Below are 115343 nucleotides of genomic sequence, written 5' to 3'. Positions count from 1 at the left end.
ACCCTGCCCTTGATCATTGCCATGCAGCGCGCAACACCTGCGGATCGCCAGTTGATTGTGAGTGCCATCGAAACCGGCTCCACTCCACACATGGCCGAGATTGTGCAAATGGTCAAGGCCACCGGCGCCCTCGACGCCACCCGTGCAGCTGCAGGCCAGCAGGCCCAGGAAGCCATCGATTGCCTGAACCAGCTCCCCCAAAACACCTATACCGAAGCCTTGCGCAGCCTGGCTTCACAGCTGCTTACACGGCGGGTGTAAGCATAGCCACGGCTTGTAGCCGCTTGGTCAATCAAAGCAAACTGTCGTACATCCACTGCAGACGGGCAAGGAGAGCCGGGGCTTTTTTTGTTAAATCCTCGAACAACTGCTACAGTTTCCGGAATACGCAGAGAGGCTATCGACGATAGGCGTAACCGATTACATGGCTGATAACACCACAAATTCTCCAGCACCCCCCATTGCACTGCCGGGCATTGCCCGTGCCTTGGTCGCCAGCGGCAAGCTTCCGTTGGCCAAAGCCGAGGCTTTGTATGCAAGCAGTATCAAGAGCAAAAACAGTTTCATTGGAGAGTTGGTTGCCAGTGGCGCCGTTTCAGGCATCGATGTTGCAACCATCATTTCTTCCGTCTACAGCGTTCCACTGATCGATCTGGACGCTGTTGATGCAGATCGCCTGCCCAGCGGACTGCTGGATGCCAAGGTGGTATCCAGCAACAAAATCATTCCCCTCGCCAAACGAGGCAACCGTCTGGTTGTGGTCACTGCAGACCCCACCGACCATTCTGTGGCCGAGCAGATCAAGTTCACCAGCCAGCTGAGCGTGGACTGGGTCGTTGCAGAGCATGCCAAGGTCACAAAGCTGCTGGAAACGATAGCCAAGCAGGGGGGAGACAGCCTCAACGACATCGTTGGAGATGTCAATCTCAATGAGTTTGAGGTTTCGGAAGACACGGAGTCTCCAGACAAGAACACCAACGAAGAGATGGACGTCGAAGATGCGCCCATCGTCAAGTTCTTGCAGAAGATGCTGATCGATGCGTTCAATATGCGCGCATCCGACCTGCACTTCGAGCCCTATGAGCACAACTACCGCATCCGCTACCGTATTGACGGTGAATTGCGGGAGATTGCATCACCTCCGCCAGGCATCAAGGACAAGCTCGCGTCCCGTATCAAGGTGATTTCACGGCTCGACATCTCCGAAAAGCGTGTGCCTCAGGACGGGCGCATGAAGCTGAAGATCGGCGCGGACCGGGTGATCGATTTTCGTGTGAGCACCTTGCCGACCTTGTTTGGCGAGAAGATCGTGATCCGTATTCTGGATCCGAGCAGTGCCAAGCTGGGCATTGATGCCCTGGGCTATGAGCCTGTTGAAAAAGAGCGTCTGCTCGATGCCATCAAGCGCCCCTACGGCATGATTCTGGTGACCGGCCCGACCGGCTCCGGCAAGACCGTGTCGCTTTACACCTGCCTCAACATCCTGAATACGCCAGCGGTCAATATCGCCACGGCAGAAGACCCGTCGGAAATCAACCTTCCGGGGGTCAATCAGGTAAATGTCAATGAAAAGGCAGGACTGACCTTTGCGACGGCGCTCAAGGCCTTTCTGCGCCAGGATCCCGACATCATCATGGTGGGTGAAATCCGTGACCTGGAAACGGCCGATATCGCCATCAAAGCTGCACAGACCGGCCACTTGGTGCTGTCGACGCTGCACACCAATGATGCGCCCACCACGCTCACGCGTATGCGCAACATGGGCATTGCGCCCTTCAACATTGCCTCCAGCGTGATCCTGATCACCGCGCAGCGTCTGGCGCGGCGCCTGTGTCCCAATTGCAAGCGGCCGACCGAAATTCCACACGAAAATCTGCTGGAAGCCGGATTCACCGACGAGGATCTGGATGGCACCTGGATGCCGTATGAAGCTGTGGGATGCGACGCCTGCAACAATGGCTACAAGGGACGGGTCGGCATCTACCAGGTGATGCCGGTGTCCGAAGAGATCCAGCGCATCATTCTGCGCGATGGCAGTGCACTGGAGATCGCAGAGCAGGCCGAGGTGGAGGGCGTGCGTTCGCTGCGCCAGTCCGGCCTTCACAAAGTCAAAAAGGGATTGACCTCGCTGGAAGAGGTTCTGGCCGTCACCAACGAATAAAGCAATGAGGGCAGGGAGAAATGGCAACAACCGTCAATAAGAAAACATCGAACGAAGCCGTTTACGAGTGGGAGGGCAAAGACCGCAACGGCAAGATCGTGCGCGGTGAAACCCGCGCCGGCGGCGAAAATCAGGTGGTCGCATCCTTGCGACGCCAAGGCATTTTGCCGTCCAAGATCAAGAAGCGCCGCATGCGCTCGGGCAAAAAGATCAAGCCCAAGGATATTGCGCTGTTCACACGCCAGCTGGCCACGATGATGAAAGCAGGCGTGCCACTGCTGCAGGCCTTTGATATCGTGGGCCGTGGCAGCACCAACCCCAGCGTGACCAAGCTGCTCAATGATATTCGCAGCGATGTGGAGTCGGGTTCATCCCTCAGCACCGCCTTCCGTCGCCATCCAATGCAATTCAATGCCCTGTATTGCAATCTGGTGGAAGCCGGGGAAGCCGCTGGTATTTTGGAAAGCTTGCTGGATCGTCTGGCCACCTACATGGAAAAGACCGAAGCGATCAAGAGCAAGATCCGCTCGGCGCTCATGTATCCAGCAGCGGTGATCATTGTTGCTTTCGTGGTGGTTTCCATCATCATGATCTTCGTGATTCCTGCTTTCAAAGATGTGTTTTCATCGTTCGGCGCTGATTTGCCGGGCCCTACCCTTATCGTGATGGGCATCAGCGACTTTTTCGTCAAATACTGGTATCTGATCTTTTTCGGCATTGGCGGCGCCGTGTATTTCTTTCTGCAGGCCTGGAAGCGCAGCGAAAAAATGCAGCGCTTCATGGACCGCTTGCTGCTGCGCTTTCCCATTTTTGGCCCGTTGGTCGAAAAATCCTGCGTGGCCCGTTGGACCCGTACGCTGTCAACCATGTTTGCGGCTGGTGTTCCACTGGTGGAAGCCCTGGACTCTGTGGGCGGCGCTTCCGGCAACTCGGTTTTCGCTGTCGCTACCGAGAAAATCCAGCAGGAAGTCTCGACCGGCACCAGCCTGACGGTTGCCATGGCCGATGCCAATGTGTTTCCGTCGATGGTCATCCAGATGTGCGCCATTGGCGAAGAGTCCGGCTCCATCGACCACATGCTGGGCAAGGCAGCTGATTTCTACGAGGCCGAGGTTGATGAAGCCGTCGCCGGTCTGTCCAGCCTGATGGAGCCCATCATCATCGTGTTCCTGGGCACGATCATCGGCGGTATCGTGGTGTCGATGTACCTGCCTATCTTCAAGCTCGGTCAGGTGGTGTAAGCGTGGCGGAAAGCTCTTTGTATGTCGCGTTGTTTGCGCTGCTGGGTCTGCTGGTCGGCAGTTTTCTGAATGTGGTGATCCATCGCCTGCCCATGATGCTGGAGCGGCACTGGAAGCAGGATGCACAGGCGCTTTTGGCGGGGGACGCTGAAGCGCCAGCGGTGGAGGCTGAAGCTGCCGCCGCAGATCGCTTCAACCTGTGTACCCCTGCTTCGCGCTGTCCGCATTGCCAGCACCAAATCCGCTGGTTTGAGAATATTCCCATCGTCAGCTGGCTGTTCCTGCGCGGCAAATGCAGCCAGTGCAAAACAGGCATCTCTGTGCGCTACCCCTTGGTGGAATTGGCCAACGGACTGCTGTGGGCCTATTGCATTCACCGCTGGGGACTGACCGCCACTGGCGCGGCCTGGTGCTTTTTCTCGTCCATGCTGCTTACTGCAGCCCTGATTGACTGGGACACCACACTGCTGCCGGACGACCTGACCCTGCCCCTGCTCTGGGCTGGATTGCTGTGCAGCGCACTGGGCTGGATTCCAGTCTCGCTCAAGGATTCGCTCTATGGTGCTGCCGCAGGGTATCTGTCGCTGTGGAGCATCTACTGGGCCTTCAAGCTGCTGACAGGCAAGGAAGGCATGGGCTATGGCGACTTCAAGCTGCTGGCTGCGCTAGGGGCCTGGTTTGGCTGGCAGGCTCTTATTCCAATAGCGCTGTTCTCGTCAGTGGTAGGCGCCGTGATTGGAATTGGCCTCAAAATCTTTTCCAGCCTTCGGGAAGGCGGCTATATGCCGTTTGGCCCCTTCCTGGCGGGCGCCGGTTTTTTGGTGATGTGGTTTGGCACCGGCATCATTGACCGCCTGCTGCAGCCCTGATGCGGGAATCCGAAAGCGATGAAACCCCGCATTGGCGTCACAGGCGGTATCGGAAGCGGCAAAAGCACGGTCTCCGAACGATTTGCGCAACTGGGTTGCGCCGTCATTGATGCCGATGAGATCGCCCGTGGCCTGACGCTGCCGGGCGGAGCCGCCATTGCAGCCATCCAAGAGCAATTCGGCGCGCATTTCATCACCCATGAAGGCGCACTCAACCGCGCTCAGATGCGCGAAGCCGTGTTTCAGGATCCGGGCGCCAAGCAAAGGTTGGAAGCCATTCTTCATCCCTTGATCCAGCGCAGCATCTTTGATCGCTATGCGCATGCCTGCGAGCATAGCGCTGCAAAAGTGGTGATTTTCGATATCCCACTTCTGGCCGAATCGCAGCAATGGAGCCCGCGGCTGGACCAGGTCATCGTTGTAGATTGCGAGGAGCGCACGCAATTGGCCCGCGTGCAGGCGCGCAGCCAGCTCTCTGCCGAGGCGGTGGCTGCCATCATGGCGCAACAGGCGAGCCGCGAGCAGCGCCTGCGCAAAGCCGACTGGGTCATCTGGAATGAAACGCTCTCGTTACAAGCGCTAGGCGATGAGGTCCTGGGCCTATACAATGAATTGATAGCAGTCCTTCCGCTCCAACACTAGCATCTTTCCGTGATTGTTTACGAGTACCCATTCAACGAACGCGTACGCTCCTACCTGCGGTTGGAGTATTTGCTGCGCCGGCTGGATGTACTTCTGCAGCGCAGCACTGATGTCGATCACCATTTCGCCATCACCACGCTGTTCGAGATCATGGATGTGGCCTCGCGCACTGACTTGAAAGCCGATCTGCTCAAGGATCTGGAACGCCAGCGCCAGCAGTTCAATGCCTACCGTGCCAGCCCCATGATTGCCGTCGACATGCTCGACAAGGTCATCGCGCAGCTGGACGGCGCGCACTCCCGGCTGAGAGAGCAGACCGGCAAACCCAGCCAGTTGCTGATCGAGAATGAGTGGCTGATGGCCATCCGCAACCGTTCGGGCATCCCCGGCGGCACCTGCACTTTCGATCTGCCCAGCTACCACACCTGGCTGCATGCCGACAGCGAACTGCGGCGCGCAGATCTGCAGCGTTGGACCGAGCCTTTTGAGCCGCTGGCCAGTGCACTCTTTCTGCTTCTCAAACTGTTTCGAGATGCTGGTACGCCACAACGTATTGCGACGATACGTGGGCAGTTTCAGCAAAACCTTCCCCAGGGCCGTACCTACCAGTTGCTGCGCCTGCAGCTTGATCCCCAGGCGGGGCTGGTGCCAGAAATCAGCGGCAACCGGCTGATGATCTCGATCCGCATGCTGCACAAGGCCGACAATGGCCAAATGGTGCTCACCCAGCAGGATGGCCAGTACGAAATGGTGCTGTGCGCTTGAGCGTGAGCGATTGGCCTTTTTACTGAAATTGGCTCCAGCACACACCAGACATACGCTGATCGCTATGGTTTTCTACAAAGCTCATGGCGCAGCAATGGTTGGAGGGCCCCGCCTACAATCTCTGCATGAGCACAACCACGGACCACGCCACCCCAGCCATCACCTGCCCCCAATGCGGCGGCCCCTCCAGCTTTGCCAAGAGCAATCGATTCCGCCCGTTCTGCAGTGAACGCTGCAAGATGATTGATCTGGGAGCCTGGGGCAACGAAGATTTTCGCGTGCCCGCAGAATCACCGCCGCTGGATGCGCAATATGGCGACCCGCGCCACGAAGACTAGCCTTGTTCGATTCTCAGAATAAGAGCTGACAGCGTACAGCCCCCTATTCATACTGGCTATCTATTAAACCTGAAGCCTCAAAGTAGCGCTCGCCCCTCGCTATAAATCTCAGAGCAACAATGCCGGGGGCAGCAACGCACCACTGGCTACAGGCCATCCGCCAGGGCCGCATTGGCGTATTGCGCCACATCAAACGGCAGCCCGCGCTCTTCGCTCAGCCATTGCAGTACCGGGAACGACCCTTCCAATACGGGCTGCACAGTCAGCGGCAACTGCTGCCAGGACATCTGCTGGCCCTCACGCATCTCGAATTCGCCCGTCCATTGCGTCACCTTGCACCAATGCAGGCGTACCAGCGCATGCGTATAGCTGTGCTCCGTCACCTTCCAGGCGATGCAGTTGGCGATGGTGATGCCCAGCTCTTCCTGCAACTCTCGGCGCAAGGCCTGCTCCACCGTCTCGCCTTTTTCCAGCTTGCCGCCAGGAAACTCCCACCAGCCCGCGCGCGGCTTGCCTGCCGGGCGGCTGGTGATCAGCAGCGCGTTGTCGCTCTCGCGGATCAACACGCCCACGGCCACTTCCGTGTATTTGCGAGGCTCTGCGCCAGTTGTGGATAACTCAGTCACTTTTCACCCAATTTCTGTTCAATCTTCTTCGGCCTCTTCACCCAGGTCGGCTACGTCGGCAATGCGGGCTCGACCTTCTGCCTGGCGGTTGGCTCCTCGGCCCGCCCAATCGCGTGCAAACTGGTGCGCCACCCGGCCGCTGCGCGATCCGCGCTCCAGCGCCCAAACCAAGGCCTCGGGGCGGGATGCTTCAATCTCATCGGCCGACACGCCCAGCGCTGACAGCCACTGCGCCACCACGCGCAGGTATTCATCCTGGCTGAAGGGATAGAAGCTCACCCACAGGCCAAAGCGTTCTGACAGCGAAATCTTCTCTTCCACCACCTCACCCGGGTGGATTTCTCCGTTCTCGCCCTTTTGCTGCGCCAGGTTGTCCGTCATGTACTCGGGCAGCAGGTGGCGCCGGTTGCTGGTGGCATAGACCAGCACATTGGGCGTGGCAGCGCTCACCGAGCCATCCAGAATCGACTTCATGGCCTTGTAGCCAGGCTCACCTTCTTCAAAGCTCAGGTCATCGCAATAAATGATGAACTTCTCCGGGCGGCCCGCCACCACATCCACAATATCGGGCAAGTCGGTCAGATCGGCCTTGTCCACCTCGATCAAGCGCAACCCCTGGGGCGCATAGCTGTGCAGACAGGCGCGGATCAACGAAGATTTGCCTGTGCCACGCGCACCCGTCAGCAGCACGTTGTTGGCAGTGCGTCCTTGCACAAATTGCTCGGTATTGCGTGCAATCTTGTCTTTCTGGACATCAATGTTCTGCAAGTCGCTCAATTGCATGGCCCCCACATGGCGCACCGGCTCCAGTACGCCACAGCCGTTGGCGCGCTTGCGGTAGCGCCAGGCAATGGTGTCATTCCAGTCGAGAGGTGCCTGCAAGGCCTGGGGCAGCACAGCCTCAATGCGCTGCATCAGTTGCTCGGCGCGTACCACCAGACGCTCCAGAGGCGAAAAGGAAGAATCCAAGGACACGATAACGGTCTCCGATTTACTATATTTTCAATAGCTGCTTGCGCTTGATGGACAAGCACCAGAAGGCAATAACGCTTAAAAATACCACAATACAAAGCACAAAGAGCCCGCAGGCCCTTTGGGGATGTATCGCAAGCCGCGCGAGCTATCCTGCCCACTACAGATGGATGCTAAGGCCCGCAGCACTGCAACGGCCCTTGCTCTCATCAAGAGCGGTAATCCGCGTTGATGCTGACGTAGTCGTGGCTCAGGTCGCAGGTCCACAAGGTGGTATTGGCCGTGCCGCGGCCCAGCTGCACACGCACCACGATTTCCTGCTGCTTCATCACGCGCTGGCCATCGGCTTCTTCATAGGAGGGGTTGCGACCACCCCGGGTGGCCACATGCACATCGTCCAGGTACAGCTCAATCTTGGTCTGATCGAGATCTTCAATGCCCGCATACCCCACCGCGGCCAGAATGCGGCCCAGGTTGGGGTCGCTGGCGAAGAAGGCGGTTTTGACCAGTGGCGAATGGGCAATCGCATAGGCCACCTGGCGGCATTCTTCTTCATTGCTGCCCTGTTCCACCTCAATCTGGATGAATTTGGTGGCACCTTCACCATCGCGCACAATGGCCTGCGCCAGCTTTTGCGCGACATCGCGCAACGCGGCCATCAAAGCCTGGCCGTCGGCGCTGTTCCAATCAGTCACCGCCGCATTGCCTGCTTGGTTGGTAGCAACGACGACAAACGAATCATTGGTCGAAGTATCACCATCAATGGTGATGCGGTTGAAGGACTGGTCTGCCAGTTGTTTGGCCAGTGCAGGCAACAGCGCTGCGTCAATGGCGGCATCCGTTGCCAGAAAACTCAGCATGGTTGCCATGTTGGGGCGGATCATGCCAGCGCCCTTGCTGATGCCGGTGACATGCACTGTCTTCCCGCCCACCACAGCCTTGGCAGAAAACGCCTTGGCAATAGTGTCGGTCGTCATGATGCCTTCCGCCGCCTTGGCCCAGTTGCCAGGCTGCGCGTCTGCAATGGCGGCGGGCAGACCAGCGGTGATGCGGTCTACTGGCAGCGGCTCCATGATCACGCCGGTCGAGAACGGCAGTACCTGTTTGGCATCGATCTTCAGCAAGGTCGCCAGCGCATCGCAGGTGGCATTGGCACGGGCCAGTCCATCAGCACCCGTGCCTGCATTGGCATTGCCGGTATTGATGACCATGGCTCGAATGGCGCCACCTGCCTTGCCGCGGACAGCCAGGTGCTCGCGGCAGATCTGCACGGGAGCAGCGCAGAAACGGTTTTTGGTGAACACCCCTGCCACGTGGCTGCCTTCGTCAAGCAGAAACACGGTCAGATCCTTGCGGTTGGCCTTGCGCACACCGGCCTCCGTCACACCAATGCGAACACCGGCGATCGGTGCCAGATCCTGCGCCACAGGGGCTTTCAAATTGACGGGCATGTCAGTCTTTCAAAAATGAATGCGAAAGAAGGGAAGAACCAAGAAAAAACGGGCTCTGCACCTGTCAAAGCCCGTCTTCTGCAGCATTACGGTATCAAGAAAGTTTACCGTGGCAGAGCTTGAAGCGTTTGCCGCTGCCGCATGGGCAGGGATCGTTGCGGCCCACACGCATGCCGTCGGGCAGCGCCAGCGGCTCCATGGCTTCAGCCTCTTCCGCCGAAGGCTCCTCTGCGCCACTGTAGTGGACGCTGGTGCGGGCATTGCTTTGCTCCAGCTGCTCGGTGGCCTCGTCAAGCTGCTCGGGCGAGCGGATCTGTACCTGCATCATCACCCGCGTGACCTGGTTCTTGACGTGGTCGATCAACTGGCGGAACAGCTCGAACGCTTCGCGCTTGTATTCCTGCTTGGGCTGCTTTTGCGCATAGCCACGCAGGTGGATGCCCTGGCGCAGATAATCCAATGCAGCCAGGTGATCGCGCCACGAGGAATCCAGCGTCTGCAGCAGCACGGCGCGCATGAACTGCATGAAGTTTTCCTTGCCGGCCTGCTCCAGCTTGCTGTTGAAGATGCGAGCGCCTTCGGCCACAACCTTTTCTTCAATCTCTTCATCGGTCAGCGACTCGGAGCTATCCAGCAGTTGCGCGAGCGGCAGATCGATCTGCATCTCTTCGCGCAACGCCTTCTCCAGGCCCGCCAGATCCCACTGCTCTTCCATCGATTGCTCGGGCACATACTGGCGCACGATATCGGCCAGGGTGCTGTCACGCATGCCATCAATCATGGGCGACAGGTCAGCAGAGTCCAGAATTTCGTTGCGCTGCTGGTAGATGACCTTGCGCTGGTCATTGGCAACGTCATCGTATTCCAGCAATTGCTTGCGCATGTCGAAGTTGCGCGCCTCCACCTTGCGCTGCGCGCTTTCGATGGAGCGGGTCACGATACCGGCTTCAATGGCTTCGCCATCGGGCATCTTCAGACGCTCCATGATGGCCTTGACACGATCACCCGCAAAGATGCGCATCAGCTGGTCATCCAGCGACAGATAGAAGCGCGAGGAACCCTTGTCGCCCTGGCGGCCTGCACGGCCGCGCAGCTGGTTGTCGATACGGCGCGATTCGTGGCGCTCGGTCGCAATGATGCGCAGGCCGCCCAGCTCCGTCACCTTGTCGTGTTCGACCTGCCACTCGGCACGCAGGGCTTCGATCTTGCTCTTGCGCTCCGACTCGGGCAGCGCTTCGTCCGATTCGATGGCCGCAATCTGCTTTTCGATATTGCCACCCAGCACGATGTCGGTACCCCGGCCAGCCATGTTGGTGGCGATGGTGATCATGCCGGGGCGACCCGCCTGGGCAATGATGTCGGCCTCGCGCTCGTGCTGCTTGGCGTTGAGCACCTGGTGCGGCAGGTTTTCCTTCTTCAAAAGCTCATCGATGATTTCCGAGTTTTCGATCGAGGTAGTACCCACCAGCACTGGCTGGCCGCGCTCGTAGCATTCGCGGATGTCTGCAATCGCGGCCATGTATTTCTCGGGCGTGGTCTTGTAGACCCGGTCGAGCTGGTCATCGCGCTTGCTGGGGCGGTTCGGCGGAATCACCACAGTCTCAAGGCCGTAGATTTCCTGGAACTCGTAGGCCTCGGTGTCGGCCGTACCCGTCATGCCCCCCAGTTTGGTGTACAGGCGGAAGTAGTTCTGGAAGGTGATCGAAGCCAGCGTCTGGTTCTCGGCCTGGATTTCCACGCCTTCCTTGGCTTCCACGGCCTGGTGCAGGCCTTCGCTCCAGCGGCGGCCCGACATCAGACGGCCGGTGAACTCATCCACGATCACCACTTCGCCGTTTTGCACCACATAGTGCTGGTCGCGATGGTAGAGGTGCTCGGCGCGCAGCGCCGCAAAGAGCTGGTGCACCAGGGTGATGTTGGTGGGATCGTACAGCGAGGCGCCTTCTGGAATCAGGCCCTTCTCGGCCAGAATGCGCTCGGCAGCTTCGTAGCCTGCTTCCGTCAGATTGATCTGGTGGCCCTTTTCATCGACCGTAAAGTCGCCCGGTTTGGTAACGCCTTCGCCCGTGCGCGGGTCAGCCTCGCCTTCCTGGCGGGTGAGCAACGGCACCACGCTGCGCATGGCCAGATAGGCTGCGGTGTGGTCTTCTGCCTGGCCGGAGATGATCAGCGGAGTACGCGCCTCGTCGATCAGGATCGAATCCACTTCGTCAACGATTGCAAAGTTCAGTTGGCGCTGCACACGTTCCGTCTTGTCCTGCACCATGTTGTCGCGCAGGTAGTCGAAGCCGTATTCGTTATTGGTACCGTAGGTAATGTCAGAGTTGTAGGCAGCCTGCTTTTCATGCTTGGGCAGTTGCGACAGGTTGATGCCCACCGACAGGCCCAGGAAATTGTAGAGGCGGCCCATCCAGGTCGCATCACGCGTGGCCAGGTAATCATTCACCGTCACCACATGCACACCCTTGCCCGCGAGCGCGTTCAGGTACACCGGCAAGGTACCGGTCAGCGTCTTGCCCTCACCTGTGCGCATTTCAGCAATCTTGCCGTAGTGCAGCGCCATGCCGCCCAGCATCTGCACATCAAAGTGACGCATCTTCATCACGCGCTTGGAGCCCTCGCGCACCACCGCAAACGCTTCCGGCAGGATGTTGTCCAGCGATTCACCCCCAGCAATGCGGTCCTTGAATTCCTGGGTTTTCTGGCGCAATTGCTCGTCGTTCAGCTTTTCGTACTCTGGCTCCATCGCATTGATGCGCGCCACGACCTTGCGGTATTGCTTGAGCAGGCGATCATTGCGACTGCCAAAAATTTTGGTGAAGAAATTGGTTGCCATGCGAACAAAACCACGCGGCGCAAATCAGCACTGGTGCCAATCCCGCCGCGCGACCGGAATTCCTAGTGATTAGTGTTGTGTCAGATGGAGACTATGCACCCGGATTCAATACCGGCTGCACCACCTGCCAAATAAAACATTCTACAACCCTGACTAGAATACGTCGTGGCAGGTGCACTGTAATCTATGGCTATCTGCCCGCCACCGCTCTCTCATGACCCAGTCCAACCGCAGGCATTACGCCATCACCGTCGAACAAGCCGCCAGCGAAGCACCCACTCTCGCCAGCTTGGCTGCATTGACGCGCGAATCCACGACCCGTTACAAGCTGGTGGAGTTCTTGGTGCCGCCCATGCTGCGCGCAGCCATCAAGCCCGGCCCCATCGACGGCGATCAATGGTGCCTGCTGGTCGCCAACAACGCCTGTGCCGCCAAGCTCAAACAACTGGTACCCGCCATGGCGGCACACCTGCGCGTCAAAGGCTATCCAACTGCCGATATCCGGCTGAAAGTACTTGGCCAGGGAACGAATCGCTCCTCGATTTACTATTAAATCAGTAGCGCCATACGTATGCTGATAAAGTACCAAACGCCAATTTGGCAATAAGAAAGGCCCGCATTGCAATGCGGGCCTTGGGTATGAGATGGTGCCGATTATCGGAATCGAACTGATGACCTACCGCTTACAAGGCGGTTGCTCTACCAACTGAGCTAAATCGGCAACATTCGGCATTCTATACGCGAAAGCGCACAAAAAAGCCGAGGTTCGCTTATTTCACCAGCTTGAGCGAAGGTTTGCCAGCCTTGGGGGGCTTGCCCGGCCCGTCGCCGTCTGACGGCCCCGTGTCGTCACTGGACGACACCACCTGCATCACTGGTGGCGAGGATGCGGAGGTTTCGGCACTCGCTTCACCCTCATCGCCTGCGTCCTGCAATGCGCGCATCGCAATATCTGCATCGTCATCCAACAGATCTTCAGGGGGCGGAAAGCCCATGCCCTGGCCGGTCTCACGCGCAAAAATGGCAATGACGCGGCTGACAGGCACCATGATTTCACGCGGCACGCCGCCAAAGCGGGCGGTGAATTCGATGTAATCATTACCCAGCTTGAGCGCATTGGTAGCGTCGTAGCTGATGTTGAGCACGATTTCACCATCTTTGACAAACTCGCGCGGCACCTGCACGGTCTTGTCCACCCGTACGCTCAGATAAGGCGTGAGCCCATTGTCATTGCACCATTCCACCCAGGCACGGATCAGGTAAGGCTGGGTGGAGGTTGTCTGGATTTCACTCATTCGGCACTTTCTGCTTGTCGCCCAGGCCAGCCTACAGCACAGCCCAGGGCGCCCGGCTACCAAGCCAGGCCAGGCGAACCTTACTTGCGCATCACCTTTTCCGAAGGCGTCAGCGCTTCAATGTACGCTGGGCGCGAGAAGATGCGCTCGGCGTACTTGAGCAGCGGCGCTGCGTTCTTCGACAGTTCGATGCCGTAGTAATCCAGGCGCCACAGCAGCGGCGCAATCGCTACGTCCAGCATGGAGAAGTTCTCGCCCAGAATGAATTTGTTCTTCAGGAACACTGGTGCCATCTGCGTCAGGCGATCACGAATTTGCGAACGCGCCTTTTCCAGTGCCTTTTCATTGCCCTTGGCCGCACGCTCTTCCAGCGTGTGCACGTGGGTGAACAGCTCTTTCTCGAAGTTCAGCAGGAACAGACGCACGCGGGCACGCTCCACAGGGTCGCCGGGCATCAGCTGGGGATGGGGGAAGCGCTCATCAATGTACTCATTGATGATGTTCGATTCGTACAGAATCAGATCGCGTTCCACCAGGATAGGCACTTGCCCATAGGGATTCATCACGCTGATGTCTTCGGGCTTGTTGAACAGGTCCACATCACGGATTTCAAAGTCCATTCCCTTTTCAAACAACACAAAGCGGCAGCGGTGGGAGAAAGGGCAGGTCGTTCCCGAATAAAGCACCATCATGGTGGAAGGCTCCTAAAATCAAAAAGAGTGGGTAGCAGTCAATGCCGCCCACTCTACACAAATCGGCAACCAGAATTCAAGCCCTGGAAACAGGGCTGGGCCTGGGCTGCTCGCAAAAACAGTGATTACTTCACATCTTTCCAGAATGCTGCATTCAGGCGCCAGGTAATGAGAATCAGACCCAGCAAGAAGATCAGCACCCAAACACCCACACGGATACGGGTGTTCTGGCTGGGGTCACCCATCCATTGTAGATAGTTCACCAAATCACCCACATTCTTATCGAATTCGGCCGAACTCATCTTGCCGGGGGTCACTTGGTTCCAGCCCTTGAACAGCTGCACCTTGTGGCCATGCTCCTCGACTTCTTCGTACACAGGCGTGCGCACGCCCTGCAGCTCCCACAATACGTGCGGCATGCCCACGGATGGGAAAGCCATGTTGTTCCAGCCTGTGGCCTTGGTGTCGTCCTTGTAGAAAGTGCGCAGGAAGGTATAGAGGTAATCCGCACCCGTTCCCTGGCCGCTGGCGCGCGAGCGTGCTACCAAGGTCAGATCAGGGGGATTGGCCCCGAACCACTCCTTGGCTTGCTTGGGGTCAATGGCGGCCTTCATGGTTTCGCCGACCTTGTCGGTGGTCAGGAGCAGATTGTCCTTGATCTGCTGCTCGGTCAGGCCTATGTCCTTGAGGCGGTTGTAGCGCATGAACGAGGCGGAGTGGCAGCTCAGGCAGTAATTGACAAACAGCTTGGCACCATTTTGCAAGGACGCGGTATCGGTGGTACTGGTCTTGAACTTGTCCCAGGCGACACCGCCTTCGGAGGCGTGCACCGGGGCAGCCCCCATCCAGACACCAACGGCCAGCAAGGTAGAAAGGATTATTTTTTTCATCGTGATGCTCTCCCTGGCTCAGTGCGCATGAAAGGTAACCCGGTCAGGCACCGGTTTGGGCGTTCCCTTGCGACTCCACCAAGGCATCAGCAGGAAGAAACCAAAATAGAACAAGGTACCCACCTGCGAAACTTTTTCGCCAATGGGCGATGGCGGCTGCACCCCGAGGTACGCCAGCACAATGAAATTGACCACAAATACCGCGTACACATATTTGTGCCAGTGCGGACGGTAGCGGATCGACTTGACAGGGCTGTGATCGAGCCAGGGCAGGAAGAACAGGATGATGACCGCCAGACCCATCACCACAACGCCCCAGAACTTGGCATCAATCCCCGACAGCTCTTTGATGCCGGTGAAGGCAAAGGCACCAAACAGGGCCAGAACCACCACACCCACCGCAACCAGCAGGCCCTTGAGCGCACCGGCCATGCGCGTCTTGATGCAGACAAAGGCAACGGCAATGACGAGGATGGCCGAGAGCGCAATCATCATTTCGCTGGTAATGGCACGCAGCATCGAATAGAACGGTGTGAAGTACCACACCGGTGCAATGTGGTTCGGCGTCTTCAATGGATCAGCCGGAATGAAATTGTTGTATTCGAGGAAATAACCGCCCATCTCTGGCGCAAAAAACACGATGGCCGAAAAGATGAACAGGAAGACCGCCACACCGAAGATGTCGTGCACGGTGTAGTAAGGGTGGAAAGGAATGCCGTCGAGCGGATGGCCCTTGGCATCCTTGGCCGCCTTGGGGCCCTTGATTTCGATGCCATCCGGGTTGTTCGACCCCACATCATGCAGAGCAAGCAAGTGGGCAACCACCAGACCCAGCAATACCAGAGGCACAGCGATCACGTGGAAACTGAAGAAGCGGTTGAGGGTAGCATCGCCAACCACATAGTCACCACGGATCAGCAGCGCCAGATCAGGGCCGATGAAGGGAATGGCCGAGAACAGGTTCACGATCACCTGCGCGCCCCAGTACGACATCTGGCCCCAGGGCAGCAGGTAGCCCATGAAAGCTTCCGCCATCAGGCACAGGAAGATGGCGCAGCCAAAAATCCAGACCAGCTCGCGCGGCTTGCGGTAGCTGCCGTACAGGAGGCCGCGGAACATGTGCAGATACACCACGATAAAGAAGGCCGAGGCGCCCGTGGAGTGCATGGTTCGGATCAACCAGCCCCAGGGAACGTCTCGCATGATGTACTCAACCGAGGCAAAAGCCACGGCTGGCGCACCAATCACGCCACCCACCGGATTGGCGTCTGGCTTGTAGTGCATCACCAGGAAGATACCGGTGACGATCTGGAGCACCAGTACCAGAAGCGCCAATGAGCCGAAGATGTACCAGAAGTTGAAGTTCTTCGGAGCGTAGTACTCCGACATATGTACGCGATAGGCCTCAAACGCCGTGGGGAAGCGGTTTTCCAGCCAGTTGCTCGCCTTGGCGCCAATGGAGGCATTGGGCGATATGTCCTTGAATTCGTGTGCCATGCCGCCTCCTTATGCCTTTTTGTCTTCGCCGATCAGCAGCTTGGTATCCGAGAGATACATGTGTGCTGGCACTTCGAGGTTGTCGGGAGCAGGCTTGTTCTTGAAGACGCGCCCGGCCAAGTCAAATGTGGAGCCATGGCAGGGGCACAGGAAGCCGCCCTTCCAGTCGTCCGGCAGCGAAGGCTGGGGGCCGGAAGAGAGCTTGTCGATGGGAGAGCAGCCCAGATGGGTGCAGATACCGATCACAACCAGCACTTCGGGCTTGATGGAGCGGGTTTCATTCTTGGCATATTCCGGTGTGGGGTATGCCGTGCGCTCCGACTTGGGATCTGCCAGCTGGCCGTCGAGCTTGGGCAGATCGGCCAATTGCTCCGGGGTACGGCGCATGATCCAGATAGGCTTGCCGCGCCACTCGGTGGTGATTTTTTCACCAGGCTTGAGGGACGAAATATCCACTTCGACCGCAGCACCAGCGGCCTTGGCCTTTTCCGAAGGCTGGAAAGAACTGACAAAGGGAACGGCAGTGGCGACTCCACCTACTGCACCTGCACATCCTGACGCTATCAGCCACGTCCGCTTACTGGAGTCGATGGAAGAATCACTCATGGGGCTCCTTGATCAACAATTGTGTCTCGGGTTTTCCGCGGATTGTACGGATGGAGCTGGCAGTCATGCAATGCGGCAAAACCTGAGCGATACTGTAGCCCATGTTTATTTTTTGACAGGAGCCAACAATGAGCTTCATGAAGGAATTCCGTGAGTTCGCGGTCAAGGGCAACGTAATGGATCTGGCCGTCGGCGTGATCATCGGCGGTGCATTCGGCAAGATCGTCGATTCGGTTGTGAACGATCTGATCATGCCGCTGGTGGGCATGATCTTTGGAAAGCTGGATTTTTCCAATCTTTTCGTAGTGCTGGGCACTATCCCAGACGGTGTGCCACGCACGCTCGACGCGCTGAAGAAGGCGGGCATTCCAGTGTTTGCTTACGGCAATTTCATCACCGTTGCGGTCAACTTCCTGATCCTGGCTTTCATCATTTTCATGATGGTCAAGCAGATCAATCGCCTCAAGCGCGAGGCACCTGCAGAAGCACCCGCAGCGCCAGCAGAAGACGTTGTACTGTTGCGTGAAATCCGCGACAGTCTGCAGCAGAAACGTTGATCTTTCGCAACGATGTGTGTTGCATAAAATCCTGAAGAAGAAGCAGCCGCGAGGCTGCTTTCTTTTTTTGGCTTGGCCCCGCCAAGCCTGCCCACAGCCAAGCGGCGCTTTCTCTGGCCGATCCCGCCTACCCCTGAGAAGGAACTTCGTGAACTGAGCCCGCTCAGGCCGTCACCAAGCGCTTGGCCACCTGCACCGCCTCTATCAAACTGGCCGCATCAGCCACGCCCTGCCCGGCAATGTTGAAGGCGGTGCCATGGTCCGGGCTGGTGCGTACCAGCGGCAAGCCCAGAGTCACGTTGACGCCCTGCTCCAGGCCCAGATACTTCACCGGAATCAGACCCTGGTCGTGGTACATCGCTACCACCACATCAAACTCACCCGCCTTGCCCGGCGCACTGCGGGCACGCATGAATACAGTATCCGGTGCTTCCGGGCCTGTCAGATCCATGCCCAGCGCCCGTGCCGCTGCAATGGCTGGAGCGATCTGCTCGATCTCTTCGCGCCCCATGTGGCCGGCCTCGCCTGCATGCGGGTTCAGCCCTGCGACCGCAATACGCGGCGCGCGGCCGAGCGATCGGAAAAGCGCTGCATGGGTGATGCGCAGCGTTTCCAGCACATTGGCGCTGGTCACTGCCTCAATCGCATCGCGCAGAGAGACATGGATGCTCACCAGCACGGTACGCAGCGATTCGTTGGCCAGCATCATGCGCACGGGCATCTGCGCAAGCGGCACACCGGCGTGCCCGGCGGCTTCGGCCTGCAAAAGCTCTGTATGGCCGGGGAAATCCACACCCGCCAGATGCAGTGCCTCCTTGTGCAGGGGGGCCGTCACCAGGCCATCAATCTGCCCGCGCAAGGCCGCGCGCGCAGCCCACTGCACGCAGGCAGCAGCAGCGCGCCCCGCCTCCGCCTGCACCTGCCCAAAGGGCAGCGGGCCGGGCAAACCAGGCAGTGGCAGTACCGGCACGCAACGCGGCGGTACCTGCAGCGCATCTTGCGCAGCCGCAATCACCGCTACAGGCAAGGCACACCGGCCCGGCCGTTGCAGCAACTGCGCGGCGCGGCGCAAGGTGGCCACGTCGCCCACGACGAAGCAGCCTTGCATGCGCTCAGGCGCATCACGAAAGGCCTTGGCAATGATCTCGGGGCCAATACCGGCGGGATCGCCCTGGGTGATGGCCAGAAGTGGAGTGCGGCTCACGGCAAAAACCTTTGATTAAAACAAGCTCCAGCGCATACTCATCAAGCGCAAAAGCTATCAAATAAATAGCAAAATCAGGCCGGATTATCGATGTCGATGAACTCGTGCACAACGCCCAGTTGCTGCGCCACCAACGCCGCCACAGCCGGGGCGCCGTAGCGTTCGGTGGCGTGGTGGCCACCGGCAAAAAAGCTCACCCCTGTCTCGCGTGCCAGATGGGCCTGCGGTTCGGAGATTTCGCCGGTCAAAAAGCCATCGGCACCAGCCGCGATGGCAGCTTCAAAAAAGCTTTGCGCCCCCCCGGTGCACCAGGCCATGCGGCGGATGGGGCGAGGGTTTTCGCTTGTCGCCAGCGTGACGGAGCGGCCCAAAGCCTGTTGTATCTGCGCCGCAGTCTGCTGTGCAGAAGCTTCCGCAATGGTTCCGATGAAGCCCAGTTCCTGCTCTCCAAAGCGACCATCCGCCTGCCAACCCAGACGTGCGCCCAGCTGCGCGTTGTTGCCCAATTCCGGGTGAGCGTCGAGCGGCAGGTGGTAGGCGAACAGGCTGATATCGTTCTTGATCAGGCGTTCGATGCGCTGCTTCATCCACCCCGTAATGCGTCCGTCATACCCACGCCAGAAGAGGCCGTGGTGCACAAAGATGGCGTCGGCCCCGACGGCAATGGCCGCATCGATCAGCGCACGCGAGGCGGTCACGCCGCTCACGAGCTTGCGGATTTCGGTCTTGCCCTCGACCTGCAGGCCATTGGGGCCGTAATCCTTGAATCGTTCGGGTTGCAGCAGGGTATTGAACGCCTGCAGCATGTCTTGGCGGGTGGTCGTCATGGCGCGATTGTCTCAGAAGGGAATTTCTCTTATGCCATGGGAGCGCGATAACCACGGTTGCAGCGCCATTACACTGGCGCGCCCTTCTCCTTGCCCCTTCACCTGATTTCCTCATGCTTGGCGTTGCACTTCTTTTCATCGGCGCGGTTCTGATCGTCAATGGCCTGTCGCTGGCAGGCCGCATCGAGCCTCGGGATACGGTGGCGCTCAATCTGCTGGTGGGATTGCTGGCACTGTTCACCAATCTGCTGGGCCTGGTGCGCGCAAGCGACACGCCGGATTATTTTGCAAGCGCGGGTGGCCTGCTGTTCGCCTTCACCTATCTGTATGTGGCCGCCACGCACTGCTTCGGCCTCAAGGGTGAAGGCCTGGGCTGGTACAGCGGCTTTGTGGCCATCAATGCCCTGGCCTGTGCTGCAGTACAGCAGGACTGGCGCATGGCAGCACTCTGGCTGCTGTGGGCCAGCCTGTGGCTGCTGTTCTTTGTATCCATGGGCCTGGGCCGCCGCTTGCGCCTGCTGCCGCACTACACCGTCGCCTGCGGCGTAGGCACTTGCTGGGCTCCAGGCCTGCTCATGCTTACCGGCCGTTGGTAGACCGAGGTTGCCAACCCTTGCTGGCCAGAGGCCAGAAGCCCAGCACCGCGCCCAGAATGCCCATGGCTGCCACGTAGTGGGCGGGCGCCATCACATCGTTCTGCTGCCAGACGGAGACCAGCATGGGCGTGAGCCCGCCAAACACCGCATAGGCCATGTTGTAGGCAAAGGACAAGCCGGTGAATCGCACCGGCGCCGGGAAGGCTCGAACGCCCACCACTGGCAGCAGCGAGATGCTGCCCACAAAAAAGCCCACCAGCGCATAGGACCACAGCAGAGATGCCTCGTTGCCCGGCAGACCCAAGTAGAAGATATAGGCGGTGGCGCTCATGCCCAGCCAGCCCAGCACCATCACGACGCGGGTGCCCAGGCGGTCGGACAGCCAGCCCCAAAACACGCAACCCAGCGTCAGCGTGACCGTGGCCAGCGCATTGGCTTTCATGGCCGATGCCGGGGCAATGTGGAAGACCTTCTGCAAGTAGGCGGGCGTGAACAGCACCACCACCACGATGGCAGTGGACAGCACCCAGGTCATCAGCGCCACCAGCACGCAGGCCGCGCGGTGCTCGCGCAGAATGGTCTTGATCGGCAGCTCGCGCCCGGCCTCCTTGCGTGCCTGCAGTTCCTGGAAGACCGGCGTCTCGTGCAGAAAGCGGCGCAGATACACCGACACCAGGCCAAAGGCACCACCCAGAATGAACGGAATGCGCCAAGCCCAGTCGTGAATCTCGGTGGCACTATAGCTGCTGTTGAGCCACACACCAATGATGGAGCCCAGGAAAATGCCACCGGTGATGCCCGAGGTGAGCGCGCCAATGGCAAAACCATAGTGCCGCGCTGGTGCGTGCTCGGCCACAAACACCCAGGCGCCGGGCATTTCACCGCCAATGGCTGCGCCCTGCAGCACGCGCATCAGCAAGAGCAGCAAGGGCGCGGCAATGCCGATGGAAGCATAGGTGGGCAGCAAGCCGATCACCAGCGTGGGCACCGCCATCAAAAAGATCGACAGCGTGAACATTTTTTTGCGACCCAGGATGTCACCGAAGTGCGCAATCAGGATGCCGCCCAATGGCCGCGCCAGATAGCCGGCGGCAAAGATGCCCAGGGTCTGCAGCTGGCGCAGCCAGTCAGGCATTTCGGCCGGGAAGAACAGCGTACCGATCACGTTGGCAAAAAAGACGAACACCACGAAGTCGTAGAACTCCAGGGTGCCGCCCAGGGCGGAGAGGCCCAGGGTCTTGTAGTCGCCGCGCGTCAACGCGCGGGCAGGCGCTGCAGCGGCAGCGCCTTGTGGGAAGGTTTGTGAAGTCATGTGTCCTCTAGCTTTCAGAAGACAGCGCAGTGCAACGCGGCGCAGTTTTGGGCGCAATCACTGGGTTCGGGATCGCCGGGATACGGAATCGTGGCAGGCAAGCCTGGAGGATGGCCAGTTCGCAAGGAACCGCAATGTGCAGGAAAGGCGCAGTCAAAACGACAATTTTAGGTACAAACCCTAGACTCCTTCACCAACGCGCCATTCATGACCATCGCCATCAGCGATGCCCGCGGCCACCATGCGCGATGCAATGCCACGGCGTCGCCGTAAAAACGGAAGCATCCGAGACACGAATGACATAATCACCCCCATGCGGGGCCACTGCCGGTGCGCTCCAGACCCTTGGCACCCTCTTCCCTCTTTGCCTCTATGAAACGCCTCTGGCTTCTGTTCACCCAGGTGGTCACCGTACTGCTTGCCATCTATTTCGTTGTGGCCACCCTGCAGCCCAGCTGGCTGCAGCGCAATAAAAATGTGCGCAGCAATGCAGGCATTGCGCTGATCGAGGCGCCCAAGGACGACAGCACCCATGCCGCAGTCGCCACCAGCAGTTTCAGCCCGGCGGCCAAGAAGGCCGCGCCCGCCGTGGTCAGCATCAACACCAGCACCGAGGTGCGCCACCCGCGCGCCAATGATCCGTGGTTCCAGTTCTTCTTTGGCGATCAGGGCGTGCAGAGCCAGGCGGGCCTGGGCAGCGGCGTCATCATCAGCCCCGATGGCTATGTGCTTACCAACAACCACGTGGTGGAGGCGGCCGACGATATCGAAGTGACTTTGACCGACGGCCGCAAATCCAAGGCCCAGGTGATTGGCACCGACCCGGAGACGGACCTGGCCATTCTCAAAATCACGCTGGACAAGCTGCCTGTGATCGTGCTGGGTAACTCGGAATCAGTCGAAGTTGGCGATCAGGTGCTCGCCATTGGCAACCCTTTTGGCGTGGGCCAGACGGTGACCAGCGGCATCATCAGCGCACTGGGCAGGAGCGAGCTGGGCATCAATACTTTCGAGAACTTCATCCAGACCGATGCCGCCATCAACCCCGGCAACTCGGGCGGCGCACTGGTCGATGTGAATGGCAACCTGCTGGGCATCAACACGGCCATCTATTCTCGCTCGGGCGGCAGCATGGGCATCGGCTTTGCGATCCCCGTGGCCATTGCCAAGAATGTGCTCGACAGCATCGTGCGCGATGGCAAGGTGACACGCGGCTGGATCGGCGTGGAGCCCAACGACCTGACGCCCGAGCTGGCCGAAACCTTTGGCGTCAAGGCTGACGAGGGCGTGATCATCACCGGCGTACTGCAAAACGGCCCGGCAGCCCTGGCCGGTATCCGGCCAGGAGACGTGATCACCCATGTCGGAGACAAGCCAGTGCGCCATGTGCAGGAGCTTTTGACGGCCGTTGCCGCCCTGATGCCTGGCACCGAAGCGCAGATGCAGATTCGCCGCAACGACAGCAGCCTGACGCTCCGCATCACCCCGGACACCCGCCCCGCCAGCAGCCGCGCCATGCCCCAGGGTCGCCGCTGAGAGGGGCCTTGGCCTTGGGGGATCACTTCAAAAATATAGCTTGATGCGAACTCCTGTACCGGGGTTCAAGGCCGCATCTTTTTAAATCCGAATATCAACAGGCGCCAGCAGCTCCATTTTTCATGGTACCCAGTTCATCACAATAAATGCAGCCAAAACAAAGCCCCGCGCTGATGCAGCCGGGGCTTTGTTTTTCGGGGCCCAGACGGGCCCATGGTTCTGCTGCAGCCGTTCAGGCAGCGCTGTTGGAATCCGCCTCTTCTTCTTTCTTGGGCGAGTTGCGCGAGAACCAGGTGGCGCCCCAAATGCCAATCTCATACAGAATACACATGGGCACGGCCAGCGAAATCTGCGACAGCACATCGGGTGGCGTCACCACTGCGGCAATGATGAAGGCCAACACAATGAAGTAGCCGCGAAAGGACTTGAGCTTGTCGATTTCCACAATGCCCAGCCGCACCAGCAGGATCACCACAATCGGCACTTGAAACGCCAGGCCGAAAGCCAGATACAGCGACAGAATCGCTTCGACGTACGAGGCAATATCGGGCGTTGCCGCCACACTCGACGGCGTGAAATGCTGGATGAAGCCGAACATGCGGTCCAGCACGAACAACTGAACGAAGGCGATGCCCGCGTAAGCCAGCAGGCTGCCAAAAAAGATCAGCGGCAGTGCAAAGCGCTTTTCATGGCTGTAGAGCCCTGGCGCCACAAATGCCCACAGCTGGTACATGATCCAGGGCAAGGCAAGCAGTACTGCCGCCATCCCCAATACCTTGAGCGGCACGATGAACGGAGAGAACACGCCGACGGCAATCAGCTTGGCGTCAGGCGGCATGTGCGCCTTGATGGGGTGGGCGATGAAGTTCATCAACCCGTCGGGGCCAGGCCAGATGGCCAGCAGGATCAAGGCCACGACAATGCCGCCAATGCTGTAGACCAGGCGATTGCGCAGCTCCATCAGGTGCTGCACAAAGGGCTGCTCAGTGCCGGCCAGCTCGTCTTCTTGGGAGGGGGTTTCAGACATGGAAAAATTCTTGTGAACAGGTGCCTGCCGTCAGTTGCGGGCGCACGCGAAGCCGTTGCCCTGCATTTTCCGCATCACGCCTTGGGACCGCGCGACTTGGGCCGGAAACGGGCGACCCGGGCTGCCCCCGATTGCACGTGGGTGCGCACGCCCGCGCGGTGCTTGTACCACTGGGGAGTTGCGCCACGCTTGACTCGCCAGTTCTTGCGCGGATGCTGGTACACCGGAGAGACGGACGAAGCCGTGCTTCCATAGCTCTCGGCATAGGGGTCTGCGGTGTAGAAGCTGTCTTCGCCAGCCGACGACTCGCCCGACAGTGCGCCCTTGACGCCATGCGCCTCGTCGTTCAGGTTTTTCTCGAAATCGGAGGCATTGGTGCGGATCGTGCTTTCCACATCGCGCGCTGCCGACTCGACGCTGTCCTTCATCTTGCGCAGCTCATCGAGCTCCATCGAGCGGTTGACCTCGGCCTTCACGTCATTGACATAGCGCTGCGCCTTGCCCAGCAAGGTGCCAACCGTGCGGGCCACGCGCGGCAGTTTTTCGGGGCCGATCACGATCAGTGCTACCGCACCGATCAAGGCCATTTTGGAGATACCGAGATCAAACATTCCAGTCCCAACGATGGCAGGCCAGCGACAGCGACCGCACGGGCATGGCCAGCACGGTCGTCACGGGCATGCAGCGCATCAGCCCTTGTTCTTGGCTTCGACGTCGATCGTGGTCTTGTCTGCCACGGGAGTCTGGCCCACTTGCTGCTGAGCCGTAGTGGTAGATGCTGGGGCTGCGGCACTTTCATTGCCGTCCTTGATGCCATCCTTGAAGCCTTTGACAGCGCCGCCCAGGTCCGAGCCGATGTTCTTGAGCTTTTTGGTGCCAAACACCAGCACCACGATGGCCAGAACGATCAGCCAATGCCAAATAGAAAAGGAACCCATGAATTTCTCCTTGCGAATGCAAACATTTTAGACGCCCCGGGCGCCTGCAAGTTTCGTAATACTGTCACGCAGCGCGGTCTTAACTCAATGACCGATGGAATCAACCTTTGCGCCAGGGACGGGCGCCGCCCAGGATGTGGATGTGCAGGTGGTGCACTTCCTGGCCACCCTCTTCGCCCGTATTCACCATGAGGCGAAAACCGCCTTCCGGGTATGGGTTGCAGCCATTGGCCTTGGCCAGCTCGGGAGCCTTGACCATCATGCGGCCCAGGAGGGGGGCATCGTCGACGCTCACCTGGGCCATCGACGGGATGTGGCGCTTGGGCACCATCAGCAGATGCACGGGTGCTGATGGGTGAATGTCCTTGAAGACCAGCATGTCCTCGTCTTCATACACTTTGCTGGACGGGATATCACCCGCAATGATTTTGCAGAAAATGCAGTTCGGATCGTGCATAAGATTTATCAATAAAAATAGGCTTCAGCGTATAGCCATCATAGGCGGGCAGCTATACCAAGCATAGCGCAATCCGCTTGCGTAGCTTGCAGCAGGGGCGACAGTGCCTTCATACCTTGAAGCCCGAGCGCACGCCGACATCGGCGCGATGGTGCTTGAGCCAGGCCTGGCCTGATGCGCGCCCTTTTTCCATCAACTCGCGCACAAAGGCCATGTCGGAGCGGTTTTTGCTCGACGCTCCATAGGCCTTGAGCACCTTGCCGCCATCCACATGGTGCATCAGCATGTATTTGTAGCGTTCGGCATCGAGCTTGCCCTCTTCCAGCAGTCGGCGCACAAAGCCCATGGCCCGCAACTCGGCCAGCAGGCTGGCGTTGAACGTGATCTCGTTGATGCGGTCCATGATTTCCTGCGCGTTGGAGGGCACCTCGTCATACTCGATCGGGTTGAGCTGCACCAGCAGCACGTCGCTGTTGCCCGTCTGGTAGATCAGCGGATAGAGCAGCGGGTTGCCGGAGTAGCCGCCATCCCAGTAGAACTGGTCGCCAATCTCGACCGCCTTGTACATCATGGGCAGGCAGGCCGAGGCCATCACCGCATCTGCCGAGAGCCGCTTGCCGCTGAAGACTTCGCCCTTGCCGGTGCGGACATTGGTAGCGCAGACAAAAACGCGCGGCGCATTCTTGCCCTGCTCCTGCTGCAGAAATTCAAAATCCACCACGCGCTCCAGCAGGCGGCGCAGCGGATTGATGTCGAGCGGGTTGGTCTGGTAGGGCGAGAACCACTGGCTCATCATGTCCATGATCGCCTTGCCCGCCGCAGGCACGCCGGCCATCAGGCTGCCCATGGTGCCCACACCTTCCCAGAACTGGCGCAGGCTGGCGCGTGCGGCCTCGCAGCCGGCCTCATGGGCTTCGCGCTTGTCCTTGATTTCAACAGCCGCGCGGCCATAGCCGTAGGCCATCACCACGGCATTCATGGCTCCGGCACTGGTGCCGCTGACACCTTCAAACCACAGGCTGCGCTCTTCCAGCAGGGCATCCAGCACCCCCCAGGTGAAAGCGCCGTGCGAGCCGCCGCCTTGCAGCGCCAGACTGATGGGCGGCGTATTCTCGTCAACACCCTTGGACCGGGCGGGCCGCGTACGCTGCGGTGCAGGTGCGTCCGCCTCAGCGCCACCAGCGGGCAGCGCGCCGTCTGCCGGCTCGATGTGGTTAGCCATGAATGGCCTGGTCCTTGTTCATGGCGACCATGCCGCGCACGATGCGGTAGAGGAACCAGATCGAGATGATGGTCCAGGCGATCCAGCCCGGCACCAGAAAGAATATCCACAGCGGTGCAGTCACCACATACAGGATGCCCGCCCAGATCACGCTGCGGATGCGCCAGGAAAAATGGCTCTCCTGCCAGGTGCCCTTGGCATCGCCACGCTTGACCAGGTCAATCACCAAGGCAACGACGAGCAGGAACACGCTGACCTGCGCGCTCGGCACCACCGCGGCCACCGCCACGATCAGGTGCAGAAAATAGCTCACCCAGCCCCAGGTTTTCAGGCTTTCCATTTCGGCCGCATCCACGGCTTTGACTTCGATCACATCGCTCATGGAACACTCCCTTCTTCGGCTTCACGACTCTTGACCTTGCGCATGGCCTTTTCTTCCAGACCGCTCAGGCCCTCCCGGCGCACCAGCTCGTTGACCACGTCCTGCGGGCTGAGGCCGTAATGGGCCAGCGCCACCATGGTATGAAACCACAGATCGGCCACTTCGTACACCAGCTTGGCAGCGGGCGCGCCGTGGTCGACATCCTTGGCCGCCATCACAACTTCGGTGGCCTCTTCGCCCACTTTCTTGAGGAACGCATCCGGTCCCTTGTGCAGCAGACGGGCGACGTAGCTGCACTCCGGATCGCCGCCATTGGCGGGCTTGCGCGATTCCAGCACCTCCGCCAGGCGCATCAGCGCATCGGTGGCGGGCAGTGCAGAGGAAGAATTCTTGTCGGTCATAACAGCAATGTATTTCGCCCTGCCCATATGGCCAAGGCTTCTGGCCAGGGCTTTGGGCCATGGCCCTTATTTATAGATGGATTCGGGATCTTTCAAGACCGGATCAACCGGCTGCCACTGGCCATCGCGCAGCACGCTGTAGAAGCAGCTGTGGCGGCCCGTATGGCAGGCGATGCCGGGCTCATGCCCGGTTTGCGTCACGGTCAGCAGGATCACATCGTTGTCGCAGTCGATGCGTATCTCGTGCACCTGCTGCACGTGGCCGGATTCCTCGCCCTTGAACCACAGCTTGCCGCGTGATCGGCTGAAGTACACCGCACGCTGCAGCTCTGCCGTCTTCTGCAGCGCCTCGCGGTTCATCCAGGCAAACATCAGGACATCGCCCGAGCCCTTTTCCTGCGCAATGACGGGCACCAGACCCTGCGCATCCCACTTTATGTCGTCTAGCCAAGTCATGCGGCCATTGTCTGCGATCTGGGATACCCCCGGAATCCGCCAAACGATGTCCCGGGTATTGATTTTTCTTTGCAAAAAAGTGAGCAGGCCGCGCTTACCCAGCAATAGATTGCACACTTCTAGCAGCTGCATCGTCTATCCACAAAGCGCAGACAGCCCAATTTTTGATGGCAATCAGCAATTCTGGGCTGACAAGGAAAAGAAATAAAAAAGGCTGGCGCTCCGCACGCCAGCCTTTCGAGGCCAGTTCTACGCTTATCGCGTCCTATCGCCTGCCGCTCCTGCTTTGCCAGCCTGCAGCCAGCATCAGCAGTACGGCCAGCAGCAACAGCATCGTGCGCGAATCCACCGGCACGGGCGCAGGCACGGCAGGCGGTTTCGGACCAGGCGTGTAGGTGGCTGCAGCCGAGAGGCTCGCCGTGCAGGCATGGATGCCTGCCGAATCGTTCTGCGTATCCCAACAGGCCTGCGCCGTATTGGTGACAGGGGCGGGAGTGGCCACGAACTGCGCCTCAAACACCACTTCAACCCGGTTTGCACCTGTGGCCGTTCCGTTGTCCGGTGCCAGCGTGGCATCCACAACGAGGCGGTTGTTCGCCTGGTCGTAGTAACAGCCCGCAGGCGGCGCCACCACCGTGGAGGCGCCATTGGCCGCGCAGCTCACGCTGCCGCTGACGAAGGTCATGCCTTCAGGCATCGGGTCGCGCATCTGCACCACCATCGCCGCAGGATTGGGGTTGTCCAGCACGATGCTCCACTTCACATGCCCATCGCTGCCCTGTGCGGCGGCCTTGGTGATGAAGGGCGGATCGACGACTACCGGCGGCACCGGCTCGATCGGATCGCTGTCCGTGGCAGTGCAGCTTGCCGGTGTGCTGGGGTCGGTGCCTGCGCCTGCCACGCAACCACCACCCACCACGTTGGCCGTGTTCACGGCCCGCGCCCCAGGTGCTGCCGCGCCGACAGTGCCAGTCACTGTGTAGCTGACAGAGCCTCCATTGGCCGCCACCGTGATGCCCGTGCAAGCCAGCCCCGTGCAGGTGCCGAGGTCAGAGCCGGCCGAAGCCGCCACGGGGGCAATGCTGGCGATGTCCAGCAGGCCGCTGCCCACCACGTCGCGCCATTCCACCCCGCTTGCCGCCGTGCCACCGGTGTTGGTGATGGTGACGGTGTACGTAGTCTGGGTGCCCGCCGTCAGCTGGTTCACACCATTGGTCTTGGCCACGAGGAGTGCCGCAGGCGTATTCACAGGCACATTTTCCGTGCTGGGGTTGCAGGCCAGCGGGTTGCCATCGAGCTTGCAGGCTCGATCGCCTCCGCCGCTCAGGTGCGCCGTGTTGTTGCCCGCAGTCGCTCCCACGGTGGCATCACTGGTGTCGATGGGGATCGTGATGATGTAGGTGCCCAGGTTCAGCGTCACACCCGTGGTGCCGCTGAGTACGCAATCCGCTCCCAGGCTGGTATCACCTGCGGCGCCGCAAGCCTCCAGCTTGGGCACGCTCGTGCCCGTGCCCGCCTCTACCGTCGGCGCACCCGCCAGCTTGATGCCGCTGGGCAGTGCATCGGCAATGGTGATCACATCCGTGGTCGGCGCACCGGCCACGGTCATGGTGATCACGTATTTCTGGCCGGATGCACCCTTGATCAGCGCAGCAGGCTCTGCCGCCTTGATGGCCGAGACCTGCGGCAAGCCGCTGTTCTTGTAGGTACACAGCAACTCTGGCGCACCAGCTGGCACCGTCAGGTCCTTGCCCGCCAAGCTGCCAGCGCTGCACGACACCGTCTTGGTGTACTTGGCAGCATTGTCAGGGTTGGAGAACACTTCTTCGGGCAGCGTCAGCACGTCGCCCGCATACACGGTGGCGGCATTGGTGCCGATATCGGTCTTGTCCGCGTTACCGGCGGTCGAGATGATGGAGGCTGTGGTGCCGTTGTAGGTGGCCGTGATGTTGACCGTATCGCCACTGGTGCCGTTGATCCACTGCTTGGCCAGCTTGAGCTGCGCGCTCTTGCGGGTGTTGGTTACCGTGCAGGTGACTGCGGCATTGGGCATGGTAAAGCTCGTTGCCGCACCAATGCCGTTGTCGCAGCTGTAGGCCACGTCATAGTTGGCGCTGTTGCCTGCCGTCCAGCTTTCTGCAATCGCCACAGTGCTGCCAACGATGGCGGTCGCCGTGGCATCCACCACTGCGCCGCTTACAGCCGAGCTGCCGCCCACCGCACCGGTCACGCCGGAGCCGGAGATGGCCAGGGTCACCGCATCACCGCTCTTGCCGTTGTTCCACGCTTTCTTGAGTGTGATGCCAGCCGTGGCCTGCCCCGTCAGATCGCCGCAGGCATTGGCGCTTGCAGCCGTCGTACCGGTAATGCTGGCGGTATTGAAGGCACCATTGCCCGCACTGCCGCTGCAGGCCAGCGCCGAGCCCCCCACCATCGTGTAGTCAATGGTGACCGTGTAGGTGTGCGTTGTCCCGGCAGCGATGGGCAGGCTCGATGCGCCAATCTGCTGCGCCGCTCCGTTGGCAGGGTTGTTGATGGGGAAGGCCCCGCCCAGCACACCGCCGCCTGCTGACTGGGCATTGATGCTGGTCAAGGTGGCGCTGCCGGCAAAGCCAGGGGTGTCCGAGAGCGTATAGCTGCCCTCCGAGCCGCCTGTGTTCCTCACCGTCAGCTGGTAGCTTGCCGTGTACTGGTTGAGGCCACCGGCTGCACTGATCGCAGGCGCAGATTTTTCTACCGTCAGCGCTGCAGGCGTGTTCACCTCGGTGGCCCAATTGGCACAGCTGGTCGTTGCCACATCACAGGCAGCGCCGGGCGGACTTGGCGGATTGCCGCTACCGCCGGGATGGGTTGCCGCGTAATTGATCAATGCTCCCGCCGTGGCCGGTGCCTTGACTGTCACGGTGAACGTTGTCGAAGGCATGGATCCGCCGGCCTCCGTCAAGGGGCCCGGCACAGTACAGGTCAGCAAGGTCTGTTTGTCGCTGGCAGCGCCGGTACAGATGTCGCCCTGGGCCGCCACGAACTCCATGCCTTCTGGCAGCAGGTCCTGCACCATCAGGGCCCCTGCCGTGGGCAGCTCGCCGGTATTGGTGAGTGTCAGCGTGTAGTTGAACTGCTCGCCCGTCAGCGCAATGCGTGGGCCCGTCTTTTGCAGAGTGACCTTGGCATTGGTCTTGAGCGGGTTGACGATGCTGCCCGTCGCACCTGCAGCAATGGCACCCGCTGGCGTGGTTGTGCTTTCCGCAGCCCAGGTGTGGTCGGCTGGCGGCGCTGCCTTGCTGGTTTCATTCAAGGCAGAGCACAGGGCACCTTGCGGTACTTGCACCGTGGCACTGCCAGAGACGCCATTGGCCGCAATGCTGACCGCACCGGTGTAGGTGCCGGTATCGCAGACCAGCGAGAAGCCGTAGCTGCCCGGCGCACCAGCGGCTGACGCGCCCGTCACGGTCTTGTTGATGGTGACGCTCACCTGATCGCGCGTGAGGGAGTTGGCGATGCTGGCCGCCAGCGTGCCGCCCGCTGCCATGGGTGCAGCGGGGTTCGTGACCTGCTCTGCGCCCCATGTGTAATGGGTTACTGGTGGCTTGGCCCCTTCGGTAACCGTGCAGGTAGAGCCCACCGGGATATTGCTCACCGACGTTGAGCCGCCTGCGGAGACGCTACCGCTTGCAGAAAAGCCGCCAGCAGGCGCTGTACCACCCGTACAGCTCACGCTGAAAGGAAAGCTCAGGGCAGGCAGCGGGCTGGGGCCGCCGGAGACCGTCTTGCTCACCGTCAAGACGCCAGGATTGGCGCTGAGCGCATTGGCAATGCTCGCCACCAACGATCCGCCAGGCGCCATGGCCCCCGCTGGGTTCGTGATCTGCTCCATGCCCCAGGTGTAGCCGGGTACAGCAGGTTTATTGCCCTCGGTCACACTGCAGGTGGAGCCCGCCGGAACGCCAGTCACCTGCGCCGAGCCACCTGCGGCCACATTGCCGCTGGCATTGAATGGAGCAGCACCGCCAGAGCAGCTCACGCTGAAAGGAAAGCTCAGGGCAGGCAGCGGGCTGGGGCCACCGGATACGGTCTTGCTGACGGTCAAGGTACCGGGCAAAGGCACAAAATTGGCCACCACGGCCATATCGGCATTCGTCGGCGTCAAGGTACAGCTGTTGGTACTCTGCCCCTGGCTGCAGGTGGCGCCTGTCCAGCCCGTAAAGCTCCAGCCCGGCGTGGTGCTGGTGACCTGACAGGTGCTGGAGACGCCGCCCGCTACCGGCGATGGCGTGCAGTTGGCACTGCCGCCATTGACGACACCTCCCCCCACCGGATTGGCCGTGGCCGTGACGTTGTAGGTAATGGGAGCATTGGTGATGGTGCAGACGATGTTGTCTCCGGCCACGGGATTGAATTCCGGCCACTGCAACTGTGCGCCCTGCACCGTTCCCGCTCCGCTGGGCGCAGTCGCCGTAGAGCCCGTGCAGCTGATGCTGGAGGTGTAGGCGCTGGGCAGCTGGTCTGCGCCAGTGCCATTGGCTTTGAGGGCTTCAAAGAACTGCAGCGTTTTGCCTGCCTGGAACACCTGCGTGCCAGTGGTGGCAGAAGCTGGCACAGCCGCGCCCGATGTGGTGGCGCTGGCTGCAGGAATGCCACCAGAGGACATGCGGATCTGGAACTGATCGGTCGCCGCGATGCGACCCGTCAGGCTCTTGTTGAGGGTGACCCACACAGGCGTGGGTGTATTTTGGCAAGCGGCATCGCTGCTCGTGCCTGCTCCCATGCCGGTGACCGTCGCGGTTACGCTGTTGAACAAGCCTTTGCCAGTCGTTCCATCGCAGATGTCAGCACCCAGCTTGCCCGGTTTGACCGTGAAGCGCACGACCATCGAATAGGTTTCGGTTCGGCCGCTGGCGAGCCCATGGCTGCTGCTCAGCGTCCAGGGGCCAGCCCCATTGACGGAGCTGGGCGGAGTGCCGCCGCAGGTTGTGCCTCCGCCACCGCTTCGGGTGCATGTCAGCGACTGCAGGCTGTTGATCGTCACATCGCCATCAAAGCCCGGCGTGTCGGTCAATGCATAGGTTCTGTTGCTCGCAGTGTCGTTCGTCACCACAACCGTGTAGCCGATGTCGAACTGCGCAGGCTGGCCCGCGACCGGCACAGGGGCCGATGTCACGGTTTTCTTGACGTTCAGGGGGCCATCATCATCAACGATGGTATAGACCGCTGGCGACGCATCCTGCCCGCACACATCATTGGAGCTGCGCACATATTGGGAGGATGACTGGATCTCGAAGTTGATGGTCTTGCTGGCTCCGGCAACGGCGTTGCCGACAATATAGATTGGCAGCTGGATCAAGCTGGCAGCCGATGCTCCGTCATAGCTGCCAGCTGGCACATTGACTGTGAATGTATCGCTGGTGCCACTGCTCGTGCCCGTGAAGTAATCGACACCCCGCACCGCGCTTCCGCCGGTGATCTTGACGGTGACGGTCATGCCTCCCGCAGGAACCACGCCATTGACCCGAAAGGTGGGCAGATCAGTGCCTCTTTGCGAGCCACTGTCGCCTTCCAGATCCGAGTAGCTGGTCTTGGAGAAATCGACAAACGGAGTGAGGGCCAATTGCACGTTGTCCAGGAAGTTTCCTGAGCCGGCTCCGCCAGCCGAGCTGATGGACTCAAATCCAAAGTTGGTACCGCCGGTCGCTCCCGCATACGTGAAGGTGCCGCTGTAGTCGCGCCAGCCATTGGTGGCAGCCGGCACCGGCGTATTGACCGTTCCCAGGTAGGCAATCGGTGTGTCCATTGCACCGGTTGATGTCGTTCCCACCTGCGCGACCGAGGTTGTGGCGCCGATCTTGACCTCTGCCACGTCTCTGACCGTGGCGCTTGATCGGCCCCGGTGGCTAAACCGCCAGTTGACCGTTTCACCCTGTACCAGACAGATCTTCTGGTAGAGCCGCGAGGCCTCATTGGCGTTCAGCTCTACAAAGTTGGAGCCATTTCTTGCGGCAACCCCCAGGAAGCTGGAGCTCCACACCTCGATCAGCCCGCCCGTGGCCACGAGGTTGGGCAGGTTGCAGGTACCGCTCACTGCGCCCGCCCGGTGCGTGGTGTCCCAGCCCGGCACGTTGTCGCTGGGCATGGTTTGGTAACAGTTGGCGGGCAGCACCGGCTCCTCAAAGCCCGGATTGACAAAGATGCGCTGCACCTGGGCTTGCGCTGGCACTGCCGCGGCAAAGGCCATCGCCAGAACGCCCCCCAACGCCCATGGGCGCCAGTTCAAGACCTGAGGGGGTTTGCGGAAGTGAGAAACCGGGAAGGACAGTGCCTGTGGGGGCGTTGCACTCCGATACGGGTCTGGAATGATCATCATTACTCTTCATCTAACCGAGCAGACCAGAAAAATGCAAAGCGGCGAAAGTGGGCGTGAGAGGATTCATCCTCAACACACCCATCCTCCGCCGCTTTGCATGGCTACTGACGCTCAAGTATTTAAATAGATTTAAGAATCGCCATTGGTTATGAATATTTGTAACTATTGTACAAATGAATCATTTTATAAATTTTAATCTAATTGTTAATAATTCTATTTTCCAATCGTTCTCCTCTGGTGTGCAACAAGGAACACCCTCCTGAAGCCCCATGAAACGAGGATGCGCACACACCCACCATTGATCAAAATTTTTGATAGAACTGATTAGATATTTTTTAGAAATCGCAACAAATCTCCCTCGCCCGATGTCGGGCGGCAGCATTGCGCCAGTCAGCCGCAGTACCAGAATCCACAGAAATGAGGATGAAAAAAGAGCTGCCAGCGCTTCTGTGAAAAGCGCTGGCAGCTCTTTTTTGAAAGTGTCTGGCTCAAAAGGCCAGCAAGAACCTATTGCCGCACAGGAATGCCCCGCTGCGCCATCAATGCCTTGGCCTGCCCTACGGTGTATTCGCCGTAGTGGAAGATGCTGGCGGCCAGTACTGCATCCGCACCGCCCACAGTGACGCCATCGGCCAGGTGCTCCAGATTGCCAACTCCGCCCGATGCGATCACCGGCACGCCCACGGCATCAGCCACGGCACGAGTGAGCTGAAGGTCAAAGCCGCTCTTGGTGCCATCGCGGTCCATGCTGGTCAGCAAAATCTCGCCCGCGCCGCGGGTGGCCATTTCGGCAGCCCATCGCACGGCATCCATGCCCGTGTTCTTGCGGCCGCCATGGCTGTAGACATCCCACCCGGCGCCCACAGGCTGGCCATTGGTGCCGATGCGTTGCTCGTCCTGGGCGCTGCGGCGCTTGGCATCGATGGCCACCACGATGCATTGCGCGCCGTATTTGTCGCTCGCGGCATTGATCACATCCGGATTGGCAATGGCCGCCGAGTTGAAGCTGGTCTTGTCCGCACCGGCATTGAGCAGGCGGCGCACGTCTTCAACCGTGCGCACGCCGCCGCCGACCGTCAGCGGAATGAATACCTGGCTGGCCACGGCCTCGATGATGGGCAGGATCAGGTCACGCCCGTCGCTGGTGGCGGTGATGTCCAGAAAAGTCAGCTCGTCCGCGCCCTGCGCGTTGTAGCGTGCTGCGATTTCCACCGGGTCGCCGGCGTCACGCAACTCGACAAAATTGACACCTTTGACGACACGGCCGCCCGTGACGTCCAGGCAGGGAATGATGCGTTTGGCAAGCATGGAGACTCTCGTGACAGAAGGGAAGAAGACAGACGGATTTTCTACAGGGCAAAACCATACCACGCCAGGCCGCGGCAGTGGCCGTCCATCGGCAAAAAGCCCCTGCCCCGTTTCACCTGCGCGTCATAGCCGCCAATGAAAAACCGCTGCAGAAATCACTGATCTCTGCAGCGGCTATCCGGTGTGGCGGCAGAAGGTCAATGCACGCTGCGGCCCATGCCGATCTGCCAGCGCCAGACATCTTCCATCATGCGATCAAGCCCGAGCTGCGGCTGCCAGCCCAGCAGCGCCCGCGCCTGGCTGATATCAGCCCAGCAGTGGGCGGCATCTCCATTGCGGCGCGGCCCGACCCGGAAGGGCACCGCGCGGCCATTGGCATGTTCAAAAGCGCGCACCAGCCCGAGCACCGATGTGGGCTGGCCCGAGCCGACATTGAGTCGGAGCAGCCCCGCATGGCCACGCAGGTAATGCAATGTGGCGACATAGGCGCGCGCCAGGTCGGTCACATGCAGATAATCGCGCAGCGGTGTGCCATCGGGCGTGGCATAGTCGTTGCCAAAGATGCGCAGGCAGTCACGCTTGCCTGCCGCCACTTGGGCCAGGTAAGGCGCCACATGGGTAGACATGCGAGGCGGGTCTTCAGCGATCAGGCCGCTTTCGTGGCAACCCACGGCATTGAAGCTGCGCAGCAACGCCATGCGCCAGCGCTTGGGTGAGGCCTCGTCCAGGCTGGTGAGCACCTGCTCGACCATCAACGCAGTCTGCCCGTATGGGGTGCTGGCGGAAATCTGCGCATCTTCGCGCACAGGCATGGCAGGCGTGTCGCCATAGACGATGGCAGATGATGAAACGATCAGATTGCGGATGCCTGCGGTCTGCATGGCGCGCAACAGACCCACCGTGCCCGAGACGTTGTTGTCGTAGTAACGCAGCGGCTCGCGCGCGGCGTCAGCTGATGATGTGAGAAAGGCGTTGTGTATCACCGCATCGAAATGCTGCTCGTCAAACAGCTGCTCAAGCATGGCGGTGTCCCGCACGTCGGCATCGATACACGGAGGCGCAAAACCCAGGATCTTTTCCAGCCGCTGCAGCACCGAACGGCGTGCGTTGCTGAAGTTGTCCAGGATCAAAAAGGGCAGCCCTGCTTCTGCGAGGGCAACACAGAGGTGAGAGCCAATATAGCCGGCTCCGCCAGTCACGAGTATCACGGGGTGCTTTCTAACGGTCTTGCGGAATGCGTTTCCAGCATCTGCTATGGATTCTGACATTTCGCGCGAAGCCTATTGTCCGATACGCCGGTAAATTGCGGCGAATTTGGCCCATATCATATGTGCCACACGGTAACAACTAGCATTTGTTGACATTTATCAGAATCAAGTCGAGATTCATTGATATGACAACGCTCCACTCAGCCGCGTCTCGTCCTGGCAGGTGTTTTTCGCACGGCTGCCGGACACACACCTCAACGGTTTGTTGCAATAGAAAAAGCCGCACCAGGTGCGGCTTTGCGGGTGGCGCAGGCTGCCTCAGCCTTCGCTCAACTCGTCAGCCCGCTCCTGGGCTGCTTCAAAATCCAGGTCGCCGGTGTAGATGGCGCGGCCGCAGATCACGCCTTCCACGCCTTCGGATTCAACCGCGCAGAGCGCCTCGATATCGGCCATGCCCGAGAGACCTCCCGACGCGATCACCGGAATGCGGATGGCCTGCGCCAGCTTGACCGTGGCGTCCACATTGATGCCGGTGAGCATGCCATCGCGGCCAATGTCGGTGTAGATGATCGACTCCACGCCCCAGTCCTCGAAGCGCTTGGCGGTGTCGATGACCGAGTGGTTGGTAATCTTGCTCCAGCCATCGGTGGCCACCATGCCGTCCTTGGCATCGAGGCCCACGATGATGTGGCCGGCAAACGCCGTGCAGGCGTCCTGCAGAAAACCGGGGTTCTTGATGGCTGCGGTGCCGATGATGACGTACTGCATGCCGGCATCGATGTAGCGCTCGATGGTGTCCAGGTCGCGGATGCCACCGCCCAGTTGCACCGGGAGTTCTTCGCCGAACTCCTTGAGGATCGCCTTGATGACATTCAGGTTCTTGGGCTGGCCGGCGAACGCGCCATTCAAATCCACCAGATGCAGACGGCGGGCGCCCGCATCGTACCAGCGGCGTGCAACCTCGACAGGGTCTTCGCCGAATGTGGTGGATTGATCCATATCGCCCTGTTTCAGGCGTACGCAGTGACCGTCCTTCAGATCAATGGCAGGAATGAGCAGCATGGTGGTGGTTGGCTGACGTTGAAAAACTAGAAAGGGTTGAGATCGTAAACACGTTCTTAGGGATTCCAGTGTAAGAAGTTGCGGTACAGCGCCAGGCCCTGATCCGCACTCTTTTCTGGGTGGAATTGTGTCGCAAAAATATTATCGCGGCCAATCGCGCATGCAAAGTGCTCGCCATACTCGGCCGTGCCATGGCATTGGCTGGCCTCTGCGGGCTCGGCATAGAAGCTGTGCACGAAGTAGAAATACGACTCGTCGGGCACCCCTTGCCAGATCGGGTGCGGCTTGCCCGCTGGGGTCTGCTGCCGCACCTGGTTCCAGCCCATCTGCGGCACCTTGTAGCGGCTGCCATCGGCCTGCACGCGGCCCGCCAGCTGAAACTTTCTCACTTGCCCGGCAATCAGGCCCAGGCCCGGCGTATCGCCTTCTTCGCTGTGGTCAAGCAGCATCTGCATGCCCACGCACACCCCAAACATCGGCTTTGTGGCCGCAGCTTCCAGCACGCTCTCCTGCAGGCCGGAGGCTCGGAGTTCAGCCATGCAATCGCGGATGGCGCCTTGGCCGGGCAGCACGATACGTGTGGCAGCGCGCACCACGTCCGGATCGGAGGTGACCACGACCTGCACCGCAGAACCAGCCGCAGCGGCCTGCACCGCCTGCGATACCGAACGCAGGTTGCCCATGCCGTAATCGACCACCGCCACGGTGTTCTTACTTAAATTCATAGCAGCTACCGCTTGTTGATAGTGGATTTCAGAATGAATTCACATTGAAAACTGAATGTAGCAAGCGCTACCAGCTCTTATTTAGAGAGCACCCTTGGTGGAGGGGATGACACCCGCCATGCGCTCATCATGCTCCAGCGCAAAGCGTAGCGCACGCGCAAAAGCCTTGAAGATGGTTTCACATTGGTGGTGGGCATTGAATCCCTTGAGGTTGTCAATGTGCAGGGTGACGCCCGCGTGGTTCACAAACCCCTGAAAGAACTCGTACACCAATTGCGTATCGAGCTGGCCGATGCTGCCTGCGGTGAACTTGACATCCATGTGCAGGCCGGGGCGGCCCGAAAAATCGATCACTACGCGCGAGAGCGCCTCGTCCAGCGGTACGTAGGCGTGGCCGTAGCGGCGGATGCCTTTCTTGTCGCCCACGGCCTTGGCAAAGGCCTGGCCCAGGGTGATGCCGATGTCTTCGACCGTGTGATGTCCGTCAATGTGCAGATCGCCTGCGCATTCGATGTCCAGATCGATCAGGCCGTGGCGGGCGATCTGGTCAATCATGTGGTCAAGAAATCCGATGCCGGAATTGAGGCGTGCCTTGCCGGTACCGTCAAGGTTGACGCGCACGGCGATGCGGGTTTCTGCCGTGTTGCGCTGCACCTCGGCGATGCGGGGCAGTGGTTGGGCTGCAGAGGGGATGATATTGCTCATAGGCTTTCTTTCAATGCCGCCAGCATCTGGGCGTTTTCTTCGCGGGTACCCACGGTCAAGCGCAGGCAGTTGTTCAGTTTGGGGTGCATGGCCGATACGTTTTTCACCAGCACGCCGCGCGTTTTCATCTCGGCCTGCGCCCGGCCTGCATCGCGCACGCGCAGCAGCACCATGTTCGCCTCGGACGGCCAGACTTTCTCGACGCCGTTCATCGCCACCAGCGCGTCGATCAGCGGCTGGCGCTCGGCGCGGATGGCAGCGGCCTGCTCGGCATACAGCGCCTCGTGCTCCAGCGCAAAGATAGCAGCTTCGCAATTGAGCACGCTCACGTTGTAGGGCGGACGCACCTTGTCCAGCTCGTTCACGATGGCCGCAGGCCCGATCAGGTAGCCCAGGCGCGCGCCAGCAAGGCCAAACTTGGAGAGCGTGCGCATCAGCAGCACATGCGCGTTGCGCTCGGGCTCGGCCCGCATGCGGGTGATCCAGCTGCGGCAGGCAAAGGGCTGGTAGGCCTCGTCCATCACCACCATGCCTCCCACCTGCGCCACCGCATCGATGATGGCCTGTACCTTGTCTTCACCCCAGAGCGTTGCCGTGGGGTTGTTGGGATAGGCCAGATAGGTGATGGCAGGCTGGTGGGTGGCAATCGCTGCCTGCATGGCAGGCACATCCAGATCAAACTCGTCCGTCAGATCGACCCCGATGAAATCCAGCCCCTGCAGCTTGGCCGACAGCGGGTACATGACAAAACCCGGCATGGGCGCCAGCATGGTGGCGCGGCCACCCTGGGCAGGCTGCGCAGTAGCCAGCGCCAGCAGAGTGATGAGCTCGTCCGAGCCATTGCCCAGCAGCACGACCGAGCCCGCAGGCGCGCCAGCATAGCTGGCCAGCATGTTCTTCAGCACTTCCTGGCGCTCGCCCGGATAGCGGTTGATTTCGAGCGCACCCAGGCGCTCGCCCAACTGCTTTTGCAGATCGGAAGACAGGCGGTAGGGGTTCTCCATCGTGTCCATCTTGAGCAGACCCTGCGAGGCTTGCACATGGTAGCCGTGCATGGCGCGCACATCGGCGCGGATGCGTTGCAGGGCTTTGGACTGGGTGTCTGAAACGGTCATCGGATGGGTCTTTCACACGGGAGATGCATTGGCCAGATGGGAGGGCACTGATGCCCCCTGGCCTTGGGGAGCAGACTGCAGCAGCGGGTGCAGCACGGTCACGCCGCCAAACTCTGCACCGTGGGGCAGGTGCAAACTCAGCATATGGCTGCAGCCGCTGTGCTGGGCACAGGCCACAGCCAGGCAGTCGCCAAAATCCAGCGCATGGCGGGCCTGCACGGCCCATGCGGTCTCCAGCGTGGCGGCATCGGTCTTCCACGGCGTCCATGTCTGATAGCGGCGGATGGCAGCCCGGGCGTCACCCTGGGGCATGGGGTTGGCAGCCGTGGTGACCTGGTCGTAAAACTCGGTGAGCGCCTGGCTGCCGGTGCGACCCGTGCGTGTGCGCCAGAGCCAGTCGAGCCAGCCCAGGGTGGCCTCATACAGCGCGCGGTCCGACACGTTTTCGGAAGCGATCAGGACCGAGGTGTCCACAAACACCGTGCTCATGCCTGCTCCTTCTTGCCGTCTGGGCCATTTTTGCCAGTTTGACCGCCAGCGCGTACCAGTTGAGCGCTACGCGCTTCCTTGGCAGGAGCGCCATCAGCGTCAGCGCCACCCTGCCAGGTGCGCTCGTCGGTACGCCAGGCGAGGTAGGCCCGCTCGTAGGAGTCTTCACGCTGCTTCATCTCCGCCATGAAGTCGCCTACCATGCGCGAAACACTGGTGCCCCGGCGAGCGGCCTCTACGCGCGCCCACTCCAGCACACTGTCTTCCACGGTGATGGTCAAATTCTTCATGGCCCAAAGTTTACACGAATTTCGTGCAACACGAAATTCGTGTATTGCAATGCCGCCCCACCAACCCCTGCACCCAGGCTTTCGGGCCATGCCATGATGGCGGCCATTCGTAGCGCCTTCTATGTCCACCACCTCCTCCACACTCTCCTCCTGCACGCTGCAGGATTTGACTGCCGTGCTGGCACGCCACCATCGCTGGACGGTGCTCACCGGCGCCGGCATCAGCACCGGCAGCGGAATCCCCGACTACCGCGACGAGCATGGCGCATGGAAACGCCCCGCCCCGGTCAATTTTCAGGATTTCATGGCGCACGCCGCCACGCGCCAGCGCTACTGGGCGCGCAGCCTGGCAGGCTGGCCCGTATTTTCACAGGCTCGGCCCAATCTTGCGCACCGTGCGCTGGCTCAGTTGGAGCAGGCGGGCTTTGTGCAAGCCACCATCACGCAGAATGTCGACGGCCTGCACCAGCAGGCAGGCAGCCGCAACGTGGTGGATCTGCATGGCCGCCTGGACGAGGTCATCTGCATGGGCTGCGGCACTACCAGCGCCCGCGCCACCTTTCAGCATGCACTGGTAGCAGCCAACCCAAACTGGCACCACCACAACGCGCCTGTCGCGCCCGATGGTGACGCCGACCTGAGCGGCGTGGATTTTTCGGCCTTTTCGGTCCCCCCCTGCCCGGTGTGCGGCGGCATTCTCAAGCCCCATGTGGTGTTTTACGGCGAGAATGTGCCCCTTGCCCGCAAGCAGTATGCGCTGGAGCAACTGAGCGCCAGCCGCGCCCTGCTGGTGATCGGCAGCTCGCTCATGGTCTATTCGGGCCTGCGCTTCGTGCATGCGGCCAAGCAACTGGGCTTGCCGGTGGCAGCCATCAACCTGGGGGCCACGCGGGCCGATGCCGAGCTGGACTTCAAGCTGCGCGCGCCTTGCGATGAATCCCTCGCCCAGCTGTCTGCCGCGCTCAAAGCACCTGTTGGCAGCCACGGCTTATAAGAACGTGTTTACGATCTCTACGCACCCGCGTTGGAGTGCAATCGGGATGAGTTCGAAGCGATGGGCCGCAGCTTGCACCGGGGTGCAAGCAAGGGCGAGCGCGCAGAAATCGCCCGATTTCACTCCAACCCGGAGGGACAGTGGGTTTGGGGACGCCCGGTCAGGGACGCCCGGTCAGGGGCGGTCTGCGTTGTTGCAGCCCATCCCTAGCCGGGCGCCCCGAAAATCACTGTCGCGGCGCGAGGAGATCGCAAACAGGTTCTTAGGGCCAACAACACAACCCAGCAGATCGTAGATTTGCGATGAAGACGAGGCGCCGCGCCAAGCCGCGTCAGGCCAGGACTGAACACCCAATTTGGCACTTCGCCGACTGCCAGCTGGCCACCGCCCTTGCATGCAGCAATGTCCAAAACCTGAGAGCCAGTGCTCAAAGTTGGCCAAATCGCCCAAGCGTGAGCCTGGTGCATATCAGGCCACAAACGCTTCGGCGGACGCGCGGGTGATATCAGAGCTCTCTTCAACAGTCGTTGTAAAAGATTTATCCCACTGAAGTTTCGCTTCACGATTCAGTGCTTCGGCAATGCACCCACCGATGTGCTTCTGGCCACTCATGCTCTGTGTGAGGCGCAACCCACGGAACGTTGTAGGGTGCGCTCTGATCGGCTAATAATTCACAGGGCCATTATGAAAATCTCTCCTAACCGCAGCAACGCCATCGCCAGTACCTCGTCCGAAAATCGGCTGGACGCATCAACCCAACGTAGCAATTGCACGCCGCCCCGGTCATCAGGACCACTGGCCGGACTCTCCACCATTGCTCGAAATCGGCCAACCAAGCCAACGAATGCCCGGATGGGTATGGATCCCTACCACTACGGAACTCAGAATGACTGTGGACTGCACACCCTTGCTGCTAAAGCAGGGTGTAGCAAGGAGGAAGTCTGCGAGCGGTTAGGGCTATCACGGCAAGAGGCGAATTACATTAACGAAAACGGCATGTCGCGAGAAGATTTCGCCAACGCCTTCCAAAAGCTTACAGGCCGTAACACAAATTATCGTTCCAGCGGCTCGACCGACGAACTGATAGAGACTGTCTCAGGATTTCGTGAAGGGAAGCGATTCGCAATCGGTATAGAACGTGAAAGCGGCATCGGGCACCTCGTTGCAGCTACTCGCGGGAGCAATAGCTTGGAGTTTGACGACCGGCAAATCAACAGCAGATATTCAGCTAGTTCTCGTGAGGAGGTCAACGCTTACCTCAGCCAGCAGGGAGGAGCAAATTATCATGTGTTTTACAGCCGTTCCCCGACCGGCAGCGAGTCTCCCCGGAGGGGCGGCGAGTATTCCCGGAGGGGCAGCGAGTCTTCCCGGAGGGGCAGCGAGTCTTCCTCGGACGATCACATGGATTACTCAAGCGGCAGATATTACTAGAAGTGATCCTGGAAATCTGAACAGGCCGATGAGTGTGAAAACTGCTCCCCAGGGCGAGGACATCGCCCGTGACGATAGGAGTAGAGATGAGCAGAAGACCTCGCCGCACACACGCAGCGGCCTTCGAGGCCAAGATGGCACTGGCTGCCATTCGTGGTGACAAGACGCTGGCCACATTGGCGCGGCAGTCAGTGCTTGAGCGGGGCCGCTGAGATCTCCATGCGCTCACTATCGCATGAGATACGACTCAACATAATGAATGCTAACAGGCGCTAGGCCGGGCCGCGTTAGGCCGGGCCGCGCTAGGCGAAGCCGCAGGCAGCACAGGCGTACGACAAGGCTTGGCGCCCCCGGCTTGGCGCTCCCAGCTAGGCGCCCCCACCGAGCAACGGCGTATCAAGGATTGAGCAGCGGGTCTCAGCAATAACCGATAGCCCCGCCGCCTGCAATCGCTGCCAATACTGCCCGCTACCCGTGTCCGCAGCGTTTACAGTGTGCCCCTGCATCACCGCCTGTAAGCCATCTGATCTTTTTTCATCGCTCATGACCCGTGCTCCTCTGCCGTCCACCCCTCTGCCGCGCGCCCTTTTCTGGGTCGCCGCCATCTATGCGCTGGCCTGGTCGCTCGTGCCGCCTTTTCTTGCGCCCAGCTTTCCGTTGGACATTGTGGAGAGCCTGGGCTGGGGCCGGGAATGGCAATGGGGCACCTACAAGCACCCGCCACTGCCACCCATTGCGCTGCACGTGTTCTATGTGGCGTTTGGCCGCTTCGGGCCCTTTATCCTCAGCCAGCTGTGCGTTGGCCTGACGCTGTGGCTGGTGTGGCTCACGGCCTGCCGCCTCGTCTCGCGCGACCGGGCGCTGATCGGCACCGTGCTGACCATGGGCGTGGTTTTCTACACCCGGCCTGCGCTGGAGTTCAACCACAACATTGCGCAGATGCCCTTCTGGGCGGGCATCTGCTACTTCTACCTGGCTGCCTGGCAAGACGGCAAGCTGCGCCAGTGGCTGGCACTGGGCCTGATGGCGGGCGTGGGGCTGCTGTGCAAGTACTCCGTTGGCCTGCTGCTGGCATGCCTGGCCATTTTCACCGTGCTGACACCGGCGCGCAGCGTACTGCGCCAGCCCGGCCCATGGCTGGCGACTGCGGCGATGGCGTTCGCCTTTGCCCCGCATGTTCTCTGGCTGCACCAGAACGACTGGCTGCCTTTTGCCTATGCGCGGGGGCGCACCGCCAAGGTCGGCGCGTCGCCGCAGATGGGCGCCCTGTCCTTTCTGCTGACCCAGGTGCTCAACCACCTGCCACTCCTGCTGGTGCTGCTGTTCGCCTGGGCACGAACCCGATTCACCAAACAACTGCCGCCTGCGCAATCGCGCTGGCAGATCCACAGCAGCCAGCCGCGCTACCTGCTGCTCATCGCCCTGGGCCCCGGTCTGGTGCTGGTGCTGGTGGGCCTGCTGGCCGGCGTGCGCTTGCGTGACATGTGGGGCGTGCCCATCTGGCCCTTCACCGGCCTGCTGGCGGCCAGCCTGCTGCCAGCAGCGTGGATCACCAGCATGCGGCCCTACCTGCTGCGCGGCATCACCGTGTGGCTGGTGCTGATCTCCCTGCTCTCGGGCTCGTACCTGGCTTACGTGCATGACTGGCGCAAGCGCCCGGTGCGATCCGATTGGCCCGCCGCAGCCCTGGCCCAGCAGGCCGAACAGACCTGGAACCAGCTCTCCACCTGCCCGCTGGACACTGTAGCCGGCGATGCATGGACCGCTGGGTTGATTGCGATCAATTCCCCCAGCCAGCCATCGGTACTGCTTTTTGGCGACCCGCGCTTTACCCCTTGGGTGACAGCCGAGCGCGTGCAGCGCCACGGTGCGCTCTGGGCCTGGAGGCCGGAAGACGCCGAAGACGGCGAGCCAGCGCCGGTTGCCGTTCTGCAAGACCTGGGCAGCTACCCCGGTATGCAGATGAAGGAAGGCACCTGGAGCATCCCCTGGCCACGCGCCCAGAAGCAGCAGCCCCTGGTGGTGCAATGGCGCGCGTTTGTGCCTGCGGCCTGCGAGCGGCGTTGATAAAAACACAAGCATCAATCTATTGCAAAACCATAGCTGGTGGCGAATTTTCTGTTGGATTTGATGCAAAAGTCATTCGCAAACTCACTCTAAAAAGTATTGAAAGCCCTCCTTTTTAGAGAGCTTCACTTTAAGTATTCATGCCTCTGCCGCTCTCATTAATAATTGGATTGATGAGTACGACAATACTGTACGCCGCCAAACCTTATCTCATTGTTCCAGCAGAACACACCTTCAGAGCGAGAAATGGCTACACCACAATCTGCGCAAATCAGGCGCTTACGCGGTAGCTCTGGCCGAGCATCACGCCCTTCAGAAGGCACGGGACGTACTGAGGCCTTTAACTTTGGGAAAGCGCCCTGGTGTTCAATGCAATAGATGTTTTCGCCAAACCGCTTGGCATTTTCACGGCAAAAGTTGAACACCGCAGAACTCACCGCCGTTTGGCAGACCATGCATACCGGCCCATAGGACAAGGGAGCCGCTGACGCCGAGGTTTTGGGCGTCATAAATGCTGGCAGCTTCAATGGATCGGCTGGACGATGCTGACGAGCCAGCTTTTCAGCCCAATCGCGCACAGTGTTACCCGAGCGTAGATTCGCCATCGCAGTCAAGGTTTGTCCAATAGAAATACGTTTTTCAACGTGCTGCAATCTCCATGTGTCGAATTGGTCTGCCTTGATGACATGACCTGCATCGAATTTCGCCGCATCTGGGCGACTGATTGTGCCTTTGGGATCGATCAGCACCACATGAAAAAATTGCGGCTTGCTACCTAAGCGTCCTGTGATATCAAGTCTCTCAAGCCACTTAGAGAGCACTTTCTCATGTCGTTTGCTCTGCTCCAATGGTGACGGGATACCATATCGCTTGGAGCCGTAGGACACCTCAAACTCACCGTGTTCATTGATGCGGAGATTGCCGCTGAAACTTTTGGTCTCCAAAAGATAGAACATGAAGCCGCGCGAAATGACCAAGTGATCGATCTGCGCCACATCACCGTCCATTTCCAGCCGTAGATCATGGATGACCGCCAAATTCGGGCTGTCTTTGTAATACCTGTCAAGGTAATGCGCCGCATTACGCTCACCGCTGCGGCCAGCACGCAATATTCGTAATTCCTTCTCTAGCCACCGCTTTTGTTCCTCATCCAGCAACGGTGATTGCTGCAGCGACTCTAGCAATTCAGTGCGCTTGCTCTGATCATCCACAGATTTGATCAACATGCTATACAGCCGCCTCCGCCTCTATATCTCTATATTTCTTCCGCCTATTTCAGCCGCATCTCCGCCGCGCGGGCGTGCCCCTGCAGGCCTTCGCCGTAGGCGAGCACGGCGGCTGTTTTGCCCAAAATCTGCGCACCGGCTTCGCTCACTTCAATGATGCTGGAGCGCTTTTGGAAGTCGTACACCCCCAGCGGGGACGAAAAGCGTGCCGTGCCGCTGGTGGGCAGCACGTGGTTGGGGCCCGCGCAGTAGTCGCCCAGGCTTTCGCTGGTGTAGGCGCCCAGGAAGATGGCGCCTGCGTGGCGCAGCAGTGGCTCCCAACGGTGCGGGTCGCTGCTGGAGACTTCCAGGTGCTCGGGGGCAATGCGGTTGGAGATGGCGCAGGCCTCTTCCATATCGCGCGTCAGGATCAGTGCGCCACGGTCGGTCAGGCTCTTGGCGATGATGGCCTTGCGCGGCATCTCGGGCAGCAGGCGGTCGATTTCGCGCTGCACCGCGTCGATGTAGGCGGCATCGGGGCACAGCAGAATGGACTGCGCCAGTTCGTCGTGCTCGGCCTGGCTGAACAGGTCCATCGCCACCCACTCGGGCGGCGTCGTACCGTCGGCCAGCACCAGAATCTCGGAGGGGCCAGCAATCATGTCGATGCCCACAATGCCGAACACGCGCTTCTTGGCGCTGGCCACATAGGCATTGCCCGGGCCGGTGATCTTGTCCACCTTCGGAATGGTGGCGGTGCCGTAGGCCAGCGCTGCCACTGCCTGGGCGCCGCCGATGGTGAAGGCGCGATGCACTCCCGCCACATAGGCGGCAGCCAGCACCAGCGCATTCTTTTCGCCTTTGGGCGTTGGCACGACCATGATGATGTCCTGCACGCCCGCCACATGGGCAGGGATGGCGTTCATCAGCACGCTGGAGGGATAAGCCGCCTTGCCACCCGGCACGTAGATGCCCACGCGGTCCAGCGGGGTGACTTTCTGGCCCAGCAGCGTGCCGTCTTCATCGCGGTAGCTCCAGCTTTCGCCGTTGGCCTTTTTCTGCGCCTCGTGGTAGCTGCGCACGCGGCGTGCAGCCGATTCCAGGGCTTCGCGCTGCCCGGCAGGCAGGCTGTCGAAAGCCGCCTTGAGTTCGTCCTGCCTGAGTTCGAGCGCGGCCATGCCATCGGCCTGCAGGCCGTCGAAGCGGGCGGTGTATTCCAGCACGGCCGCATCACCGCGCTTTTGCACATCAGCCAGGATGTCTGCCACACGCTGCTCGATGGCTGCATCCGTATCGGCCGACCAATGCAGGCGCTGCGCAAAATCATGCTCAAAAGTGGCGCTAGCAGTTGATAGGCGGGCGGGAGCAGCTACGAATTCCATAGTAATCACCAGGGTATGAAGTCCATCATTTTCCATGTCTGGCGCATCGAGATGCAGCGAAGACGGCAATCGACCGGATGGCCGAGAGAGGAATCAGTTGTTTTTGGCAATGCCTGCTGCAAACACATCAATGATATGGCGCAGGCGCTGCTGCTTGAGCTTGAGCGCGGCCTGGTTGACTACCAGATGCGAGCTGATATCGATGATGTGTTCAACCTCCTTGAGGTTGTTGGCCTTGAGTGTGTTGCCGGTGCTCACCAGATCGACGATGGCGTCAGCCAGGCCCGTGAGCGGCGCCAGCTCCATGCTGCCGTAGAGCTTGATCAGGTCGACGTGCACGCCCTTGTTGGCAAAGAACTCGCGCGCGATCTCGGTGTACTTGGTGGCCACGCGCAGGCGGGCGCCCCGCTTGACGGCCTGCTCGTAGTCAAAATCGTTGCGCACGGCCACGCTCACGCGGCACTTGGCAATCTGCAGATCCAACGGCTGGAACAGGCCGCTGCCGCCGTGCTCCAGCAAGGTGTCCTTGCCGGTCACACCGGCATCGGCGCCGCCATACTGCACGTAGGTGGGCACATCGGTGGCGCGCACCAGCACCACCTGCACATCGGGCTGCGTGGTGGGAAAAATCAGCTTGCGCGACTTTTCCGGGTCTTCCAGCACCTCGATGCCAGCGGCGGCCAGCAGGGGCAGGGTTTCGTCAAAGATGCGGCCCTTGGAGAGGGCCAGGGTGATCATGGTGTTCTTGTCCATGGAAGCACTTTCGCTGCTGGTTTTGAATGGAATCAGCCATTAGCGCATGATAGATGCGCGCCAGCAGCTATCAAAACAATAGTATCAAGCCGATTGCGCCGCCCACTCGGCGGGCGTGAGGGTCTTCATCGACAGGGCATGCACCTCGTCGGTATGCATTTTCTGGCCCAGCGTGGCGTAGACCAACTGGTGGCGCTGGATCAGACGCTTGCCTTCGAACGCAGGCGAAACAATGGTGGCAAACCAGTGGCGGCCATCGCCTTCCAGCGCGATATGGTCGCAGGCCAGGCCCGCGGCAATGATGTTTTGGAGTTCGTCAGCAGTCATTTCAGTTTCTGATTTTGTAGCCCGTGCGCAGCAGATGCACGGCCAGTGCGCTCACCAGCAGCCATGCCACGCCCACAATACCCAGGCTCAGCCACGGCGAGGTATCGCTCTGGCCAAAAAAGCCGTAGCGGAAACCGTCGATCATGTAGAAGAACGGGTTGAGGTGGCTGACCTTTTGCCAGAACGGTGGCAGTGACTGGATGGAGTAGAACACGCCCGAGAGGAAGGTCATCGGCACGATGACGAAGTTCTGGAACGCGGCCATCTGGTCGAACTTGTCGGCCCACAGCCCGGCAATCAGGCCCAGGGTGCCCATGAGCGCAGCACCCAGCACCGCAAACAGCAAAGCCCAGGGCAGCGATGCAAAATGCGGCGGCGCAAAGAACAAGGTAACCACGTACACGCCCACACCCACCGCCAGGCCGCGCACCACGGCCGCGCCCACAAAGGCAAAGAACCAGCCCCAGTGCGACAGTGGCGTGAGCAGCACGAACACCAGGCTGCCCATGATCTTGCTTTGCACGAGGCTCGACGAGCTGTTGGCAAATGCGTTCTGCAGCAGGCTCATCATCACGAGGCCGGGCACCAGGAACGCGGTATAGCTGACATCGTTGAACACCGTCACCCGCCCTTGCAGCACATGGCCGAAGATCAGCAGGTACAGCACAGCCGTCAGCACCGGCGCCGCAATGGTCTGGAAGCTCACCTTCCAAAAGCGCAGCACCTCTTTGTAGAACAGGGTTTGCCAGCCGTTCATCGTGCCACTCCCTGGCCCAGTTGGGCGGTGGCGTGGGGGGCGGCGGCATCGCGGGACATCACTTGCAAGAACACATCCTCCAGGTCCGCGCGGCGGATTTCCAGGTCTTCCACGGGCACGCCCACACTGCGCAACTGCGCCAGGATGCGCTCCACATCCGTCGCGCTCGCAGCCGGTAACTGCACGATGCGGCCGGTGATACGGGCCTGCGCCGCCAGATCGGCAGGCAGCAGCGCATCCGTCTTGAACTGCAGCACGTTGGACGAGCCGCCCTGCAGCAGTTCGGCCATGGTGGAGAGCGCAACGATATGGCCCGAGCGCAGCATGGCGATGCGGTTGCACAGGGCCTCGGCCTCTTCCAGGTAATGGGTGGTGAGCAGCACCGTATGGCCCTGCTTGTTGAGCTTGCTGACAAACTGCCACAGCGTCTGGCGCAATTCCACATCCACGCCTGCCGTGGGCTCGTCGAGCACGATGATAGGCGGTTTGTGCACCAGCGCCTGCGCCACCAGCACGCGGCGCTTCATGCCGCCCGAGAGCTGGCGCATGTTGGCATTGGCCTTGTCGGCAAGGCCCAGACTCTCCAGCAACTCGTCAATCCAGGCATCGTTGTTTTTGACGCCGAAGTAGCCGGACTGGATGCGCAGCGACTCGCGCACGTTGAAGAAGGGATCGAACACCAGCTCCTGCGGCACGATGCCCAGCTTGCGGCGGGCATTGGCATAGTCCTCCCGCACATCGCTGCCGAGCACCTTGACGGAGCCGCCGCTGGCGCGGGCCAGGCCCGCCAGAATGCTGATCATGGTCGTCTTGCCAGCACCATTGGGGCCGAGCAGGCCAAAGAATTCGCCTTCCTCGATATCGAGGTTGACGTTATTCAATGCCTGGAAAGGACCCTTGGAAGTCTGGTAGACCTTGGAGACGGATTGGAAGGCGATGGCGGACATGAGCCAGCCATTGTAGGCGCAGCGCGCGCGGGCTGCTGAACTGGGGAGAAAGATGCAACAGGGGCGCTTTGCGCACAACCTGCAGCGGTGCTATGCAGCCTGCAGCATGGCGTCGACACCATACAGGCGCGCCAGCGATGCAGCGGCCGCTGGCAGGCCCGCAACCTGAAAAACCTGGCCTGCGGCCAGCGCGGTGCGCCTGCATTCCAGCAATACGGCAAGCGCCGCAGAATCAAAGACCGCGAGCGCGCTGGCATCCACCACCGCAGGGCTGCCCGCGGGCAGCTGTGCCAGACCGGCCTGCAATTGCTGCAGGCAGGCGGTGGCCTGGGCATTGGTAAGGGTGGATGGCAGGCGCAGCGCGGTCATGGCTTACTTGCCTGCGTTGGCCGTGTTGCGGGCCACGATGGAGTCAATCAGCGTCTGGATGCTGCCGCCGGGCTTGTTCAGCTCCTGCTGGAACTGGTTGCGGTAGGTCTCCACCATCCAGATGCCCAGCACGTTCAGGTTGTAGATTTTCCAGCCCATGCCTTGACCGGGCGTCTTCTCCAGACGGTAGTCGAGCTGGATCGGGTCGCCACGGCCCAGGATTTCGGAGCGCACCACCACTTCCTTGTCGCCCTCCTGCATGCGAACGGGCTTGACGCTGATGGTCTGGTCGCTCACCTGGTGCAGAGCGCCTGCATAGGTGTTGACCATGAGCTTCTTGAACTCGTCCTGCAACTGCTGCTGCTGGGCCGCCGTGGCAGTGCGCCACTTGGGGCCGACAGCAGAGGCCATCATGCGGCGGAAATCCACATTGGGCATCACCACGCTGTCGACGTAGGAGGTGATCTTGCTCACATCGCCTGCGCGAATGCTCTGGTCGGTCTTCAGGGTGTTCAGCACCTGTTCAGACAGTTGCCTGATCATGGCGTCGGGTGCCATATCGGCGGCGCTTGCAGCCAGCGGCGCTCCTGCGAGGCACGCCACCGCAGCCCATGCGGCAGAGTATTGCACCCATGCGCGACGATTCATCATGTCCATTCCTTTCAAGCAGCCCTCTGCAAGTGCAGACGAATGCATTTTTGACGCGAACGCCGGCGGAGAAGTTCAATCCGGCTTGTGTCTGGTGTAAATCTTTATGTCTTACTTCTTGAACACCTTGCCCATCGGCGTGGGTTCGGCCGCGGATTCGTTCATCCACTGCGTCTCGTCCTCCACCTCGTCAGGCGTAGCGGCGCGCTGGCGCAGCTGCAGATAGGCATCGCGGGTGAAGCTGTACTTGTCGAGCGCCGCCGCCTCGACCAGCGAAGTGGTGCCCAGCAGGTTGGCGCGGGTGTTGACTACACGCAACGCATAAATGGAGTTGCGTGCGCCTATGTCGTTGACGTAGCCCACAGGATCGCCTTGCCAGTCCACGACAAAGCCTACCGAATCGCGCACCGACGAAGGGCCGATCAGCGGCCAGACGATGTAGGCGCCCGCAGGCATGCCGTAATGCGCCATGGTCAGGCCAAAGTCCTGCTTGCGGCGCTCGATGTCCATGTCCGAGGCGATATCGATCAGGCCGCCAAGGCCAAACACCGTGTTGGTGGTAAAGCGCACCACGCTGTTGTAGGTGCCTTCGCCCTTGAGCTGCAATGCATTGTTGACGACGGACCACAGATCGCCCAGGTTGGCAAAGAAGTTGGTCACGGCCGTGCGCACGGGCTTGGGCGCGATGTCCTTGTAGCCGGTAGCCACAGGCTCCAGCACCGCGTTGTCCAGCGCATCGTTGAACTTGAACACTGCACGGTTGTAGGGCTCCAGCGGATCACGCGGGTCGGCGTTGGGGCCGGTGGCACAGCCGGCCATCAGGGCGCTGGCGCCCAGCGCCCCGGCCATCAGCCAGCTGCGGCGAGCGCCAAATCGGGGTTGCGTCTTGGTCATCGTTGTTCTCTTGTTATCTCTAGGATCATTCTTGCGGCTTGGCGCTCGCGCCTTCCGAGGCCTTGCCATACAGGAACTGGCCAATCAGATTTTCCAGCACCACGGCCGACTGGGTGTTAGTGATGGTGTCACCGGCAGCGAGGGTTTTCTCGTCATAGCCGGGCTCCACGCCCACATACTGGTCGCCCAGCAGGCCGCTGGTCAGGATCTTGAACGAGCTGTCCTTGGGGAAGGCATAGCCGTTGTTCAGCTCCAGGTGTACATCGGCCTGGAAGGTCTTGTCGTTGAACGTGATGTTCTTGACCTTGCCGACCTTGACACCAGCGCTGCGCACCGCCGCCTGCGGCTTGAGGCCGCCAATGTTATCGAAGCGGGCAGTGACCTCATAGCCTTTGCTGAAATCCAGGGTCAGCAGATTGCCCGCCTTGAGCGCCAGAAACACCAGCGCGGCAGCTCCCAGCATCACGAACAGGCCGACCCAAAAATCGGTTTTAGAGGGTTGCATATGCAAATCCGTTTCTTGTCACTCTATTTTCTATAGCATCAAATGCTGAACATGGTTGCGGTGAGCAGGAAATCCAGCGCCAGCACCGCCAACGATGCCATCACCACCGTGCGGGTGGTGGCGCGCGAGACGCCCTCTGGCGTCGGCTTGGCCACAAAGCCCTGCAGCAGCGCCACAAAGGTCACCGTCACACCAAACACAAAGCTCTTGATGACGCCATTGCCCAGATCGGTGAGCACATCAACGCCGTTCTGCATCTGGCCCCAGAAAGCGCCACCATCAATGTTGAGCATCAGCACACCCACGATCCAGCCACCAATCACACCCACCGCACTGAACACGGCAGCCAGCAAAGGCATGGTGATGAGGCCCGCCCAAAAGCGCGGCGCCAGGATGCGCTCCACCGGGTCGACTGCCATCATCTCCATGGCAGACAGCTGCTCGCCCGCTTTCATCAAACCGATTTCGGCGGTGAGCGCCGTGCCTGCCCGCCCGGCAAACAGCAAGGCGGTGACCACCGGCCCAAGCTCGCGCAGCAGCGTCAAAGCCACCATCATGCCCACGGCTTCGGTCGAGCCGTAGCGCTGCAGGATGTAATAGCCTTGCAGGCCCAGCACAAAACCCACAAAGAGGCCCGACACGCCGATGATGGCGAGCGAATAATTGCCCAGAAAGTGAATCTGGTCGCGCAGCAGCGCCGGGCGCTTGAGTACGTAGCCCAGCGCGCCCACCAGGCGCAGCAGCAGCCGTGTGGCCTGGCCCACGCCCACAGCCTTGCTGCGCAGTGCAAAACCAATATCGGAAGGGTGCCACCAACGCATCAGCGGCCTCCTTTCCTGGCGGCCGCACCTGAGCCGGCCGCGCCTATGCCGGCCGCGCCAAAATCCTCTTCCATGCTGGGGCCTGGAACGTGAAAAGGCACCGGCCCCTGCGGCAGAGCGCCCACAAACTGGTGCACCAGCGGATCGGTGCTGGCCCTGACTTCATCGGGCGATCCTTGCGCAGCAACCACGCCCGGGCCCAGGATGATCACCTGATCGGCCAGCTTGAACGTCTCTTCGACATCGTGCGAAACAATGATGGTCGTCAATCCCATGGCGTCGTTGAGTTCGCGGATCAGCTGCGCCGAGGTGCCCAGCGAAATCGGGTCCAGCCCGGCAAAGGGCTCGTCATACATGATGAATTCAGGATCGAGCGCGATCGCCCGGGCCAGCGCCACGCGCCGCGCCATGCCACCCGATATCTGCGAGGGCATCAGGTCGCGCGCACCACGCAGGCCCACGGCCTGCAGTTTCATCAGCACAATGTCGCGGATCAACGGTTCCGCCAGATCGGTGTGCTCACGCAGCGGAAACGCTACGTTTTCGAACACACTCATGTCGGTGAACAGCGCGCCAAACTGGAACAGCATGCCCATGCGGCGCCGCGCTGCATACAGCTGTGCCTGGCTCATCGCCCCCACATCCTGCCCACCCACCAGCACCTCACCTGACTGTGCTCGCACCTGTCCGCCAATGAGCCGCAAGATGGTGGTCTTCCCACCACCTGACGCGCCCATCAGCGCCGTCACCTTGCCACGCGGAATCGTCAGCGACACATCGCGCAGAATGGTGCGGTCACCATATCCAAAGGTGACATTGCGTAACTCTGCGAGTGGTGTGGAATCAGTAGATGGCATAGAAAAAACCGGATACGACCGGCTTTGTCATCATACGTGATCGCCGTCGTGCTCTTTGTAGTCAGATCGTGAACACAGTGGCCTTCTGACAGCAACATTTGCAACAAACATTCATGCATGTATTTATAGCATCACATTACCGCTTTACCCGTGGAGGCCCCTTGCAGTCACAGGCTATTGATGTGCCCATTGCATGATTTGCTGCAGTGCGACAGCTCTGCCCTTCTACCCACTGGCCGAAGGAACAAAAGCTAGATTTTCAATAGCAAAAGCGCCCAACAGGTGGGCGCTTGCGGTCAACACCAGCAATCCAGCAATGCATTTCTGCGCGCTGGAACGTGTCTTTCGGAGTGCTCAGAGCATGTTTTCCAGGAAGGACCGGATGCGTGGATGGCTGCATTCCTCAAAAAAGGCTCTTGCCTGCTTGGCCTCGATCAGCTCGCCCTGGTCCATGAAAACCACGGTATTGGCCACTTCCCGGGCAAAGCCCATTTCGTGCGTGACCACCAGCATGGTCATGTGCTCTTCGGCCAGCTCGCGCATGGTGCGCAGCACTTCGCCGGTCAGCTCGGGGTCCAGCGCGGAAGTCGGCTCGTCGAACAGCATGATGTCCGGCTCCATGGCCAGCGCGCGCGCAATGGCCACGCGCTGCTTCTGGCCACCCGACAGGCGGGCGGGGTAGGCATCGGCCTTTTCCGACAGTCCCACCTTGCGCAGCAACTCCTGCGCCTTGGGCATGATCTGGTCGCGCGTCAGGCCCTTGACGATCATCGGCGCCTCGATGATGTTTTCCAGCACCGTCAGGTGCGGGAAGAGGTTGAACGACTGAAATACCATGCCCATGCGACGCAGAATGGCGCGCAGTTCGGCATCGGGGGCATACTGCGCCACGCCCTGGGCATTGTTCTGCACCAGGGTAGCGCCGCCCACCACGACGGAGCCGGAATCGATCACCTCCAGGTGATTGAGGCAGCGCAGGAATGTGCTCTTGCCCGAGCCCGACGGCCCGATCACCGCCACGACCTCGCCCTTGTGGATATCGAGCGACACGCCCTTGAGCACCTCAGTACCGCTGAAGGCCTTGCGAATATTGCGGGCCTGCACCATGACGCCCGCCTGGGTGAAATCAAGCGTCGTACTTGGCATAGCGTTTCTCCAAACGGTTGAAGCCCCAGGTCAGTACCAGGGTCATGATCAGGTAGAAGGCCGCAGCCACCACGAAGGGCGTGGTGGTGAAATCGCGCTGCACGATGCCGCGCGCGGCGCGCAGCAGGTCGTTCAGCGCCAGCACGTAGATCAGCGACGTGTCCTTGACCAGGGTGATGGTTTCGTTGCTGACCGGCGGCAGGATGGTGCGAATCATCTGCGGCAGCACGATGCGGCGCATGGTCTGCCCATACGACAGACCCAGCACCTTGGCGCCTTCGTACTGGCCACGGTCCACGCTTTGGATGCCGGCGCGGAAGATTTCGGCAAAGTAGGCTGCGTAATTGAGCGCAAACGCCACCACGGCCGCAGGAAAGTCAGGCAGGCGAACGCCGATCACCGGCACGAAAGGCAGCGCGAAATAGATGAACAGCAACTGCAGCATCAAGGGCGTGCCGCGCATCAGCCAGATATAGCCCTCGACCAGACGCGAGAGCCATTTGAAGCGCGAGATGCGCGCCAGCGCCAGTGCCAGACCCAGCGGCACCGACAGCACCAGGGTGATGACAAACAGCTTGAGAGTCACCAGGGCGCCGTTGGACAGCGGCCCCAGAAGTGAAATTACATAATCCATCGCTTGCCTTCAGGTGGCGCCCTGCCTTGCGCGCCGGATGCCTGACGGTGTGCGGCACATCTGCCACCGCACACTTCTATCAAAAAGAGAGCTGGTGGCGCTCATCCACATTGAATTTCAATGGCCTTCATGCCAAAAAAATCAATATGACCGTGCGCTACCAGCCATGTTTTTTGCAGATTTCTTGCACCAACAGGGCGCAATATGCGCCCTGCAATCCGCTATCAGCGCTTGATCACGTCCGCGCCAAACCACTTCTTGGCGATCTCTTCGGCCTTGCCGTCCTTCTTCATCTCGCCCAGCACGTCGTTGATCTTGTTGCGGGTGGCCTCGTCATCCTTGCGGAAGCCCACGCCGTAGTCTTCGGTGCCAAAGTCGTCCGCCAGCACCACATAGTTGTCAGGCTTCTTGTTGACCAGATAGCGGCCCACCACTTCGTCCACCACCACCACATCCAGGCGGCCGGCTTCCACGTCCATCAGCGCGGCAATGTTGTCGCCAAACAGCTTGGTTTCCTTGAACTTGGACGACAGTTCCTTGTCCTTTTCCATCGCCGTCACGGCACTGGAGCCTTCCTGGGCGCCTACCACCTTGCCAGCCATGTCGGCCTTGGTCTTGATGGGCGAGCCAGCCTTCACGATGATGATCTGCTTGTTGACCATGTACGGATCGGTGAACAGGATTTTTTCCTTGCGCTCTTCCAGAATCGTCAGGCCGTTCCACAGCGCATCCACGCGCTTGCCCAGCAACTCGGCTTCCTTGGCGTTCCAGTCGATGGGCTTGAACTCCACTTCGATGCCCGCGCGCTTGGCCGCTTCGCGGGCCATGTCGATGTCAAAACCCACGATTTCGTTCTTCTCGTCACGGAAACCCATGGGCGGGAAGTTGTCGTCCAGGCCCACCACCAGCTTGGAAGCCACAGCGGCTGCCGGTGCAGGCGCTGGCGCCGGCGTTTCTGCCGCAGGCTTGGGAGCTTCATTCTTGCTGCAAGCGGCAAGCAGGGCAGACAGCGCCAGGGTGGCAACGAAGGAACGTTTTTTCATGGTGTCTAACAACGTAAAGAGAAAGACAAAATAAGAGCACTTGGCTTGTTGTGGACAAGATACCAAGTGCGGACGAAGCAGGTATTGTCTCCGATCACACGAATTTCGTGTCACCTTTGTAAAAAACTCTGATGGGCTAGTCGGACGTCGCCTAGCCGCTACGATGGCTGCCCAGAGTGGCCCCTGCCTCGATTTTCAATGGAATACGCCGCCAGTGCTTATCCAACAAGCGCCACCGGCCATCAAAACTATGACGACCCTCTCGCCCGCTCTGCGCAAGGCCTTTGAAGAAACCCACTACCACGTGCTGCACCAGGCGCCCTTTGGCTTGCAGGTGGGCCAGCCCCAGCCTGCGCTCGCGGCTATCTACCAGCAGCACCAGACCGATTGCGCGTGCCTCATCACCGCCTTCAACCCCATGGGCGAATTGCTGGAAAAGGACGAAAACATCGAGCGCCATGCCCAGCTGGGCCGTGCCCTCGGTGCCGCAGGCTACGCTGCACTACCCACCGTGGCCCAGCACCCTGCCAACGGCTGGCCCGCCGAGCCGGGCTTTCTCGTCATTGGCATGGGCCGCGAAGATGCCCAGCGCTGGGCCGCCGAATGGGAGCAGCTGGCAGTGCTGTGGACAGCAGCCGACACCGTGCCCCAGCTGCTGGAAACCCAGGTGCCAGACTGGATGCGCTAACGGCAGCATCGGCGCTGGCCTGCAACCCTCCCGAGCCCGCCAATCGTTCTTTTGACCCGTTTCTCCGAAAGGAAACCCCATGCTGTTGATTGTTGGCACCGTTCGACTGCCCTCCGCCAATCTGGAACGCGCCAGACCTGCGATGCGGGCGATGGTGCAGGCCTCGCGTGCCGAAGCCGGGTGTCTGGAATACAGCTATGGCGAAGACGTGCTGGAGCCGGGCCTGATCCATGTGAAGGAGCTGTGGAGCGACCAGCCCGCCCTGGATGCACATTTCGCCTCCAGCCACATCCAGGCCTGGCGCGCCGCATGGCCTGCGCTGGGGATTGGTGACAGAAACCTGCGCGCCTATGAGGTGGGATCGCCGCGCAGCACTTGATGTGCGGCTTGCCCTCTACCTTGTTAGAACGCGCAAGCAACCCAGAGACGGCCACTGCCACCACCAGAAAGCACGCTCTTACAGCTGGCGCGCGTGAAAGCGCAGATGCTCATCTATGAATGTCTGGATGAAGTAGTAGCCGTGGTCATAGCCCGGGTGGCGGCGCAGCGTGAGCGGCTGCCCTGCCTTGGCGCAGGCGGCCTCGAAGGCTTCGGGCAGCAACTGCTTTTCGAGCAGAAACTTGTCGGCCAGGCCCTGGTCGATCAGGATGCCTGCTGGATACGGCGCCTGTGATTGCGCGGCCATCAGCTCGGTAGCGTCGTGCTGCACCCAGGCCGCTTTGTTGTCGCCCAGGTAGCCCGCAAAGGCTTTCTGGCCCCAGGGGCAGTTAATAGGGTTGGCAATGGGCGCAAAGGCGGAGACCGATTTGAACACCCCGGGATGGCGCAGCGCCAGCGTCAGCGCGCCGTGGCCTCCCATGCTGTGGCCAAAGATACCCAGGCGAGCCAGATCAACGGGCAGCCTGGCGCCCACCAGCGGCAGCAGGTCATGGAGGATGTAGCTTTCCATGCGCCAGTGCAGTGCCCAGGGCTTGGCCGTGGCATCAAGGTAGAAACCGGCGCCCACGCCAAAATCCCAACTCTCGGATTCGCCAGGCAGACCCGCGCCACGCGGGCTGGTGTCACACGTCAGCAGAGCCACATTCAGCTCGGCAGCCAGGCGCTGCGCTGCAGCTTTGATCATGAAGGTTTCTTCGGTGCAGGTGAGCCCTGCCAGGTACAGCAGCACAGGCACCTTTTCGCCCTCGACTGCCTTGGGCGGCAGATAGATGGAGAACTTCATCACCAGGCCCGTCTCGCTGGAGTAGTGCTCGTAGAAGCGTTGCGCCCCTCCAAAAGAGGCGTGGGCGGCGTTGAGCTTGAGGGTAGAGGCGGCGTCAGCCATGGAAATCCTTTTCAGTTCACTGCGTCGATGAGCCGGGGCTGGCCGCAGGTATGCCTGCCTGCTGGGCTGCGGCGCGCAGCTTGTCTTTCTTGCTCATGCGCTTGCCTTTGATGCCGCCGTTGTTTCCATCTTCCTGCGGCTGGAGCGTGGGCTCGGGCTCGGTCACTGGATAAGCGGGCAGCTGCTCCAGTTCCACAGCGAGCGCATTGCGTTTGGCAATCAGCTTCCAGTGCGCAAGGCTTGCGGGCGTGACCAGGCTGATGGCCAGGCCGCTCAGCCCCGCGCGGCCGGTGCGGCCGATGCGGTGGGTGTAATCGGTCGGCGAGCGCGGCAGGTCGTAATTGACGACCAGCGGCAGCGCATCGACATGGATGCCGCGCGCAGCCAGATCGGTGGTGATCAGCACCTGCCACTGGCTGCTGCGAAACTCCTGCAGCACCTGCTGGCGTGCGCCCTGGCTCAGCTCGCCATGGAAGGCCGTGGCGTTGATGCCCCGGTCGTACAGTTTGTTGGCCACGTGCTCTGCGCTGTAGCGGCTGGCCACGAACACCAGCATGCGCTGGCCCTTGTACTGCTCGATCAGATCGCGCAGCACCGGCGTGCGCTTGGCGGCATCCACGTACAGCGCGCGCTGCTCAATGGTGGCGTCTTCCAGGTGGGTGGATGCGATCTCGACCCGCGCGTGGCCGTCGCGCAGCAACTGCGGCACGAGGGCCTGCACGGCAGGGGCAAACGTGGCCGACAGCAGCAAGGTCTGGCGCTGCGCTTTGGCAGGCACCAGGGCCAGCACCCGGTTCAGTTCGTCGGCAAAGCCCAGGTCCATCAGGCGGTCGGCCTCGTCCAACACGAGGGTGCGAATGGTGTCCAGCCGCAGTTTGCTGTGATCCACCACATCCAGCAGGCGCCCGGGGGTGGCAATCACCATGTCCACGCCCCCCCGCAGGGCCAGCAGTTGCGGATTGATGGATACGCCACCCGTGAGCACCGCCACCTTGGGGCGGCGCCCCAGTGCCTCACCCACAAAATAGACCAGCTCGGCCACCTGCGTGGCCAGTTCGCGCGTGGGCACCAGAACCAGGGCCTGGGTTTCACGCGCCCCGGGTCTGTCGCCCGCGTCGCTCAGCATCCAGGCTTGCAACAGCGGCAGCACGTAGGCGGCGGTCTTGCCCGATCCTGTGGGCGCGCAGGCCAGCAGGTCGCCCCCGTCCAGAATGGCCGGGATGGTTTGCTGCTGGATGGCCGTGGGCGCAATCAGCCCCTGCGATTGGGCGGCATGGGCGAGCGATGGCGCAAGGCCGAGTGAGGAGAAGGACATGGAGACAAGGGCGCGGCGGCTGCCGCAATAAAGCAATCAGCCCGCCATTGTCGGGCTTGCGGGCCGATTGCGTGCGGCGAGGTTTTATTCCGCGTAATTGACGACCGAGCGGATCGACTTGCCTTCATGCATCAGGTCGAACGCCTCGTTGATCTTGGCCAGGCCCATGGTGTGGGTGACGAATGGCGCCAGCTGGATCTTGCCCGCCATGGCGTCTTCGACCATGCCTGGCAGCTGCGAGCGGCCCTTGACGCCGCCAAAGGCCGTGCCCATCCACTTGCGGCCGGTCACCAGCTGGAAGGGGCGGGTCGAAATCTCCTGCCCACTGCCTGCCACGCCGATGATGACGCTCTGGCCCCAGCCACGGTGCGCGCATTCGAGCGCGGCCCGCATGACGTGGACATTGCCAATGCATTCAAAGCTGTGGTCGACGCCCCAGCCGGTCATCTCGACGATCACCTGCTGGATCGGCTTGTCATGGTCCTTGGGGTTGACGCAGTCGGTCGCGCCAAAGGTGCGGGCCAGCTCGAACTTGCCAGGGTTGGTATCGATGGCGATGATGCGGCCGGCCTTGGCCAGCTTGGCGCCCTGAATGACTGCGAGGCCAATACCCCCCAGGCCAAACACGGCCACCGTGTCGCCTTCCTGCACCTTGGCAGTGTTCTTGACGGCGCCCAGGCCCGTGGTGACGCCGCAGCCCAGCAGGCACACCTGCTCGGGGTTGGCATCGGGGTTGATCTTGGCCAGCGACACGGCAGCCACCACCGTGTACTCGCTGAACGTGGAGCAGCCCATGTAGTGGTAGATGGGCTCGCCGTTGTACGAGAAGCGCGTGGTGCCATCGGGCATCACACCCTTGCCCTGGGTGGCGCGCACGGCGGTGCACAGGTTGGTTTTGCCGCTCTTGCAGAACAGGCATTCACCGCATTCGGCGGTGTAGAGCGGAATCACATGGTCGCCGGGCTTGACGCTGGTCACGCCCTCGCCCACTTCCACCACGATGCCTGCGCCTTCATGGCCGAGCACTGCGGGGAAGATGCCTTCGGGATCATCGCCGCTCAGCGTGAAGGCATCGGTGTGGCAGACGCCGGTGTGGGTAATCTTGACCAGCACCTCGCCCGCCTGGGGCGGCGCAACGTCGATCTCGACGATCTGCAGGGGCTCTCCGGCTTTGAAGGCAACAGCGGCGCGGGATTTCATGGGTGGACTCCTTGTAGGTCAAACGATTGATGACAGATATGCATGACAGGGACGATGCCCAAGTTGCGAGGCAGCGAGGAAGGGCCTGCGCCGGCCCGCACCGAGGTTGTAGCCCCCTGCCCGCATGGCACCGCCATGCGAGAGCGGGGGGAAGGCGCACAGCGCCACAGAGGGGCTGTTCATTTCAAGTACGAGCGCAGCAGCGCCAGCATCTCCTCGATATCGGCCTGCGACGGCGCCGGTTGCTTGGCCATGGTCTCGCGCAGATGGCTGTCGAGCAGATCGGCCATCAGCCCGTGCACGGCTCCGCGCATCGCAGCCAGTTGCTGCAGGATGGGCGCGCAATCGGTGCCTGCCTCCACCGCACGCGCCAGCGCATCGGCCTGCCCACGGATGCGGTTCAGGCGCGTGATGGCACGGCGTTTGTCTTCGGCAGAATGGGGCATGGTTCAGATTCTCTGATACTGGTAGATAGTATAAAAGATCAACGCACATCCAGTAAACGCAAAACGCACAAAATTCACCCTTACTCAGGGGGAGTACACCACCAACCAGTCTCACCGCTTACCAGTTGCCAACAAAAAAGCCGCACACCTTCCGGTATGCGGCTTGGTTTTACAGCTGTGGATCAACAAGGCAACCGGTCAGGTTGCCTTTTCACGAAACCCCAAAAGGGCGACCGGGAAGGCCTCCCCGCCCTGTCAACGTGGCAGGTCGCTTTCTCCCATCAGGAACTCATCCACCGCGCGCGCTGCCTGGCGGCCTTCGCGCAAGGCAAACGGTCAGGTTGCCTTTTCACGAGACCCCAAAGGGCGACCGGGAAGGCCACCCCACCCTGTCAACGTGGCAGGTCGCTTTCTCCCATCAGGAACTCATCCACCGCGCGCGCTGCCTGGCGGCCTTCGCGGATCGCCCAGACCACCAGCGACTGTCCCCGGCGCATGTCGCCAGCGGCAAACACCTTGCTCACATTGGTGGCGTAGCCTCCGGTGAAGTCGGTCGTTGCCTTGGCGTTGCCGCGTGCGTCCTTGTCCACGCCAAAGGCGTCGAGCACGCTGGCGACCGGGTTCACAAAGCCCATGGCCAGCAGCACCAGGTCAGCAGGCCATTCCTTTTCGGTACCCTTGACTTCAGTCAATTTGCCGTCCTTGAACTCGACCTGCACGGTGGTCAGGCTCTTGACCTTGCCCTTGTCGCCATTGAACGACTTGGTGGAGATGGCGAACTCGCGCACCGCCCCCTCTTCGTGGCTGGAGCTGGTGCGCAGCTTGATCGGCCAGTAGGGCCAGACCAGCGGCTTGTTTTCCTCTTCGGGCGGCATGGGCATCACCTCGAACTGGGTGACGCTCTTGGCGCCGTGGCGGTTGCTGGTGCCCACGCAGTCGCTGCCGGTGTCGCCGCCACCGATCACGATGACGTGCTTGCCATCGGCACGCAGCTGGCCCTTGAGCTTGTCGCCCGCGTTGATCTTGTTCTGCTGGGGCAGAAACTCCATCGCAAAGTGGATGCCGTCCAGATCGCGGCCCGTCACGGGCAGGTCGCGCGACTGTTCGGAGCCGCCGGTCAGCAGCACGGCATCGAACTCTGCCTTGAGCTGTTCGGGCGAGACGGTTTCCTTGGCCCAGTTGGTGACCTTGCTGTCCTTGCCCAAGCCATCCTTGCCTGCCACCAGCACACCGGTGCGAATGGTGACGCCTTCGGCCTCCAGCTGCTTGGCGCGGCGGTCGATATGGCTCTTGTCGAGCTTGAAGTCAGGAATGCCGTAGCGCAGCAGGCCGCCGATGCGGTCGTTCTTTTCGAACAGGGTCACATCGTGGCCCACGCGCGCCAGCTGTTGCGCCGCCGCCATGCCGGCCGGGCCGGAGCCAATCACTGCCACCTTCTTGCCGGTCTTGGCGCTGGCCGGGCGGGGCAGCACCCAGCCTTCTTCCCAGGCACGGTCGATGATGGCGTGCTCGATGGACTTGATGCCCACCGGGTCGTTGTTGATGTTGAGCACGCAGGCGGCTTCGCACGGCGCAGGGCAGATGCGGCCCGTGAACTCGGGGAAGTTGTTGGTCGAGTCGAGCACGTGGAAGGCTGCTGCCCAATCCGCGCGGTACACCAGATCGTTGAAGTCCGGAATGATGTTGTTGACCGGGCAGCCGTTGTTGCAGAACGGGGTGCCGCAGTCCATGCAACGGGCGCCTTGTTGCTTGGCCTGCTGCGAGTTCAGGCCAACGACGAATTCCTTGTAATGCTTGACGCGCTCATCAACGGGCGCGTAGCCCTCGTCGATACGCGCAAACTCCATAAAGCCAGTGACTTTTCCCATGATCGGATCTCTTGCTTGGCTACTGCCTGCACCATGTGGGCAGGCAGCAATCGTGGTCTATTAGGTCTTTTGAAAAAGGGTGGTGGACGTCAGCGGCCACGCCGTAGGTACAGCGCAGCCGATGTGCATCACTTTGCCGCTGCGTCTGCACTCTTCTTGGCAGAGGTCTTGGCCTTGGTCAGCTGCGCCTTGGCTTCTGCCTTGGCATACATCTCGCCCAGCGCGCGCTTGTACTCGGTCGGGAAGACCTTGACGAACTTGGCGCGCGAAGCCTCCCAGTGGTCCAGCAGCTCGCGGGCGCGCTTGCTGCCCGTCCAGCGCAGGTGGTCGGCGAGCAGCTGCTTGAGCTGGGCTTCGTCGGTCTGTCCATGGTGCCAGACGGCCTTGTCGACCAAAGCTTCCTGCTCGGCCTGCGGCAGCACCTTGTCGAGCGCCACCATCGCGGTGTTGCAGCGGCTGGCAAACTGGCCGTCTTCGTCATAGACGTAGGCCACGCCGCCACTCATGCCTGCTGCAAAGTTGCGGCCAGTCTTGCCCAGCACCAGTACGGTGCCGCCAGTCATGTATTCGCAGCCGTGGTCGCCCGTGCCTTCCACCACAGCCGTTGCACCCGACAGGCGCACGGCAAAGCGCTCACCGGCTACGCCGCTGAAGAAGGCTTCGCCTGTGGTTGCGCCGTACATCACGGTGTTGCCAACGATGATGTTCTGGTGCGCATCGCCACGGAAATCGAGGCTCGGACGCACCACCACACGGCCGCCGGACAGGCCCTTGCCGGTGTAATCGTTGGCGTCACCGATCAGGTAGAGGGTGATGCCATTGCAGAGGAACGCGCCAAAGGACTGGCCACCCGTGCCTTCCACGCGAATGTGAATGGTGTCGTCTGGCAGGCCTTCGGGGTGCACCTTGGTGACCGCGCCCGAGAGCATGGCGCCCACGGTGCGGTTGACATTGCGCACGGTTTCCAGAATCTTCACGCGCTCACCCTTGTCGATGGCGGGACGCGATTTCTCGATCAGGATGTTGTCGAAGGCTTTCTCCAGGCCGTGCTCCTGCTCTTGTGTGTGGAACAGTGGCACATCGGCGCCCACTTCGGCACGCGCCAGCAGGCGGCTGAAGTCAAGGCCCTTGGCCTTCCAGTGGGTGATGCCAGCCTTCATGTCGAGCAGGTCTGCGCGGCCGATCAGGTCGTCGAACCTGGCGATACCCAGCTGGGCCATGATCTGGCGCGCCTCTTCTGCAATGAAGAAGAAGAAGTTCACCACATGCTCAGGCTTGCCGCTGAATTTCTTGCGCAGCTCGGGGTCTTGCGTGGCAACGCCCACCGGGCAGGTGTTGAGGTGGCACTTGCGCATCATGATGCAGCCTTCCACCACCAGTGGTGCCGTGGCAAAGCCGAATTCGTCGGCCCCCAGCAGCGCACCGATCACCACGTCGCGGCCGGTCTTCATCTGGCCATCTGCCTGCACGCGGATGCGGCTGCGCAGGCCGTTGAGCACCAGGGTCTGCTGGGTTTCGGCCAGACCGATTTCCCAAGGCGAGCCCGCATGCTTGATGGAGGACCAGGGCGATGCGCCCGTGCCGCCGTCATGGCCAGCGATCACCACATGATCGGCCTTGCACTTGGCCACGCCTGCGGCAATCGTGCCCACACCGACTTCGGACACCAGCTTGACGCTGATCGACGAGTGCGTGGCGACGTTCTTGAGGTCGTGAATGAGCTGCGCCAGGTCTTCGATCGAATAGATGTCGTGGTGCGGCGGGGGCGAGATCAGGCCCACGCCGGGCACCGAGTAGCGCTGCTTGCCAATGTATTCCGACACCTTGCCGCCAGGCAGCTGGCCGCCTTCACCGGGCTTGGCGCCCTGGGCCATCTTGATCTGGATCTGGTCAGCCGACGCCAGGTACTCTGCAGTCACGCCAAAGCGGCCCGATGCCACCTGCTTGATCTTGGAGCGCAGGCTGTCACCATCCTGCAGAACGTAGTCGGACTCAATCTGCTCCTTGCCGATGACCGACGCCAGGCTCTCGCCCTTCTTGATCGGGATGCCCTTCAACTCATTGCGGTAGCGTGCAGGGTCTTCACCACCTTCGCCGGTGTTGCTCTTGCCGCCGATGCGGTTCATTGCCACTGCCAGGGTCACATGGGCTTCGGTGCTGATCGAGCCCAGCGACATGGCGCCAGTGGCAAAGCGCTTGACGATCTCGGCCGCCGACTCGACCTGCTCGACCGGAATGGCCCGGGCCGGATCGATCTTGAACTCGAACAGGCCGCGCAAGGTCATGTGGCGCTTGCTCTGGTCGTTGATGAGCTGCGCGTATTCCTTGTAGGTGTTGAAGCTGTTCGAGCGCGCCGAATGCTGCAGCTTGGCAATTGCATCGGGGCTCCACATGTGCTCTTCGCCACGGGCGCGCCAGGCGTATTCGCCGCCGGTATCCAGCATGGTGGCCAGCACCGGGTCGTCACCAAACGCGGCCTTGTGGCGGCGAATGGCCTCTTCGCCGATCTCGAACACGCCCAGGCCTTCCACGCGGCTGGAGGTGCCAGTGAAGTACTTGTCGATGGTTTCGCTGTTGATGCCCACGGCCTCGAACAGCTGCGCGCCGCAGTAGGACATGTAGGTGGACACGCCCATCTTGGACATGATCTTGGACAAGCCCTTGCCGATGGCCTTGATGTAGTTGTAGATCGCCTTGTCGGCCGACAGATCACCGGGCAGGTGCTTGTGGATTGAGGTGATGGTCTCCAGCGCCAGGTAGGGGTGCACGGCTTCGGCACCGTAGCCGGCCAGCACGCCGAAGTGGTGCACTTCGCGGGCGGTACCAGTCTCCACCACCAGGCCGCAGGCAGTGCGCAGGCCTTCGCGGATCAGGTGCTGGTGGATGGCCGAGAGCGCCAGCAGTGCCTGGATGGCCACGCGATTCTTGCTGACACCCTTGTCGCTGATGATCAGGATGTTGTGGCCGGTCTTGATGGCGTCCACGGCTTGCGCGCACAGCGAGGCCAGGCGCGCCTCCACGCCTTCGCTGCCCCACTCCAGCGGGTAGGTGATGTCGAGCACCGCCGAGCTGAACTTGCCGGCCGTGTGCTCGCGGATGTTGCGCAGCTTGACCATGTCGGCAAAGTCGAGCACCGGCTGCGTCACTTCCAGACGCAGCGGCGGGTTGACCTGGTTGATGTCCAGCAGATTGGGCTTGGGGCCGATGAAGGACACCAGGCTCATCACGATCGCTTCACGGATCGGATCGATCGGCGGGTTGGTCACCTGCGCGAACATCTGGCGGAAGTAGTTGTAGAGCGGCTTGTTCTTGTCCGACAGCACCGCCAGCGGGCTGTCGTTGCCCATGGAACCAATGCCTTCTTCGCCATTGGCAGCCATCGGGCTCATCAGGAACTTGATGTCTTCCTGCGTGTAGCCGAAGGCCTGCTGCAGATCCAGCAGCTCGGGCGAATCCTGCTCGTCGGCAATGGCGCCGAATTCCTGCGAAGCCTGGGCCTGCTGGTCGATCTGCGACTCGCCAGCCACAGGGGTTTCCACATCATCCAGGCGGATGCGCAGGTCTTCGATCCAACGCATGTAGGGCTTGGCATTCGTCAGCGACGACTTCACTTCTTCGTCGTCGATCAGGCGGCCCTGGTCCAGATCGATCAGGAACATCTTGCCCGGCTGCAGGCGCCACTTCTTGACGATCTTGTGCTCCGGCACGGGCAGCACGCCCGATTCGGAGCCCATGATGACGAAGTCATCGTCGGTCACGCAGTAGCGCGCGGGGCGCAGGCCATTGCGGTCCAGCGTGGCGCCGATCTGGCGGCCATCGGTGAACACGATGGAGGCCGGGCCGTCCCAGGGCTCGATCATCGAGGCGTGGTACTCGTAGAACGCGCGGCGGCGCTCGTCCATGGTGGTGTGCTGCTCCCAGGGCTCGGGGATCATCATCATGACCGCCTGCGCCAGCGGGTAACCCGCCATGGTCAGCAGCTCCAGGCAGTTGTCGAAGGTGGCGGTGTCGGACTGGTGCGCAAAGCTGATCGGGTAGAGCTTTTGCAGGTCGTTGCCTAGCACGGGCGAGCTCATCACGCCTTCGCGCGCACGCATCCAGTTGTAGTTGCCCTTGACGGTGTTGATTTCACCGTTGTGCGCCACATAGCGGTAAGGGTGGGCCAGCGGCCACTCGGGGAAGGTGTTGGTGGAGAAGCGCTGGTGCACCAGGCCCAGGGCCGAGACGCAGCGCTCGTCTTCCAGGTCGCGGAAGTAGGTGCCCACCTGATCGGCCAGCAGCAGGCCCTTGTAGATGACAGTGCGGCTGCTCATGCTGGGCACGTAGTACTCTTTGCTGTACTTGAGCTGCAGGTTCTGGATGGCGGCGCTGGCCGTCTTGCGGATGACGTACAGCTTGCGCTCCAGCGCGTCCTGCACGATCACATCGGCGCCACGGCCAATGAACACCTGGCGGATGATCGGCTCTTTCTCGCGCACCGTGGGCGACATCGGCATGTCGCGGTTGACCGGCACATCGCGCCAGCCCAGCAGCACCTGACCCTCGGCCTTGATCGCGCGCTCCAGCTCTTCTTCGCAGGCCAGGCGCGAGGCATGTTCCTTGGGCAGGAACACCATACCCACGCCATATTCGCCAAAAGGCGGCAGGGTCACGCCCTGGGCGGCCATTTCATCGCGGTAGAGCGCATCCGGCAACTGGATCAGAATGCCCGCGCCGTCGCCCATCAGCTTGTCTGCACCGACTGCGCCGCGGTGGTCGAGGTTTTCGAGAATCTTGAGGGCCTGGGTCACGATGGCATGGCTCTTGTGACCCTTGATATGGGCCACAAAGCCAACGCCGCAGGCGTCGTGTTCCATTGTCGGGTCGTACAGACCCTGAGCTTGCATGTGCTCGCGTGCAGATGCCACCATGGCGCAATCCTTCAAATAATCTATCGCGGGAAGGCCAATGTAGAGCAGCAGACAATACCCGAGCAAGAACTTTATTCAGGGTCAGATACCTATTTATTTCATGTAATTTTTCTGCAAATTAAATTGGGGACATATTTAAATGAAGAACAAAGATATTGATTTATATAGATTTCATGAATTTATTCGGCTTTGACCGGCTGCAGGCGCGGCCGCCCTGCACTCTTTTTGTGCAGACGCCGCTCTGTCGTAGACTGCAACTGCTGCACAAAAGCTTCGCCCCCCAGTGCCCAGCCGCCATTGACGGCTGCCGCCAATGCCTCGGACTCGCGCTGCGACAGGCCTTGCGCCAGCAAGCGCGCGTACTCCGCCTCACGCGCAAACGGGGTATTGCCCAGGGCCCAGAAGGCCGCAGGGTCACGCAACCACGGGATATTTTTTGCACCTAAATGGTGCGCGCAGCTGGACCATGGGTAGTCTGCGGCCTGCGCCGCCTGCCCCGCAAGCTGGGCACAGGTGTCAATGTAGATGATGCATTGCAACAACGGTGCCGTTGGCTCCACCACCGTGGAGCGGTAACGCCCCTCCCACAAGGTGCCGGTGCGTGCATGCCGTGCGTTGAAGTAGCGCACATAGGCCCGGCCCAGCGCCTGCATGAGTTGCGGCAGGCCTTGCTCGGTCTGCGGGGTGACCAGCAGTTGAAAGTGATCGGGCATCAGCACAAAGGCATGCACAGCCACCAGATGTGTCTGCGCCAGCTGCTGCAGCAGATCGACAAAGGTCTGGTAATCGTCCGCGTCCACAAACACCGTTTGCCGGTTGTTGCCCCGGTGCAGCACATGGTGCGGCAGGTTGGGGATGGTGAGACGGGGAAGACGGGCCATGGGGGTCAATCAGTGCGTGGTCGATGCGGGGCTGGCATGGGGATTATCCGTGCCTGCGCCCCGCGGGTGCAAAAAACAACCCGCCGCACCGCTTCGCGCTCCAACCAGCCAGCAGCTACCAACTGGTGATGCCCAGCACCAGCAGCAGTGCAAGACAGGTGCCCGCCAGCCCCAGTGCCAACAGGCGCGGGCCGTGCAGCTTGGTCCACAACAGAAAGCCGGTGAGCGACAAGGCGATCAGCGCACCCGCCAAGGTGTCGGTCAGCAGAATCCACGCTACGCTGGCGCCCGCGCCGGTGTGCAGCCGAACCAGCTTGCCCAGAAAATTGGGGTCGGTGCGCTCAACGCCGACGGAGCGGTTCCCCACCCAATATTCCGCATTGACCACAGCACGCGGCGTACTGAAAGAAATCTGCCAATGCTCCGGCTGCGTAGCCCCGGGCCAGGGCGCCGGGCCTGCGGGCTCCACCTTCTTGCGGTGCGGCTCGCGGTTGAGCGCCATCGACTGCTTCAGGTAGGCCGCCAGTTCATCAACCGTGGCGGGCGGCGGAGACGGCAGCTCCAGCTGCCATTGGGTTTTGGCGTAACTGGCTCCTGGTACCTTCATGGTGGCGCGGTGGTTCAGAAAAAAGCCGGTGAGCCCAAACAGCAGACCCATCACCGCGCCCCACACCCCCAGCCAGGCGTGGGTGCGCCGCAGCCATTTCAACACCGCCGGGCGGTGCCAGCGCCGCGGCACAAAGAGATGGCCGCCAGCTGGCTGTGGGCGCTTGCCCGATGGCGCTGGGGCTTGCCGAAAATCAATGCGCATGCTGTGCTGCGCGTCGCCGTTTGCAGGGGGAGTCATGGAATGCAGGTCATTCAGAAGCGGTAGCGGGCAACCAACTGCACCGAGCGTGGCGCCCCGGGCAGGTTGAGGTTGGGGCTGGAGCCGTGGCCCGCCACAATGTAGCGGCGATCCAAGATATTGTTCAGCTTCAACTGCAGATCCACGCCGTTCATGCGGTAGTACCCCATGGCATCCACCGTGGTGTAGCCCGGCAAGGTGACGGTATTGCCCGGGTTGGCAAAGCGTGCGCCCACATAGTTCACGCCGCCGCCGATGCCAAAGCCGTTGCCCAGCGCCTTGGTCAGCCAGACGTTGGCGCTGTGCCGGGGTGTGAGCGTGGGCCGCTTGCCTTCGACGGGTTGGCCCGCATCCTTGGCGGGCGACGAAGTCATTTCGCCCAGCAGATAGGCGTAGCCCGACCAGATCTGCAAGCCATAAGGCAGGCTGCCCGCCAGGCTCAGCTCCAACCCGTTGGTGCGCTGCACGCCCAGCGGAACCACCTTGTTCGTCACCGCATCCACGCTTTTGATATTGGTGCGCTCTACCTGGAACAGCGCCGCGGTCGCCGTTGCCTTGCCATCCAGCACATCCCACTTCACGCCCACCTCTTTGCTGGTGGTCATCTCGGGCGCGAGCTGGGCGTTGCTGGCGGCCAGCGCAAAGGTCTCACCAGACGGCTGGAACGATTTGCTGTACGAGGCGTAATACGACAACGTGGCGCTGGGCTGGTACACCACCCCCACCCGCGGGCTCCAGGCCACATCGGTACGCGCCAGATCATTGTTGGCTGGCAGCAGATCGTCGGTCTCCTGGCGGAAGCGGTCGTACCGCACGCCCGCCAGCAGCTTCCACTGCGGCGCAAGGCTCACCAGGTCTTGCACATAGGCGCTCGCCACATTGAATACACTGTCGTTGTTGGCGCCGGGTGCGGCCGTCAACTGCAGCGGCACCACGGGCAGCACCGGCTTGAACAGGTCGATGGTGCCCGGCACCGCCTGGCTGATGTTGAGCAGCGCCTTCTTCTGGCGCCCCAGTTCCAGCCCATACAGCATCTGGTGCTGCATGCCCGCCAGTTGCAGCTTCTGCGTGAGCTCCGTCTGGTTGAAAAAGCCGTGCTCGTCCCGCTCCACATGGCCCCGGGTCAGTGTTGCGGTTTGCGCCGCCTCGTTCACCGAGCCGACCAGCGTGTTGCTGCGGTCCAGCGAATAGTCGTAGTAGCGCAGCGCATTGCGCAGGCTCAGGCTGTCGTTGAACCGGTGGTTGAAGGTGGCAGAAAACGAGCTGACCTCGCTCGTGCTCACATCCGCCTGCCGCGCATTGGCTGCGCCATAGTAGGTGCCCGGCGACACATTCACGGGCCGCCCCTGGTAGGCTGGTACGCCAAAGTCAGTGATGCGGCTGTCCTTGAGGTAATCGGCCTGCAGCAGCAGGTTCGTGTCGGCGCTGAATTTGAACAGCACCGAGCCTGCGAGCGCCTTGCGGTCGAGAAACTGCGGGTCGCGGTAGCTGTCGGCACGCTCCAGTGCGCCCGTCAGGCGGTATGACACCACGCTGTCCGCAGGCGCGCGCGCAATGTCGAACTCGCCCCGGCGCTGCTTCCAGCTGCCCAGGGTCAAGCCCACTTCGCTCAGGTTGGCGCCCGGTTTTTTGGTGATGCGGTTGATGAGGCCTCCCGATGATCCGCGCCCATACAGCACCGATGCCGGGCCCTTGAGCACTTCCACCTGCTCGATGTTCGACAGATCCCGAAAGTACAGCGCGTCGTCGCGCAGCCCATCGACAAACTGGTCCGCAATCGCGGAAAAGCCCCGGATCGTGACCTGGTCGCGCTGCCCATCGCCGTGTGACATGCCAATGCCCGGTACTGCCTTGAGCACATCCTGCATGGATTGCGCCGCCTGATCGCGCATCAGGGTCTGCGGCACCACGTTCACGGTTTGCGGAATATCACGCAAAGGCGCCTCGATCTTGGTGGCGCTGGTGGCGGTGACTGCGTCGTAGCGCGCTTCGGCTTCAGCACTGCCTTGCACGCGCACTTCTTCGAGCGTGGCTTCGGCGGCAGGCGCTGTGGATAAAGCAGGTGCAGCAGGTGTAGGAGGTGCCGGCTGGGCCTGCGCGCAAGTGGAAAGCAGGGCTGCCGCTGTTGCAGCCCAAGGTTTGAGAGGGTGAGCCATTTCGATTCCTGTTATGAGTTGGCACGAATCTGGTCTGGCTGCAGGGGGCGGGAAGCCCGGCTTGTCTTGCTACTACCGAGAAAACCCGCACATATTAATGAGAAATGATTCCCATTTGTGAATAATTGCTGAATTTGCGTGAACCGGCCATAACGAGCCGCTGGACGGCATGCCTGTGAAACAGGTCCGCACGTGGCACCATCACCCGCAACCCATTAGGATGCCCATGACACAGGAACACCGCTGGAGACCCGATGCCCCCTTGGATACGCGCATTCGCATTCACCACCTCGATCATTGGCGCCACCGCAGCCTGGGCTGCACGCGACTTCACACCGCAGGCTGGCACCTGGGTGATGAGCAGCGAGATAGACGGCAAGCCCGGGCGCGGCCTGGCATTGGATGTGCAGAACAGCACGATGGTGCTGCAGGTCTTCAACTATGGCGCCGACGGCCAACCCACTTTCCACATGGGCAGTGGCACCTACGCCAGCGCGGGGGCCAACACCCTCACATCGCGCGCAGACCTGAGCCTGGGCCAGTATGCCGGTGGGCGCAGCCTGGGCGGCATGCCCCAATCTGCGCATTGGCAAGACAGTGCAGGCGTGGTGACCGTAGAGTTCTCTTTGAAGGAGACGACGCCCGTCAGGCATTTTTCACAGCGCGGCACCGTGACCTTTCCCGGAGAAACGCCCCGCGCCATACAGCGCCTGCAACTGGATGCACCCCCAGCATTGGCTGACCGCCTGTTGGGCGAGTGGTATGACCCCATACAGGCAACGCACATCGTATTCAACCAGGTAGAGAACGGGCTGGTGAAGTCTGCAGATGGATCACTGGCCTGCGAATATGGCTCCGCCGAGCGGCCCGATGGGGTGCGGTGCAAACACGCAGATGGCCGAATCATTGTTTTCTCATTGCCGCTTCAGAACCAGGGCAGCACGTGGATCCAGGTTCGTGACCGGTTTGGCAATCTGCAAGGCCTCGGCAAGCTGGATCGCTGATCCAAAGCATGTTTTGCTATTGTTTTTGATAATGCAGCGCCTTGCTGTTGTGGGCCAGCGGCTGCTTTCATCTAAAAGCACCCTCTAGCAGAATCAGCGCCGTACCGCTCCCGCCCGCGCCGCACTTGATCCTGCCCGGTAGCCCAGCAGCGCCGACACCCGCCCAGCCGCCTGCAGCAGCTGTGGCAGCAGCTCCTGGCGCATGATCTCAGGCGTGGTGCGGTTGGCCTGACCGCTGATGTTCATGGCGGCAACCACCTTGCCCGCTGCATTGCGGATGGGGGCCGCGACCGAGGTCAGGCCCTCCTCCAGCTCCTGGTTCAGCAGGCACCAGCCCTGCTCGCGTACCTGGCCAATCTGCGCCAGCAAGGCTCCGTCATCCTGCACGGTAAAGCGCGTGAACTGGCTGCGGTCGCGTGTTTCAAGCAAATGCTGCAGCTCGTGCGCAGGCAGCTCTGCCAGCAGCACGCGGCCCAGCGACGTCCAGAACGCAGGCAGGCGCGAGCCGATGCCCAGGTTGGTGCTCATGATCTTGTGGGTGTGCACGCGCATCACATACACCACGTCCTGCCCGTCCAGCACGGCGATGGAGCAGGACTCATGCACCTGCTCCACCAGCGCATCCATCACCGGCTGGGCGCTATGCCACATCGGCATGGATGTCAGGTAGGCAAAGCCCAGATCGAGGATTTTCGGCGTCAGCTCGAACACCCTACCCTCCATGCGCACGTAGCCCAGGGTGTGCAGCGTCAGCAGAATGCGGCGCGCACCCGCGCGGGTCAGCCCCGTGGCATCCGCCACTTCGGTGAGCGTCTGGCGCGGCGCGGCAGCACCAAAGCTGCGGATTACCTCCAGCCCGCGCGCGAAGGATTGCACATAGCTGTCGCTGGGGCGAAGGGTCTGGTCATCATCTTTCATAGCGATCTCTGCAACAAGCGCACCATGGCAACAAGGTGAGGCGCAGCCGTCACTGCAGAAGTCAGTCACCAAGGCGTCGGTGGCGGTATAACGGCAAGCCTATAATTCTTTTATCGAACTATTGTTCTATATACGAACATTTTGGTCAATCCCCCAAGACGGCAAATGTCACCCAGGCACCAGCGTCGCCATCGTGCCTGATGCACTTCTGTGGTCACATGGGGCCATGTGCTGCCGAGTTGGATAGCAGCACGGGTTTCTACAGACAGGAGACAGCGAATGATCAACAAGATTTCGGACTCGGTGGCCCAATCGCTCAGCAAGATCCACGACGGCTCGACGGTGCTGATCGGCGGCTTTGGCACGGCGGGCATTCCCTCGGTGCTGATCGATGGGCTGATCGCCCAGGGCGCACGCGAGCTGACCGTGGTAAACAACAACGCGGGCAATGGCGACACGGGCCTGGCAGCCCTGCTCAAGACCGGCGCCGTGCGCAAGATCATCTGCAGCTTTCCACGCCAGGTGGACAGCTATGTGTTTGACGAGCTGTACCGCAGCGGCAAGATCGAGCTGGAAGTTGTGCCCCAGGGCAATCTGGCCGAGCGCATGCGCGCAGCAGGTGCCGGCATTGGCGCCTTTTTCTGCCCCACGGCCTACGGCACCGAACTGGCTGCGGGCAAGGAAACGCGCGAGATCAATGGCAGGCACTACGTGCTCGAATACCCCATCTACGGCGATGTGGCCCTCATCAAGGCCGAGCAAGGCGACCGCTGGGGCAATCTCACCTACCGCAAATCGGCGCGCAATTTCGGCCCGGTGATGGCAGCAGCGGCCAAGTACACCGTAGCCACCGTGCACGAGATTGTGGAGCTGGGCGCACTGGACCCCGAGGCGGTCGTTACCCCCGGCATCTATGTCAACCAGGTGATCAAGATCGACCGCGTGGCCACACAGGCCGTCGGCATCAAACAGGCTGCCTGATCGGCCGCAGCGCAGGAGATAACACCATGAGCAGCTACCAAAAACGCACCAAGGACGAGTTGGCCGCACGCGTGGCGCAAGATATTCATGACGGCGCCTACGTCAACCTCGGCATCGGGCAACCAACCGCTGTTGCCAACCACATCCCCAAAGACCGCGAAGTGATTCTGCAGTCGGAAAACGGCATCCTCGGCATGGGCCCCGCCCCAGCGGCTGGCGAAGAAGACTACGACCTGACCAATGCCGGCAAGCAGCCCGTGACGCTGCTGGCGGGTGGCTGCTACTTTCACCATGCCGACAGCTTTGCGATGATGCGCGGCGGCCACCTCGACATCTGCGTGCTCGGCGCTTTCCAGGTGGCCGAAAACGGCGACCTGGCCAACTGGAGCACCGGCGAGCCCGGCGCCATTCCCGCCGTGGGCGGCGCGATGGATCTGGCCATTGGTGCCAAGCAGACCTGGGTGATGATGGATCTGCTCACCAAGAAGGGCGAGAGCAAGATCGTCAAGCAATGCAGCTACCCGCTCACCGGCATCGGCTGCGTCAAGCGCATCTACACCGATGTGGCAACGATCGAAGTCACGCCCCAGGGCCTCAAGCTCATCGACACCGTGGCCGGGCTGGACAAGCCCGCGCTGGAAGAGATGATCGGCCTGCGCCTGATCTAACCACCCTTCCTTTTCATTGACACCCATTCAGGAGACCACCATGACCGACGCATTTATCTGCGATGCCATCCGCACCCCTTTTGGCCGCTACGGCGGCGCGCTCTCCGGCGTGCGCACCGATGACCTGGGCGCAGCGCCCATCAAGGCGCTGATGGAGCGCAACCCCGGTGTGGATTGGAAGGCCGTGACCGACGTGATCTACGGCTGCGCCAACCAGGCAGGTGAAGACAACCGCAACGTGGCCCACATGTCGAGCCTGCTGGCCGGCCTGCCCGTGGATGTGCCCGGCGCCACCATCAACCGCCTCTGCGGCTCGGGGCTGGACGCCATCGGCACTGCAGCCCGCGCCATCAAGGCGGGCGAGGCACGCTTGATGATTGCAGGCGGTGTCGAATCGATGAGCCGCGCACCGTTTGTGATGCCCAAGGCGGAATCGGCCTTCAGCCGCAGCAATGCGGTGTACGACACCACCATCGGCTGGCGCTTCATCAACAAGCAGATGAAGGCGCAGTACGGCGTGGACTCCATGCCCGAGACGGCGGAGAACGTCGCGGATGATTTCAAGATCGAACGCGAAGCGCAAGACCGCATGGCGCTTGCATCGCAGCAAAAAGCCACCGCCGCCATTGCCGCAGGCTACCTGGCCCAGGAAATCGTGAACGTCGTCCTTCCCCAGAAAAAGGGCGATCCCATCGTTGTGAGCCAGGACGAACACCCCCGTGCCACCACGCTCGAAGCGCTTGCCAAGCTCAAAGGCGTGGTGCGCGAGGGCGGCACGGTAACAGCGGGCAATGCATCGGGTGTGAACGACGGCGCCTGCGCCCTGCTGCTGGCCAACGCCGAAGCCGCCACGCAATACGGACTGACGCCCAAGGCGCGCGTAGTGGGCATGGCCACTGCAGGTGTGGCGCCGCGCATCATGGGCTTTGGCCCGGCGCCGGCCGTGCGCAAAGTGCTGCAGCTCACTGGGTTGATCTTGGACCAGATGGACGTGATCGAACTGAACGAAGCCTTTGCCGCGCAAGGCCTGGCCGTGCTGCGCGATCTGGGCCTGGCCGATGACGACAAGCGCGTCAACCAGTGGGGCGGCGCGATTGCCCTGGGCCACCCCCTGGGCGCATCGGGCGCGCGCCTGGCTACCACGGCAGTCAACCAGCTGCACACGCTGGGCGGCCGCTACGCGCTGTGCACCATGTGCATTGGCGTGGGCCAGGGCATTGCGGTGATTCTGGAAAAGGTCTGAACAACTTTCCCCAGCGCACACAAGCACCTACCCGAAGACGGCCGAAAGGCCGTTTTCTGTTGAGTGGAATCAACACAAAGAAAGAGCCCCGCTACACCAGTAGATTCGCCCCCCGGGGCGCACGCATCCTGTCTATGAAGACAGCCCGTTCTGCGCCAGCGTCTGCGCCATCGCCTGCTGCAGCCAGGCATGTACGCCGGCAGTGCGCGCATCCCCCAGCCCGCGCGCATGGATCAGCACATAGCCGGAGCCATCTGCGCGCCAGCCCAGCGGCGCCGCCAGGCTGCCAGCCTGTACGGCGGCATCGGCCATGTACACCGACGCCATGGCCACACCCAGGCCACTGATGGCGGCCTGCAGGCACAGATAGAAATGCTCCAGCACCATGCGCTGCGGCAGGTCTGCCAGGCGGTTGCCCGAAAAGCTGCCAGCCCACCAGTTGGCCCATGCCTGCGGGCGCGTGGCGGAATGCAGGGCCACGAGCGTAGTTAAAGGCTTTGTGCCGCCCGGCTCCGGCGACAACCAACGTTGTGCAAGCGCGGGCTGGGCCACCGGCCCCATGTATTCCGGTGCCACGGCATGCACCTGCCAATGCGGCTGCAGTGCAAAATCGTTGCGGCGCAGGGCGAGGTCTATGCCATCCCGCCCGAAATCCACCGCGCCACCGCCCGCCACCAGGTGCAACTGCACGCCAGCGCACGCCGCCTGTAACTGCGGCAGGCGCGGAATGAGCCAGTGCATGGCCAAGGTTGGCTCGCACGACAGCACCAGTGGGCGCGTGGCCGCAGGCGCACGCACGGCATCCACGGCCTGCGCCAGCGTCTGCAGCGCCTGCGTGCAGGCCTGGTACAGCTGCTGGCCAGCGGCGGTGAGGTGCACGCCTCGGTTGCGCCGCTCGAACAAGACCACGCCCAGCGCTGCTTCCAATTGTCGCAACTGCTTGCTGACCGCGCCTTGCGTCACGTGCAAGGCGTCTGCCGCCCGCACCACAGAGCCCGTGCGTGCCACCGCCTCGAAGGCCTGCAGGCTTTTCAATGGGGGAAGGCGCGCCGAATTCATTGAGTTTTTCTCATCTTTTTTACGGAGAATAAATCGATTTTCTTTCTTTTCTCTCCCTCTCACAATTCCCTTCATTATTGAATTGAAGGAATGCATATGGAATGGCTCGCGGTGATCAGCATCACAATTTTGGCAGTCATCAGCCCCGGGCCCGATTTCGCGATGGTGACGCGCTGCAGTCTGCTGTACGGCAAGCGGATCGGCATGCTGGTGGCCTGGGGCATTGCCCTGGGAGTGCAGGTGCATGTGTGCTACAGCATGCTGGGCGTGGCATGGCTGCTGCAGCATTCGCCCGCGTGGTTCACGGCCTTCAAGCTGGTGGGCGCGGCCTACCTGGTATGGGTGGGCTGGCAGACCCTGCGCAGCCCTGCTCTGCCCGCGGCGACGGATGGGCCTGAGGGCACCCATAGCCAGGTGCAGACCGGCAGCATGACCCCCTGGGCGGCGGTGCGCACCGGCTTTTTCACCAATGCGCTGAATCCCAAGACCACCTTGTTTGTGGTGAGCGTTTTCTCACAGGTGGTTCAGCCCGGCGCGCCGTCGTGGGTGCTGGTGGGCTACGGCCTGTTCATCTCCGTCGCACATGGCGCATGGTTTACAGCCGTGGCCTGCGTGTTGGCCACGCCATCGATCCGCAATCGCGTGCTGCAGAAGGCGCAGTGGCTCAACCGGGGGATTGGCGCCGTATTGATGGCGATGGGCATCGCACTGGCCCTGGCACGCTGATACATCAATAAAAAGAGCTTTCAGCGCTTTGGTGGCAAGTGCTGAAAGCTCTTTTTGGAATAGCAGATAAATCTATGCCTGCTTGGCGTCTGCAGCGGCCAGCAGGGGGTAGCGGTGCTGCAGCGAGGCATCGAGGCCAAACTCGGCAAGCAACTGCTGCAAGCGCTCGGCCGCGCTGCGTTTTTTCTGGCCGGTGTAGCGCGCCAGGATCAGCTCGTTTTTCATGCTGTGCTCCCAACCCACCAGTTCGGTCACCGTCACCTGGTAGCCCTGGCTTTCCAGGTACAGGCAGCGCAGCACATTGGTGATCTGGCTGCCTATTTCGCGCGTGTGAATGGGGTGGCGCCACAGTTCGGCCAAGGGCGTGCGTGACAGTTGCAGCGCCTTGCTCTGGCGCAGGCAGGCCGCCACTTCGGCCTGGCAGCAAGGCACGAGCACCATGGCGCGGGCCTTCTTCTCCAGGCCAAAGGCGATGGCGTCGTCAGTGGCGGTATCGCAGGCATGCAGAGCGGTCACGATGTCAAACCGCTCGGGCATGGCATCGGCGTGCGTGGAATCGGCCACCGACATGTTCAGAAACGCCATGCGCTCAAAACCCAGGTGGGCGGCAAGTTGCTGCGATGCCTCCACCAGAGGCGCGCGCGTTTCAATGCCGTAAATGCGGCCACGGCCCAGTTGCTTGAAGAACAGGTCGTACAGGATGAAGCCCAGGTACGACTTGCCCGCGCCATGGTCGGCCAGGCTAACGGTGTGCTCATTCTGCGACAGCTCGGCCAGCAGGGGCTCGATGAACTGGTAGAGGTGGTAGACCTGCTTGAGCTTGCGGCGCGAATCCTGGTTCATCTTGCCGTCGCGCGTGAGGATGTGCAGCGCCTTGAGCAGCTCGATCGACTGCCCGGGCTTGAGGCCCAATTGCTCGGCAATGCCCTGTACCGCGGGCTGCTTTTTGCCAGCGCCGTTCACGTCGCGCTGGGGCTTGATCTTGGTCATCAATCGGCTTTCTGGTCGTCGGCATGGCCTGCTGCTGCGTGCTTTTGCGATTCCTTGTGAGGAAAGGGGCAGCGCGCACCCACGTCCAGATCCAGCCAGCCTTCCAGGCCCAGTTGATCAAGCGTGTCCATGTTCTTTTCGTAGATCGATTCCGCCTCGGGAAACACTTCAACGGCCTTGTCGATGCTGTCTTCGCGCAGCAGGTGCAAGGTGGGGTATGGCGAGCGGTTGGTGCAGTTGGTCACATCGTCCACGTCCGTCCCCTCGAACTGGTAGAGCGGATGGAACGACGCCACCTGCAGGATCCCCCCCAGCTCCAGCTCGTCGATCATGTCGTCTGCCAGCTCCAGAAAGTCGTTGAAATCCAGAAAATCATGCAGCGCGTACGGCAGGATCAGCAAGGTGGTGTCGCGCTTTTCGGGGTTGGCTTCGGCCAGCGCCTCCAGCTCCCGGTGCAGCGCCCGGGCCACACCCTCCACATCGTCGGCATCGCTGACGGTGTAATGGATCTGCCCTTTGACATGCACGCCTTTGGCAAACGGGCACAGGTTCAGGCCGATCACCGCCTTCTCCAGCCAGTTGACGGTATCGGCAATCGCGATTTCGTGCATGGATGCGCCTTGCGCAGGCGTGGCGTGGTCATCGGTCATGGCGGGCTTTCTGGTGGGTGTTATGGATGTACAGGCAAACGGCGCTTGACAGGCAGTGCACGGCGGCGTCGGCAGCCTGCAGCGCTTGCGAGAACGTGTCTACGTTCTCAGGGCTGCAGGGCAAGGCAGAATTGGGCACATTGTAGCGATTGCGCCTTTCTCGCCCATGGCAGTAGAGCAATCGCTCGCTTGCGCAGCGGCGCCCCACACGCTCCGAACCTGCACGATGGGCGGCTAGGAGCCCCCTGCAAGCGCGTGCCTACGCCGCCAAAAACCGCTATTCCGTCAACAACTGCTTGCCAGTCAAGCGCTCATGCTCACGCAGGGCATAGCGGTCTGTCATTCCAGCGATGAAATCGGCCACCACGCGCGCGCAGGCTGCCTGCTCCAGGCCCTGGGCCCGCGCGGCATAGCGTGGCTTCATCTCCTGGGGCCGGGCCAGGTAAATATCAAACAGCTCGCGTACCACGACCTTGGCGCGGCTGGTGGTATCTACCACCTGGGGGTGGCGGTAGAGGTTTTGAAACAGAAAGCGCTTGAGCGCTGCCGATTCCGCGCGCATGGCGTCGCTGAAGCCAACGAGCGGCGGCAGCGCCCGCACCGCATCGGCGTTTGCGGGCTGCGCAGCCTGCAAAGCAGCACCGGTGTTGCGGATCACGTCGTATACCTGCTCGCTGAGCATACGGCGAATGGCTTCGTACAACCAGCGGCGCTGCCAGTCGCTCTCCTGCAGCTGTGGATGTTCGCGCACCGCCTCGTCCGCATAGCGTGCAAACAGCGGAATCTCCATCAGCTGCACAACGGTAATGAGGCCCGATCGCACGCCATCATCCACATCATGTGCGTTGTAGGTGATCTCGTCGGCAAGGTTGGCCAGCTGCGCTTCCAGAGCGGGCTGCTCCCCCACCAGAAAACGACGCCCCACGCCACCGGGCTCCCGCGCCTCCAGCTTGCGGGCATTGGCGGCAGAGCAATGCTTCAGGATGCCCTCGCGCGTCTCAAAGCACAGATTAAGACCACTGTAGCCGGGGTAGCGCTCTTCCAGATCATCCACCACGCGCAGACTCTGCAGGTTGTGCTCAAAACCGCCAAAGTTGACCATGCAGGCGTTGAGCGCATCCTGCCCTGCGTGGCCAAATGGCGTGTGGCCCAGGTCGTGCGCCAGACAAATAGCCTCGGTCAGGTCTTCGTTGATGCGCAGTGCGCGCGCGATGGAGCGGCCCAGCTGGGCCACTTCGATCGAATGCGTGAGCCTTGTCCGAAAAAGATCGCCTTCGTGGTTCAGAAACACCTGGGTCTTGTAGACCAGGCGGCGAAACGCAGAAGAATGCACGATGCGGTCACGGTCGCGCTGAAACTCGCTGCGTGTGGGCGCGGCATCCTGCGCATGGATGCGGCCCTTGCTGAGGTGCGAATAACAGGCGTAGGGCGCAAGCCCGGCCTCAGTCCATACGGGAGATGAATCTACGGCCTGCATGCTGCCCTTTCCACTAATCTCGGAATACCATCAATCGCGAAAGAGAGCCGCGTACCGCATCATCGCCAGCAACCGTTTTGCCCAAAGCGCGGTCATGCCGCGCAGCAGGTGTCGATGACTTCACGCACCAATGCATCGGGCGCTTCGCGCACCACGGCTTTGCCTGGGCTATCAATCAATACAAAGCGAATGGCGCCCGCCTGCGATTTTTTGTCGAGGCGCATCAGTTGCAGGTAGCGGCCTGCGTTGTCGTGCGCATCGAGAATGGCGCCCTGCACGGGCAAACCAGCCCTCTCGATCAAGGCCCGCAGGCGCTGAACAAAAGCCCAATCCACCAGCCCAAGGCGCAGCGACAGCTCGGCTGCCATCACCATGCCGGCCCCCACGCCTTCGCCATGCAGCCACACACCATAGCCCATGCCAGCCTCGATGGCATGGCCAAACGTATGGCCAAAATTCAAAATGGCACGCAGATCAGCTTCCTTCTCATCCTTGGAGACGACATCTGCCTTGATCTCGCAACTGCGGCGCACAGCATGGGCCAGGGCTTGCTTGTCACGCGCCATCAGCGCGTCCATGTTCGCCTCCAACCAGTCCATGAAGGCCATATCGGCGATCGGGCCGTATTTGATCACTTCTGCCAGCCCAGCGCTCAGCTCGCGCGCAGGCAAGGTATCGAGCGAATCGAGATCGCATACCACCAGTTGTGGCTGGTAGAACGCGCCAATCATGTTCTTGCCCAGCGGATGGTTGATGCCGGTCTTCCCCCCCACCGATGAATCCACCTGGGACAGCAACGTGGTTGGAACCTGCACAAAAGGCACGCCGCGCATGAAGCTCGCCGCAGCAAAACCCGTCATGTCTCCCACCACGCCCCCGCCAAGCGCAAACAACACCGTCTTGCGATCAGCGCCGCTTTCCAGCAAGGCATCGAAAATGGTTTGCAGGGTATGCCAGTTCTTGTGCACTTCGCCATCCGGCAACTGCAGCACCTGCACCTGCGGATAGCGGCCCGAGAGAGCGCGCTGCAAGCGCTCGGCATACAGCGGCGCTACGGTTTCATTGCTGACAATCAGTGCCTGCGCCGCCTTGGGACAAGCCGCAAACGTATCTGCCAACGACATGGAGCCACCAGCAATGACTATGGGATAGGAACGATCACCCAGATCGATATGAACAGTTTCGGTCACGGTTGATGAAGCTAATGATGGGTATCTGGTGATTATCTTATCCAGGCCCAGTCTTTTTAACAGCCTGAACTTGGTGGATATCGGCCTGCCTTGCCTGGGTTCCGCTGCACCTCGGTCTATGTGACGTAAATCTGCACTCCGCGCCAACAACGCGCCTTAGCAAAACGCAGATTTATATTGAAGCCAGAGAACCTCTCTACCAATGCAGACCTCGGGCAGGATACGTCAACGACATGACCCATGTTAGCGCTCTTCGCGTGGGGCGCCACCCCATGGTGTCAATCCCTTGCCACTACGACTGCGGTGCCGCCCCAGCCATGGGAACCACGCCCGCGAGCTCAGCCTGCATTGTCACTTTGCGCACAACTTGCGCGGTCGAGCAGCGAACGGTGTCAATGACGAAATGCGCCGTCTCCTCATACAAAGGCGCGCGCACCACCAACAAATCCCGCAGGCGCTTGAGCGGATCTTCACCCTGCAGCAACGGCCTGCTGGTGTCATTTCGCAAGCGGCGGGCAATGTCTTCAGGGCTGGATTGCAAATAGAAAACCGTCGTATTTGCATGCAACACGGCGCGGTTCTCAGCACGCAGCACCGCCCCGCCCCCCGTTGACAGCACACAGGCTGATTGCCCACGCGCAAGATCGGCAAGAACTTCCGCTTCCGCATCCCTGAAAGCCTGCTCGCCATGCGCTGCGAAATAATCCTTGATGGAGCAGCCCAGGCGACGCTCCAACACAAGATCTGAATCCACAAATTCGACGCCCCAATTGCGGGCGAGCTGACGGCCAATTGTGGATTTTCCGCTACCCGGCAATCCAATAAAACACACGGAAGGCACCATTATCCAGCCCTACAACACCAATAACGCATCATAAACGAGCTCGCACAGGCATAAAAAAACCTCCGGGGACACCGGAGGTTTTGAGGCTATGTGCGTAGATTATGGTTGATCTACTTTGCAGGAGTCTGCCGAATCAGTGATGGTCACCTTCACTTCACGGCTCACCGAGCTGGTCGAATTCTTCGCGGTCACCGAGAAGTTGTATTCACCAACATCAGTGCAGGTCAGCAGCTTGCCCGAGGAAATCACGCCAGAAGGGCTCACAGTCAACCAGCTAGGTCCACCAGTCAGCGACCACGTTATATTGTCACCAGTTGCAGAGAAGCTATACAGATACGAGGAGCCGACCTCTGCAGTAGGCAGGAGACACCTTGCCGTCGAAGAGCTGCAGCCATTGATGCTGAAAGCCACAGGAGCGTCAGGCACCGTTACCTTGATGACCAAAGTACCGGTTGCTGTGACACCATTCGCATCCTTTACCGTCACAACAGCGTTGTAATCTGCGGCCTTGCTCACCTTAGGCGTGCCAGAAACCAGACCCGAAGGGCTCAATGTCAATCCAGGTGGCAAGGTAGAGGTAGCGGACCACGTATATGGTGGAACCCCACCCTTGGCAACCACGGCTTGCGCAAAAGCCTCACCGCTTACGGCGTTCATGGTCAATTGCGTTGTGTCAACTGCCAAGGCAGAGGTGGCAATACCGTCAACCACTTGGAGCACTGCATACTGCGTGATGGCGTCCTGAATGCCATTTGACACATCATTGTCAGACCGGTCGACCGTCAGCTGGAGAAGCAGGGCACCAGTAGAAGGACCACTTGCCACGGAGAACTGACCAATGCCATTGAGCGTACTTACCTGCAAAGAACCGCCACTGTTCTGACCGTTAGCCATCAAACGCGCGCCAGAAGACGTGCCGTTTGGAATGATGGCAACTTGCAAATTGGGCTTACCAGTGTTGGAGATGGGCTGATTCGCATCATTGCGAACCGTTGCTTCCACTGCCACTTGATTTGGCACATTATTGACATTATTGCGCGACCCCAAGTAATTGGTTTGCGCAGAATAAGTAACACCAGCTGGAGTCGCGGTGCTTCCACCACCAACCTTCACCGTCACTGTGCTCGCATATACCTTATTGTCTCGGGGGTCTGTCACGGAACAGGCAACCACGACATCGCCTGCAATTCGTTTGGATATCACATGAAAAGACGCGCCGCCGGAGTTGGACCCGAGAGTAATGGAACGGTATGAGCCAGGAACCTTTATTGTCCCGCCCTTCCCATCATCCACTTCCATCGTGTGTTCATCTTTGCCGTCGAGATAGTACAACGAGCCAGAATCCAATCCAGAAGTGACATTGCACCCAAATGCATTATCTTCCTTGTCCGGAATAGGGCTACCGCCCTCATTCGCCTGAACATAAATAGTAGACATATAGGGATAATAATCCCCTCCAAAACCAGGAGTAGTCGAGTTAAGATTAACCGGAACCGAAGTTTTGGAGGCGCTTAACTTAATTGAATACTGCAGCTGTGTGTCACCGCCACTACCTCCGCCACCTCCGCACGCCGCCAACACCAACGGCGCGAGTAAAATAAATGGCTTAAATAACTTTTTCATACATCTCCCCGATTAATCAACGCATTTCACCACGATCCGAAATCATTTTCGGCGTAATAAATACCAACATCTCACGCTTTTCCGATTCACGGACATTGTTCTTAAACAAATTACCAATAACAGGAACATCACCCAACAGAGGTATCTTATTGGTGGTTTGCGTTTCCTGCAATTCAAAAATGCCACCAATTACCACAGTGCCGCCATTTTCCACCAGAACCTGCGTCTTGATGTGCTTGGTATCAATGGCAGGGCCGGCTGTAGTATCTGCACCTTTGGAGTCTTTGGAAACATCCAGGTCCAGAATAATATTACCTTCTGGTGTGATTTGTGGAACCACTTCCAACTTCAAGACCGCCTTCTTAAATTCAACCGTCGTAGCACCATTCTGCGCAGAATTCTGGTACGGTATTTCCGTACCCTGTTCAATCAGAGCCTTTGTCTGGTCTGCAGTAATCAGCCGTGGGCTGGAAACAATTTTCCCCTTCCCATCAGCCTCCATTGCAGACAGCTCAAGCGACAAAAACCGATTCGCTGCAGAATTAAAAATGGAAAGAGCGAAAGAACCATTCGCTGCACCTGTAGAGAGGGCTGCCGCAGGCAAGTTAATAAAATTACCACCCGCATTATTCGTGCCACCCATGCCCGTCGTGCCTACTGCATTGTCGTAGCTGGTACCAAAACCTACGCGATTGCCGCCTCCGAGCGAGTAACCGCCGTCACCGCCCTTAGCCGCACGCATGTCACCACCACCAAGACGAACGCCCAGCGACCGTCCAAATGTATCACGCGCCTCCACAATTCGAGCCTCAATCAATACCTGGCGAACTGGTACATCCAGTGTCACAAGCAGGCGACGAAACTCCTCTAGTTTAGCAGGAACATCGGTGATGAAAAGCTGATTGGTCCGCGGTTCCGCAATGGCTGAACCTCGTGGAGTGAGGAACCTACTTTGCCCGCCGGAAGCGCCACCGTTTCCTGTGTTGGTGGTGATTTGTTTCAACAAATCAGTAGCTTTTGCATAATTCAGCTGGAATGACTGCGTCTGCAAGGGCGTTTTTTCTTCCAGTTTTGCGACTGCGTCAAAATCCTTTTGAATACGCTCATCAATCTCGTCCTTTGGAGCAATCCAAAGCACTGTACCCGACTTGCGCATTCCCAAGCCTTTGGCATCCAGAATGATTTGCAGGGCTTGATCCCAAGGTACGTCCTTCAGGCGCAAAGTCAGAGAGCCATTGACCGAATCCGATGTCACGATATTGAAATTGGTGAAATCTGCAATCACCTGGAGCAAAGAACGGACTTCAATATTCTGGAAGCTCAGCGACAGTTTCTCGCCAGTAAATGTTCCGCCGGACCCAAGCTTGTTGGGATCGGATTTGCGCTGGCGAACTTCGACCACAAACTGGTTATCGCTTTGGTACGCACTATGTTCCCACTCACCTGTGTTCTTCAAATCGACATAGGTGGCATTACCTGCCTGGCGAGAGGAAATCATCCGGACAGGAGTTCCGAAGTCAGAAACATCCAGCTTGCGTCGAAGACCTTCGGGGAGCGTCGTATGCTGCAATTCCAAAGTCAGCCCATCCGCCATCTTGGCGATGTTCACGCCAACGCGATTATTGGGCAGAGCAATCACCAACCTACCAGCGCCATCCGTTCCCCGGCGGAAATCCACATCTGAGAGGGGCTGCGAGAACGAATTCCCGTCTGCGGCAAATTGCTGGTCTTGCTGACTGGCCGCCACTTTTTTCGCCGCCGGCTCAATGGCCACGAGCAGATCTTTCCCGCTGACCTCGGTCTTGTAGGTCGTGCTTTCTTTCAGATTCAATACCAGTCGCGCTTTGGTATCGGTCTCTACCACATTCAAGGAACGCAGGTTACCTTGATTGAGCTCAATTCGGTTGCTGGGCAACGCACTCTTGTAGCCTGGCAAGTCCAGCACGACACGTGCAGGCGATTGAATGCTGAAAGTCTCGGGCAGCACGAGAGGCGCGCCATCCGTTTCAATTTTGACGAGTTCCACACCGTCGCGCACAACGGTGGAAACGCTGTTGATCTTGCCTTGGGCCAGAACCGAAGCAGGCAACAGAAGAATCGCTGCTAATGGCAGCAAAAGAGTGAATTTTTTCATTTTTTGGCCTCCTGCAGCTCCAAGACTGCATCTCTCTCTACCCATTCACCAACCCCATCCTGAACGATTTCACGCATGGTGATTGAGCTCTCGTTGACGTTTTTGATCTTGCCGTAGTTCTGCCCCAAGTACATGCCTTTGTTGACTTGATAGATCAGGCCATCCACCTTGACCAAGCCAACATCTGCAGCACCTTTTTTGAGAAAGCCCACCATGGTGATGCTATCCAGAGGATATGACTCCAACTGCTCTTTCCGGCGGGCGCGCTCTGGCGCAACCAGTGCGTCGGAAATGGTAGGGGGCGCCCCACTGCTGCCTCTCAAAACCGCAGCCAAACGCTCTTTGCTGAAAGGATCCAGGGTGGATGCAGCCACATACGCCTGGGGTACAAATTCCTTTGGAGGGGCAATTGGTTTCACCGAAGGCCGGGTGGCAGCTTGCTCCTGCTGCATCCACACCTGCAAATTATCGCTTTCGTCATCACACGCCACGAGCAAAAGCGCAGTGGATGCACACAAGAGAAGCTTAGAAAAACTGTTCATTCCGCCCCCTTATTTTTTGGCTTTGGTCTTGGCATCCTGCTGCTCCTTGAGCTCTTGCGGATCCAGATAGCGGAAGGTACGGGCAGTGGCATCGAGCACCAGCATTTCGGAATCTTTGTTTGCAGGCGCCAAACTCATATTATTGAGCGTCACAATTCTCGAAAGATTGGCAACATCGGCCGCAAAAAAACCGATATCGTGGTATTTGCCGTTCACTTTGAGCGATATGGGCAATTCCGCATAGTAATCCTTCACTACCGTTTGCCCTGGCTTGAAAAGGTCAAACTGCAAGCTGCGACCAATACCTGCCTGGTTGATGTCAGACAGAAGTGCCGCCATTTCAGCCTTGCTGGGCAATTGCTTTTCGAGCTGTGTCACATATTGCAGCACCTGCTCGCGTTGCTTGCGCAATGCCTCCAGATTGACAGCTTTGCGCAAACGCGATTTGTAGTCTTCCTTCAGCTGCAATTCCTTGCCTTGAGAAGTGGTGAGTTCCTCATCAAAACTGCTCAGATAGAAATACCAGCCCAGGCCCACGACCAAAGCGGCGATCACGATCAACAACATCCAACGCGGCGCCGCAGGCCACAGCGATGGGTCCTTGGGATCCAGATTCTGGAACTGCCTCTGCAGATTTTTAAATCCCTCTCCCAACTGCATATTCTTTTTGGTTGCCATAGCAGTCCCTATTTCTTTTGCTCAGGCGAGGCATTTGCCTGTTCTATTTCACTGGAGCGGACCAGCCGGAAACGAAGATTGAAGCCAGATACCCGTTTTCTCTCTTTGGCGTTGACCTGGGTTGTGGTGCCGACCACCTCCACCAGCTCAGGCTTGGACAACCAAGGGGTCTTGGTGGCCAGGCTGTTGAGCAATTCCGACACCCGCTCATTGGATTGGGCAATCCCCTGGATCTGGACGGTTTGCTCTTGCTGTTTCAGGCTTTCAACATAGACGCCATCTGGCAGTTGCAATACCAGCTCATTGAGCAAGTGGACGGGGAGATTACGATCCGACTGCAGATCTTCCACCGCCTTTTGCCGCGCCTTCAGGGCAGCAATTTCAGCGTCAATCTTGGCCACGTCGGCAATCTTTGCATCCAGCGCCTTGATTTCGGAGGTCAAAAGCCCGTTGCGCTGCTCTTGCTGATCCAGGCGATACTGGTAGACCATATAGATGGCACCACAGATGGCGCCACCAAAGAGGGCGGCAGCCAGCATGGAGACTTGAAAGCTCTCTTTGCGCTTTTTGCGCGCAAGCTCCCGATGAGGAAGCAGATTGATCAAAATCACGCTGCGTACCTCCGCAAAGCCAAGCCACAGGCCGTCAGATAGGTGGAGAAGTCCTTGCTTTTGCTGCGTGACCGCACCGCAGCATCCATTACCATTTCTTCAAATGGATTGGCTACGGAGGTCGCAAACCCCGTCGTGTCAATCACGGCATCCGTCAGCCCATCCAGTACTGCAGACCCGCCAGCCAGCAGGATGTGGTCAATTCTGTTGTGCGGCGTGCTCGTAAAGAAGAACTGCAATGCGCGGTTGATCTCCTGAGCAACGCTTTCCACGAACGGGCGCAGCACCACTGTCTTGTAATCAGCGGGCAGATCGTTGTTGCGCTTCTTTTGCTCGGCTTCTTCTTGCGAGAAGCCATATTGCCGCGTGATCATCTGCGTCAGCTGCCCGCCGTTGAACGACTGGTCACGCTCGTAGATCACATTGTTGTTATGGATGATCTGCAAGAAAGAAGCACCACCGCCAATTTCAAAAATGGCGATGAACGCATCTTTGGCCTTGCTGGGCATATTGCCGATCAGCCGACGTGCTGCCAGCGCAGTGGCGTTGGATTCAATTTCAAGCACCGCGGGCTTGAGTCCTGCAGCTTCGGCCAGGCCCTGGCGATCCTGCACCGTCTCTTTGCGCGCCGCAGCAATCAGGACATCCACATCTCCCACGGAGTTGGCAGAAGGCCCGATCACGCAGAAGTCCAGATTCACCTCATCCAAGGAAAAAGGTATGTATTGGTTAGCTTCCGATTCAACTTGAAACTCCATTTCCAGCTCGGACAAGCCGGCGGGGAGCACGATTTTCTTCTGAATGACAGCGGAAAGTGGCAGTGCCAACGCAGCCTGCTTGGTGCGTGTACCGCTTTTTTTGACAAGGCGCCGCAGCGAATCCGCGACCTCGTCAAAACGCTCAATGCCCGACTCGGTGACCCAGCCAGGCTCCAAAAGCTCTTGCGCGCAGCGCTCAACCACATATTGACCGCTGCCGCTCCTCCCTAGTTCAACCAACTTGATGCTCGACGCGCTCACATCAATGCCTAAAAGGCTCGGTGGCTGGCGTCGGAACATAGATCCCAGTGAGACCAAGATGGACTCCTCCCTTATTTTTGCTCTATGTTGAGCTACAAAACTTAACACCCTCTATGGATGCTATCAGCAAGATAGTCGTGCAGCAAAGAACGGCGTAATCTGCGTTTCCAATTCGTTGTCAAAACAATACGATACAAGGTATACATTGAAATTTGGATGACATTTGGCCCAGCCTAACCATGCATGTAACCACAAGCGCAGCTTCTTCCGCGTGATAGCATTTCCTGCTTATGCATGCCTATTTGACTGTCTGACCCAATGAATCCAGACGCCCCCCTCTCGCGCCGAACCCCTGAAAAGCCCCAGCCCAGGCAAACCAGCCTGGGCAGCAAGGTGCTCAAATTCTTTGGCGGCCTGATTGCATTACTCATTGCTCTGGCAATCGCTGGGGTCGCCGTGGTTGCAGTCGGACTGGCCATGGCCTACCCCAATTTGCCCGATGTCTCGGAACTGGCCGACTACCGCCCCAAACTCCCCATGCGAGTCTACTCGTCAGAAGGGGCGTTGTTGGGCGAATTTGGCGAAGAACGTCGAAATTTGACACCTATCAAGGACATTCCGAAGATCATGGTGGATGCCGTCCTGGCCATCGAAGACACGCGCTTCTTTGAGCACAACGGTGTCGACTACAAGGGCATGGCCCGGGCCCTGCTGGCGAATTTGGGGCGTGAAAAAGCCCAAGGGGCCTCCACCATCACCATGCAGGTGGCGCGCAATGTCTATCTGTCTTCAGAAAAGACCTATACCCGCAAAATTTACGAAATCCTGCTGACCCTGAAGCTGGAGCACACGCTCACCAAGAACCAGATCCTGGAAATCTACATGAACCAGATCTACCTGGGCAACCGCGCCTACGGCTTCTCGGCAGCGTCAGAGACGTATTTCGGCAAGCCGCTCAAGGATGTGACCGTGGCTGAAGCGGCCATGCTGGCAGGCCTGCCCAAAGCGCCATCGGCCTACAACCCGATCAGCAACCCCAAGCGCGCCAAGGTGCGCCAGCTCTACATCATCGACCGGATGGAGGAAAACGGCTTCATCACCAAGGCACAGGCCGACGAGGCCCGTGCCGAGAAGCTGCGCATCCGATCCAGCTACGCCGACAACAAGGTGCATGCCGAGTACGTGGCCGAAATGGCACGCCAGCTGATCTTTGCACAATACGGCAGCGAAGCCTATACGCGCGGCCTGAACGTCTACACCACCTTGATCGCCAGCGACCAGGAAGTCGCCTACGATGCGCTGCGCAAGGGCATCATGGATTACGAAAAGCGCCAGCACTACCGTGGCCCGGAAAAGTTCATCACCCTGCCCAAGACCCAGCAGGAACGCGACGACGCGATCGACGAAGCCCTGGCCCAGCACCCGGACAACGGCAACATTCTGGCCGCAGTCGTACTGGAAGCATCGCCGCGCAAAGTGGTGGTGACGCGTGCCGACGGCGACCCGATCGAGATCACTGGCGAAGGCCTCAAACCCGTGCAATCGGGGCTGAGCGACAAGGCGCCACCCAACACCAAGCTGCGCCCGGGCGCTGTCGTCCGCATCATGGAAACCGGCAAAAAGACCTGGGAGCTGACCCAGCTGCCCGAGGTAGAAGGCGCCTTTGTGTCGCTGGACCCCAGCTCCGGCGCCATCAAGGCCCTGGTGGGTGGTTTTGATTTTGACAAGAACAAGTTCAACCACGTCACACAGGCCTGGCGCCAGCCTGGCTCCAGTTTCAAGCCGTTCATCTATTCCGCCGCGCTGGAAAAAGGCTTCTCGCCCACTACGGTGATCAATGACGCCCCGCTCACTTTCCCCGGCTCGGGCGGACAGCAGCCGTGGGAGCCCAAGAACTCCGATGGCCGCTTCGATGGGCCGATGACCATGCGCCAGGCCCTGGCCCGTTCCAAGAACCTGGTGACCATCCGTGTCATGCAGTCCGTCGGGCCCAAGAAGGCGCAGGAATGGGTCGCAAAATTTGGTTTTGATGCCGACAAGCACCCGCCCTACCTTCCCATGGCACTGGGCGCAGGCGCTGTCACCCCCATGCAGATGGCGGCGGGCTACTCGGTGTTTGCCAATGGCGGGCACCGTGTCAATCCTTACCTGATTGCCAAGATCACCGACCACCGCGGCAACGTGCTGTCGGAATTCACGCCCCCTCCGGTGGACGAATTGCCCCGCGCCATCGATGCGCGCAACGCCTTCGTGATGGACTCACTGCTGCAGGACGTGGCACGCTATGGCACGGCTGCCAAAGCCCAGGCCCAGCTCAAGCGCCCGGACATCTATGGCAAGACAGGTACCACCAACGATGCGGTTGACGCCTGGTTCGCCGGTTTTCAACCTACCATTGCAGCGGTCGTCTGGATGGGTTATGACAATCCGCGCAGCCTGGGAGCCCGCGAATTTGGCGGCGGTCTGAGCCTGCCCATCTGGATCAACTACATGCACCATGCGCTCAAAGGAGTGCCTGTCACCCAGATGCAGGCACCCAGCGGCCTGGTCAACCAAGGCGGCGACTGGTACTACGAAGAGTACGCCCGTGGCGGCCCGAACCTGGGCCTGGATACACCGATTCCAGGCGCAACCTCGCCCGTGCCAGCCCCCAATGCCGAAGAGCGCAACAAGATCCTGGATCTGTTCCGCGACTAATTATTCTCGTGCCGACAAAAACAAGCCCCGCATTGCGGGGCTTGTTTCATGGCGCTATCGATTTCGCAGCTCTACAGGTGCTAGCCCATCAAGCGCCAAACAACAATTTCATGGCAGATTGCGCGGTCGCATCGCGCGTAAGATCGGCATAGAAGTCGTTACCAGTCTTGGTATCCCTCCACACCTTGCCATCCCACTTGTAGTGGTAACCACCGGATTTTGCGGCCATCCACACTTCGTGCAAAGGAGGCTGCAGGTTGATGATGATCTGGCTGCGATTGGAGAAGGTAAGCGTCACCATGCCTCCCACGCGTTGGGCATCAATGTCGGCGTCGGTGTCGTCGTTAATGCGGTCACATGCCTGCTCCACAGAGAGCAACAGCTTTTCGGCAGCATCCAGGTATTCGAGTTCGTTCATTACAATGTCTCTATGCGGAGTATTTCTCAAATTGTATGCAAGGCCATTGTCCTTGCCGGCGGTGCGGCAGTCCTGGCGGCTTGCGGCCAAAAAGGACCACTGTACCTGCCCCAGGAGCCTGCTGCGGCCAACCGCGCCACCTTGCCCCAAACCCTGGATCCGCGCGGCGATACGCCCGAGCCCGATCTCAAGCCTCTCCAACCTAATATCAGCAATCAAAAATAGCAGCCTCCCGCGCCCAGAATCTGGCGCAGGCGCTATTGGTGGCCTCAGACAAGTCCGTGGAGCGTCTGCACGGCCATCACTTGATTAACATCAAGCGTTATCGGTCCTGCATTCGCTACAGTGCAACGCGTTGTAACGGAAGTTTGGAAAAGAAATGGCGCTGGCACCTGTGGAGCTGTACCGGGACGAACATCACGCTTGCCTGATGTTCACCGACTTGGTGGAAGAAGACACACAGGCCGTGCAGGCCAATCAGTTTCTGATCGTGGACCATGGCACTGGCGCCATCATTGATCCAGGCGGCAATCTGGCCTTCAATGAACTGTACATGGGCATGGTGCGCTATTTCTCGCCGCACAAACTCTCATACCTGATTGCTTCGCACGCCGATCCGGACATCATCGCATCGCTGGACCGCTGGCTCACATCCACCAAGGCGTCGCTGGTCATCTCCCGCGTGTGGGAGCGCTTCGTTCCCCACTTCACCAAGGTAGGCAAGACGGAAAACCGCGTCATTCCAGTGCACGATGCAGGCGGCATCCTGCCTTTGGGCCAAAGCCAGCTGCACATACTGCCCGCGCATTTTCTGCATGCCGAGGGCAACTTCCACTTCTACGACCCAATCAGCCGCATCCTGTTTACCGGCGACCTGGGCGTATCGCTGACCGATGGCTATCTGGCCCGCACGCCGGTGACAGACCTCAGCCCGCACATCCCGCGCATGGAAGGCTTTCACCGCCGCTACATGGTCTCCAACAAGGTGCTGCGCCTGTGGGTGGCCATGGCCCGCCAGTTGGAAATTTCTCTGATCGTGCCGCAGCACGGCGCCCCCATCATGGGGCCTGCGATTGCACAGTTTTTTGACTGGCTCGATCACCTCCTGTGCGGCATTGACCTGATGGACAACCAGAGTTACGCCCTGCCCCGCACACCCATCTCGCCGCAACCAGTGGCAGCAGGCTGAGCCATCAGCGCGCTGCAACCCGCAAACGCCTGCGCTGCACCGCCCACACCACACGAGCCAGCAGAAGTGCAGCCAGTATGCTGCCGTACAGCCATACGTCACCAAAATGGTTCTTGCCCGCGCGCATCCACAAAAAATGCAGCACGGCCAGCGCAGCGACAGCGTAGACCGCGCGGTGCAGCTTCTGCCAACGCCGGCCGCCCAGGCGCCGCACCAGGGCGGGGATAGAAGTGACCGCCAGCACCAGCAAAACCAGCCACGCCAGGGTCCCCACCAGAATGAAAGGCCGTTTGGGGAGATCGGCCACGATGCCTGCCCAGTCCAGCCCCATGTCGAACACCACATAGGCCAGCCAGTGCAGCGTGGCATAGAAGAAGGTGTAGAGCCCCAGCATGCGACGGTATGCCGCCAGCTGCGGCCAATGCAGCCACTGGCGCAGCGGTGTCACAGCCAGCGCCACGCACAGAAAACGCAATGCCCAGTCCCCCAAAGATCGCAGCAGTGCCTCTGCGGGATTGGCCCCCAAGCCATCCGTGGCGGCCAGATAGAACAGCCAGGCTGCTGGCAGCCAGCACAGCAGGTGCAGGGCCGCGCGGATAGCTGCCTTTGCAGCAGAAGATGAGTTCATTTGCTATGGATAGAGGAGTTACAGCGCATGCTGGATGCGCGCCGGTGGATGCTTTTTTAGAAATTCTTCTTCAAATCCATGCCCGCATACAACTGGCCTACCTGTGCTTCGTAGCCATTGAACAGCAAGGTCTTGTGCCGCTTGGCAAACAAGCCGCCCTCACCAATGCGGCGTTCGGTCTCCTGGCTCCAGCGCGGATGCGGCACACCCGGGTTCACGTTGGAATAAAAGCCGTATTCGTTGCGTGCCGCCTTGTTCCAGGCGGTGCCCGGCTCCTTCTCGGTCAGGCGGATGGTGACAATGCTCTTGGCACTCTTGAAACCATACTTCCAAGGAACCACCAGGCGCAGCGGCGCGCCGTTTTGCTTGGGTAGTTCGTTGCCATACATACCAAAAGCCAGCAAGGTGAGCGGGTGCATGGCCTCGTCAAGGCGCAGGCCTTCGGTGTAGGGCCAGTCCAGCACACGGCTTTTGAGGCCCGGCATCTGCTTGTCATCTGCCAGGGTGACGAACTCCACATACCTGGCGCTGCCTTGCGGCTCCACCTGCGCCAGCAGCTTGGACAGCGAATAGCCGATCCACGGAATCACCATGGACCAGCCCTCGACGCATCGCAGACGGTAAATGCGCTCCTCCATCGGGCTGAGCTTGAGCAGCTCTTCAATGCCAAACGTTTTGGGCTTATTCACCAGGCCTTCGACCTTCACCGTCCAAGGGCGCGTCTTGAGGCTTGGTGCATTGCGTGCCGGGTCTTCCTTCTCCAGCCCAAATTCATAGTAATTGTTGTAGCTGCGCGCATCGGTGTACGGCGTGAGCGGCTCCATGGTCATCGCTCCTGCGACGGCAGATTTGACCGAAGCCATCGGCGCCAGTCCTTCTACCGCCTTGCCCTGCGCCCAGACTGCGCCGCCAGCTGCCGCAACCCCTCCCGCAGCGGCCAGCCGCAGCCACTGGCGCCGCTGCAGATACAGACTTTGCGATGTTATTTCGCTGCTGCTCGGGTGAATAAAGCCGGTGTGCTTGTCTTTGATCAACATGGCGATTCCTCAAAACGATAGGCGTTGGAGTTTGCCAAGAATACAAAAATTCCCTGCCGGCATCCATAAAACAAAAAAACTCCCCGCAGGGAGTCTTTTGCCAGGACATGACTCGCTACAAAGTGCCGTAGCTATGCAATCCCGAGAGAAACATATTGACGCCCAGGAAGGCAAACGTCGTCACCACAAGCCCTACCAGCGCCCACCATGCAGAGACCGTACCACGCAGCCCCTTGACCAGGCGCATGTGCAGCCAGGCCGCATAGTTGAGCCAGACGATCAGTGCCCAGGTCTCCTTCGGGTCCCAGCTCCAGTAGCCACCCCAGGCTTCGGCCGCCCAGAGGGCACCCAGCACGGTGGCAATTGTGAAGAAGGCAAACCCGACGGCGATGGCCTTGTACATCAGATCGTCCATCACCTCCTGCCGGGGCGTGGCACGGTTGATCCAGTTGCGTGCAGCAACCATCACTGCAAAAAACACCAGAAGCGGCACCGCCATGCGCAAGGTCTTGTCGATGGCCGGAAAGAAATTGGGGTCACCCGCCAGGCGGAACCCCACCAGCGGCAAGATCAGTACCAACACAGGCACCAGCACCAGCCCCAGCCACAGCGCACGCTGGGTGGCCGATTTGAGCAGATAGGCCAAAGCCACCATGGCAGCCAGCGCAAAAGTGCCGTAGCCCACAAAGTTGGCCGGTACATGCAGCTTCATCCACCAGCTCTTGAGAGCAGGCACCAGCGGCTGGATCTCATGCGCCTGGCGCACCACGGTGTACCACAGCAAAAAGCCGACAGCAGCACTCACCACCAGCATCACAAACGCCCCCAGCGAGCGGGTGCGGTAGTGCTCCTCAAAATACAGATAGAACAGCGCCGTCATCCAGGCAAACAGCACAAACACTTCGTACAGGTTGCTCACGGGGATGTGACCAATGTCCGGCCCCATCAGATAACTTTCGTACCAGCGCGCCATCGTGCCCACCAGGGCCATGGTCACCGCCAGCCATGCAAGGCGCGTGCCGATCACCGACAGCGCCGAGCCCTCTCCCCTGGAGAACATGCCGATCCAGTAAAAGAGCGTGCTCATGAAGAAGAGCACACTCATCCACAGAATGGCGGACTGGCTGGAGAGAAAGTACTTGAGGCCAAATACCGTTTCCGAACGTGCAAGCTGGCCAGCACCGTCCACCCGGTACAGACCTATTGCCAGCAGTGACAGCACCGCTACCATCGCCATCAGCAGCTGCACCGGCCGCCAGAACCAGCCTAGCCAGATAAAGAATGGCACGCTGGCCACCAGAATGCCTTTTTCGTACACATCCATGTGATGGCCGTACAGGAACAGGGCATAAGCGCCGCCCGCCACCAAGGCAAGCGCAAACAGCCAGTCCCACAGGGAGCGGCCACTGAAATAGCCTTCGCTCAGCTGTACAGTTTTGACCACATTGCCTGCAGGCGGCTGCTGCACACTGGTTGTCGCGGTATTCATCACTGGCCTCCAACAGGCTTGACGCCCAACAATTTCTCACTCAACCCATCAAACTCACGGTCCACATCCATGGTCTTGCGATTGGTGGACAGCGCCATGCGTGCATCGGTGCCACCATCGGCCCGTGGCGCCAGCCATACCCATACGCGCCGGTCTCGCACATACAGCATGGCAAACACGCCCAGAATCAGGAACAGGCAACCCAGGTACACCACCAATTTACCCGGCGCCCTGGCCACCTGGAACACACTGGCCTGCACCTGCTCGAAGTTCGTCAGCTCAAACACCACCGGTTCAGGGTACAACTGCATATCGCTCAGCGACAGTACTGCCTGGGTCATGAACTTCTGCGTTTTCTCATCAGCTTCCAGCGGCTGCAAGCCATCTGTCGCGCGCGCAGCCTGCATCAACTCAAAAAGCACACCATTGAGGATACGCACCAGCACCTCACCCGCCTTGGGCCGCTCGGCCTCGGGCACATTCTGCTCCATGAAATCCGAAATCGCCTGCAAACCCGCGACCCGCTCGCCCTTGTCATTGGTAGCGCCCGCAAAAATCGTCAACGCCTTGAGCGCAGAGGCATGCAATTGCTCGCGCAACTCTGCCCGGCCTGGCGCTACAGAAGCCTCCACATAGCGCCCCACCGCCGCTTCACGCATCGCCGGGTCGTGCAGCGCAGTTTTCAGGCGGATGAAACCTTGCCAGCTGCTTTGATCATCGGCAGGAATACGCAGATAACGGAACTGGCCTGCCAGGGTATCACGCACACCCCACAGAAACACGGGCTGGCCGTCGCCGGTATCCACCGGCAGCATGTAATTGTTGAACTCGCGCGCCTGTCCCGACGCATCGCGCAGCTTGTAGCTGACACTGGGGCCCACATTGCGCAGCTCTTTGGGTGTGAGCACCTTGTTGCCCGCCCCCAGGTGGTTGTCCAGGGTCGATTTCAGATCCACCTTGCGAACATCGGTTGCGCCTTCACCGCCCTCGCCATTACCGCCCATGTTTTCCACATTGATGGTACGCAAGCCTGTGAATTCCAGCTTGAGCGGCGGCTTGCCTTCGCCGGTGTTGATGGTGGTGGAGCCACCCACTTCGCCCTCGATGTTGAAGCTCTTGAAACCCGCGGCCAGCGGCACAGCCCGCAATGACAGGCGCGAGCCACCATCGTCAAAACTCGACTGGTAGATTTCGATGCCTTTGAAGCTGGCCGGGTGGTTGACCTCAATACGTCTCTCGACCTTTTCACCAGTTTCTTTGTCGTGGATCACGACATCGCTTGCAAACAACTTGGGCATGCCGGTGGAGTAGTACTCGACGATGAATTTCTTGAGCTCCACCGCAAATGGCAGCTCCTGCAGCAAAATACCGTCGGACTGGCTGAGAATGGCGGTGTCAGACTGCGTTCCCTCGGCCACCATCAGGTTTCCGCGAAATGTGGGGTTGCTCGCGGACAGGCGGTGCTGGTCTGCCACTTCCGAAACCAGGCCGCCACCGGTATAGACCGATTTGCCACCCAGCAGCATTTGCGCACGCACGATCAGATCGCCATCGAGCAAGCCGCCCAGGCAAATCAGCACGATGGCGCTGTGCGCGGCCAGGTATCCGATCTTGTTGGCGGCGCCTGCCTTGGCTGCCACCATCCAGCCCTTATGGCCCGCACCCGTGCGCTCCTGCAGTCGCACCTTCCAGCCGCTTCCCGCCAATTGTTGGCCCACACGCTGCGCAGCCTGCTCCGGCGTTTCAGCCAGATGCGCCTGTGCCTTGTGGTGAAAGGCCTGCAGGCTTTGCACACGCACGTTTTCCTTGTAATTGCGCAGATCGGCCAGGTATTTGGGCGCGTGCTTGGCGATGCACAGGCTGGTACTGGTCACCAGAAACGCCAGAATCAACAGAAACCACCATGCGCTATAGACTGCATTGAGCTTGAGTGCCATGAACAGCTGCGCCCAGAACGGGCCGAACTGGTTGACATAGTTGGCCGCAGGCTCATGCTGGCGCAGCACGGTACCGATGACAGAGGCAATGCAGATCACCGTCAACAAGGCAATCGCAAACCGCATGGAGGAGAAAAGCTCGTACAGCGCACGCCCTTGAAGACGCGGCCTGGGCATATGCCCCTGCGCAGGAGAGAGTTCAGACATGTATCAACAACGCAATCGGTACAAAAGCAAAGGGCGAACCGTCGTTGTCCGATCAGTCCGCCCCGGTTGGGTCAGCGCTTGCGAGCAAGGTTCCCTGTTTGGGAGACCATCTTAGACGGTAGACTGCCAGGGATAACCCGTAATCCCTGAGTTGCCAGGGACGATTCCCCGGCAATGCGGCTGCAGGATCAACGCAGACCGGCGATGTAATCCGCCACGGCCTGGATTTCCTTGTCGTTCATTTTGGCCAGCACGCCCGTCATCTGGATGCTGTTGTTGCGCTTGCCGTCACGGAAGTCGTGCATGGTCTGGACAATGTAGTCCGCATTCTGGCCCGCCAGGCGCGGATACTGCGCCGGAACTCCCGCGCCATTGGGGCTGTGGCAACCGGCACAGGCCGCAATCTGGCGGTCTGGCAAGCCTCCACGGTAAATGCGCTCACCCAGGGCGACCGTGTCCTTGCTCTTGGCAAAGCCCAGCTTGCCAGGCTTGCTGGCCAGCCAGTGCGAGATATTGCGCATGTCTCCATCCGACAGGCCAGCAACCATGCCCTGCATCACCGGATTGCTGCGCTTGCCGCTCTTGAAGTCTTCCAGCTGCTTGATGAGGTATTCGGGGTGCTGCTGCGCCAGCTTGGGATTAATGGCAATGGACGAATTGCCGTCGGCATTGTGGCAAGCCGCGCATACGGCTGTATAACTGGCCTCGCCCTTCGCGAGGTCTGGTTTGGCAGTTTTAGGCGCGGCCTCCGATGCCGAAAACGCAGAAACGGACGAAAAAGCCAATACAGCAGTCGTCAACAGGGAGGCGATCAACTTCATATCGAGGGTCTTTATCTGGTTTATAAGCGCACGGCAGGGTTGGCCGGCTCCTACAATGCTAACTTAGATGAATTCAAAAACATATGATGACAATGCCTAGTACACCCCCAGCCGTTGCAGACGCGCCAAACATTGATGGCACGTCTGCCATGGGATGGATGCACACTGCGCGTTTTCTGACAACAGCAGCCCAGTTACATCAACTACCCGTCATCAATGTGCCCGAATTTGCCTTCGTGGGCCGCTCCAATGCAGGAAAATCGACCTCGATCAATACATTGACGCAACAGAACCAGCTAGCGTTTGCATCCAAGAAACCCGGGCGTACCCAGCACATCAATCTGTTTGCGCTGGGCAAGAAGGGCGTAACCGATGCTGTGTTGGCCGACCTGCCAGGCTACGGCTACGCGGCGGTGTCGCGCGAAGACAAGCAGCGCTGGCAGCAGGTGATGGTGAACTACCTCGTCAGCCGCCCCAGCCTGACTGGCATCGTGCTGCTGTGCGACCCGCGCCTGGGGCTGACCGAGTTGGACGAAGCGTTGCTCGATATCATTCGCCCGCGCGTCGAACAAGGCCTGAAATTTCTGGTTTTATTGACGAAGGCCGATAAATTGACGCGCGCCGAGCAGGCCAAGATTCTGTCGATTACCAAACTCAACGCTGGCGGTGGCGAGGTGATGATGTTCAGTGCGCTCAAGAAGCAAAACGTGGACAAGGTGGCCCAATTGCTGTGGCAATGGTCTCATCCGCAAGGCGTTGCAAGCGCAGAGCCTGCCCCGCAGCCCGAGGCATAAGCGCGGCCCGGCGCCTTACCAGCCGCGCGGCTGGCTGTATCCAGATGTCGCATCGGAGCCATGCGCGCCGTGGGGGACATCAACCATCACTATATTTTTTATAGTGTGAAGTGCTTTATAGATAAGCGCCGCATGCGGTCTTCATTGATAGACCGACGCTTGCCCTTCGGGCCGGGTCTTGAAGCGTTTGTGAACCCAGTAGTACTGCGGCACCATGGTGCGAATCTGCGCCTCCAGCTCGCGGTTCTGGCGGGTCGTGTCGGCCACCACATCGTCTGTCGGAAAGTTCTGCCACGCAGGTGAAATCGTCACTTCATAACCATCGGGCGTGAGCCGGGTGTACATGCCAATCACCTTGGCACGGCCCAGCCTGGCAAAGCGCGATAACGAGGGAATCGTTGCGGCGACCTGGCCAAAGTATGGAACAAACAGCGAATCACTCGGGCCAAAATCCATATCCGGCAGCAGATACAGAAGACCATGGTCCTTGCGCAGACTGGCGATGATAGGTTTGACGCCATCGTCACGGTTGAGCATGCGCACATCGCCAAAGCGCTGGCGCCCCTTGCGGATCCAGGCGTCCACCTCGGGATTGGGCTGGGTGGAAAAGATCGACGTGAACGGCCTGCTGCAATAGATGGTGAGTGCCGTGCCCCCGGCATCCATGCCATAGAAATGCGGCGCGAACATGATGGTGGGGGTATCGCCCTCCAGCTCGTCCAGCGCTCCAGTCATCCGGGTGCGCTTTTCCACGGTCTTTTGCGGAGCGAACCACAGCCAGCTGCGATCGAGCCAAGTTTGGCAGAAGACAACAAAACTCTCTTTAACCCAGGCCCTGCGCTGGGCAAGCGACGCCTCCGGAAAGCACAGCTCCAGGTTGCGCAATGCAATTTTGCGGCGCGACGGAACCAGATAAAACAGGATGCGCCCCAAACACCAACCGATGCCGCGCAATACCGACAGGGGCAGATGTGACATCAACCACATCCAGCCAATAAACAACTTACCCATGCTTTTGACTTTCTGGCGGCGCCGAGACCATGCCGCGGGGCTGCTTGTAGCGCGCATAGCCCCACAGGTACTGCTCGGGACTCTCGCGGATCAAGCGCTCCATTTCCTGATTGATCTGCGTCACTGCGGTCTCCATATCGGCGGCCAAAGGCTCTGCCAGCCTGTGCACATACAGATCAAAGCCCTGTCCCCAAGGCCGGCGCACACAGCGCGCCAATATAACAGCCGCGCCCGTCTGCTGAGCCAATTTGGCAGCCAGCGTCATTGAGTAGGCTGGCTTGCCAAAGAACGGCGACCAGATGCCCTGGCCATCGGGCGGCACCTGGTCAGGCAGCAGGCCGACGCTGTGCCCTTGGCGCAGCGCCTTGATCATCTGGCGCACGCCCGCCATGGTGGTGGGTGCAGATTCCAGCCCGGGGCGGGCCCTGGCCGTCTCCATCAATTTGGCCAGCCATGCCTGGCGCGCCGGTCGGTACAGTACCGTGATAGGCCCGTGCACCACACCCCAACGGCGGGCCATGGCCTGGGCAGACAGCTCGAAGCACCCCATGTGCGGAGTCAAAAATACGATGCCCTTGCCAGCGGCAAGGCTCTGGTCGATCACCTCTGCGCCGTGCATCTCGCACGGCAGCGGCTGGCCAAACCACAGACGCGGCACCTCCGCCACCATGCGCCCGGCGTGGCCCACCGCGCGGCGAACTTCGGCAAACCGGTAGCCCGCCTGCGCCGCGTTGGCCACAAACCGCCTGCGATAGGTGGGAGACGCGACAAAGGTGAGCCATCCCATGGCGGCACCCAGCCCATGCAATAGCCACAATGGCAGTGCAGCAAACAGTCGAAACAAGAAAGGCATTAGAATAGGCGGGTCGCTGAGTTAAAGAGCAACTTGCAGGGCGACTTTAAAACAAAACTGCTAAAGCGTTCGCCAAGCTCCTGAAGGACTCGGGCAACGCAATTGCCTAAGTACTGAAGGAGTTTTTTGTTTATGGCAAACAGCGATTTTCTGTTCACTTCGGAATCGGTCTCTGAAGGCCATCCCGACAAAGTGGCTGACCAGATCTCCGACGCGATTCTGGACGCTATTTTCACCCAAGACCCGCACAGCCGCGTGGCAGCCGAGACACTGACCAACACCGGCCTGGTGGTATTGGCGGGCGAGATCACGACCGGCGCCAATGTCGACTACATCCAGGTAGCGCGTGACACCATCAAGCGCATCGGCTACGACAACACCGATTACGGTATCGATTACAAAGGCTGCGCCGTGCTGGTGGCCTATGACAAGCAAAGCCAGGACATCGCCCAAGGTGTGGACAAGGCGAGCGATGATGAGCTCAACACCGGTGCTGGCGACCAGGGCCTGATGTTTGGCTACGCCTGCGACGAAACGCCCGAGCTGATGCCCGCGCCCATCTACTACGCGCACCGCCTTGTGGAACGCCAGGCCCAGCTGCGCAAGGACGGCCGCCTGCCCTTTCTGCGCCCCGATGCCAAGAGCCAGGTGACGATGCGCTACGTGGACGGCAAGCCCCACAGCATTGACACCGTGGTGCTGTCGACCCAGCACAGTCCCGACCAGTCGGAGACCGCCACCAAGATGAAGGCCAGTTTCACCGAAGCCATCATCGAAGAGATCATCAAGCCCGTGCTGCCCAAAGAGTGGCTGCAGGAGACCAAGTACCTGATCAACCCGACCGGTCGTTTCGTCGTCGGCGGCCCACAGGGCGACTGCGGCTTGACCGGCCGCAAGATCATCGTGGACACCTACGGTGGTGCCTGCCCCCATGGCGGCGGCGCCTTCTCGGGCAAGGATCCAACGAAGGTGGACCGCTCGGCCGCCTATGCCGCCCGCTATGTTGCCAAGAACGTGGTTGCCGCCGGTCTGGCGCGCCAGTGTCAGGTGCAGGTGGCCTACGCGATTGGCGTGGCTCGCCCCATGAACATCACCGTATACACCGAAGGCACGGGTGTGATCCCCGATGCAGAAATCGCCAAGCTGGTGGCTGCGCACTTTGACCTGCGCCCCAAGGGCATCATCCAGATGCTGGATCTGCTGCGCCCCATCTACAGCAAGACCGCTGCCTACGGTCACTTTGGCCGCGAAGAGCCAGAGTTTACGTGGGAGCGGACGGACAAAGCGGCGTTGCTGCGCGCTGCTGCAGGCTTGAAGTAAATTTTCCAGCCCCGCTGAAATCCGCCTGGAGCAATCCTGGCGGATTTTTTATGGAGCGGGCCTGGAGGGGCGGAGATTACAGCCCCCGCACACTCAGCGCCAGCTGCTGCCGGAAAGCGGGCCGTACACGGTGCAGCTGCGCCGGACGGTGGGCGCCTCCGGCCAGCATTTCACCCGGAACGGGCTCCAGCATGCCCAATTCGTCCATCTTGCGCCTGAAGCTCACCTTGTTCAAAGGCTCGCCCAGAATGCCTTCATACACCTGCTGCAGTTGCGGCAAGGTGAAGGTCTCCGCGAAAAAGTGCACGGGCAATGACGAGTACTGGCTCTTGCTGCGTACCCGCGCCAGCGCAGCCTGCAGGATCAGTCCGTGGTCAAACGGCAGCTGGCCGGGTGCATTCACGGGCACGATCTTCAGGCCCGCGCGCGGCGCAGGCAACCGCTCCTGCGGAATCAGCCCGCAATAGGCAATGGCCACCGACCAGCCACGCGGATCGCGCGCCGGGCCTGTAAAAGTCGCCAGTTGCTCCAGATAGGCATTTTCGATACCCGCCTTGGTGCGCAGCACACGCGCAGCGCTGGCCTGCGCATCGGCATCCTCGTCCGCATGGATGTACCCGCCCGGCAAGGCCCATACGCCTGCGAATGGCGCGCGGGCGCGCTGCGCCAACACGACGCTCAGCACACCCTCCACCAGCGTGAACACGACGACATCCACGCTGGTGAGTACATGGGTGTGCGTCGTTTCACTTTGATTCATTTTTGTACCAAGCATCTCTCATAAGCCCGCAGTATGCCTCTGCTGCCCACTTGGATCAATATACACACAACATCTGCTTCATGAATGAGTTTGTTTTAACGCATTCTAGTTAGTTGCAAAATTATTCTAACAAGCGTAGACTGCACAGCATCGAAGGAGACGGACATGCGCCACCGCACACAGCTACTCATCATCGACCCGCAAAACGACTTTTGCGACCTGCCCCAGGACTGGCGCCCCACTGCTGCGGCAGCCGGCGCACCCTTTGCGCCCAGCTTGCCTGTGGCAGGCGCCCATGCAGACATGCAACGCCTTGCGCAGTGGATCGGGCACCACAGCGCGCGGCTGGACAACATCACCATCACGCTTGACTCCCACCAGGCCTATGACATTGCCCACCCCGCTTTCTGGCAGCAGGGTGACGGCAGCGCGGTACAGCCCTTCACCGCCATCACGGCCGATCAGGTGCGTGCTGGCAGTTTCACGCCCCGCAACGCTGCCGAGCGCGATCGCACATTGGCCTATCTGGACACACTGGAGGCACAGGGCAGCTATACCTTGATGGTCTGGCCGCTGCACTGCGAGATCGGCAGCATCGGCCACGGCGTGCATGCCGACGTATTGGCCGCCTGCCGCCGTTGGCAGACTGCACGCCAGTGCGCCGTACGCCATGTGTTCAAAGGCATGAATCCGTTCACCGAACACTACAGCGCCATTCGCGCCGAAGTGCCCGACCCGCAAGACCCGGAAACCGGCCTGAACTCTGCCCTGCTGCAGCACATGGCGCAGGCGGATACCCTCGTGATTGCGGGCGAAGCAGGTAGCCACTGCGTGCGCGCCACCACCGAGCACATCGTGCAGAACATCGGCACATTGTGGGGGGCTGATGATTTCTCACGCATCGTGCTGCTCACCGATTGCATGAGCCCGGTTGCAGGTTTTGAATCTGCGCAAGAAACCTTTTTGCAGCAGATGCGCGCCATCGGTGTACGCTGCACCACCAGCACTGCTTTTGGCTTATAGATATTTTTGGCTTTTGGCGCTTGATGGATAAGCGCCAATAGCTCTCATTTTGATAGAGAAAGACGCGGTATGCAGCCCATCATCACCAGCCTGCTCGACACCGATTTGTACAAGTTCACGATGTGGCAGGCCATGCTGCACCGGCATCCGCAAACCCAATCCACCTACCGCTTTGTCTGCCGCTCGACGCCCGAGTTTCCGCTGGTCGATCTGCTGGACGAGGTGCGATCCGAGATCGACGCCTTGTGTGCGCTCAAGTTCAAGAAGGACGAGCTCGATTACCTGGCCAGCCTGCGCTTCATGAAAAGCGATTTCATCGATTTTCTGCGCATCTTCCAGTTCCAACGCGATTTCATCGAGGTAAAGGCCGACGGCAGCAGCCTGCACATCGTTGCCAATGGGCCGCAGGTGCATGTGATGGGCTTTGAGATTTTTGTACTGTCCATCGTCAACGAGCTGTATTTCCGCCGGTTTGACCAGGCCTCTGCCCTCACCGAAGGGCGCAGACGCCTGGGCGCAAAAATAGTGCGTCTGCAGGAGCTCGCGCAGGAAGCCAGGCACCGCCACCCCTTCGAGCTGTTTGATTTTGGCGTGCGTCGGCGTTTCTCCGGCCCCTGGCAGCGCGAGGTGGTACAGGCCTTTGCTAGCCAGACGGCACAGTGGTTCAAGGGCACCTCGAATGTGCTGCTGGCACGTGACCTGAACCTGGTGCCCATTGGCACCATGGCGCATGAATACCTGCAAAGCTACCAGGCCCACGGCGTGCGCCTGCGCGATTTCCAGATCGCTGCACTGGAAGACTGGGTGCAGGAATACCGTGGCGACCTGGGTATTGCACTGACCGATACCGTTGGCATGGATGCCTTTCTTGCTGATTTCGACATGTATTTCGCCAAGCTGTTCGATGGCCTGCGCCACGACTCGGGCGATCCGAAGGAATGGGGTGAGAAGGCACTGGCGCACTACGCCAAGCTGCGCATTGATGCCAACTCCAAGCGCCTGGTGTTCTCCGATGGTCTGACGCTGGACGCCGCACTCGATCTGTATCAGCACTTTGCCGATCGCATCCAGTGCGGCTTTGGCATCGGCACCCAGCTGGCCAACGACATGGGGCTCAAGCAACTGAACATCGTGATGAAGCTCACCCACGCCAACGGCCAGCCAGTGGCCAAGCTCAGCGACAGCCCGGGCAAGACCCTGTGCGACGACGAAACCTATCTGGCATACCTGAAGCAAGTCTTCCACGTGAAGAATTGATTCAACTATCCACCCTCGGGGCGTGCACATAGTCATCGGCGGGTGGGGAAATGGAAGGAAATGGCTATGCTCAAGATCACCCTCGCCCAACTGGACCTGACCGTGGGCGACATCGACGGCAATATCGATCAGATGGTGCAGGCCGCCCAAAAGGCGCAGGCAGATGGTGCGCAACTGGTGGTCTTTCCCGAACTGTCGATCACCGCCTACTACCCCGCAGACCTGCTCGACGAGCCCGAATTCCTTGCCCGCGTGGACGCCGGCATTGACCGCCTGCTGGAAGAGACTCGCCATCTGCCCGGTCTGTACTGGGTGGTGGGCGCCCCCACCCGCCGCCAGGGCCCCGGCAAGCAGCTGCACAACAGCCTGCTGGTGCTGCAAGATGGCACTGTGCGCCTGCAGTACGACAAGCAATTGCTGCCCACCTACAACATCTTTGATGAGCGCCGCCATTTCGAGCCGGGGCGCGATGCCGCCAAGGTACTGCGGATCGGCAATGCGCAGGTGGGATTTCTGATCTGCGAAGACGGCTGGAACGACAGTGGCGCCGACTACGCCACCAACCCTTTCGAGCGCATGGCAGACGCCGCGCCCGATCTCGTCGTCAGCATCAACGCCAGCCCCAGCCATCTGGGCAAGCGCGAGCAGCGCCACCAGATCTTCAGCGAAGCGGCCACCCGCCACGGCCTGCCCATTCTCTACGTCAACCAGATCGGCGGTCAGGACCAGATCGTGTTCGATGGCGCCTCGTTTGCCGTGCAACCCGGTGATGGCATCGTGTGGGAAGCGCCCCGCTTTGCACAAGCCGTCCGCACCTTGGGTTTTGACCATGGCCAGTTCCGCACTGCCGACGGCCAGGCTCCGCAACGCCCCCCCATGCTGGGCCTGCCCACCATGGAGTTCTACCGCCAGCAGATCATTCTGGGGCTGCGCGACTACGCCCGGCGCTGCGGCTTTCGGCAAGTGGTGGTGGGCAGCTCGGGCGGCATTGATTCGGCCCTGACGCTGGCGCTCGCCACCGAAGCGCTCGGCCCCGACAACGTCGTCGGCATCACCATGCCATCGCGCTATTCCTCCAGCGGCTCGGTGGATGACTCCGTGGCACTGTGCCGCAACCTGGGCATTGCGCTCAAAACCCACCCCATCGCAGAATTGGTCGCCGGTTACAGCGCGCAGTTCGAGCGCAGTTTTGAAGCACCGCTGCAAGGCCTGCCATTGGAGAACCTGCAGGCGCGCATCCGCGGCACCATCCTCATGGAATACAGCAATGCCTTCGGCCACCTGCTGCTGACCACGGGAAACAAGTCGGAAATCTCGGTCGGCTACTGCACCCTGTATGGCGACACCAACGGCGGCCTGGGCCTGATCGGCGACCTGTACAAGACCGAAGTCTTCGCACTGTCGCGCCACATCAACGACAGCGCAGGCCGAGAAATCATTCCGCAAGCCATCATCGACAAAGCGCCATCGGCTGAACTGGCGCCCGGCCAGAAAGACGAGGACAGCCTGCCGCCATACGAGATCCTCGACGAGATCTTGAAAATACTCATCGAAGGCCAGCGCCTCTCCACCCAGGAATACACAGCCGCCTGCGTCTTCGTAGGAAACCTGCAGATGTCGGAAAGCGGCCGCGCCATGGTGGCCAAGGTTCGGCACATGGTGCACCGCAGCGAATACAAGCGCCGGCAGGCCCCGCCGATACTGCGCCTGCGCCCCCGTGCATTCGGTACCGGCCGCCAAATGCCGATTGCGGCATGGTATCCGTGACGCCAAAGGGCAACGACACCACCCTGGTCCTTTCTCCGCACCTCTCACTTCACCCGAGGTAGCGCCAGCCTTGGCAAACTGCAACCGCCATGCACCGACAATGACACCATGAGCCCTACCACCGACACCTATGACCTCGCCGTGCTGATCGGCCGCTTTCAGCCCCCCCACCTCGGCCACATGGCCCTGTTGCAGCAGGCATTGGCACGCGCCTCCCGAGTCATCGTGGTGCTGGGCTCGGCCATCCAGGCGCGCAGCCCCAAAAACCCCTTCACCTGGCAGGAGCGCGCGCAAATGTTTGCTGGCGCACTCAGCCCCGCCGATGCCGCGCGTGTGGAGTTTGTGCCCATCCGTGATTACTACGACGAGCCACGCTGGGTGACAGCCGTGCGCGAAGCCGTCACCAGCCACAGCCAGCCCGGTGCACGCATCGGCCTCGTGGGCCATTTCAAAGACGCGAGCAGCAGCTATCTTGCGCACTTCCCCGGCTGGGATCTGGTGAGCCTGCCGCGGCAGAACAGCATTGATGCCACGCCCATCCGCGACGCCTACTTTGGTGCTGCCCTTGCCGGGCACGCTGAAGGTTTGAGCCCGCTGGCGCAGATGCTGCCCGCCAGCTCACTGGTATTTCTGCAGCGGTTCAGCCAGACGCCTGCGTATGCGGAGCTGTGCACCGAATGGCAGATGCTGCGCAAGTACCGCCAATCGTGGGCGACAGCGCCCTACCCGCCGGTCTTCGTCACCGTTGATGCCCTGGTGCGTTGCGGCAACGAAGTGCTGGTGATTCGCCGTGGACATGCCCCAGGCAAAGGCCTGCTGGCGCTCCCCGGCGGTTTTCTGGAGCCGCGCGATACCCTGTGGCAATCCTGCCTGCGCGAATTGCAGGAAGAGACCCACTGCGCACTGGAAGAGCCCAGCCTCCGCGCTGCACTGCAGTCGGTCACCGTCTTCGACCACCCAGACCGCAGCCAGCGTGGCCGCACCATCACCCATGTGCATTACTTTGATCTGAAACAAACCCCAAAGCCCTCCGTACGCGCCGATGACGATGCCGCAGAAGCCTTCTGGCTCAGCATCGACGCCATCCGTGCGCGCGAAGCAGAGTTCTTTGAAGACCATTTCCAGATTTTGCAAAAACTGTTGACGGGCAATGGACAATAGCCTTCATGCATGCACGCCCTTCTGATCGAATGAATCAGCGCTGGCCCTGGTTGGTCATTGCAGTGCTGGTATTGATCGGCCTCGTCCGATTCTTTACCTTCTCCACGCACACCCCATTGCTCGGCTACCCGAATAACTTTGACTTCCTACGCACTTCGAGCTGCGTGGGCATCTGGAACTTCGACGAACGCTCTGAGTTCTTTCACAGCCCGGCGCCGGACAGAGTCGTCGCCACCTTGGTCTACAACAGCGAGCGGCTCTGGCAATTCTGCAATCCCTCCACCGAAGCGCTGTACCTCAGCAGCCTGAAGCTCTGGCACAAATTGGGCGATCACTTTCCATTGCAACAACTTGGCTATGCCAAGCTGGCGGTGGTATTGGCGGCGTTTTCGTGGCTGCTTTTCGCCATCAGCAGCATGCGGTTGCGCCTGTTTCTTACTATCTGCTTCGTATTGCTGCTGGGGGATCTGAGCGTCCTGATGTACTTTCATTCGCTCTACCCTGTGTTCACCTGCCTGTTCTTCTCGCTGTTCTTAGCCGTAGCCTTGTTGGCCTGCCGCTTCAATGCCTTCACACACCATCGCTCAGGCTGGCTGTTGATGGCAGGCTTGACCTTTCTCCTAGGCTTCTCGAACCAGCAATATCTGTTCCTGGGCGTCGTGATGGCAGCACTGTTTGTACTCATGAACGGCAGGCGTTATCCGGCTCACGCCGTAACCGTGCTCTGCAGCATTGCGTTGGCCGGTCTGTGCCAGCTGTACCTGCGGCCCGTCGAGAGCAAGGACTTATATGCAAGCATCGACCGCGTCAACCGCACCGACACGATCTTCTATGGCGTGCTGATGAATTCCAGCAATCCACAGGAGGCCGCTGCCGCTCTCGGCCTTCGACCCGAATGTGCGCAGTTTGCGGGAGTCAGCGCCCATATGTTCAGCGAACAACGGATCAACACCTGCCCCGAAGTCAGTCAGGTGAGCCGCTTCAAGTTGTTGAACCTGGCATTCAGACAGCCCGTAACCATTGCCAAGACCTTGCTGAATGGTGTGAACGAGTACCAGTTTGTCTATGGCTTCATCAAGCACTACTTTCCCCGCCATGCCAGCGAATTGGCACCCGCACTGTTCGCCTCCTCGCCATCGTCGCTCATCGTTGCCTCGCCCCGACCGTTGTACTACGCCGGCCTCACGATGATGACGCTCATCGCGGCGGCGGCCTTCGTGTTCTCACTCATATCGCGTGGCAAAGACACCCTCTGGGCCTGCGCTATCTGGATTGGTGGCCTGGTGTGCTTCTACACACTGTTCAGCGCCGTATTCGGCGATGGGATGGTTGAGGTGGAGCGCCATATGGCCGTCTTCCTGGCAGGCTTCATCATGCTGTGGATGGGTGTTTTCTTCCAGCTGTCGCAGAGTTGGCTGCGGCACGTGCATTGATGCCCGACCAGTGGCCGGAACGCCCAAGTTTGCCATCAACAGCTTGCGCGCGGTTCGGTCTGCCCAGCCTCGCTCGCCAGAGTATTCGTCGCCTCTGATCGCCATTTATTGATCCACCCAGCCACGTTGGTGTTACATATACTTTGTTATGACAATCCAAATCCGCCCCGCCGCCATTGATGACACCGACACCATTCTGCGTTTTGTGCGCGACCTGGCCGTTTACGAAAATGCCGAGCAGGAGGTGCTCTCGACACCCGCCCATGTGCACAAGACCATGTTCAGCGAAGGCGCGACAGCGCATGGGCTGATCTGCGAACAAGATGGCCACGCCATCGGGTTTGCGGTTTACTTCTTCAACTATTCCACCTGGCAAGGACGCAACGGCCTGTACCTGGAAGACCTGTATGTAGACCCGGCCTATCGCGGCAGCGGTGCAGGCAAGGCCATCCTGCGGCATCTGGCCCGTATTGCGGTCGAAAAGGACTGTGGCCGCTTCGAGTGGAGCGTGCTCGACTGGAACACGCCCTCGATCCAGTTCTACGACAGCCTGGGCGCCAAGCCACAGAGCGAGTGGATCCGTTACCGCATGACCGGTCAGGCCTTGCTTGATCTGGCACAGGCCTGAGTTGCACGCGCCGCGCAACGCAAGGGCTTAACGACCTGCCCGCTCCAGCATGGCATGCAGCAGCACATTGCAGCCAGCCGTGATGTGCTCGGGCTTGGCATCTTCGATCTCGTTGTGCGATATGCCATCCTTGCAGGGGATGAAAATCATGCCCGCAGGCGCCAGACGCGCCATGTAGACGGCATCGTGGCCCGCACCGGAGACAGCATCCATATGTGAATAGCCGAGCATCTGCGCACCACGCCGCACGGCATCGATGCACTCGGCGTTGAAGGGCTGCGCGGTGTAGCTGGACACCAGATCAATCTTGATCGGCAGCCCCGTTTCTTGGCTGATACGTTCGGCCACCGCGCGAATGTCCTGGTCCATGGCTTCGCAGTCGGCATCGGTCGCGTTGCGCAGATCGATGCTGAATTTCACCTCGCCCGGAATCACATTGCGGCTGTTGGGGTGCACATGCACCATGCCCACCGTGCCGCGCCCGTGCGGCGGGTGGCGGTGCGCGCAGGCCACCACCTCCTGCATCACCTGCGTGGCGACCTGGAGCGCATCCTTGCGCAGCGCCATGGGCGTGGGGCCGGCGTGCGCTTCCATGCCAGTGACGGTGCAGTCGTACCAGCGAATGCCCAGCACGCCGGTCACCACGCCAATGGTCTTGTCGTGGTCCTCCAGCACCGGGCCCTGCTCGATGTGGGTTTCGAAGTAGTAGCCAATGGGGTGATCGCCCGGCTCCTGCGGGCCGATGTAACCGATGCGCGCGAGCTCGTCCTTCACGCTCTTGCCTTCGGTGTCCTTCGAGGCATAGGCATGTTCCAGCGTGAAGGCCTTGGCAAAGACGCCAGAGCCCATCATCACCGGCACAAAGCGAGAGCCTTCCTCGTTCGTCCAGAATGCCACCTCGATCGGCGCCTCGGTTTCTATCCCGTGATCGTTGAGCGTTCGCACCACCTCGATGCCTGCGAGCACGCCGTAGTTGCCGTCGAACTTGCCGCCCGTGGGCTGGGTGTCGATGTGGCTGCCCGTCATGATGGGCGGCAGGCTGTTGTTGCGACCGGGGCGGCGCATGAAACCATTGCCGATCTTGT

The 115343-nt window shown here is 60.4% G+C and carries 108 protein-coding genes and 1 tRNA gene (2 of these 109 cut by a window edge); 32 read left to right on the top strand and 77 right to left on the bottom strand.

Features of this window, described 5'->3' with window-relative positions:
• The 7 genes from HNP33_RS08045 to HNP33_RS08015 all read left to right on the top strand — a co-directional run.
• Positions 1–261: the final stretch of a polyprenyl synthetase family protein gene (locus HNP33_RS08045; protein ID WP_184707177.1), read on the top strand. It extends 669 nt beyond the left edge of the window; the window shows 261 of its 930 coding nt (coding positions 670–930); its start codon lies off the left edge, out of view; its stop codon occupies positions 259–261.
• A gap of 163 nt (positions 262–424) precedes the next feature.
• Positions 425–2161 carry a type IV-A pilus assembly ATPase PilB gene (gene pilB, locus HNP33_RS08040; protein ID WP_184707121.1) on the top strand — a complete coding sequence of 579 codons (1737 nt, stop codon included), beginning with the start codon at positions 425–427 and terminating at the stop codon, positions 2159–2161.
• Positions 2162–2181: 20 nt separating this feature from the next.
• Complete coding sequence (locus HNP33_RS08035) at positions 2182–3402, top strand: type II secretion system F family protein (RefSeq protein ID WP_184707119.1); 1221 nt, start codon at positions 2182–2184, stop codon at positions 3400–3402.
• A 2-nt stretch (positions 3403–3404) separates the two neighbouring features.
• A complete protein-coding gene (locus tag HNP33_RS08030) occupies positions 3405–4271 on the top strand; it encodes an A24 family peptidase (protein ID WP_325064918.1) in 867 nt (288 codons plus the stop codon).
• An 18-nt stretch (positions 4272–4289) separates the two neighbouring features.
• The gene (gene coaE, locus HNP33_RS08025) at positions 4290–4913 is read left to right on the top strand and encodes a dephospho-CoA kinase (protein WP_184707117.1); all 624 of its coding nucleotides are present in this window, start codon (positions 4290–4292) and stop codon (positions 4911–4913) included.
• Between the two features lie 9 nt (positions 4914–4922).
• Positions 4923–5678, top strand: a complete 756-nt coding sequence (gene zapD / locus HNP33_RS08020) for a cell division protein ZapD (protein ID WP_184707115.1) — start codon at positions 4923–4925, stop codon at positions 5676–5678.
• Between the two features lie 125 nt (positions 5679–5803).
• Positions 5804–6016, top strand: coding sequence for a DNA gyrase inhibitor YacG (locus HNP33_RS08015; RefSeq protein ID WP_184707113.1), 213 nt, complete (start codon positions 5804–5806; stop codon positions 6014–6016).
• Positions 6017–6162: 146 nt separating this feature from the next.
• Here the strand turns inward: HNP33_RS08015 and HNP33_RS08010 are convergent, their stop codons facing one another.
• The 4 genes from HNP33_RS08010 to secA all read right to left on the bottom strand — a co-directional run bounded on the left by HNP33_RS08010 (position 6163) and on the right by secA (position 11901).
• Entirely contained in the window at positions 6163–6642 is a 480-nt protein-coding gene (locus tag HNP33_RS08010) for an NUDIX domain-containing protein (RefSeq protein WP_184707111.1), read from the bottom strand.
• Positions 6643–6660: 18 nt separating this feature from the next.
• Positions 6661–7557 (bottom strand): ATP-binding protein, encoded by an 897-nt coding sequence (locus HNP33_RS08005; RefSeq protein ID WP_184707173.1) that lies wholly within the window; start codon positions 7555–7557, stop codon positions 6661–6663.
• A gap of 266 nt (positions 7558–7823) precedes the next feature.
• Complete coding sequence (argJ, locus tag HNP33_RS08000) at positions 7824–9065, bottom strand: bifunctional glutamate N-acetyltransferase/amino-acid acetyltransferase ArgJ (RefSeq protein WP_184707109.1); 1242 nt, start codon at positions 9063–9065, stop codon at positions 7824–7826.
• A 94-nt stretch (positions 9066–9159) separates the two neighbouring features.
• Complete coding sequence (secA, locus tag HNP33_RS07995; protein ID WP_184707107.1) at positions 9160–11901, bottom strand: preprotein translocase subunit SecA; 2742 nt, start codon at positions 11899–11901, stop codon at positions 9160–9162.
• A gap of 214 nt (positions 11902–12115) precedes the next feature.
• Between secA and HNP33_RS07990 the strand changes: the two genes are divergently transcribed.
• Positions 12116–12454 (top strand): hypothetical protein, encoded by a 339-nt coding sequence (locus HNP33_RS07990; RefSeq protein WP_184707105.1) that lies wholly within the window; start codon positions 12116–12118, stop codon positions 12452–12454.
• 92 nt (positions 12455–12546) lie between these two features.
• Here HNP33_RS07990 and HNP33_RS07985 read toward each other — a convergent pair.
• The 6 genes from HNP33_RS07985 to petA all read right to left on the bottom strand — a co-directional run bounded on the left by HNP33_RS07985 (position 12547) and on the right by petA (position 16881).
• Positions 12547–12622, bottom strand: a tRNA-Thr gene (locus HNP33_RS07985).
• Between the two features lie 49 nt (positions 12623–12671).
• A complete protein-coding gene (locus HNP33_RS07980) occupies positions 12672–13196 on the bottom strand; it encodes a ClpXP protease specificity-enhancing factor (RefSeq protein ID WP_184707102.1) in 525 nt (174 codons plus the stop codon).
• A gap of 80 nt (positions 13197–13276) precedes the next feature.
• Entirely contained in the window at positions 13277–13888 is a 612-nt protein-coding gene (locus HNP33_RS07975; RefSeq protein ID WP_184707100.1) for a glutathione S-transferase N-terminal domain-containing protein, read from the bottom strand.
• A gap of 125 nt (positions 13889–14013) precedes the next feature.
• A complete protein-coding gene (locus HNP33_RS07970) occupies positions 14014–14778 on the bottom strand; it encodes a cytochrome c1 (RefSeq protein ID WP_184707098.1) in 765 nt (254 codons plus the stop codon).
• 18 nt (positions 14779–14796) lie between these two features.
• Entirely contained in the window at positions 14797–16275 is a 1479-nt protein-coding gene (locus tag HNP33_RS07965) for a cytochrome b (protein WP_184707096.1), read from the bottom strand.
• A gap of 9 nt (positions 16276–16284) precedes the next feature.
• Positions 16285–16881, bottom strand: coding sequence for a ubiquinol-cytochrome c reductase iron-sulfur subunit (gene petA, locus HNP33_RS07960; protein WP_184707095.1), 597 nt, complete (start codon positions 16879–16881; stop codon positions 16285–16287).
• Between the two features lie 128 nt (positions 16882–17009).
• On the opposite strand from petA, the gene mscL reads away from it, so the two are divergent.
• Entirely contained in the window at positions 17010–17438 is a 429-nt protein-coding gene (mscL, locus tag HNP33_RS07955; RefSeq protein ID WP_184707093.1) for a large conductance mechanosensitive channel protein MscL, read from the top strand.
• Between the two features lie 163 nt (positions 17439–17601).
• Here the strand turns inward: mscL and pdxA are convergent, their stop codons facing one another.
• Complete coding sequence (gene pdxA / locus HNP33_RS07950; protein WP_184707091.1) at positions 17602–18642, bottom strand: 4-hydroxythreonine-4-phosphate dehydrogenase PdxA; 1041 nt, start codon at positions 18640–18642, stop codon at positions 17602–17604.
• 74 nt (positions 18643–18716) lie between these two features.
• The gene (locus HNP33_RS07945) at positions 18717–19469 is read right to left on the bottom strand and encodes a Nif3-like dinuclear metal center hexameric protein (protein WP_184707089.1); all 753 of its coding nucleotides are present in this window, start codon (positions 19467–19469) and stop codon (positions 18717–18719) included.
• Positions 19470–19582: 113 nt separating this feature from the next.
• Here HNP33_RS07945 and HNP33_RS07940 point away from each other — a divergent pair, with 113 nt between their 5' ends.
• Positions 19583–20065, top strand: a complete 483-nt coding sequence (locus tag HNP33_RS07940; RefSeq protein ID WP_184707087.1) for an AmiS/UreI family transporter — start codon at positions 19583–19585, stop codon at positions 20063–20065.
• Here HNP33_RS07940 and HNP33_RS07935 read toward each other — a convergent pair.
• The gene (locus tag HNP33_RS07935; RefSeq protein WP_184707085.1) at positions 20049–21377 is read right to left on the bottom strand and encodes an MFS transporter; all 1329 of its coding nucleotides are present in this window, start codon (positions 21375–21377) and stop codon (positions 20049–20051) included. The genes HNP33_RS07940 and HNP33_RS07935 overlap by 17 nt on opposite strands.
• 372 nt (positions 21378–21749) lie before the next feature.
• Here HNP33_RS07935 and HNP33_RS07930 point away from each other — a divergent pair, with 372 nt between their 5' ends.
• Positions 21750–22913 carry a S1C family serine protease gene (locus HNP33_RS07930; protein ID WP_184707083.1) on the top strand — a complete coding sequence of 388 codons (1164 nt, stop codon included), beginning with the start codon at positions 21750–21752 and terminating at the stop codon, positions 22911–22913.
• Between the two features lie 232 nt (positions 22914–23145).
• On the opposite strand, the gene tatC is transcribed toward HNP33_RS07930, so the two are convergent.
• From tatC to HNP33_RS07845, 17 genes are all read right to left on the bottom strand, one after another.
• Positions 23146–23940, bottom strand: a complete 795-nt coding sequence (gene tatC, locus HNP33_RS07925) for a twin-arginine translocase subunit TatC (RefSeq protein WP_184707081.1) — start codon at positions 23938–23940, stop codon at positions 23146–23148.
• A gap of 74 nt (positions 23941–24014) precedes the next feature.
• The gene (gene tatB, locus HNP33_RS07920) at positions 24015–24551 is read right to left on the bottom strand and encodes a Sec-independent protein translocase protein TatB (RefSeq protein WP_184707079.1); all 537 of its coding nucleotides are present in this window, start codon (positions 24549–24551) and stop codon (positions 24015–24017) included.
• Positions 24552–24629: 78 nt separating this feature from the next.
• Positions 24630–24878: a Sec-independent protein translocase subunit TatA gene (gene tatA / locus HNP33_RS07915; protein WP_184707077.1), complete on the bottom strand. Its 249-nt coding sequence runs from the start codon at positions 24876–24878 to the stop codon at positions 24630–24632.
• Positions 24879–24978: 100 nt separating this feature from the next.
• The gene (locus HNP33_RS07910; protein ID WP_184707075.1) at positions 24979–25335 is read right to left on the bottom strand and encodes a histidine triad nucleotide-binding protein; all 357 of its coding nucleotides are present in this window, start codon (positions 25333–25335) and stop codon (positions 24979–24981) included.
• A gap of 109 nt (positions 25336–25444) precedes the next feature.
• A complete protein-coding gene (locus HNP33_RS07905) occupies positions 25445–26557 on the bottom strand; it encodes a patatin-like phospholipase family protein (protein WP_184707073.1) in 1113 nt (370 codons plus the stop codon).
• On the bottom strand, positions 26550–26939 hold the full coding sequence (locus HNP33_RS07900; protein WP_184707071.1) for a DUF4870 family protein: 390 nt from the start codon (positions 26937–26939) through the stop codon (positions 26550–26552). Before HNP33_RS07900 ends, HNP33_RS07905 begins: the two co-directional genes overlap by 8 nt.
• Positions 26936–27340 carry a phosphoribosyl-ATP diphosphatase gene (locus tag HNP33_RS07895; protein ID WP_184707069.1) on the bottom strand — a complete coding sequence of 135 codons (405 nt, stop codon included), beginning with the start codon at positions 27338–27340 and terminating at the stop codon, positions 26936–26938. Before HNP33_RS07895 ends, HNP33_RS07900 begins: the two co-directional genes overlap by 4 nt.
• Before the next feature lie 66 nt (positions 27341–27406).
• Entirely contained in the window at positions 27407–27796 is a 390-nt protein-coding gene (gene hisI, locus HNP33_RS07890) for a phosphoribosyl-AMP cyclohydrolase (protein ID WP_184707067.1), read from the bottom strand.
• Between the two features lie 265 nt (positions 27797–28061).
• Positions 28062–34151: a beta strand repeat-containing protein gene (locus HNP33_RS07885; protein WP_184707065.1), complete on the bottom strand. Its 6090-nt coding sequence runs from the start codon at positions 34149–34151 to the stop codon at positions 28062–28064.
• 510 nt (positions 34152–34661) lie between these two features.
• Complete coding sequence (gene hisF, locus HNP33_RS07880) at positions 34662–35462, bottom strand: imidazole glycerol phosphate synthase subunit HisF (RefSeq protein ID WP_184707063.1); 801 nt, start codon at positions 35460–35462, stop codon at positions 34662–34664.
• A gap of 197 nt (positions 35463–35659) precedes the next feature.
• Complete coding sequence (galE, locus tag HNP33_RS07875) at positions 35660–36670, bottom strand: UDP-glucose 4-epimerase GalE (protein ID WP_184707171.1); 1011 nt, start codon at positions 36668–36670, stop codon at positions 35660–35662.
• A 318-nt stretch (positions 36671–36988) separates the two neighbouring features.
• Complete coding sequence (gene hisA, locus HNP33_RS07870) at positions 36989–37732, bottom strand: 1-(5-phosphoribosyl)-5-[(5-phosphoribosylamino)methylideneamino]imidazole-4-carboxamide isomerase (protein ID WP_184707061.1); 744 nt, start codon at positions 37730–37732, stop codon at positions 36989–36991.
• A gap of 56 nt (positions 37733–37788) precedes the next feature.
• A complete protein-coding gene (gene hisH / locus HNP33_RS07865) occupies positions 37789–38457 on the bottom strand; it encodes an imidazole glycerol phosphate synthase subunit HisH (RefSeq protein ID WP_184707059.1) in 669 nt (222 codons plus the stop codon).
• Positions 38458–38538: 81 nt separating this feature from the next.
• Positions 38539–39162, bottom strand: coding sequence for an imidazoleglycerol-phosphate dehydratase HisB (gene hisB / locus HNP33_RS07860; RefSeq protein WP_184707057.1), 624 nt, complete (start codon positions 39160–39162; stop codon positions 38539–38541).
• On the bottom strand, positions 39159–40277 hold the full coding sequence (gene hisC / locus HNP33_RS07855; protein WP_184707055.1) for a histidinol-phosphate transaminase: 1119 nt from the start codon (positions 40275–40277) through the stop codon (positions 39159–39161). Before hisC ends, hisB begins: the two co-directional genes overlap by 4 nt.
• A gap of 12 nt (positions 40278–40289) precedes the next feature.
• Positions 40290–40766 carry a PIN domain-containing protein gene (locus HNP33_RS07850; RefSeq protein WP_184707052.1) on the bottom strand — a complete coding sequence of 159 codons (477 nt, stop codon included), beginning with the start codon at positions 40764–40766 and terminating at the stop codon, positions 40290–40292.
• Entirely contained in the window at positions 40763–41056 is a 294-nt protein-coding gene (locus tag HNP33_RS07845) for a DUF6364 family protein (RefSeq protein WP_184707051.1), read from the bottom strand. Before HNP33_RS07845 ends, HNP33_RS07850 begins: the two co-directional genes overlap by 4 nt.
• Before the next feature lie 121 nt (positions 41057–41177).
• On the opposite strand from HNP33_RS07845, the gene HNP33_RS07840 reads away from it, so the two are divergent.
• From HNP33_RS07840 to HNP33_RS07835, 3 genes are all read left to right on the top strand, one after another.
• On the top strand, positions 41178–42050 hold the full coding sequence (locus HNP33_RS07840) for an NAD-dependent protein deacetylase (protein ID WP_184707049.1): 873 nt from the start codon (positions 41178–41180) through the stop codon (positions 42048–42050).
• Positions 42051–43567: 1517 nt separating this feature from the next.
• Entirely contained in the window at positions 43568–43693 is a 126-nt protein-coding gene (locus HNP33_RS21180; protein ID WP_267906709.1) for a hypothetical protein, read from the top strand.
• Between the two features lie 331 nt (positions 43694–44024).
• A complete protein-coding gene (locus HNP33_RS07835) occupies positions 44025–45548 on the top strand; it encodes a glycosyltransferase family 39 protein (protein ID WP_184707044.1) in 1524 nt (507 codons plus the stop codon).
• Positions 45549–45706: 158 nt separating this feature from the next.
• On the opposite strand, the gene HNP33_RS07830 is transcribed toward HNP33_RS07835, so the two are convergent.
• From HNP33_RS07830 to HNP33_RS07760, 15 genes are all read right to left on the bottom strand, one after another.
• Positions 45707–46774: a nuclease-related domain-containing protein gene (locus HNP33_RS07830; protein WP_233464434.1), complete on the bottom strand. Its 1068-nt coding sequence runs from the start codon at positions 46772–46774 to the stop codon at positions 45707–45709.
• A gap of 44 nt (positions 46775–46818) precedes the next feature.
• Complete coding sequence (gene hisD, locus HNP33_RS07825) at positions 46819–48135, bottom strand: histidinol dehydrogenase (RefSeq protein ID WP_184707042.1); 1317 nt, start codon at positions 48133–48135, stop codon at positions 46819–46821.
• Positions 48136–48228: 93 nt separating this feature from the next.
• The gene (gene hisG, locus HNP33_RS07820; protein ID WP_184707169.1) at positions 48229–48873 is read right to left on the bottom strand and encodes an ATP phosphoribosyltransferase; all 645 of its coding nucleotides are present in this window, start codon (positions 48871–48873) and stop codon (positions 48229–48231) included.
• A gap of 99 nt (positions 48874–48972) precedes the next feature.
• Positions 48973–49215, bottom strand: a complete 243-nt coding sequence (locus HNP33_RS07815; RefSeq protein WP_184707040.1) for a BolA family protein — start codon at positions 49213–49215, stop codon at positions 48973–48975.
• Position 49216: 1 nt separating this feature from the next.
• The gene (locus HNP33_RS07810; protein WP_184707038.1) at positions 49217–49972 is read right to left on the bottom strand and encodes an ABC transporter permease; all 756 of its coding nucleotides are present in this window, start codon (positions 49970–49972) and stop codon (positions 49217–49219) included.
• A complete protein-coding gene (locus tag HNP33_RS07805; RefSeq protein ID WP_184707036.1) occupies positions 49969–50919 on the bottom strand; it encodes an ABC transporter ATP-binding protein in 951 nt (316 codons plus the stop codon). Before HNP33_RS07805 ends, HNP33_RS07810 begins: the two co-directional genes overlap by 4 nt.
• Positions 50920–51009: 90 nt before the next feature.
• On the bottom strand, positions 51010–51288 hold the full coding sequence (locus HNP33_RS07800; protein WP_184707034.1) for an STAS domain-containing protein: 279 nt from the start codon (positions 51286–51288) through the stop codon (positions 51010–51012).
• Positions 51289–51291: 3 nt separating this feature from the next.
• Entirely contained in the window at positions 51292–51939 is a 648-nt protein-coding gene (locus HNP33_RS07795; protein WP_184707032.1) for an ABC transporter substrate-binding protein, read from the bottom strand.
• 108 nt (positions 51940–52047) lie between these two features.
• Complete coding sequence (locus tag HNP33_RS07790; protein ID WP_233464432.1) at positions 52048–52830, bottom strand: VacJ family lipoprotein; 783 nt, start codon at positions 52828–52830, stop codon at positions 52048–52050.
• A 25-nt stretch (positions 52831–52855) separates the two neighbouring features.
• The gene (gene mlaD / locus HNP33_RS07785) at positions 52856–53335 is read right to left on the bottom strand and encodes an outer membrane lipid asymmetry maintenance protein MlaD (protein ID WP_184707030.1); all 480 of its coding nucleotides are present in this window, start codon (positions 53333–53335) and stop codon (positions 52856–52858) included.
• Between the two features lie 38 nt (positions 53336–53373).
• Positions 53374–54156 carry a lipid asymmetry maintenance ABC transporter permease subunit MlaE gene (gene mlaE / locus HNP33_RS07780; protein ID WP_184707028.1) on the bottom strand — a complete coding sequence of 261 codons (783 nt, stop codon included), beginning with the start codon at positions 54154–54156 and terminating at the stop codon, positions 53374–53376.
• Positions 54156–55013, bottom strand: a complete 858-nt coding sequence (locus HNP33_RS07775) for an ABC transporter ATP-binding protein (protein WP_184707026.1) — start codon at positions 55011–55013, stop codon at positions 54156–54158. The genes mlaE and HNP33_RS07775 overlap by 1 nt, the downstream gene beginning before the upstream one ends.
• Before the next feature lie 354 nt (positions 55014–55367).
• A complete protein-coding gene (locus HNP33_RS07770; RefSeq protein ID WP_325064917.1) occupies positions 55368–56159 on the bottom strand; it encodes an amino acid ABC transporter ATP-binding protein in 792 nt (263 codons plus the stop codon).
• On the bottom strand, positions 56140–56793 hold the full coding sequence (locus tag HNP33_RS07765; protein WP_184707024.1) for an amino acid ABC transporter permease: 654 nt from the start codon (positions 56791–56793) through the stop codon (positions 56140–56142). Before HNP33_RS07765 ends, HNP33_RS07770 begins: the two co-directional genes overlap by 20 nt.
• 224 nt (positions 56794–57017) lie before the next feature.
• The gene (locus HNP33_RS07760) at positions 57018–57836 is read right to left on the bottom strand and encodes an amino acid ABC transporter substrate-binding protein (protein ID WP_184707022.1); all 819 of its coding nucleotides are present in this window, start codon (positions 57834–57836) and stop codon (positions 57018–57020) included.
• Positions 57837–58086: 250 nt separating this feature from the next.
• Here HNP33_RS07760 and HNP33_RS07755 point away from each other — a divergent pair, with 250 nt between their 5' ends.
• Complete coding sequence (locus HNP33_RS07755; RefSeq protein ID WP_184707020.1) at positions 58087–58524, top strand: DUF3293 domain-containing protein; 438 nt, start codon at positions 58087–58089, stop codon at positions 58522–58524.
• Positions 58525–58603: 79 nt separating this feature from the next.
• Positions 58604–58903, top strand: a complete 300-nt coding sequence (locus tag HNP33_RS07750) for a putative quinol monooxygenase (RefSeq protein WP_184707018.1) — start codon at positions 58604–58606, stop codon at positions 58901–58903.
• 78 nt (positions 58904–58981) lie between these two features.
• Here HNP33_RS07750 and fghA read toward each other — a convergent pair whose 3' ends face one another.
• The 9 genes from fghA to HNP33_RS07705 all read right to left on the bottom strand — a co-directional run bounded on the left by fghA (position 58982) and on the right by HNP33_RS07705 (position 73471).
• Positions 58982–59848, bottom strand: coding sequence for an S-formylglutathione hydrolase (gene fghA / locus HNP33_RS07745; protein WP_184707016.1), 867 nt, complete (start codon positions 59846–59848; stop codon positions 58982–58984).
• A gap of 16 nt (positions 59849–59864) precedes the next feature.
• Positions 59865–61163, bottom strand: coding sequence for a DEAD/DEAH box helicase (locus HNP33_RS07740; protein ID WP_184707014.1), 1299 nt, complete (start codon positions 61161–61163; stop codon positions 59865–59867).
• Positions 61164–61247: 84 nt separating this feature from the next.
• Positions 61248–62363, bottom strand: coding sequence for an S-(hydroxymethyl)glutathione dehydrogenase/class III alcohol dehydrogenase (locus HNP33_RS07735; protein WP_184707012.1), 1116 nt, complete (start codon positions 62361–62363; stop codon positions 61248–61250).
• Positions 62364–62542: 179 nt separating this feature from the next.
• A complete protein-coding gene (locus HNP33_RS07730; RefSeq protein WP_184707010.1) occupies positions 62543–62809 on the bottom strand; it encodes a metal/formaldehyde-sensitive transcriptional repressor in 267 nt (88 codons plus the stop codon).
• 392 nt (positions 62810–63201) lie between these two features.
• Positions 63202–64677: a glutamate synthase subunit beta gene (locus tag HNP33_RS07725; protein WP_184707008.1), complete on the bottom strand. Its 1476-nt coding sequence runs from the start codon at positions 64675–64677 to the stop codon at positions 63202–63204.
• Positions 64678–64805: 128 nt separating this feature from the next.
• Positions 64806–69587: a glutamate synthase-related protein gene (locus tag HNP33_RS07720; RefSeq protein WP_184707006.1), complete on the bottom strand. Its 4782-nt coding sequence runs from the start codon at positions 69585–69587 to the stop codon at positions 64806–64808.
• Positions 69588–69766: 179 nt separating this feature from the next.
• A complete protein-coding gene (locus HNP33_RS07715; RefSeq protein WP_184707004.1) occupies positions 69767–70468 on the bottom strand; it encodes a transposase in 702 nt (233 codons plus the stop codon).
• A 115-nt stretch (positions 70469–70583) separates the two neighbouring features.
• Complete coding sequence (locus tag HNP33_RS07710) at positions 70584–71315, bottom strand: PepSY-associated TM helix domain-containing protein (protein WP_221452020.1); 732 nt, start codon at positions 71313–71315, stop codon at positions 70584–70586.
• A gap of 14 nt (positions 71316–71329) precedes the next feature.
• A complete protein-coding gene (locus HNP33_RS07705) occupies positions 71330–73471 on the bottom strand; it encodes a TonB-dependent receptor (RefSeq protein ID WP_184707001.1) in 2142 nt (713 codons plus the stop codon).
• 254 nt (positions 73472–73725) lie between these two features.
• Here HNP33_RS07705 and HNP33_RS07700 point away from each other — a divergent pair, with 254 nt between their 5' ends.
• Positions 73726–74475, top strand: coding sequence for a hypothetical protein (locus tag HNP33_RS07700; protein WP_184706999.1), 750 nt, complete (start codon positions 73726–73728; stop codon positions 74473–74475).
• Between the two features lie 93 nt (positions 74476–74568).
• Here HNP33_RS07700 and HNP33_RS07695 read toward each other — a convergent pair whose 3' ends face one another.
• A complete protein-coding gene (locus HNP33_RS07695; RefSeq protein ID WP_184706997.1) occupies positions 74569–75393 on the bottom strand; it encodes an IclR family transcriptional regulator domain-containing protein in 825 nt (274 codons plus the stop codon).
• A 279-nt stretch (positions 75394–75672) separates the two neighbouring features.
• On the opposite strand from HNP33_RS07695, the gene HNP33_RS07690 reads away from it, so the two are divergent.
• From HNP33_RS07690 to pcaF, 3 genes are read left to right on the top strand one after another with little or no spacing between them, the layout of a single operon-like run.
• On the top strand, positions 75673–76374 hold the full coding sequence (locus HNP33_RS07690) for a 3-oxoacid CoA-transferase subunit A (RefSeq protein WP_184706995.1): 702 nt from the start codon (positions 75673–75675) through the stop codon (positions 76372–76374).
• A gap of 26 nt (positions 76375–76400) precedes the next feature.
• Entirely contained in the window at positions 76401–77042 is a 642-nt protein-coding gene (locus tag HNP33_RS07685) for a 3-oxoacid CoA-transferase subunit B (protein ID WP_184706993.1), read from the top strand.
• A 40-nt stretch (positions 77043–77082) separates the two neighbouring features.
• Entirely contained in the window at positions 77083–78285 is a 1203-nt protein-coding gene (pcaF, locus tag HNP33_RS07680) for a 3-oxoadipyl-CoA thiolase (protein WP_184706991.1), read from the top strand.
• 132 nt (positions 78286–78417) lie between these two features.
• Here pcaF and HNP33_RS07675 read toward each other — a convergent pair whose 3' ends face one another.
• The gene (locus HNP33_RS07675; protein ID WP_184706989.1) at positions 78418–79344 is read right to left on the bottom strand and encodes a LysR family transcriptional regulator; all 927 of its coding nucleotides are present in this window, start codon (positions 79342–79344) and stop codon (positions 78418–78420) included.
• 96 nt (positions 79345–79440) lie between these two features.
• On the opposite strand from HNP33_RS07675, the gene HNP33_RS07670 reads away from it, so the two are divergent.
• Entirely contained in the window at positions 79441–80070 is a 630-nt protein-coding gene (locus HNP33_RS07670) for a LysE family translocator (RefSeq protein ID WP_418903827.1), read from the top strand.
• Positions 80071–80142: 72 nt separating this feature from the next.
• Here the strand turns inward: HNP33_RS07670 and HNP33_RS07665 are convergent, their stop codons facing one another.
• The 11 genes from HNP33_RS07665 to HNP33_RS07615 all read right to left on the bottom strand — a co-directional run bounded on the left by HNP33_RS07665 (position 80143) and on the right by HNP33_RS07615 (position 91885).
• On the bottom strand, positions 80143–81060 hold the full coding sequence (locus HNP33_RS07665) for a class I SAM-dependent methyltransferase (RefSeq protein ID WP_184706985.1): 918 nt from the start codon (positions 81058–81060) through the stop codon (positions 80143–80145).
• Positions 81060–81710 (bottom strand): DUF1415 domain-containing protein, encoded by a 651-nt coding sequence (locus HNP33_RS07660; RefSeq protein ID WP_184706983.1) that lies wholly within the window; start codon positions 81708–81710, stop codon positions 81060–81062. Before HNP33_RS07660 ends, HNP33_RS07665 begins: the two co-directional genes overlap by 1 nt.
• A gap of 277 nt (positions 81711–81987) precedes the next feature.
• Positions 81988–83187: a deoxyguanosinetriphosphate triphosphohydrolase gene (locus HNP33_RS07655; protein ID WP_184706981.1), complete on the bottom strand. Its 1200-nt coding sequence runs from the start codon at positions 83185–83187 to the stop codon at positions 81988–81990.
• 92 nt (positions 83188–83279) lie between these two features.
• Positions 83280–84377, bottom strand: a complete 1098-nt coding sequence (aroB, locus tag HNP33_RS07650; protein WP_184706979.1) for a 3-dehydroquinate synthase — start codon at positions 84375–84377, stop codon at positions 83280–83282.
• 292 nt (positions 84378–84669) lie between these two features.
• Positions 84670–85221: a shikimate kinase gene (locus HNP33_RS07645; protein ID WP_184706977.1), complete on the bottom strand. Its 552-nt coding sequence runs from the start codon at positions 85219–85221 to the stop codon at positions 84670–84672.
• Positions 85222–85320: 99 nt separating this feature from the next.
• Positions 85321–86844 (bottom strand): putative Ig domain-containing protein, encoded by a 1524-nt coding sequence (locus HNP33_RS07640; protein WP_184706975.1) that lies wholly within the window; start codon positions 86842–86844, stop codon positions 85321–85323.
• A gap of 16 nt (positions 86845–86860) precedes the next feature.
• Positions 86861–88978 carry a type IV pilus secretin PilQ gene (gene pilQ, locus HNP33_RS07635; RefSeq protein ID WP_233464431.1) on the bottom strand — a complete coding sequence of 706 codons (2118 nt, stop codon included), beginning with the start codon at positions 88976–88978 and terminating at the stop codon, positions 86861–86863.
• Positions 88975–89520 (bottom strand): pilus assembly protein PilP, encoded by a 546-nt coding sequence (locus HNP33_RS07630; RefSeq protein ID WP_184706971.1) that lies wholly within the window; start codon positions 89518–89520, stop codon positions 88975–88977. The genes pilQ and HNP33_RS07630 overlap by 4 nt, the downstream gene beginning before the upstream one ends.
• A 9-nt stretch (positions 89521–89529) precedes the next feature.
• Complete coding sequence (locus tag HNP33_RS07625) at positions 89530–90198, bottom strand: type 4a pilus biogenesis protein PilO (protein WP_184706969.1); 669 nt, start codon at positions 90196–90198, stop codon at positions 89530–89532.
• An 8-nt stretch (positions 90199–90206) separates the two neighbouring features.
• Positions 90207–90809 (bottom strand): PilN domain-containing protein, encoded by a 603-nt coding sequence (locus HNP33_RS07620; RefSeq protein ID WP_184706967.1) that lies wholly within the window; start codon positions 90807–90809, stop codon positions 90207–90209.
• The gene (locus HNP33_RS07615) at positions 90806–91885 is read right to left on the bottom strand and encodes a pilus assembly protein PilM (protein WP_184706965.1); all 1080 of its coding nucleotides are present in this window, start codon (positions 91883–91885) and stop codon (positions 90806–90808) included. The genes HNP33_RS07620 and HNP33_RS07615 overlap by 4 nt, the downstream gene beginning before the upstream one ends.
• Before the next feature lie 261 nt (positions 91886–92146).
• Here HNP33_RS07615 and HNP33_RS07610 point away from each other — a divergent pair, with 261 nt between their 5' ends.
• Positions 92147–94525, top strand: coding sequence for a penicillin-binding protein 1A (locus HNP33_RS07610; RefSeq protein ID WP_184706963.1), 2379 nt, complete (start codon positions 92147–92149; stop codon positions 94523–94525).
• Positions 94526–94613: 88 nt separating this feature from the next.
• On the opposite strand, the gene cyaY is transcribed toward HNP33_RS07610, so the two are convergent.
• Positions 94614–94943: an iron donor protein CyaY gene (gene cyaY / locus HNP33_RS07605; RefSeq protein ID WP_184706961.1), complete on the bottom strand. Its 330-nt coding sequence runs from the start codon at positions 94941–94943 to the stop codon at positions 94614–94616.
• A gap of 12 nt (positions 94944–94955) precedes the next feature.
• Here cyaY and lptM point away from each other — a divergent pair, with 12 nt between their 5' ends.
• Both lptM and HNP33_RS07595 read left to right on the top strand, forming a co-directional pair.
• Complete coding sequence (lptM, locus tag HNP33_RS07600; protein ID WP_184706959.1) at positions 94956–95168, top strand: LPS translocon maturation chaperone LptM; 213 nt, start codon at positions 94956–94958, stop codon at positions 95166–95168.
• A 154-nt stretch (positions 95169–95322) separates the two neighbouring features.
• Positions 95323–96132, top strand: a complete 810-nt coding sequence (locus tag HNP33_RS07595) for an MBL fold metallo-hydrolase (protein ID WP_184706957.1) — start codon at positions 95323–95325, stop codon at positions 96130–96132.
• 4 nt (positions 96133–96136) lie between these two features.
• On the opposite strand, the gene HNP33_RS07590 is transcribed toward HNP33_RS07595, so the two are convergent.
• The 5 genes from HNP33_RS07590 to HNP33_RS07570 form a co-directional block, all read right to left on the bottom strand.
• Complete coding sequence (locus HNP33_RS07590) at positions 96137–96760, bottom strand: sulfite oxidase heme-binding subunit YedZ (RefSeq protein ID WP_184706955.1); 624 nt, start codon at positions 96758–96760, stop codon at positions 96137–96139.
• A gap of 56 nt (positions 96761–96816) precedes the next feature.
• Positions 96817–97797 carry a protein-methionine-sulfoxide reductase catalytic subunit MsrP gene (msrP, locus tag HNP33_RS07585; protein ID WP_184706953.1) on the bottom strand — a complete coding sequence of 327 codons (981 nt, stop codon included), beginning with the start codon at positions 97795–97797 and terminating at the stop codon, positions 96817–96819.
• A gap of 115 nt (positions 97798–97912) precedes the next feature.
• Positions 97913–99286, bottom strand: a complete 1374-nt coding sequence (ccsB, locus tag HNP33_RS07580) for a c-type cytochrome biogenesis protein CcsB (RefSeq protein WP_184706950.1) — start codon at positions 99284–99286, stop codon at positions 97913–97915.
• The gene (locus HNP33_RS07575; protein ID WP_184706948.1) at positions 99286–101430 is read right to left on the bottom strand and encodes a cytochrome c biogenesis protein ResB; all 2145 of its coding nucleotides are present in this window, start codon (positions 101428–101430) and stop codon (positions 99286–99288) included. The genes ccsB and HNP33_RS07575 overlap by 1 nt, the downstream gene beginning before the upstream one ends.
• A 188-nt stretch (positions 101431–101618) precedes the next feature.
• On the bottom strand, positions 101619–102251 hold the full coding sequence (locus tag HNP33_RS07570) for a c-type cytochrome (RefSeq protein ID WP_184706946.1): 633 nt from the start codon (positions 102249–102251) through the stop codon (positions 101619–101621).
• Positions 102252–102334: 83 nt separating this feature from the next.
• Between HNP33_RS07570 and yihA the strand changes: the two genes are divergently transcribed.
• On the top strand, positions 102335–103045 hold the full coding sequence (yihA, locus tag HNP33_RS07565) for a ribosome biogenesis GTP-binding protein YihA/YsxC (RefSeq protein ID WP_418903826.1): 711 nt from the start codon (positions 102335–102337) through the stop codon (positions 103043–103045).
• Positions 103046–103186: 141 nt separating this feature from the next.
• On the opposite strand, the gene HNP33_RS07560 is transcribed toward yihA, so the two are convergent.
• The gene (locus HNP33_RS07560; protein ID WP_184706942.1) at positions 103187–104056 is read right to left on the bottom strand and encodes a lysophospholipid acyltransferase family protein; all 870 of its coding nucleotides are present in this window, start codon (positions 104054–104056) and stop codon (positions 103187–103189) included.
• Complete coding sequence (locus HNP33_RS07555) at positions 104049–104909, bottom strand: lysophospholipid acyltransferase family protein (protein WP_184706940.1); 861 nt, start codon at positions 104907–104909, stop codon at positions 104049–104051. The genes HNP33_RS07560 and HNP33_RS07555 overlap by 8 nt, the downstream gene beginning before the upstream one ends.
• A gap of 132 nt (positions 104910–105041) precedes the next feature.
• Here HNP33_RS07555 and metK point away from each other — a divergent pair, with 132 nt between their 5' ends.
• Positions 105042–106229 (top strand): methionine adenosyltransferase, encoded by a 1188-nt coding sequence (metK, locus tag HNP33_RS07550; RefSeq protein WP_184706938.1) that lies wholly within the window; start codon positions 105042–105044, stop codon positions 106227–106229.
• Between the two features lie 76 nt (positions 106230–106305).
• Here metK and HNP33_RS07545 read toward each other — a convergent pair whose 3' ends face one another.
• The gene (locus tag HNP33_RS07545; protein ID WP_184706936.1) at positions 106306–106989 is read right to left on the bottom strand and encodes an NUDIX hydrolase; all 684 of its coding nucleotides are present in this window, start codon (positions 106987–106989) and stop codon (positions 106306–106308) included.
• 165 nt (positions 106990–107154) lie between these two features.
• Here HNP33_RS07545 and HNP33_RS07540 point away from each other — a divergent pair, with 165 nt between their 5' ends.
• From HNP33_RS07540 to HNP33_RS07515, 6 genes are all read left to right on the top strand, one after another.
• A complete protein-coding gene (locus HNP33_RS07540) occupies positions 107155–108012 on the top strand; it encodes a cysteine hydrolase (protein WP_184706934.1) in 858 nt (285 codons plus the stop codon).
• 69 nt (positions 108013–108081) lie between these two features.
• On the top strand, positions 108082–109269 hold the full coding sequence (gene pncB, locus HNP33_RS07535) for a nicotinate phosphoribosyltransferase (RefSeq protein ID WP_184706932.1): 1188 nt from the start codon (positions 108082–108084) through the stop codon (positions 109267–109269).
• A gap of 66 nt (positions 109270–109335) precedes the next feature.
• Positions 109336–111036 (top strand): NAD+ synthase, encoded by a 1701-nt coding sequence (locus tag HNP33_RS07530; RefSeq protein WP_184706930.1) that lies wholly within the window; start codon positions 109336–109338, stop codon positions 111034–111036.
• 108 nt (positions 111037–111144) lie between these two features.
• Positions 111145–112197, top strand: a complete 1053-nt coding sequence (locus tag HNP33_RS07525) for a bifunctional nicotinamide-nucleotide adenylyltransferase/Nudix hydroxylase (RefSeq protein WP_184706928.1) — start codon at positions 111145–111147, stop codon at positions 112195–112197.
• A 5-nt stretch (positions 112198–112202) separates the two neighbouring features.
• Positions 112203–113630, top strand: coding sequence for a hypothetical protein (locus HNP33_RS07520; RefSeq protein WP_184706926.1), 1428 nt, complete (start codon positions 112203–112205; stop codon positions 113628–113630).
• Between the two features lie 148 nt (positions 113631–113778).
• The gene (locus HNP33_RS07515) at positions 113779–114258 is read left to right on the top strand and encodes a GNAT family N-acetyltransferase (RefSeq protein ID WP_184706924.1); all 480 of its coding nucleotides are present in this window, start codon (positions 113779–113781) and stop codon (positions 114256–114258) included.
• A 27-nt stretch (positions 114259–114285) separates the two neighbouring features.
• On the opposite strand, the gene HNP33_RS07510 is transcribed toward HNP33_RS07515, so the two are convergent.
• On the bottom strand, positions 114286–115343 hold the 3' portion of the coding sequence (locus tag HNP33_RS07510; RefSeq protein ID WP_184706922.1) for a Zn-dependent hydrolase. It continues 199 nt past the right edge of the window; the window shows 1058 of its 1257 coding nt (coding positions 200–1257); the start codon falls outside the window, past its right edge; it ends in the stop codon at positions 114286–114288.

The sequence above is a fragment of the Comamonas odontotermitis genome, from assembly GCF_014207855.1.
Classification (GTDB): Bacteria; Pseudomonadota; Gammaproteobacteria; order Burkholderiales; family Burkholderiaceae_C; genus Comamonas; species Comamonas odontotermitis_A.
The sequence above is the reverse complement of the archived record's forward strand: the minus strand, read 5'-3'. Positions and strand labels throughout refer to the sequence as shown.

Bases quoted from the DNA above. Each gene is read 5' to 3' on its own strand.
- pilB (WP_184707121.1), top strand. From the start codon at position 425: ATGGCTGATAACACCACAAATTCTCCAGCACCCCCCATTGCACTGCCG.
- HNP33_RS08035 (WP_184707119.1), top strand. From the start codon at position 2,182: ATGGCAACAACCGTCAATAAGAAAACATCGAACGAAGCCGTTTACGAG.
- coaE (WP_184707117.1), top strand. From the start codon at position 4,290: ATGAAACCCCGCATTGGCGTCACAGGCGGTATCGGAAGCGGCAAAAGC.
- HNP33_RS08015 (WP_184707113.1), top strand. From the start codon at position 5,804: ATGAGCACAACCACGGACCACGCCACCCCAGCCATCACCTGCCCCCAA.
- HNP33_RS08005 (WP_184707173.1), bottom strand. From the start codon at position 7,557: ATGCAGCGCATTGAGGCTGTGCTGCCCCAGGCCTTGCAGGCACCTCTC.
- argJ (WP_184707109.1), bottom strand. From the start codon at position 9,065: ATGCCCGTCAATTTGAAAGCCCCTGTGGCGCAGGATCTGGCACCGATC.
- secA (WP_184707107.1), bottom strand. From the start codon at position 11,901: ATGGCAACCAATTTCTTCACCAAAATTTTTGGCAGTCGCAATGATCGC.
- HNP33_RS07990 (WP_184707105.1), top strand. From the start codon at position 12,116: ATGACCCAGTCCAACCGCAGGCATTACGCCATCACCGTCGAACAAGCC.
- HNP33_RS07980 (WP_184707102.1), bottom strand. From the start codon at position 13,196: ATGAGTGAAATCCAGACAACCTCCACCCAGCCTTACCTGATCCGTGCC.
- HNP33_RS07975 (WP_184707100.1), bottom strand. From the start codon at position 13,888: ATGATGGTGCTTTATTCGGGAACGACCTGCCCTTTCTCCCACCGCTGC.
- HNP33_RS07970 (WP_184707098.1), bottom strand. From the start codon at position 14,778: ATGAAAAAAATAATCCTTTCTACCTTGCTGGCCGTTGGTGTCTGGATG.
- HNP33_RS07965 (WP_184707096.1), bottom strand. From the start codon at position 16,275: ATGGCACACGAATTCAAGGACATATCGCCCAATGCCTCCATTGGCGCC.
- petA (WP_184707095.1), bottom strand. From the start codon at position 16,881: ATGAGTGATTCTTCCATCGACTCCAGTAAGCGGACGTGGCTGATAGCG.
- mscL (WP_184707093.1), top strand. From the start codon at position 17,010: ATGAGCTTCATGAAGGAATTCCGTGAGTTCGCGGTCAAGGGCAACGTA.
- HNP33_RS07945 (WP_184707089.1), bottom strand. From the start codon at position 19,469: ATGACGACCACCCGCCAAGACATGCTGCAGGCGTTCAATACCCTGCTG.
- HNP33_RS07940 (WP_184707087.1), top strand. From the start codon at position 19,583: ATGCTTGGCGTTGCACTTCTTTTCATCGGCGCGGTTCTGATCGTCAAT.
- HNP33_RS07935 (WP_184707085.1), bottom strand. From the start codon at position 21,377: ATGACTTCACAAACCTTCCCACAAGGCGCTGCCGCTGCAGCGCCTGCC.
- HNP33_RS07930 (WP_184707083.1), top strand. From the start codon at position 21,750: ATGAAACGCCTCTGGCTTCTGTTCACCCAGGTGGTCACCGTACTGCTT.
- tatC (WP_184707081.1), bottom strand. From the start codon at position 23,940: ATGTCTGAAACCCCCTCCCAAGAAGACGAGCTGGCCGGCACTGAGCAG.
- tatB (WP_184707079.1), bottom strand. From the start codon at position 24,551: ATGTTTGATCTCGGTATCTCCAAAATGGCCTTGATCGGTGCGGTAGCA.
- tatA (WP_184707077.1), bottom strand. From the start codon at position 24,878: ATGGGTTCCTTTTCTATTTGGCATTGGCTGATCGTTCTGGCCATCGTG.
- HNP33_RS07910 (WP_184707075.1), bottom strand. From the start codon at position 25,335: ATGCACGATCCGAACTGCATTTTCTGCAAAATCATTGCGGGTGATATC.
- HNP33_RS07905 (WP_184707073.1), bottom strand. From the start codon at position 26,557: ATGGCTAACCACATCGAGCCGGCAGACGGCGCGCTGCCCGCTGGTGGC.
- HNP33_RS07900 (WP_184707071.1), bottom strand. From the start codon at position 26,939: ATGAGCGATGTGATCGAAGTCAAAGCCGTGGATGCGGCCGAAATGGAA.
- HNP33_RS07895 (WP_184707069.1), bottom strand. From the start codon at position 27,340: ATGACCGACAAGAATTCTTCCTCTGCACTGCCCGCCACCGATGCGCTG.
- hisI (WP_184707067.1), bottom strand. From the start codon at position 27,796: ATGACTTGGCTAGACGACATAAAGTGGGATGCGCAGGGTCTGGTGCCC.
- HNP33_RS07885 (WP_184707065.1), bottom strand. From the start codon at position 34,151: ATGATCATTCCAGACCCGTATCGGAGTGCAACGCCCCCACAGGCACTG.
- hisF (WP_184707063.1), bottom strand. From the start codon at position 35,462: ATGCTTGCCAAACGCATCATTCCCTGCCTGGACGTCACGGGCGGCCGT.
- hisA (WP_184707061.1), bottom strand. From the start codon at position 37,732: ATGCTGCTCATTCCTGCCATTGATCTGAAGGACGGTCACTGCGTACGC.
- hisH (WP_184707059.1), bottom strand. From the start codon at position 38,457: ATGAATTTAAGTAAGAACACCGTGGCGGTGGTCGATTACGGCATGGGC.
- hisB (WP_184707057.1), bottom strand. From the start codon at position 39,162: ATGAGCAATATCATCCCCTCTGCAGCCCAACCACTGCCCCGCATCGCC.
- hisC (WP_184707055.1), bottom strand. From the start codon at position 40,277: ATGACCGTTTCAGACACCCAGTCCAAAGCCCTGCAACGCATCCGCGCC.
- HNP33_RS07850 (WP_184707052.1), bottom strand. From the start codon at position 40,766: ATGAGCACGGTGTTTGTGGACACCTCGGTCCTGATCGCTTCCGAAAAC.
- HNP33_RS07845 (WP_184707051.1), bottom strand. From the start codon at position 41,056: ATGAAGAATTTGACCATCACCGTGGAAGACAGTGTGCTGGAGTGGGCG.
- HNP33_RS07840 (WP_184707049.1), top strand. From the start codon at position 41,178: ATGTCCACCACCTCCTCCACACTCTCCTCCTGCACGCTGCAGGATTTG.
- HNP33_RS21180 (WP_267906709.1), top strand. From the start codon at position 43,568: ATGAGCAGAAGACCTCGCCGCACACACGCAGCGGCCTTCGAGGCCAAG.
- HNP33_RS07835 (WP_184707044.1), top strand. From the start codon at position 44,025: ATGACCCGTGCTCCTCTGCCGTCCACCCCTCTGCCGCGCGCCCTTTTC.
- HNP33_RS07830 (WP_233464434.1), bottom strand. From the start codon at position 46,774: ATGTTGATCAAATCTGTGGATGATCAGAGCAAGCGCACTGAATTGCTA.
- hisD (WP_184707042.1), bottom strand. From the start codon at position 48,135: ATGGAATTCGTAGCTGCTCCCGCCCGCCTATCAACTGCTAGCGCCACT.
- hisG (WP_184707169.1), bottom strand. From the start codon at position 48,873: ATGATCACCCTGGCCCTCTCCAAGGGCCGCATCTTTGACGAAACCCTG.
- HNP33_RS07815 (WP_184707040.1), bottom strand. From the start codon at position 49,215: ATGACTGCTGACGAACTCCAAAACATCATTGCCGCGGGCCTGGCCTGC.
- HNP33_RS07810 (WP_184707038.1), bottom strand. From the start codon at position 49,972: ATGAACGGCTGGCAAACCCTGTTCTACAAAGAGGTGCTGCGCTTTTGG.
- HNP33_RS07805 (WP_184707036.1), bottom strand. From the start codon at position 50,919: ATGTCCGCCATCGCCTTCCAATCCGTCTCCAAGGTCTACCAGACTTCC.
- HNP33_RS07800 (WP_184707034.1), bottom strand. From the start codon at position 51,288: ATGACCGCGCTGCGCCTGCCATCCACCCTTACCAATGCCCAGGCCACC.
- HNP33_RS07795 (WP_184707032.1), bottom strand. From the start codon at position 51,939: ATGATGAATCGTCGCGCATGGGTGCAATACTCTGCCGCATGGGCTGCG.
- HNP33_RS07790 (WP_233464432.1), bottom strand. From the start codon at position 52,830: ATGACCAAGACGCAACCCCGATTTGGCGCTCGCCGCAGCTGGCTGATG.
- mlaD (WP_184707030.1), bottom strand. From the start codon at position 53,335: ATGCAACCCTCTAAAACCGATTTTTGGGTCGGCCTGTTCGTGATGCTG.
- mlaE (WP_184707028.1), bottom strand. From the start codon at position 54,156: ATGCGTTGGTGGCACCCTTCCGATATTGGTTTTGCACTGCGCAGCAAG.
- HNP33_RS07775 (WP_184707026.1), bottom strand. From the start codon at position 55,013: ATGCCATCTACTGATTCCACACCACTCGCAGAGTTACGCAATGTCACC.
- HNP33_RS07770 (WP_325064917.1), bottom strand. From the start codon at position 56,159: ATGCCAAGTACGACGCTTGATTTCACCCAGGCGGGCGTCATGGTGCAG.
- HNP33_RS07765 (WP_184707024.1), bottom strand. From the start codon at position 56,793: ATGGATTATGTAATTTCACTTCTGGGGCCGCTGTCCAACGGCGCCCTG.
- HNP33_RS07760 (WP_184707022.1), bottom strand. From the start codon at position 57,836: ATGAAAAAACGTTCCTTCGTTGCCACCCTGGCGCTGTCTGCCCTGCTT.
- HNP33_RS07755 (WP_184707020.1), top strand. From the start codon at position 58,087: ATGACGACCCTCTCGCCCGCTCTGCGCAAGGCCTTTGAAGAAACCCAC.
- HNP33_RS07750 (WP_184707018.1), top strand. From the start codon at position 58,604: ATGCTGTTGATTGTTGGCACCGTTCGACTGCCCTCCGCCAATCTGGAA.
- fghA (WP_184707016.1), bottom strand. From the start codon at position 59,848: ATGGCTGACGCCGCCTCTACCCTCAAGCTCAACGCCGCCCACGCCTCT.
- HNP33_RS07740 (WP_184707014.1), bottom strand. From the start codon at position 61,163: ATGTCCTTCTCCTCACTCGGCCTTGCGCCATCGCTCGCCCATGCCGCC.
- HNP33_RS07735 (WP_184707012.1), bottom strand. From the start codon at position 62,363: ATGAAATCCCGCGCCGCTGTTGCCTTCAAAGCCGGAGAGCCCCTGCAG.
- HNP33_RS07730 (WP_184707010.1), bottom strand. From the start codon at position 62,809: ATGCCCCATTCTGCCGAAGACAAACGCCGTGCCATCACGCGCCTGAAC.
- HNP33_RS07725 (WP_184707008.1), bottom strand. From the start codon at position 64,677: ATGGGAAAAGTCACTGGCTTTATGGAGTTTGCGCGTATCGACGAGGGC.
- HNP33_RS07720 (WP_184707006.1), bottom strand. From the start codon at position 69,587: ATGGTGGCATCTGCACGCGAGCACATGCAAGCTCAGGGTCTGTACGAC.
- HNP33_RS07715 (WP_184707004.1), bottom strand. From the start codon at position 70,468: ATGGCCCGTCTTCCCCGTCTCACCATCCCCAACCTGCCGCACCATGTG.
- HNP33_RS07710 (WP_221452020.1), bottom strand. From the start codon at position 71,315: ATGACTCCCCCTGCAAACGGCGACGCGCAGCACAGCATGCGCATTGAT.
- HNP33_RS07705 (WP_184707001.1), bottom strand. From the start codon at position 73,471: ATGGCTCACCCTCTCAAACCTTGGGCTGCAACAGCGGCAGCCCTGCTT.
- HNP33_RS07700 (WP_184706999.1), top strand. From the start codon at position 73,726: ATGCCCCCTTGGATACGCGCATTCGCATTCACCACCTCGATCATTGGC.
- HNP33_RS07695 (WP_184706997.1), bottom strand. From the start codon at position 75,393: ATGAAAGATGATGACCAGACCCTTCGCCCCAGCGACAGCTATGTGCAA.
- HNP33_RS07690 (WP_184706995.1), top strand. From the start codon at position 75,673: ATGATCAACAAGATTTCGGACTCGGTGGCCCAATCGCTCAGCAAGATC.
- HNP33_RS07685 (WP_184706993.1), top strand. From the start codon at position 76,401: ATGAGCAGCTACCAAAAACGCACCAAGGACGAGTTGGCCGCACGCGTG.
- pcaF (WP_184706991.1), top strand. From the start codon at position 77,083: ATGACCGACGCATTTATCTGCGATGCCATCCGCACCCCTTTTGGCCGC.
- HNP33_RS07675 (WP_184706989.1), bottom strand. From the start codon at position 79,344: ATGAATTCGGCGCGCCTTCCCCCATTGAAAAGCCTGCAGGCCTTCGAG.
- HNP33_RS07670 (WP_418903827.1), top strand. From the start codon at position 79,441: ATGGAATGGCTCGCGGTGATCAGCATCACAATTTTGGCAGTCATCAGC.
- HNP33_RS07665 (WP_184706985.1), bottom strand. From the start codon at position 81,060: ATGACCAAGATCAAGCCCCAGCGCGACGTGAACGGCGCTGGCAAAAAG.
- HNP33_RS07660 (WP_184706983.1), bottom strand. From the start codon at position 81,710: ATGACCGATGACCACGCCACGCCTGCGCAAGGCGCATCCATGCACGAA.
- HNP33_RS07655 (WP_184706981.1), bottom strand. From the start codon at position 83,187: ATGCAGGCCGTAGATTCATCTCCCGTATGGACTGAGGCCGGGCTTGCG.
- HNP33_RS07645 (WP_184706977.1), bottom strand. From the start codon at position 85,221: ATGGTGCCTTCCGTGTGTTTTATTGGATTGCCGGGTAGCGGAAAATCC.
- HNP33_RS07640 (WP_184706975.1), bottom strand. From the start codon at position 86,844: ATGAAAAAGTTATTTAAGCCATTTATTTTACTCGCGCCGTTGGTGTTG.
- pilQ (WP_233464431.1), bottom strand. From the start codon at position 88,978: ATGAAAAAATTCACTCTTTTGCTGCCATTAGCAGCGATTCTTCTGTTG.
- HNP33_RS07630 (WP_184706971.1), bottom strand. From the start codon at position 89,520: ATGAACAGTTTTTCTAAGCTTCTCTTGTGTGCATCCACTGCGCTTTTG.
- HNP33_RS07625 (WP_184706969.1), bottom strand. From the start codon at position 90,198: ATGGCAACCAAAAAGAATATGCAGTTGGGAGAGGGATTTAAAAATCTG.
- HNP33_RS07610 (WP_184706963.1), top strand. From the start codon at position 92,147: ATGAATCCAGACGCCCCCCTCTCGCGCCGAACCCCTGAAAAGCCCCAG.
- cyaY (WP_184706961.1), bottom strand. From the start codon at position 94,943: ATGAACGAACTCGAATACCTGGATGCTGCCGAAAAGCTGTTGCTCTCT.
- lptM (WP_184706959.1), top strand. From the start codon at position 94,956: ATGCGGAGTATTTCTCAAATTGTATGCAAGGCCATTGTCCTTGCCGGC.
- HNP33_RS07595 (WP_184706957.1), top strand. From the start codon at position 95,323: ATGGCGCTGGCACCTGTGGAGCTGTACCGGGACGAACATCACGCTTGC.
- HNP33_RS07590 (WP_184706955.1), bottom strand. From the start codon at position 96,760: ATGAACTCATCTTCTGCTGCAAAGGCAGCTATCCGCGCGGCCCTGCAC.
- msrP (WP_184706953.1), bottom strand. From the start codon at position 97,797: ATGTTGATCAAAGACAAGCACACCGGCTTTATTCACCCGAGCAGCAGC.
- ccsB (WP_184706950.1), bottom strand. From the start codon at position 99,286: ATGAATACCGCGACAACCAGTGTGCAGCAGCCGCCTGCAGGCAATGTG.
- HNP33_RS07575 (WP_184706948.1), bottom strand. From the start codon at position 101,430: ATGTCTGAACTCTCTCCTGCGCAGGGGCATATGCCCAGGCCGCGTCTT.
- HNP33_RS07570 (WP_184706946.1), bottom strand. From the start codon at position 102,251: ATGAAGTTGATCGCCTCCCTGTTGACGACTGCTGTATTGGCTTTTTCG.
- yihA (WP_418903826.1), top strand. From the start codon at position 102,335: ATGATGACAATGCCTAGTACACCCCCAGCCGTTGCAGACGCGCCAAAC.
- HNP33_RS07560 (WP_184706942.1), bottom strand. From the start codon at position 104,056: ATGGGTAAGTTGTTTATTGGCTGGATGTGGTTGATGTCACATCTGCCC.
- HNP33_RS07555 (WP_184706940.1), bottom strand. From the start codon at position 104,909: ATGCCTTTCTTGTTTCGACTGTTTGCTGCACTGCCATTGTGGCTATTG.
- metK (WP_184706938.1), top strand. From the start codon at position 105,042: ATGGCAAACAGCGATTTTCTGTTCACTTCGGAATCGGTCTCTGAAGGC.
- HNP33_RS07545 (WP_184706936.1), bottom strand. From the start codon at position 106,989: ATGAATCAAAGTGAAACGACGCACACCCATGTACTCACCAGCGTGGAT.
- HNP33_RS07540 (WP_184706934.1), top strand. From the start codon at position 107,155: ATGCGCCACCGCACACAGCTACTCATCATCGACCCGCAAAACGACTTT.
- pncB (WP_184706932.1), top strand. From the start codon at position 108,082: ATGCAGCCCATCATCACCAGCCTGCTCGACACCGATTTGTACAAGTTC.
- HNP33_RS07530 (WP_184706930.1), top strand. From the start codon at position 109,336: ATGCTCAAGATCACCCTCGCCCAACTGGACCTGACCGTGGGCGACATC.
- HNP33_RS07525 (WP_184706928.1), top strand. From the start codon at position 111,145: ATGAGCCCTACCACCGACACCTATGACCTCGCCGTGCTGATCGGCCGC.
- HNP33_RS07520 (WP_184706926.1), top strand. From the start codon at position 112,203: ATGCATGCACGCCCTTCTGATCGAATGAATCAGCGCTGGCCCTGGTTG.
- HNP33_RS07515 (WP_184706924.1), top strand. From the start codon at position 113,779: ATGACAATCCAAATCCGCCCCGCCGCCATTGATGACACCGACACCATT.